114 protein-coding genes, 2 tRNA genes and 1 pseudogene are annotated in these 111,522 nt (G+C 32.7%); 104 read left to right on the top strand and 13 right to left on the bottom strand.

From position 1 onward, the window contains the following. The first annotated feature begins 335 nt into the window (after positions 1-335). Positions 336-1,235, top strand: coding sequence for a radical SAM protein (locus BLV68_RS11630; RefSeq protein WP_093754008.1), 900 nt, complete (start codon positions 336-338; stop codon positions 1,233-1,235). Between the two features lie 104 nt (positions 1,236-1,339). Here the strand turns inward: BLV68_RS11630 and BLV68_RS15490 are convergent, their stop codons facing one another. Further along, positions 1,340-1,480 (bottom strand): hypothetical protein, encoded by a 141-nt coding sequence (locus tag BLV68_RS15490; RefSeq protein WP_159428686.1) that lies wholly within the window; start codon positions 1,478-1,480, stop codon positions 1,340-1,342. Positions 1,481-1,746: 266 nt separating this feature from the next. On the opposite strand from BLV68_RS15490, the gene BLV68_RS11625 reads away from it, so the two are divergent. The 9 genes from BLV68_RS11625 (at position 1,747) to BLV68_RS11585 (ending at position 10,375) form a co-directional block, all read left to right on the top strand. Continuing rightward, entirely contained in the window at positions 1,747-2,517 is a 771-nt protein-coding gene (locus BLV68_RS11625; protein WP_093754006.1) for a L,D-transpeptidase, read from the top strand. A 546-nt stretch (positions 2,518-3,063) separates the two neighbouring features. Beyond that, positions 3,064-3,264 (top strand): hypothetical protein, encoded by a 201-nt coding sequence (locus BLV68_RS11620; protein ID WP_143035280.1) that lies wholly within the window; start codon positions 3,064-3,066, stop codon positions 3,262-3,264. Positions 3,265-3,369: 105 nt separating this feature from the next. Then, complete coding sequence (locus BLV68_RS11615) at positions 3,370-3,858, top strand: S-layer homology domain-containing protein (RefSeq protein WP_093754002.1); 489 nt, start codon at positions 3,370-3,372, stop codon at positions 3,856-3,858. 152 nt (positions 3,859-4,010) lie between these two features. Beyond that, positions 4,011-4,217: a dodecin family protein gene (locus tag BLV68_RS11610; protein WP_093754000.1), complete on the top strand. Its 207-nt coding sequence runs from the start codon at positions 4,011-4,013 to the stop codon at positions 4,215-4,217. Positions 4,218-4,515: 298 nt separating this feature from the next. Next, the gene (locus tag BLV68_RS11605; RefSeq protein ID WP_093753998.1) at positions 4,516-5,367 is read left to right on the top strand and encodes an ATP-binding cassette domain-containing protein; all 852 of its coding nucleotides are present in this window, start codon (positions 4,516-4,518) and stop codon (positions 5,365-5,367) included. 4 nt (positions 5,368-5,371) lie between these two features. Then, positions 5,372-7,543, top strand: coding sequence for a M1 aminopeptidase family protein (locus BLV68_RS11600; protein ID WP_093753996.1), 2,172 nt, complete (start codon positions 5,372-5,374; stop codon positions 7,541-7,543). Continuing rightward, positions 7,527-8,261 carry a hypothetical protein gene (locus BLV68_RS11595; RefSeq protein ID WP_093753994.1) on the top strand — a complete coding sequence of 245 codons (735 nt, stop codon included), beginning with the start codon at positions 7,527-7,529 and terminating at the stop codon, positions 8,259-8,261. Before BLV68_RS11600 ends, BLV68_RS11595 begins: the two co-directional genes overlap by 17 nt. Before the next feature lie 152 nt (positions 8,262-8,413). Further along, the gene (gene add / locus BLV68_RS11590) at positions 8,414-9,436 is read left to right on the top strand and encodes an adenosine deaminase (protein ID WP_234949903.1); all 1,023 of its coding nucleotides are present in this window, start codon (positions 8,414-8,416) and stop codon (positions 9,434-9,436) included. Continuing rightward, positions 9,437-10,375 (top strand): dipeptidase, encoded by a 939-nt coding sequence (locus tag BLV68_RS11585; protein WP_093753990.1) that lies wholly within the window; start codon positions 9,437-9,439, stop codon positions 10,373-10,375. A 63-nt stretch (positions 10,376-10,438) separates the two neighbouring features. Here the strand turns inward: BLV68_RS11585 and BLV68_RS11580 are convergent, their stop codons facing one another. From BLV68_RS11580 to BLV68_RS11565, 4 genes are all read right to left on the bottom strand, one after another. Continuing rightward, positions 10,439-11,026, bottom strand: a complete 588-nt coding sequence (locus tag BLV68_RS11580) for a metal-dependent hydrolase (RefSeq protein WP_093753988.1) — start codon at positions 11,024-11,026, stop codon at positions 10,439-10,441. Positions 11,027-11,192: 166 nt separating this feature from the next. Next, positions 11,193-13,256 (bottom strand): serine hydrolase, encoded by a 2,064-nt coding sequence (locus BLV68_RS11575; RefSeq protein ID WP_159428685.1) that lies wholly within the window; start codon positions 13,254-13,256, stop codon positions 11,193-11,195. Between the two features lie 110 nt (positions 13,257-13,366). Continuing rightward, a complete protein-coding gene (gene namA, locus BLV68_RS11570; protein ID WP_093753984.1) occupies positions 13,367-14,389 on the bottom strand; it encodes an NADPH dehydrogenase NamA in 1,023 nt (340 codons plus the stop codon). 68 nt (positions 14,390-14,457) lie between these two features. Next, entirely contained in the window at positions 14,458-15,456 is a 999-nt protein-coding gene (locus tag BLV68_RS11565; protein ID WP_093753982.1) for a GIY-YIG nuclease family protein, read from the bottom strand. Between the two features lie 150 nt (positions 15,457-15,606). Between BLV68_RS11565 and BLV68_RS11560 the strand changes: the two genes are divergently transcribed. Further along, positions 15,607-16,590 carry an esterase/lipase family protein gene (locus BLV68_RS11560; protein WP_143035279.1) on the top strand — a complete coding sequence of 328 codons (984 nt, stop codon included), beginning with the start codon at positions 15,607-15,609 and terminating at the stop codon, positions 16,588-16,590. Between the two features lie 74 nt (positions 16,591-16,664). Here the strand turns inward: BLV68_RS11560 and BLV68_RS11555 are convergent, their stop codons facing one another. Both BLV68_RS11555 and BLV68_RS11545 read right to left on the bottom strand, forming a co-directional pair. Next, positions 16,665-17,117, bottom strand: coding sequence for a cupin domain-containing protein (locus BLV68_RS11555; RefSeq protein ID WP_234949902.1), 453 nt, complete (start codon positions 17,115-17,117; stop codon positions 16,665-16,667). A 644-nt stretch (positions 17,118-17,761) separates the two neighbouring features. After that, positions 17,762-18,739: a diaminopimelate dehydrogenase gene (locus BLV68_RS11545; protein ID WP_093753974.1), complete on the bottom strand. Its 978-nt coding sequence runs from the start codon at positions 18,737-18,739 to the stop codon at positions 17,762-17,764. Between the two features lie 641 nt (positions 18,740-19,380). Here BLV68_RS11545 and BLV68_RS11540 point away from each other — a divergent pair. The 32 genes from BLV68_RS11540 (at position 19,381) to BLV68_RS11395 (ending at position 47,332) form a co-directional block, all read left to right on the top strand. Then, positions 19,381-19,584: a hypothetical protein gene (locus BLV68_RS11540; RefSeq protein WP_093753972.1), complete on the top strand. Its 204-nt coding sequence runs from the start codon at positions 19,381-19,383 to the stop codon at positions 19,582-19,584. Beyond that, positions 19,577-20,341, top strand: coding sequence for a 4-hydroxy-tetrahydrodipicolinate reductase (gene dapB / locus BLV68_RS11535; RefSeq protein ID WP_093753970.1), 765 nt, complete (start codon positions 19,577-19,579; stop codon positions 20,339-20,341). The genes BLV68_RS11540 and dapB overlap by 8 nt, the downstream gene beginning before the upstream one ends. A gap of 509 nt (positions 20,342-20,850) precedes the next feature. Beyond that, positions 20,851-21,069 carry a hypothetical protein gene (locus tag BLV68_RS11530; protein ID WP_093753968.1) on the top strand — a complete coding sequence of 73 codons (219 nt, stop codon included), beginning with the start codon at positions 20,851-20,853 and terminating at the stop codon, positions 21,067-21,069. A 38-nt stretch (positions 21,070-21,107) separates the two neighbouring features. Beyond that, positions 21,108-21,524 (top strand): GNAT family N-acetyltransferase, encoded by a 417-nt coding sequence (locus BLV68_RS11525; RefSeq protein WP_093753966.1) that lies wholly within the window; start codon positions 21,108-21,110, stop codon positions 21,522-21,524. A gap of 467 nt (positions 21,525-21,991) precedes the next feature. Beyond that, positions 21,992-22,696 (top strand): ABC transporter ATP-binding protein, encoded by a 705-nt coding sequence (locus BLV68_RS11520; protein WP_093753964.1) that lies wholly within the window; start codon positions 21,992-21,994, stop codon positions 22,694-22,696. Further along, a complete protein-coding gene (locus tag BLV68_RS11515; protein ID WP_093753962.1) occupies positions 22,690-25,899 on the top strand; it encodes an ABC transporter permease in 3,210 nt (1,069 codons plus the stop codon). Before BLV68_RS11520 ends, BLV68_RS11515 begins: the two co-directional genes overlap by 7 nt. 128 nt (positions 25,900-26,027) lie before the next feature. Continuing rightward, positions 26,028-26,438, top strand: a complete 411-nt coding sequence (locus BLV68_RS11510; RefSeq protein ID WP_093753960.1) for a hypothetical protein — start codon at positions 26,028-26,030, stop codon at positions 26,436-26,438. A 4-nt stretch (positions 26,439-26,442) separates the two neighbouring features. Further along, on the top strand, positions 26,443-26,583 hold the full coding sequence (locus BLV68_RS16345; protein WP_159428683.1) for a DUF454 family protein: 141 nt from the start codon (positions 26,443-26,445) through the stop codon (positions 26,581-26,583). A gap of 379 nt (positions 26,584-26,962) precedes the next feature. Continuing rightward, positions 26,963-27,898: a hypothetical protein gene (locus tag BLV68_RS11505; RefSeq protein ID WP_093753958.1), complete on the top strand. Its 936-nt coding sequence runs from the start codon at positions 26,963-26,965 to the stop codon at positions 27,896-27,898. A gap of 592 nt (positions 27,899-28,490) precedes the next feature. Continuing rightward, on the top strand, positions 28,491-28,709 hold the full coding sequence (locus BLV68_RS16340; protein WP_093753956.1) for a GNAT family N-acetyltransferase: 219 nt from the start codon (positions 28,491-28,493) through the stop codon (positions 28,707-28,709). A 191-nt stretch (positions 28,710-28,900) separates the two neighbouring features. After that, entirely contained in the window at positions 28,901-29,320 is a 420-nt protein-coding gene (locus tag BLV68_RS11495) for a DUF3788 domain-containing protein (RefSeq protein WP_093753954.1), read from the top strand. Positions 29,321-29,441: 121 nt separating this feature from the next. Beyond that, positions 29,442-30,737 carry a helix-turn-helix domain-containing protein gene (locus BLV68_RS11490; protein WP_093753952.1) on the top strand — a complete coding sequence of 432 codons (1,296 nt, stop codon included), beginning with the start codon at positions 29,442-29,444 and terminating at the stop codon, positions 30,735-30,737. A gap of 221 nt (positions 30,738-30,958) precedes the next feature. Continuing rightward, entirely contained in the window at positions 30,959-33,301 is a 2,343-nt protein-coding gene (locus BLV68_RS11485; RefSeq protein ID WP_093753950.1) for an ATP-dependent DNA helicase, read from the top strand. A gap of 229 nt (positions 33,302-33,530) precedes the next feature. After that, positions 33,531-33,689 (top strand): hypothetical protein, encoded by a 159-nt coding sequence (locus tag BLV68_RS15855; protein ID WP_200773772.1) that lies wholly within the window; start codon positions 33,531-33,533, stop codon positions 33,687-33,689. Positions 33,690-33,696: 7 nt separating this feature from the next. Beyond that, positions 33,697-33,906: a GNAT family N-acetyltransferase gene (locus tag BLV68_RS15850; RefSeq protein WP_317922132.1), complete on the top strand. Its 210-nt coding sequence runs from the start codon at positions 33,697-33,699 to the stop codon at positions 33,904-33,906. 322 nt (positions 33,907-34,228) lie between these two features. Continuing rightward, on the top strand, positions 34,229-35,293 hold the full coding sequence (locus tag BLV68_RS11475; RefSeq protein ID WP_093753948.1) for a GNAT family N-acetyltransferase: 1,065 nt from the start codon (positions 34,229-34,231) through the stop codon (positions 35,291-35,293). Between the two features lie 520 nt (positions 35,294-35,813). Further along, complete coding sequence (locus tag BLV68_RS15845) at positions 35,814-36,041, top strand: hypothetical protein (protein ID WP_200773770.1); 228 nt, start codon at positions 35,814-35,816, stop codon at positions 36,039-36,041. Further along, positions 35,978-36,610, top strand: coding sequence for a class I SAM-dependent methyltransferase (locus BLV68_RS11465; protein ID WP_200773775.1), 633 nt, complete (start codon positions 35,978-35,980; stop codon positions 36,608-36,610). The genes BLV68_RS15845 and BLV68_RS11465 overlap by 64 nt, the downstream gene beginning before the upstream one ends. Positions 36,611-36,692: 82 nt before the next feature. Next, the gene (locus tag BLV68_RS11460) at positions 36,693-37,106 is read left to right on the top strand and encodes an NUDIX hydrolase (RefSeq protein ID WP_200773774.1); all 414 of its coding nucleotides are present in this window, start codon (positions 36,693-36,695) and stop codon (positions 37,104-37,106) included. Beyond that, on the top strand, positions 37,106-37,750 hold the full coding sequence (locus BLV68_RS11455) for a DNA alkylation repair protein (protein ID WP_093753946.1): 645 nt from the start codon (positions 37,106-37,108) through the stop codon (positions 37,748-37,750). The genes BLV68_RS11460 and BLV68_RS11455 overlap by 1 nt, the downstream gene beginning before the upstream one ends. Before the next feature lie 17 nt (positions 37,751-37,767). Next, entirely contained in the window at positions 37,768-38,286 is a 519-nt protein-coding gene (locus tag BLV68_RS11450) for a GNAT family N-acetyltransferase (protein ID WP_093753944.1), read from the top strand. A gap of 221 nt (positions 38,287-38,507) precedes the next feature. Beyond that, the gene (gene pyrB, locus BLV68_RS11445; protein ID WP_093753942.1) at positions 38,508-39,419 is read left to right on the top strand and encodes an aspartate carbamoyltransferase; all 912 of its coding nucleotides are present in this window, start codon (positions 38,508-38,510) and stop codon (positions 39,417-39,419) included. After that, complete coding sequence (locus tag BLV68_RS11440; RefSeq protein ID WP_093753940.1) at positions 39,419-39,847, top strand: aspartate carbamoyltransferase regulatory subunit; 429 nt, start codon at positions 39,419-39,421, stop codon at positions 39,845-39,847. Before pyrB ends, BLV68_RS11440 begins: the two co-directional genes overlap by 1 nt. Before the next feature lies 1 nt (position 39,848). Further along, positions 39,849-41,051: a dihydroorotase gene (locus tag BLV68_RS11435; protein ID WP_093753938.1), complete on the top strand. Its 1,203-nt coding sequence runs from the start codon at positions 39,849-39,851 to the stop codon at positions 41,049-41,051. Then, positions 41,038-41,907, top strand: a complete 870-nt coding sequence (gene pyrF / locus BLV68_RS11430; protein ID WP_093753936.1) for an orotidine-5'-phosphate decarboxylase — start codon at positions 41,038-41,040, stop codon at positions 41,905-41,907. Before BLV68_RS11435 ends, pyrF begins: the two co-directional genes overlap by 14 nt. After that, complete coding sequence (locus BLV68_RS11425; protein WP_093753934.1) at positions 41,891-42,637, top strand: dihydroorotate dehydrogenase electron transfer subunit; 747 nt, start codon at positions 41,891-41,893, stop codon at positions 42,635-42,637. The genes pyrF and BLV68_RS11425 overlap by 17 nt, the downstream gene beginning before the upstream one ends. Then, positions 42,633-43,532: a dihydroorotate dehydrogenase gene (locus BLV68_RS11420; protein ID WP_200773773.1), complete on the top strand. Its 900-nt coding sequence runs from the start codon at positions 42,633-42,635 to the stop codon at positions 43,530-43,532. Before BLV68_RS11425 ends, BLV68_RS11420 begins: the two co-directional genes overlap by 5 nt. Continuing rightward, positions 43,533-44,081, top strand: a complete 549-nt coding sequence (gene pyrE / locus BLV68_RS11415) for an orotate phosphoribosyltransferase (protein ID WP_093753930.1) — start codon at positions 43,533-43,535, stop codon at positions 44,079-44,081. 537 nt (positions 44,082-44,618) lie between these two features. Beyond that, a complete protein-coding gene (locus BLV68_RS11410; RefSeq protein WP_093753927.1) occupies positions 44,619-45,308 on the top strand; it encodes a class I SAM-dependent methyltransferase in 690 nt (229 codons plus the stop codon). A gap of 204 nt (positions 45,309-45,512) precedes the next feature. Beyond that, positions 45,513-45,770 (top strand): glutaredoxin domain-containing protein, encoded by a 258-nt coding sequence (locus BLV68_RS11405; RefSeq protein ID WP_093753925.1) that lies wholly within the window; start codon positions 45,513-45,515, stop codon positions 45,768-45,770. A 208-nt stretch (positions 45,771-45,978) separates the two neighbouring features. Next, positions 45,979-46,743 (top strand): GNAT family N-acetyltransferase, encoded by a 765-nt coding sequence (locus BLV68_RS11400; protein ID WP_200773769.1) that lies wholly within the window; start codon positions 45,979-45,981, stop codon positions 46,741-46,743. A gap of 25 nt (positions 46,744-46,768) precedes the next feature. Continuing rightward, positions 46,769-47,332, top strand: coding sequence for a GNAT family N-acetyltransferase (locus BLV68_RS11395; protein ID WP_093753923.1), 564 nt, complete (start codon positions 46,769-46,771; stop codon positions 47,330-47,332). Between the two features lie 294 nt (positions 47,333-47,626). On the opposite strand, the gene BLV68_RS11385 is transcribed toward BLV68_RS11395, so the two are convergent. From BLV68_RS11385 to BLV68_RS11375, 3 genes are all read right to left on the bottom strand, one after another. Beyond that, the gene (locus BLV68_RS11385) at positions 47,627-47,887 is read right to left on the bottom strand and encodes a putative signal transducing protein (protein WP_234949900.1); all 261 of its coding nucleotides are present in this window, start codon (positions 47,885-47,887) and stop codon (positions 47,627-47,629) included. A gap of 76 nt (positions 47,888-47,963) precedes the next feature. After that, on the bottom strand, positions 47,964-48,173 hold the full coding sequence (locus BLV68_RS11380) for a thioredoxin domain-containing protein (RefSeq protein ID WP_093753919.1): 210 nt from the start codon (positions 48,171-48,173) through the stop codon (positions 47,964-47,966). Positions 48,174-48,338: 165 nt separating this feature from the next. After that, a complete protein-coding gene (locus BLV68_RS11375; RefSeq protein WP_093753917.1) occupies positions 48,339-48,515 on the bottom strand; it encodes a DsbA family protein in 177 nt (58 codons plus the stop codon). Between the two features lie 240 nt (positions 48,516-48,755). Between BLV68_RS11375 and BLV68_RS11370 the strand changes: the two genes are divergently transcribed. The 6 genes from BLV68_RS11370 to BLV68_RS11345 all read left to right on the top strand — a co-directional run bounded on the left by BLV68_RS11370 (position 48,756) and on the right by BLV68_RS11345 (position 56,811). Next, entirely contained in the window at positions 48,756-50,192 is a 1,437-nt protein-coding gene (locus BLV68_RS11370) for an aminoacyl-histidine dipeptidase (RefSeq protein WP_093753915.1), read from the top strand. Positions 50,193-50,214: 22 nt separating this feature from the next. Continuing rightward, the gene (locus BLV68_RS11365; protein WP_093753913.1) at positions 50,215-52,146 is read left to right on the top strand and encodes an OPT family oligopeptide transporter; all 1,932 of its coding nucleotides are present in this window, start codon (positions 50,215-50,217) and stop codon (positions 52,144-52,146) included. Between the two features lie 587 nt (positions 52,147-52,733). Beyond that, positions 52,734-54,119 carry an aspartate ammonia-lyase gene (locus BLV68_RS11360; RefSeq protein WP_093753911.1) on the top strand — a complete coding sequence of 462 codons (1,386 nt, stop codon included), beginning with the start codon at positions 52,734-52,736 and terminating at the stop codon, positions 54,117-54,119. Positions 54,120-54,155: 36 nt separating this feature from the next. Continuing rightward, the gene (locus BLV68_RS11355) at positions 54,156-55,337 is read left to right on the top strand and encodes an NAD(P)-dependent malic enzyme (RefSeq protein WP_093753909.1); all 1,182 of its coding nucleotides are present in this window, start codon (positions 54,156-54,158) and stop codon (positions 55,335-55,337) included. A 59-nt stretch (positions 55,338-55,396) separates the two neighbouring features. After that, positions 55,397-56,239 (top strand): fumarate hydratase, encoded by an 843-nt coding sequence (locus tag BLV68_RS11350; RefSeq protein ID WP_093753907.1) that lies wholly within the window; start codon positions 55,397-55,399, stop codon positions 56,237-56,239. Next, complete coding sequence (locus BLV68_RS11345; RefSeq protein WP_200773768.1) at positions 56,239-56,811, top strand: Fe-S-containing hydro-lyase; 573 nt, start codon at positions 56,239-56,241, stop codon at positions 56,809-56,811. The genes BLV68_RS11350 and BLV68_RS11345 overlap by 1 nt, the downstream gene beginning before the upstream one ends. Before the next feature lie 165 nt (positions 56,812-56,976). Here the strand turns inward: BLV68_RS11345 and BLV68_RS11340 are convergent. Beyond that, positions 56,977-57,064: transfer RNA gene (locus BLV68_RS11340), tRNA-Leu, on the bottom strand. A 379-nt stretch (positions 57,065-57,443) separates the two neighbouring features. Here BLV68_RS11340 and polA point away from each other — a divergent pair. From polA to BLV68_RS11140, 40 genes are all read left to right on the top strand, one after another. Continuing rightward, positions 57,444-60,125, top strand: coding sequence for a DNA polymerase I (polA, locus tag BLV68_RS11335; protein ID WP_456154809.1), 2,682 nt, complete (start codon positions 57,444-57,446; stop codon positions 60,123-60,125). Further along, positions 60,112-60,726 (top strand): dephospho-CoA kinase, encoded by a 615-nt coding sequence (coaE, locus tag BLV68_RS11330; RefSeq protein WP_093753903.1) that lies wholly within the window; start codon positions 60,112-60,114, stop codon positions 60,724-60,726. The genes polA and coaE overlap by 14 nt, the downstream gene beginning before the upstream one ends. 23 nt (positions 60,727-60,749) lie before the next feature. Then, positions 60,750-61,400 (top strand): lytic transglycosylase domain-containing protein, encoded by a 651-nt coding sequence (locus tag BLV68_RS11325; protein WP_093753901.1) that lies wholly within the window; start codon positions 60,750-60,752, stop codon positions 61,398-61,400. Between the two features lie 16 nt (positions 61,401-61,416). Next, on the top strand, positions 61,417-63,177 hold the full coding sequence (locus BLV68_RS11320) for a peptide ABC transporter substrate-binding protein (protein ID WP_093753899.1): 1,761 nt from the start codon (positions 61,417-61,419) through the stop codon (positions 63,175-63,177). Positions 63,178-63,213: 36 nt separating this feature from the next. Continuing rightward, positions 63,214-63,301 (top strand) — tRNA-Leu (locus BLV68_RS11315). Positions 63,302-63,364: 63 nt separating this feature from the next. Beyond that, positions 63,365-64,411, top strand: coding sequence for a DNA polymerase IV (locus tag BLV68_RS11310; RefSeq protein WP_093753897.1), 1,047 nt, complete (start codon positions 63,365-63,367; stop codon positions 64,409-64,411). Positions 64,412-64,754: 343 nt separating this feature from the next. Continuing rightward, entirely contained in the window at positions 64,755-66,086 is a 1,332-nt protein-coding gene (gene rsxC, locus BLV68_RS11305) for an electron transport complex subunit RsxC (RefSeq protein ID WP_093753895.1), read from the top strand. A gap of 69 nt (positions 66,087-66,155) precedes the next feature. Next, complete coding sequence (locus BLV68_RS11300; protein WP_234949904.1) at positions 66,156-67,142, top strand: RnfABCDGE type electron transport complex subunit D; 987 nt, start codon at positions 66,156-66,158, stop codon at positions 67,140-67,142. After that, positions 67,142-67,717 (top strand): RnfABCDGE type electron transport complex subunit G, encoded by a 576-nt coding sequence (locus BLV68_RS11295; protein WP_093753891.1) that lies wholly within the window; start codon positions 67,142-67,144, stop codon positions 67,715-67,717. The genes BLV68_RS11300 and BLV68_RS11295 overlap by 1 nt, the downstream gene beginning before the upstream one ends. Positions 67,718-67,737: 20 nt before the next feature. Then, positions 67,738-68,364 carry an electron transport complex subunit RsxE gene (gene rsxE, locus BLV68_RS11290; protein ID WP_093753889.1) on the top strand — a complete coding sequence of 209 codons (627 nt, stop codon included), beginning with the start codon at positions 67,738-67,740 and terminating at the stop codon, positions 68,362-68,364. Further along, positions 68,361-68,930 (top strand): electron transport complex subunit RsxA, encoded by a 570-nt coding sequence (rsxA, locus tag BLV68_RS11285; protein ID WP_093753887.1) that lies wholly within the window; start codon positions 68,361-68,363, stop codon positions 68,928-68,930. Before rsxE ends, rsxA begins: the two co-directional genes overlap by 4 nt. A gap of 13 nt (positions 68,931-68,943) precedes the next feature. Continuing rightward, positions 68,944-69,759, top strand: a complete 816-nt coding sequence (locus BLV68_RS11280) for an RnfABCDGE type electron transport complex subunit B (RefSeq protein WP_093753885.1) — start codon at positions 68,944-68,946, stop codon at positions 69,757-69,759. Positions 69,760-69,901: 142 nt separating this feature from the next. Beyond that, the gene (locus BLV68_RS11275; RefSeq protein WP_093753883.1) at positions 69,902-70,279 is read left to right on the top strand and encodes a NusG domain II-containing protein; all 378 of its coding nucleotides are present in this window, start codon (positions 69,902-69,904) and stop codon (positions 70,277-70,279) included. 10 nt (positions 70,280-70,289) lie between these two features. Beyond that, the gene (locus BLV68_RS11270; RefSeq protein WP_093753881.1) at positions 70,290-70,811 is read left to right on the top strand and encodes a Gx transporter family protein; all 522 of its coding nucleotides are present in this window, start codon (positions 70,290-70,292) and stop codon (positions 70,809-70,811) included. 12 nt (positions 70,812-70,823) lie between these two features. Next, on the top strand, positions 70,824-71,405 hold the full coding sequence (locus BLV68_RS11265; protein WP_093753879.1) for a Maf family protein: 582 nt from the start codon (positions 70,824-70,826) through the stop codon (positions 71,403-71,405). 16 nt (positions 71,406-71,421) lie between these two features. Continuing rightward, entirely contained in the window at positions 71,422-72,129 is a 708-nt protein-coding gene (radC, locus tag BLV68_RS11260; protein WP_093753877.1) for a RadC family protein, read from the top strand. 38 nt (positions 72,130-72,167) lie between these two features. Further along, positions 72,168-73,199: a rod shape-determining protein gene (locus tag BLV68_RS11255; RefSeq protein WP_093753875.1), complete on the top strand. Its 1,032-nt coding sequence runs from the start codon at positions 72,168-72,170 to the stop codon at positions 73,197-73,199. Positions 73,200-73,210: 11 nt separating this feature from the next. Further along, positions 73,211-74,047, top strand: coding sequence for a rod shape-determining protein MreC (mreC, locus tag BLV68_RS11250; protein WP_093753873.1), 837 nt, complete (start codon positions 73,211-73,213; stop codon positions 74,045-74,047). A gap of 11 nt (positions 74,048-74,058) precedes the next feature. Further along, positions 74,059-74,559 carry a rod shape-determining protein MreD gene (mreD, locus tag BLV68_RS11245; protein ID WP_093753871.1) on the top strand — a complete coding sequence of 167 codons (501 nt, stop codon included), beginning with the start codon at positions 74,059-74,061 and terminating at the stop codon, positions 74,557-74,559. 11 nt (positions 74,560-74,570) lie between these two features. Beyond that, complete coding sequence (locus BLV68_RS11240) at positions 74,571-77,906, top strand: penicillin-binding transpeptidase domain-containing protein (protein WP_143035277.1); 3,336 nt, start codon at positions 74,571-74,573, stop codon at positions 77,904-77,906. Positions 77,907-77,994: 88 nt separating this feature from the next. Then, entirely contained in the window at positions 77,995-78,654 is a 660-nt protein-coding gene (gene minC / locus BLV68_RS11235; protein WP_093753867.1) for a septum site-determining protein MinC, read from the top strand. Beyond that, the gene (gene minD / locus BLV68_RS11230; RefSeq protein ID WP_093753865.1) at positions 78,636-79,433 is read left to right on the top strand and encodes a septum site-determining protein MinD; all 798 of its coding nucleotides are present in this window, start codon (positions 78,636-78,638) and stop codon (positions 79,431-79,433) included. The genes minC and minD overlap by 19 nt, the downstream gene beginning before the upstream one ends. A 13-nt stretch (positions 79,434-79,446) precedes the next feature. Then, the gene (minE, locus tag BLV68_RS11225) at positions 79,447-79,725 is read left to right on the top strand and encodes a cell division topological specificity factor MinE (protein ID WP_093753863.1); all 279 of its coding nucleotides are present in this window, start codon (positions 79,447-79,449) and stop codon (positions 79,723-79,725) included. A gap of 109 nt (positions 79,726-79,834) precedes the next feature. Beyond that, entirely contained in the window at positions 79,835-80,701 is an 867-nt protein-coding gene (locus BLV68_RS11220) for an FMN-binding protein (RefSeq protein WP_093753861.1), read from the top strand. Between the two features lie 61 nt (positions 80,702-80,762). Further along, positions 80,763-81,812: an FAD:protein FMN transferase gene (locus BLV68_RS11215; protein WP_093753859.1), complete on the top strand. Its 1,050-nt coding sequence runs from the start codon at positions 80,763-80,765 to the stop codon at positions 81,810-81,812. A gap of 58 nt (positions 81,813-81,870) precedes the next feature. Beyond that, positions 81,871-82,551, top strand: coding sequence for a M23 family metallopeptidase (locus BLV68_RS11210; protein ID WP_093753857.1), 681 nt, complete (start codon positions 81,871-81,873; stop codon positions 82,549-82,551). A gap of 104 nt (positions 82,552-82,655) precedes the next feature. Continuing rightward, a complete protein-coding gene (locus BLV68_RS11205; RefSeq protein WP_093753855.1) occupies positions 82,656-84,497 on the top strand; it encodes a TIGR03960 family B12-binding radical SAM protein in 1,842 nt (613 codons plus the stop codon). Beyond that, positions 84,497-85,216, top strand: coding sequence for a TIGR03936 family radical SAM-associated protein (locus tag BLV68_RS11200; RefSeq protein WP_093753853.1), 720 nt, complete (start codon positions 84,497-84,499; stop codon positions 85,214-85,216). Before BLV68_RS11205 ends, BLV68_RS11200 begins: the two co-directional genes overlap by 1 nt. A gap of 17 nt (positions 85,217-85,233) precedes the next feature. Beyond that, complete coding sequence (locus BLV68_RS11195; RefSeq protein ID WP_093753851.1) at positions 85,234-86,472, top strand: Rne/Rng family ribonuclease; 1,239 nt, start codon at positions 85,234-85,236, stop codon at positions 86,470-86,472. Positions 86,473-86,577: 105 nt separating this feature from the next. After that, on the top strand, positions 86,578-86,889 hold the full coding sequence (gene rplU / locus BLV68_RS11190) for a 50S ribosomal protein L21 (RefSeq protein ID WP_093753849.1): 312 nt from the start codon (positions 86,578-86,580) through the stop codon (positions 86,887-86,889). 1 nt (position 86,890) lies between these two features. Then, positions 86,891-87,238 carry a ribosomal-processing cysteine protease Prp gene (locus tag BLV68_RS11185; protein ID WP_093753847.1) on the top strand — a complete coding sequence of 116 codons (348 nt, stop codon included), beginning with the start codon at positions 86,891-86,893 and terminating at the stop codon, positions 87,236-87,238. Positions 87,239-87,240: 2 nt separating this feature from the next. Continuing rightward, the gene (gene rpmA / locus BLV68_RS11180) at positions 87,241-87,531 is read left to right on the top strand and encodes a 50S ribosomal protein L27 (RefSeq protein WP_093753845.1); all 291 of its coding nucleotides are present in this window, start codon (positions 87,241-87,243) and stop codon (positions 87,529-87,531) included. Between the two features lie 148 nt (positions 87,532-87,679). Continuing rightward, entirely contained in the window at positions 87,680-88,954 is a 1,275-nt protein-coding gene (obgE, locus tag BLV68_RS11175) for a GTPase ObgE (RefSeq protein WP_093753843.1), read from the top strand. 20 nt (positions 88,955-88,974) lie between these two features. Further along, positions 88,975-89,157, top strand: a complete 183-nt coding sequence (locus tag BLV68_RS11170; protein WP_093753841.1) for a hypothetical protein — start codon at positions 88,975-88,977, stop codon at positions 89,155-89,157. Positions 89,158-89,174: 17 nt separating this feature from the next. Further along, positions 89,175-89,468: a ribosome assembly RNA-binding protein YhbY gene (gene yhbY / locus BLV68_RS11165; protein WP_093753839.1), complete on the top strand. Its 294-nt coding sequence runs from the start codon at positions 89,175-89,177 to the stop codon at positions 89,466-89,468. A 57-nt stretch (positions 89,469-89,525) separates the two neighbouring features. Further along, complete coding sequence (gene nadD / locus BLV68_RS11160) at positions 89,526-90,164, top strand: nicotinate-nucleotide adenylyltransferase (protein ID WP_093753837.1); 639 nt, start codon at positions 89,526-89,528, stop codon at positions 90,162-90,164. Further along, positions 90,142-90,714: a bis(5'-nucleosyl)-tetraphosphatase (symmetrical) YqeK gene (gene yqeK, locus BLV68_RS11155; RefSeq protein ID WP_093753835.1), complete on the top strand. Its 573-nt coding sequence runs from the start codon at positions 90,142-90,144 to the stop codon at positions 90,712-90,714. Before nadD ends, yqeK begins: the two co-directional genes overlap by 23 nt. Positions 90,715-90,720: 6 nt before the next feature. Continuing rightward, positions 90,721-91,677: an LCP family protein gene (locus BLV68_RS11150; RefSeq protein WP_093753833.1), complete on the top strand. Its 957-nt coding sequence runs from the start codon at positions 90,721-90,723 to the stop codon at positions 91,675-91,677. An 18-nt stretch (positions 91,678-91,695) separates the two neighbouring features. After that, positions 91,696-92,046: a ribosome silencing factor gene (gene rsfS / locus BLV68_RS11145; RefSeq protein ID WP_093753831.1), complete on the top strand. Its 351-nt coding sequence runs from the start codon at positions 91,696-91,698 to the stop codon at positions 92,044-92,046. 41 nt (positions 92,047-92,087) lie between these two features. Further along, complete coding sequence (locus BLV68_RS11140) at positions 92,088-92,465, top strand: RidA family protein (RefSeq protein ID WP_093753829.1); 378 nt, start codon at positions 92,088-92,090, stop codon at positions 92,463-92,465. Between the two features lie 30 nt (positions 92,466-92,495). Here BLV68_RS11140 and BLV68_RS11135 read toward each other — a convergent pair whose 3' ends face one another. Then, positions 92,496-93,767, bottom strand: coding sequence for a D-alanyl-D-alanine carboxypeptidase family protein (locus BLV68_RS11135; protein WP_093753827.1), 1,272 nt, complete (start codon positions 93,765-93,767; stop codon positions 92,496-92,498). 154 nt (positions 93,768-93,921) lie between these two features. On the opposite strand from BLV68_RS11135, the gene BLV68_RS11130 reads away from it, so the two are divergent. The 5 genes from BLV68_RS11130 to BLV68_RS11110 are packed head-to-tail and all read left to right on the top strand — an operon-like array spanning position 93,922 to position 99,659. After that, entirely contained in the window at positions 93,922-94,521 is a 600-nt protein-coding gene (locus tag BLV68_RS11130) for a helix-hairpin-helix domain-containing protein (RefSeq protein ID WP_093753825.1), read from the top strand. A 13-nt stretch (positions 94,522-94,534) separates the two neighbouring features. Then, on the top strand, positions 94,535-95,566 hold the full coding sequence (selD, locus tag BLV68_RS11125; protein ID WP_093753823.1) for a selenide, water dikinase SelD: 1,032 nt from the start codon (positions 94,535-94,537) through the stop codon (positions 95,564-95,566). 13 nt (positions 95,567-95,579) lie between these two features. Further along, positions 95,580-97,010 (top strand): L-seryl-tRNA(Sec) selenium transferase, encoded by a 1,431-nt coding sequence (gene selA, locus BLV68_RS11120; protein WP_093753821.1) that lies wholly within the window; start codon positions 95,580-95,582, stop codon positions 97,008-97,010. Next, positions 97,007-98,923, top strand: a complete 1,917-nt coding sequence (gene selB / locus BLV68_RS11115) for a selenocysteine-specific translation elongation factor (RefSeq protein WP_093753819.1) — start codon at positions 97,007-97,009, stop codon at positions 98,921-98,923. Before selA ends, selB begins: the two co-directional genes overlap by 4 nt. A gap of 25 nt (positions 98,924-98,948) precedes the next feature. Beyond that, entirely contained in the window at positions 98,949-99,659 is a 711-nt protein-coding gene (locus tag BLV68_RS11110) for a response regulator transcription factor (RefSeq protein WP_093753817.1), read from the top strand. A 933-nt stretch (positions 99,660-100,592) separates the two neighbouring features. Here BLV68_RS11110 and BLV68_RS11105 read toward each other — a convergent pair. Beyond that, positions 100,593-102,230 (bottom strand): PucR family transcriptional regulator, encoded by a 1,638-nt coding sequence (locus tag BLV68_RS11105; RefSeq protein ID WP_159428682.1) that lies wholly within the window; start codon positions 102,228-102,230, stop codon positions 100,593-100,595. 234 nt (positions 102,231-102,464) lie between these two features. Here BLV68_RS11105 and BLV68_RS11100 point away from each other — a divergent pair, with 234 nt between their 5' ends. The 10 genes and pseudogenes from BLV68_RS11100 to BLV68_RS11055 form a co-directional block, all read left to right on the top strand. Further along, entirely contained in the window at positions 102,465-103,223 is a 759-nt protein-coding gene (locus tag BLV68_RS11100) for an aspartate/glutamate racemase family protein (RefSeq protein ID WP_093753813.1), read from the top strand. Between the two features lie 71 nt (positions 103,224-103,294). Further along, a complete protein-coding gene (locus tag BLV68_RS11095; protein WP_093753811.1) occupies positions 103,295-104,434 on the top strand; it encodes a DUF917 domain-containing protein in 1,140 nt (379 codons plus the stop codon). 91 nt (positions 104,435-104,525) lie between these two features. Then, positions 104,526-105,542 (top strand): ABC transporter permease, encoded by a 1,017-nt coding sequence (locus BLV68_RS11090; RefSeq protein ID WP_093753809.1) that lies wholly within the window; start codon positions 104,526-104,528, stop codon positions 105,540-105,542. Between the two features lie 2 nt (positions 105,543-105,544). Then, entirely contained in the window at positions 105,545-106,465 is a 921-nt protein-coding gene (locus tag BLV68_RS11085; RefSeq protein ID WP_200773767.1) for an ABC transporter permease, read from the top strand. 4 nt (positions 106,466-106,469) lie between these two features. Then, the gene (locus BLV68_RS11080; protein WP_200773766.1) at positions 106,470-107,465 is read left to right on the top strand and encodes an ABC transporter ATP-binding protein; all 996 of its coding nucleotides are present in this window, start codon (positions 106,470-106,472) and stop codon (positions 107,463-107,465) included. Between the two features lie 18 nt (positions 107,466-107,483). After that, on the top strand, positions 107,484-108,440 hold the full coding sequence (locus BLV68_RS11075; RefSeq protein WP_093753807.1) for an ABC transporter ATP-binding protein: 957 nt from the start codon (positions 107,484-107,486) through the stop codon (positions 108,438-108,440). A 31-nt stretch (positions 108,441-108,471) separates the two neighbouring features. Continuing rightward, a complete protein-coding gene (locus BLV68_RS11070) occupies positions 108,472-108,996 on the top strand; it encodes a nitroreductase family protein (RefSeq protein ID WP_093753805.1) in 525 nt (174 codons plus the stop codon). Between the two features lie 7 nt (positions 108,997-109,003). After that, entirely contained in the window at positions 109,004-109,285 is a 282-nt protein-coding gene (locus BLV68_RS11065) for a DUF6092 family protein (protein WP_093753803.1), read from the top strand. Between the two features lie 65 nt (positions 109,286-109,350). Further along, positions 109,351-111,003 carry an ABC transporter substrate-binding protein gene (locus BLV68_RS11060; protein WP_093753801.1) on the top strand — a complete coding sequence of 551 codons (1,653 nt, stop codon included), beginning with the start codon at positions 109,351-109,353 and terminating at the stop codon, positions 111,001-111,003. A gap of 37 nt (positions 111,004-111,040) precedes the next feature. Beyond that, positions 111,041-111,522, top strand: a pseudogene (locus BLV68_RS11055) (serine hydroxymethyltransferase); the annotation flags it as partial.

Here is a 111,522-nt window from a genome sequence, read left to right as displayed (position 1 = left end):
GAACCTGTTACTAGATTACCTATAAGGAATTGAAACTGCCACTTGAGTTCTGAGCTTTCTTAAGACTTATCTTGTTACTAGATTACCTATAAGGAATTGAAACATCCCACCTAAAGGAAGTAAAGTAATTAACGCTAGAGTTACTAGATTACCTATAAGGAATTAAATATAGTTATTGAAGCCAATTTATCTATTAGAATTGGCTTTTTTATTTTCATGATATAGTATAAAAACCTATCACATCTCTCCATTAATTTACTATCTAATGGCAATAGATTATGATAAAGATAAAAAGAATTTTTGTATAATATTGTTGTTTAAAAGGATGATGAATAATGGATACTTTTAAGCCAAGTTATATTAGGTTGTATGAAGATGGTACTTTGCTTAAAAGGGTAGAGGAAGTTAAGAAGTATTTAACAGAATGTTATCTCTGTCCCCATGGATGTGGTGCGGACAGAACTAAAAGGGTAGGATTTTGCAAGGCTACAGATAAGATAATAGTATCCAGTTATGGTTCTCATTTTGGGGAGGAAGATGTATTAGTTGGATATAAAGGTTCTGGTACCATATTTTTTGGATATTGTAACATGAGATATGTTTTCTGTCAGAATTATGAACTTAGCTTTGGAGGGGAAGGAAGAACAGTATCCAATGAAGAATTGGCAAATATAATGCTTTATATACAAAATCACTATAGATGTCATAATATAAATCTAGTTTCTCCAACCCATTTCGTTCCTAATATAATAGAGGCTATTTATATAGCAGTTGGAAAAGGCCTTAATTTGCCCATAGTATACAATACAGGAGGCTATGAGAAGATTGAAATTTTGAAGATCTTAGATGGAATAATTGATATCTATATGCCGGAATATTTTAGTTCTGAATTAGCAATGAAATTCTCTAAAGTACCAGATTATCCTAATAAAGCAAAATTAGCCTTAAAAGAAATGGATAGGCAAGTAGGAGGATTAAAGGTAGACGATAAGGGCATTGCCTATAGAGGGCTAATTATAAGACATTTAATGCTTCCAGGGAATATTGAGGATACGAAAGAGGTTTTAAAATTCATAAAAGAGGAATTATCTCCAGATTGTCTAGTAAACCTTATGAGTCAGTATTATCCCATCCATAGAGCTTATGAACACAATGAGATAAATAGAAAATTAGGATTTAGGGAATACAAAGAAGCCTATACTTTTGGTGAGAATTTAGGCTTGAGGTTGGACTAAAAAGAAAATAGATAGAAAATAGGTGTAATATTTTTGTAATATAATGATATAATAAAAATTGAGAAGAAAATATAGGGGAGATGCGGCTCCCCAAAGATAGTAAATCAAACCTTTTTTTGTGTAGAGAACTCTTCTTTACTGGAAGAGTTCTTTGCCTTATAACTTACGGATCTAAGGTGGATTATGCTAATTAATAGATTTACCAAAGCTGTCAAGGTTTTAAAGAGAAGTTCCAAGAAAGCCATTACCTCACCTCCTTTATATAAACTCTAATGAGTTTCATTGGCAGAGATGAGTTAAAGGGAATAAGTAATGGAATTCGAATTATAAAAATATGATAAAATTTGATGAAATATGCTTTTGTATTATTTTATGAGCTTGTTTAATCAAATATTCTCAAAACTTTGGAAAGAATTGCCAAATTTATCTGGCTTTTTTAAAAATTGTTTTAGGAAAAATCATTAAACTATTCCCTTCCATCTGAATATAGTAGATTGGAGGGGATGTTTTAATGGGAACTATTGGGAAATGGTTGAGTTTAGGAATAATGATTCTGTTCATTTTAGTATTATTCATTGAGATAAGTTATGCAGGAACAATTGATAATGGCAGCCTTTTGAAAGAATATGTAAGTAGCGGATATGAAGAAAACATATTGGAACAAAGGAACACCTTATTAAGGTTCCAAGCAGAAAATAATTTGTTTGTAGATGGGCTAATTGGAGAGATGACTCAAAAAGCATTGGTTGAAAAAAATAAGAAAATTATAGATATAATTCCAGAGGAAATTAAGGTGAAGGAATGGTTTATAGTTGTAAATAAAACTAAGAAAATACTAACAGTATATAATAATGGTGAAGTATATAAAAAATATCCTATTGCGTTAGGTAAGGAATCTACACCAACACCAGATTATAAGTTTACTATAATTAATAAGTTGAAAAATCCTTACTGGGGAGGAATGGGAGGAAAGTTCAAACCAGTAAGGGGTGGTGATCCTAATAATCCCTTGGGGAAAAGGTGGTTAGGCCTTTCAACGGAGAGATATAGAGGTTATGGAATTCATGGAAATTCTGACCCTTATTCTATAGGAAGATATGTTTCTGCAGGTTGCATTAGGATGATTAACGAGGATGTGGAAGAATTATTTGAATATATACCAATTAAGACAGAAGTTTGGATTGGAACTGAAGAAGTATTAGAGGAATGGGGAATCAAACAATATATTGAATATGAAGAAATATTAGATGTATGTCTTTCAAAGATAATAGGATATAATTAGAGTTATGATATAATTTTAACGTTATACTAAAAAACATCTCCAAGAGTTAAAGCTTTTTGATTTTGGAGATGTTTTTTTGATTAAAATGGTTCTAAAAGATATTCTTTGTAATAGTAAAAATTTTGTGAAAAATCCATTTAATAATTTAAGATTAAATAGTTGGCTAGGGTAATCTCAAAAAATTAAGAGTTGTAGGTTATGACGAAAGTTTTTTAGATGCAGGACATGTAGGTAAGGATTCAGGCGGCTTAGGCAACAGGTTAAAGGAGTAGGACATAAAATCTGCAGTAAGGAATTGCAATTATTACAAATTTTTCCCTTTATAATATAGATAATTTATTAAAATTATTACATACTTAATTCATGAGGAGATAATATATGGAAAAAATTCAATTTAAATCAATATGTTTAGTAATGGTACTAACATTTTCTCATTACGTACATTCCATCTAGTGGATATGCTCAAGAGGAGGTTTTAAGCAAAAATATTCAAAGGATTAAGGTCTTGTTTAGAATAGGAGAGATTATAGTTATAATTTTGTGAGGGTGGAAAACGGGATTATATTTAATGAAAACAATATCCATGTTAATATAGATACTCAAACTGGAGAGGTAACTAGTTTTTATATCATCTGGGATAAGGAACTAGAATTTCCAGATATAAAAGGGATTATATCAAAGGATGAGGCTATGGAAATATTAGTAAAAGGGAGGGGGATTAGATTTAGAATATCAAACCGAAAATAATGATAAAGGGGAAAATAGTATTAGGCTATAGTCTACGATTTCAAAGATAAGTATTTAATAGTAGATGCTAAAAAGGCAGAGGTAGTAGATAGTGGAAAGGAGTTAATGGAAAGAAGGGGTATGAGAAATTATACGGATATTGGAGAAAGCTTTGCTAAAGAGCAGATTGAAAAATTACAAGAATATATTTTCTTATTTGGTGGAAATGAGTTTAAACCAAAAGAAGAGATAACCCAGAAGGAATTTTTCCAATTATTAGCTCAAACTATAGATATGTATTATGAATATGATGACCTAGGTTATCTTTATGAAAGATTTATATATGAAGGTATTTTAAAGGCGAAAGAAAAAGATACGAATAGAAAAGTAACTAGGGAGGATGGCATAAAGTATATAATTAGAGCCTTTGGATTAAAGACATTATATGATTTAGGGGATATATACAAAATAGAGTATGAAGATGCAGATGAGATATCCAGTAATTTAAAAGGACATGTGGCGAAGGCTAGAGGATTAGGGATTATAAGTGGAGGAAAATATTTTAGACCAAAGGATTATTTAAATAGGGGAAGAAGCAGTAGTATTAATTTATAATATATTAAATAGAGATCTATAATTTATACACTATAAATTCTTAAAAGCACTTATATAAAGGATAGGTGCTTTTTTATGAGAATAATAAATAATATCTAATTTATTTTTGGTTATACTAAGGATAAAATAAGACTGATGATTGGAGGGGTTAAATGGCAGTTGTAAAAGTTATTGAACTTCTTTCAGAATCTACTAATGGTTGGGAGGCTGCAGTTCAAGAGGCAGTAAACGAAGCTTCAAAGACCATTAAAAATATAAAAAGCGTATATGTAAGCAATATGCAGGCTATAGTTGAAAACAATAAAGTAGTCAACTATCGATTAAATGTAAAAATTTCTTTTGTGGTGGATTCAGAGTAATTTATAAAAGTGAATTTGCTGAAGGATAATGAATATCGGATATAAGTAAAGTTGTTACTTAAATCCGATATTTTCGTTATTCCCCAAATTTGTAATCTCGAGGTATAATCAATAGTTATTCTTAAGGAATAACAGAAAAACCATATTATAAATTGTAACATCATAAATAAGTTGTCGAAATTATCAACCTTTTTTTCCATTGAAAAATGATATAATAAAACATATTAGTATTTTCATCATAATACAGGTAGATACATGAGTTTGTAAAACACCGGAATATTATATTGGAGGTGATCTTATGAAAATTTCTATACAGGGTGTTGGGAAAACATACAAAACGGGAAAAATAGCTTTAAAGAAGATATCAATTGAAATAACTAGTCCAAATATGATTGGATTGGTGGGACCTAATGGAGCAGGGAAAAGTACATTGATGAAATTGCTTGTAGCAGCTTTGCTTCCTACAACTGGGAGTATATCTTTCAACAATGAACCACTATATAAAAAAGAAAAGGTCCTTAAAAGCATATTAGGATATCTTCCACAGTCTTTTGGACTCTATGATGAACTAACAGTTTGGCAGTTTTTAGATTACATAGCAGCTTTAAAAGGTATAAAAAATCCCAAAGATGCAATTGAAAAAGTTATTAACGAAACTAATCTTGATGAAAAGAAAAATGCAAAGATTAAAACATTATCTGGTGGGCAAAGACAGCGTGTAGGCATTGCTCAAGCCTTAATTGGAAATCCTAAGCTATTGATTTTGGACGAGCCTACAGTGGGGCTAGATCCAGAAGAACGGATTAAATTTCGAAATCTGTTTTCGAAATATGCTCAAGATAAAATTGTCATCCTCTCGACCCATATTATTGAAGACGTACAATCTATCTGTAATAGGATTATAGTAATAAATGAAGGTATGATTCTATTTGACGGCAGACCAGATGAGTTAATTCAAGCTGCAAATGGACATGTAGGTATTATTGAGCAGGAGGAAAGCCTCGGAGATAAAGATTATAAAATTACTGCACGTATTAATACAGCACGTGGTGTAATGTGCCGAATAGTAGCAGATACACTTCCTCCCTTTGCACAGCCTGTTGAACCATCACTTGAAGATGCCTATATGTTTTTGATCGAGAGGAGATGATTATATGAGTTTTTTTTCTTACCTGCGTGTAGAAACAAGTAGAATCTTCAAATCCAAGACAACGTGGTTTTTTATAATGCTAATAGCGGCGACACCTTTAATTGGTCTGACTATATTCAAGCCTAATAATGTTGACACTGCTGCTACTCAGATGATACTCAATCCAGTAGTTACTGGTACAGTTGGTGGGGCAATTTTTTTTGCAGTGTTTACCTTGTTTGAATTAAATAGAGTAGATAAGTATAAGGTTTCCATGTTAACATACGCCGTTGCATCTCCTACAATACTGCATATTGCTAAGATGGGTGCTATATTTATCACTTCTATTATTACAATTTTATTCATTATTTTAATATATTTACCTTATACATTTATCAATATGAAGTCATTTTTTAATGGTGAACTATATATGTGGGCTTATTTGATTTACATGCTTCCCAGTATGTGGATTGGTAGTTTATTTGCAGCAATATTCTATCAGCTTTCCAATAGGCTTGATATTAGCTTCCTTCTATTTACAGCAAGTGTACTCTTTAGCTTTTCAGATTTTTTAACTGAGGATTTTATATTACGATGGATTAATCCCAATATTCCCGTTTTTTCCGATGCTTTTGGCAACTATAGAGTACTTCGTACAGGCCTCTATAATCGTCGATTTTGGATGATATTTTTAGGGGGTATATGGATTATCTCTTTTCTATTTACTAGAAGGTATGAAAAGGGTATTTGGGGGTCCTTGCAGTATAATATAAGAAAACTTCACTTGCCTGTTTTGGGAATATGTTTAATTATATTGAGTATCAATATTTATTTCAAACAACCATTCTACAATAGTTCTCCTCCTGAAGTTGACTGGGATAAAGTACGTAATACCGGATTGCAATTATTAAACTTTCAATCTGTAACTGCAGAAGTTAGACCTGATTTTAGAAGAAATACCATATATGGAAAGATAAGATACATAGTGGACAACTATATATCTTCTGCTGAAAAGAGAGTGATTATCAACAGCGGTTATGAATTGTATAGCATTAGAATAAACGGTGAGGACATTGAGTATACAGAATTACCAGATGAACAATTTACCTTGAAAAACTATCAATTTAATATGCCTATTGGAACTGACATGGTGTTAGAGATAGAATATGGAGGATATCCCAAGCTTTGGGGTGCATATAGAACATCTTTGGGTGGTAATGAAATAAGCCCTAAAAATGTTGAATTAAGAAATCATTCCCTTATTCCTTCATTGGGCATATATGGAGCAACTGTAGATGTAAGTATAGTTTTACCTGATACTTTCACCCTTATTTCACTAGATGACAATATTCGAGATATAATAGAGAATAATGATGGTACAAAAACATGGTTCCTTAGTGATTGCTACGACTCCGTGGATGTTTATGCTTCAGATTATGCCTGTAAAAGTGTTGTTGCTGATGAAATGACTGCTGACTTTTATTTTCATGAGAACTTTACAGAGCTCTTGGAAGAGTATGATGCTGAGGAAGTATTGATCGATGTTTTCAACTATTGTACAGAGCATTACGGGCCTTTGAATTATTTAAAAGATAAAAAATTGATCCTAATTCAGACCTCTGCTTTCAATTTCGGAGGCGGTGCCACAAACGGTGTAAGCAATATGAGCGAAACTACATTTTCCATATATTCACTTACCGATCCCATTAAGGGGGCAGCAGGGAAAGAAATATTAGCTCATGAAATCATCCACCAGTGGTGGGGTCTTAACAGAATGATATGGGAAGACCCAGATGTGCCAGAATGGACAGGAGAAGGTCTTACAGTATATTCCACCTATCGTCTATATAAGGAAAAGTATGGAGAGGAATACGGCCAAAAATATTATGTAGATCAGTGGAAAGCAGCAGTTAAAGAGATGAAGCGAAACTTCTATCACCGTCATCCGGAGTATCTGGATATTATGCCTGAAAGTTTTGCTGCTCATCTGAGGGTCAGAGAACTGGAAATCAAGAAATACTGCTTGATGCCATTAAAAATACTTAAAGCAGAAGAACTCATAGGTGGCGAAGAGGCCATGGATGAAGTACTAAAAAAACTATCAAGTTCAAATCAACATAAGCAGCTAACTTTTCGAGAATTTTTAGATGCTTGCGGATTAACAAAGGAGGCACTTGAAATTGAAAAAGATTTTTAGATATGAACTAAAGCGATTGATTTTTAATAAAATTTTTTTTGTTTTATTAATGATTACTATGCTATACAGCTACCAAATACTTAGGAAAGATATCATAGTTGGTATTGCTTTTACGGCTCCCTTTTCAAGCTGGAGCTATGGAATGTATCTTGCAAAAGTATTACCTTTACTGCTTATTACCCTAATTTTTTTCATAAGCTTTCTCTATTCAAAGGAGGAAAAACAGGTTAAGCAGCTAATATTTGCAACTCCGATTGATCCTTTAAAATATGGTTTTACCAGATGTTTGGCAATAATTGTTGGATATATGTTAATATCAATATTTGTAATTGGAATAAGTTTCTTGTTTTATGTTTTGATTTTTCGTTTCTATACATTTATAGATTTTATTGTACCATCTTTGATAACTTTAATTCCTGCTTTATTGCTTGTATTAGGAATAGGTTTAGTTATAGCTAGTATACATCCAAATTTACTATATGTTTTAATAATCTTTATACTATTAATCGGTTTTTTACCACTGCCTACATTTGTTGATTTATATGGGACACAAACTTTTAATACTTATCCGTTGACGCTTCCTGTGGGAACTGATGGGGAACCACCTTTTATACTGCCTAAATTATTCATATTGGGTAAAGCTTTCTTTTTAGTAATAGGGATATCAATGATATCCTTTGGAATCAAAAGATATGCTGATTATGAGGGAAAAATTTGATTTTTATATTTACAATCAAAACTTTCAAGGATTAATGTTTTTAATTTCTATGCAATTTTATTGAAAAAAGAGGGTATTTTGTACATAGGTCGAAATATATTAAAAAGGAGGTTCACGTATTTATTTCAATAGAATAGGAGGAAACAGATATAATGGATGTATTAAAATTATTACCTAAGACAGAACTACATTGCCATCTAGATGGAAGTGTTAGACCAAAGACCATGTATGAACTTTTACTAAAAGAAGGTATCATTGAAGTTAATGATTTTAGAGAATTTGAAGAATTGGTAATGGTAAAAGATGACTGTAAATCCCTAATTGAGTATTTAAAGAAATTTCAGTACCCATTAAGTATTATGCAGAAAAAAGAGAATATGGAAAGGATAACTTATGAGTTATTAGAGGATTTAAATGCTCAGAATGTGAAATATGTAGAGATAAGATTTGCTCCTTATCTTCATACAAAGGAAGGGCTTTCCTTTGAAGAGGTTGTTGAATCAGTGCTGGTGGGGATGGAAAGGGCTAAGAAGGATTTTGGTATATGGTCTAATGCTGTTTTAATCTGTATGAGGAATGAAAGGGTAGAAGAGAGTATTAAGGTAATTAAAAATGGAGCCAAATATATTGGTAAAGGAGTTGTAGCAGTAGATTTAGCAGGAAATGAACAGGACTTTCCTCCTGAGATCCATCAAAAGGCGTTTAATTTAGCCTATGATATGGGATATAACATTACAATCCATGCTGGGGAAACTGGAATAGCGGAAAATATCCCTAAGTCTATAGAACTACTTCATGCACAGAGAATAGGTCATGGCATTGCAGCAGCAAAGGATCCTAAAGTAATGGAGTTGTTAAAAGAGAAAAACATATTTCTAGAGATGTGTCCAATAAGTAATTTACAGACTAAATCAGTAAAATCCATAGAGGATTATCCTATAAGGAAATTTTTAGCTAAAGGTTTAAAAGTGACAGTAAATACAGACAATATAACCGTTTCAAATACTTCTTTAGAGAGAGAATATCAATTGTTAATGGAAAAGCTAGATTTTACTATAGAAGAGGTAGTAGGGCTAATTCAAAATTCTATTGATGCTGCTTTTATTAAGGATAATGAAAGAGATATTTTAAGGAAAAAGGTAGATGAAGAATTAAGAAATATGGAGCTGATATAGGTGAGACCAATAGATATGCATTGTGATACAGTTTTAAAATTGATGGAGGATAAGGATAATTTAGGGCTTTATGAAAATGATTTAGGGGTAGATGTTAAAAAGCTGAGAAAGGCCAATTCATTGGTCCAATTCTTTGCCTTATGGGTCGATTTAAAAAGTGAAAGGGATCCGATAGATATATGTTTAGAGATGATGGACAAATTCTATTTAGAATTGGATAAAAATTTACAGTATATAAAAATAGCTACAAAATATGAAGATATCATTAATAACGATAAGGAAGGTAAAATTTCAGCCATTTTAACTATTGAAGAAGGAGGAGCTCTTAAGGGCGAGTTATATAATTTGAGAAATTATTATAGATTAGGAGTAAGGGGCATAACTTTAACTTGGAATAATGTAAATGAAATAGGTTATCCTAATACAAAGGAAGAATATAGGGATAAAGGATTAACCGATTTTGGGCGTCAAGTGGTCTATGAGATGAATAAACTAGGGATGCTAATAGATGTATCACACCTTTCAGATCAGGGTTTCTACGATGTTTCAACGGAAAGTAAAAAACCTTTTATAGCCTCCCATTCTAATTCAAGAAAAATGAAGAACCATTTAAGAAATCTTACAGATGATATGATAAGGACCCTTTCAGAATCAGGAGGAGTAATGGGCATTTGTTTTGAAAGGGATTTCTTAGGGGATTCCAAGCATGCCAGAGTAGATGATATGATTAGGCATATTAAGCATATTAAAAATATTGGAGGAATCGATGTTATAGCTATAGGTTCTGATTTTGATGGTTGTAATCCTAATGGGGAGATAGAAAATATTGGTGAAATAGAAAAGCTTATACAGGCATTGAGGGATAATGGATTTTCAGAGGATGAAATAGATAAGATATTCTATAGAAATGCATTAAGGGTAATAAGGGACGTATTATAGTATTAGATTAAGGCCTAAAAATAGGCCTTAATTGTTGTTATCCCATACGATATGAATTCTTAGTTAAATATATACACATTTGATTAATAAGGATATAGAATAAAAGCTTATTATTAAAAATATTATTTTTTCAATCTTACTATTTGTTTTAATAGTAATAGGTGCAGTAACATTTGTTCCTAATGGAAAGAATAGTTTTATTCCCATTGGGGTAAAAAAATCAGCTATTAAATGACATAGATAACCAATGATAAAACCTGTATATATGGAAGGTAGTCCATATTCAGTAGCCCCTGATTTTACTAAGGAACCAGATATTAGAAAACCTAGTATACTATGGGTAAAACCTCTATGAGTTGATATTCCAACAAGGAAGGCCATTCTTCCTAGTAACATCAATAATTTTTCACCTGTAACTGTATATACATAGGAAAGGAAAAATCCTAAGGATATATAAAATAGAGTTCTATAAAGACCACTATTTATTAATAATAGTTTCTGGTTTAACTTTCCTCTAGGATGATCTAAATCAGGGGCCAAAGCCCCAATTGTTGATGCTAATATAATGATTAATTTATTCTCTATGGGTTGTTCCATGGATAAAGTTAAAGCGGTTGCTATCCCTATTGCAACATGGGTTTGTCCTGTCATATGAATTCCTCTCCGATGTAAAATAATTATTTTATGAGACTTTTTATATTATACAGGTTTTCGAACATATATTCAAGCAAAGGACTAGGGTTTGTACCTCTAAAATTTAGCAGAATAAAAGAACTGGGTATTATATCTTACCCAGCTCTTGATAGTTATAACATTTTTATTCATTCAATTTTACGGAGGGTATTTCCTGACCACCCTGATATAGTATTAGATGGGTAACTGTCCCTTTTTCATCTCTTTGGAAATGGATTTGAGCTTCTACTACCTTGTAGAAAAATTCGTCTTGTGATGAAGGAAATATTTCGAATTTGTTTTGACCAGTGAGTTGAGCATAAAGCCTGCTTTCTTCAGTTGTGATAGTAATAATTATCCCCGGAGCTAACTCATATTTTCCAACATAATCATTATATATTTCTGGATCTAACTCAACTTCTTTTTGCTCTTCTATATCTCCTATTTTTTTACATTCATGAGTCATACCAAGTTGTTTAAGAGTTAACTTTCTAACATTTCCTTCCTCATCTTTGATAAACTCTATTCTAATGTCTACTTCCTGAGCAAAAAATCGGCTCTCTGATAATGGCAGCAATTGAAAAGCATCTTGACCTGTTACTTGAGCAAATAGCTTATCATCAACTCTTGATATATTTATATAGATTCCATTTGCCAGCTCATATCTTCCGGTATAATCATCGTATAAACTTAAGTCATCTATTTCTATTTTCTCTAATATTTCTGGCATCTTATATTCCTTATCTAGAACTATAGCTCTTAAATCCTCTGTTAATGATATCAAATCATATGAGCCCATATTACTTAAAGCTATAATGGTCAGATCCGATTCTGGATATCTGGCTATGTTGGCAGTAAATCCGAAAGTATTACCCCCATGGTGAGCTTTACTTTCTGAATTGACTTCTTCTGTAATCATCCATCCATAACCATAATAGTTAGTTTCGTCTATAGATATATATTTTTCAAATATTTTATTCAAAGTTTCTTTACTAATTAACTTTTCAGTTTTTAAGGCTCTGTCCCATCGGTACAGATCTTCTACTGTGGAATACATATTCCCTGCACCAAAAGCCTGAGTCAATACTAATTCATCATCTACAGGATGTAGTTCCAAGAACCCAACATAAGGTGTTGCATCCTGTATATGATATTTATCTATAGAATACATGCCTGTACTTTCCATATTTAGGGGCTTAAAAATATTTCCATCTAGATATTTTTCCAAGGGTATATTAGAAACCTTTTCTACAATCATCCCCAATAACACATAATTGGTATTGGAGTATTCAAACATTTTTCCTGGCTCAAAATTTAGAGGTAAATCTTTAATCAAATCTATAACAGCTTCCGGACTTCTATTGCTAATATCCATTTTAAGGAATTCATTTAGATTGGTATAACTAACAAGGCCAGATGTATGGGTTAATAGATTATGGATGGTTATTAGATCTCCGTTTGGAAAATCAGGTAAGTATTTTGAGAGCTTATCTTCTACATTTAACAATCCTTTTTCAGCTAGTTGCATAACAGCCATAGCGGTAAACTGTTTAGTAATTGAACCTATAGCGAAGGTAGTTTGTGATGTATTCTTTATTTTTTGTTCCTTGTCTGCAAAACCATAACCTTCATTAAGAAGTATTTTTCCATTTTTGGCAACTAATAGGCTACCATTAAAGTTGTGGTATTTTTGAAGGGATTCCATGTATTTTACTAATTCATCTTGTTTATCTTTATTTTCTTCATCCATGGTAAAGAAATATTCTTCATTATCCTTCCATTGGCTTAACTTAAGAATTTGGTGCTTACCATTCCAACCAGCAACTAATCCCATACTCCTGTTAAAAAACTCTACTGGCACATAGGTTTTGGCTTCCTTTAATAAGGGTGGAAATTCTAATTTTAATTCTTCTCCATTTATCAAAACCTTTGATTCCCCAATTTTCAAATGAATGGCATTATTTTCTCTTGAAAGGGTTACACTCCAATCTTCATTCCAAATTACTTCGTATCCTAATTCTTCTCCAATCATCCGCAATGGCACCATTACTTGATTTTCTTCATTTAGGAAAGCTTCATCTAAGCTGATTTTTCTTCCATTTAATAATAGGGTTATGCCTGAATGAGCATTTGCTAAAGCATTAATGGATAAACCAAAAATTAATACTAAGGCAAGTAAAAGTGAGGTCAGCCTTTTTAAATTGTTCATCATATCCCTCCATTTAAGTAAAATAAAAAATATCTATGTATAATATATTATAGCACAAATATAACAAATAGGATACAAAAGTTAATAAAAAACCCCAGAATTTCTGGGGATCAAATTTTAGCCCTTTTATAGGCACCAGGCCATTCAACGTTAACATTAAGCTTTTTGGCAGCTTGTAAAGGCCAATAGGGGTTTCTTAATAGTTCCCTACCTAAGAATATTAAATCACCCCTATTATTCTTAAGTATTTCTTCAGCCATTACAGGTTCGGATATTAGGCCTCCAGCTATGACTGGTAGTCCAGTTCCCTTCTTAATAGTTTCTGCAAAGGGGACTTGGTATCCTGGGTATGCATCGATCATAGCGGGAACTAGACCTCCTGAACTTACATTTACTATGTCGACTCCTTCATCCTTTACCATATTTATTATTTCCACGTAGTCCTCTGGATGATTGCCATTTTCAACATAATCTTCAGCAGAAACCCTTAATATAATAGGCTTGTTTTCAGGCCATACCTTTTTAACTTCAACTATTATCTCCTTTAAAAATCTAACCCTATTCTCCAAGTTTCCTCCATACTCATCGGTTCTCTTATTGGTTAGAGGAGATAAGAACTCATTTATTAAATATCCATGGGCACCATGAATTTCGAGGGTATCAAATCCAGCTTCATTGGCCCTTCTAGCTCCCTCTTTAAATGCATTTATAACTGTTTTTATATCATCAATGGTCATTTCTTTTGGAGTTTGATAGGTGTTATCGAAAGCTATAGGAGATGGTGCAATGATCTTTTCTGAACTTACAGCACATTTTCTACCTGCATGTGCTAATTGTATTCCTACTTTAGATCCTAATTCCTTTGAATATTTAACTATTTTTCCTAATCCTTCAATATGGGAATCATCCCAAATACCTAAATCACCTTCTTTAATTCGTCCTCGACTTTCTACTGCTGTAGCTTCTAAAATTAAAAGACCAGTTCCTCCAATTGCACGGGTAGCATAATGGATTACATGCCAATTTTTAGCAAAGCCTTCATTATCAGCTTCCAACATGCACATGGGTGGCATTACGATTCTATTCTTTAATTCTAAATCTTTGATTTTTATATTTGAAAATAGTTTTGCCATATCTACACTCCTTTCCCTAGTCTATATACCCAGTTAAATTGGAATTACAAGTAAATTATTCAATGGGCTTATAATCTATTCAAAAAATCTATTATAATATCTAAATTTAAAATGTCATCTATATATTGGATCTGCATAGATAGATTGGTTTTCAATTCTCTACTGATTATGGTTTTAAAATCCAAGTTACTCTTTTCATCCTTATTAGTGGTGTCATGACTTTTGAACTTTTCCATATTGGTAAGGAAATCTTTAATAAGTTCTCTATTAATTTTGGAGAATTTCTTTTTCGAAACCAAATTGCCATCTATAATATAGAATAGTTTATAACCATCATCCAGTCTTTCTCCTGCTAAAACTTTTCTACCTTTAGTAATATCTACTTTATTAGAATGATATAAGTAGTTTAAAGCTGATAATAGGTCTCTATAGTAAGATGCCCTTTCAAATTGTAATTGACATGAGGCATCTTCCATTTTGGTTTTGATTAGAGATAAAAAAGTTTCCAAAGATTTTTCTTGGGATAGTATATCTATTAAAGATTTTCTGTTTTCATTAAAGTCATTTCCATGGCAATTTATTGGTAAGGGATGGTAGCTGAATTTATATAGTTCCTCACCTTTTATAATAGGATATATGTTTCTTAGAAGCCTAACCAATTCCATAAGTGTATTTCTACTCCTATAAGGGCCATAACTATATTCATTTTCCTTGTTTAAAGTAATTGTTAGTAAATTTTGGCTATCATTCTTTATAGTTAAGTACACATATTTTTTATCATTTTTGAATTGGCTGTTATATATAGGCTTATGTTTCTTTATTAGGCTACATTCCAATATTTGAGCTTCCAAGTGAGTATCAGTTATTATTGTTTCTATATCATAGATATTAAATACTAGCTGTTTTATTTTATTGAAATCAATATTTCTTTGGAAATAGGACCTTACCCTTTTATTTAAACATTTACTTTTACCGATATATATTATATTCTCTCGTGAATCCTTCATTAAATAGACTCCGGGTTTATCTGGTATTGATTTTATCTTTTCCATCAGTTCGTTTGACATGCTCAATTTAATCACCAAGTATATTATAATATATTTTTATGGATTGGATAATCTGTACATTCATTTTACAAAAATAGATAAATAATGTTAAGCTATAAACTTTCTTATGTCCACTGCATATTCTGATATAAAAGGGAAGGGAATGTGGAAATGGACTATCCTGTCATTTTTGTACCGGGACTTTTTGGCTCCTTAGGGGATGATGTGATAAATGGAACTGGAGATTTTTCCTTTGGGCCAGCAGAAACTGTCTACAGACCCTTTATTAAAATATTGAATTCAATGGGCTATATAGAGGGTTTTAATTTATTCATCTCCTATTATGATTGGAAAATGCCAGTATTGGAGTCGGTGGATAAATACTTATCCAAGGACATAGAAAGAATTAAAAGAGATACGAAAAAGGAAAAGGTTATAATCATTGGACATAGTTTGGGAGGACTCCTTGGAAGGACATATTTAGCTTATTTTAGTCCTTCTTCTGTGGATAAATTGATTATGATAGGCACTCCCAACTTAGGTGTTGTAAATGCTTACTTTTTTTGGAGTGGAGGGAAAATTCCCTATTCAAAAGTTGAGGATAATATTGTTTATCATGGATTGAAGATGGGATTTATCCTATATTTTTCACTATTTAAAAACATAAACTATATTGAAGTTTTACGGAAAACATTCCCCATAGCAAGGGATTTGCTGCCCAGTTACAAATACGGTAATTATTTGTTCTATGAAAAGGATGGCATTAGAAAAGAAGTGCCAATAGAAAAAATTGAGGCTAGAAATATTTTTTTAAATAAACTGGAAGAAAAGTATATCCACCCAAGCAAGGTTTTTATTATTGCAGGCAAAGATATTTTTACCAATAAAGAATTCCTAGTAGATGTGGATAGTAAGGATAAAATTAAATGGAAAGACGGAAGGCCTATAAAAGTTTATAGAACTAATTATGGAGATGGTACGGTAACAACCTTTAGTGCTTTAGGTCATTTGACGGGACGACATATAGTAATCAAGGGAAACCATATTGACATCTTATATAAATCGAAAGACTTTCTATCATCTATTCTGGAAAAGCCTTTAATTAGGGATATTAGAATTGAAGCGATGGGAATTGAGAAAACTAATAGGGAGTAGGTAAAAATTTTTTGTAAACAACAGAAGTAGATTTAGTTAAAGTGGATAAGGAGTCCCCTATCCACTTTTTATTATTATCTCCAATAATAACTATGGTTCATTTCTGCTTCTTCCTTTGTCCTATGGATTGTACCGTGAGGATGTGCTGGTGGAGCATATATGGAGTAAAGTTTAATTGGAACAGAACCTGTGTTAATTAAATTATGCCATATTCCTGCAGGTATAAATACTACATAATTCTCATAAACTCTGGCTTGGAAATCTAAGCATTCCATGCTATGCCCCATTTCAACGATCCCCTGCCCTTGTTCAATGCGAATGAATTGGTCTAGATTAGGATGCATTTCCAGGCCGATATCATGACCAACATCAATACTCATTAAAGTAAGCTGTAGATGTTTTCCAGTCCATAGGGCTATGCGGAAGAAGTTATTTTCATTAGCTGCTTTTTTTATGTTGGTTATAAAAGGACAAGGCCCATAATCTTTTAAGTGGATAGAATATTTCCTATTATGATCATAATACATGTTATTCACTCCTTTGGATAGTTCTACAACATTATATGTTCTATATTGGTTAGGAGTTCTTTTAAATGAGTTGTTAGCATTATTATTAAATATTTGAAAAAAATACTTGATTACCATATATTAACTTGATATACTAAATTAGTAATGGATAATACACCAATATTTAGGAGGTTTAGGGCAATGATCAAAAAAGTGGATTTACTATTATCAAGAGAACTATATATTCAACACTATATGAGGCAACCTGCGGTAAGGTGTGTTAAAGCCACAGCAGGATGTGGCTTTTTTCATGTTCATTTTATGTCTATTTTTATATATTTTTGGTGTTTTGCTTATAACCGTAGGGTCACCTACGGTTTTTTTTAATAAATTAGAAAGGAGGATGACGATGATAGCCAGAAGGAAATTTAAGCATCTAGTATCTTTATATGGGGGTGATTTTATATGGAACTATACTTGATGTATATTCTAGGTTTACTGAAATCAAAAAAATATAATTTATTAGATGAATATTTTAAGATAGAATATAAAAATTCTTATAAGAGTTTACAATCAAGTGATTATTATAATTATATAAAATGGTAATCAAAAGCCCTATATTTTCATGTATAGGGCTTTTATTATCAAATTATAATAACTCCCTTTTATAATAACTCCCTTCTCAATTGTTCTCCTGTTTTAGGAGATAGGTATACTAGTGGAATATCAAATATGGTTATGGCACCTGTTTTACCCTCTAAAGCCATTTTATTGACTGCTCTAGCATAGGCAACTAAAATTGATGAAGTGAATTCTGGGTTGCTATCAAGAGAAAGATTGAATTCTATTTTATGTTTAGCATTGGATTTTGTAGTTCCAGTTCGAATAACAAATCCACCATGAGGCATTTTGCTATGGTTTCTCTTTAGTTCTTCTTCGGAAATAAAATTTACAGTTGTATCGTAATCAGCAAAGTAGTTTGGCATTGTTTTTATCTCGTTTTCTATTCTTGATAAATCTTCACCATCTTTACATACTACATAGCAGATCCTTTTATGCATTTTGCAAGGTGAGATGTTTAGATTTTCAAAGTTTTTAACTTTTTTCAGTATTTCCTCTGAGGGTACTGTATATTGGACTCCATCTTTTACGCCCTTTATTTTTCTAATAGCATCTGAATGACCTTGACTTATTCCTTTTCCCCAAAACGTATAGTTTGTACCATCAGGCAAAATAGTTTCACCTAATAATCGGATAAGTGAGAAAAGACCCGGGTCCCAGCCTACAGATATAAGGCTTAACTTATTTGATTTTTTGGCTATGTTATTTACCTGTTCAAAATACTCTGGGATTTTTTTGTGATTATCGAAGCTGTCTACTGTATTAAAGTATTGCGATGTCATGGGAACCTGTTCACCTAAATCCTTTGCAGAGCCACCACATAGTAACATTACATCGATTTTATTTTTGAAGTCCAACATATTTGAAATATGTACTACATTGGATTTGGTATCTAATGAATCGGGTTTTCTTCTTGTAAATATGGCTACAAGTTCCATGTCTTGATTCTGGCTTATTGCTAATTCTGCTCCTCGTCCTAGATTTCCATATCCTACTATTCCAATTCGTATTTTACTATTCATGGCGTACCTCCAATAGGATTAATTTATTAAGACCATATTACAAATCAACATAGCTTCCGAAAAATTCTATTGATTTGCTATTAAGAAAATATCTTGTTTCTGCTAATTTATCTATATGCCATCATAAACTAGAAAAATGATATGTTTTAAAGTAAATATAAACGATAATTTTAAGGATAATTGAAGACAAACAAATAAATTTTCCATTAACTTATTATTATAAAAGGTAAAAATACATATAATCTAATAATCAAAAATAGTAATATAATAATCTATTTTTTTCTTAAACTTTAACTAAGTGATTTTGTTGGAATTAAGAATGAAATGTATAAAATATTAGGGCAATATTGTTCAGATAATCCTAAAAAGCGATTTAATACCATATTATATGGATGAGTAAATAATTTGTAGGTGAAGAGTATTTAGCAGAAGGGCTTAATAAATCATCTTTTGATAAAGATATAGTTTTCTGTTCTCGGTAAGGGGAAAATTAAAAAGAGGTTTTCATTCATTGCAAGCAATGAGGAGATTATTATTCAGGATATTCTAAAGAAAAATTGTAATACAATGACAATCACTGTAGAACGAACGGCTATTGATGCTGTTTAAATAGCAGAATTATTATTAAAGGAGTGATTGAAATGACACTATTTAAAAGTTCTGGAATGGCACTTGTTATACCAAATTTGAATGCAGATGGACTTATTCTTCTAACATTTTATAATAAAACGATTCAAAAAAGGTTAATTAAATATTTAACAGAAATTGAAGCCAAAAATAGAAGGATACTAGCGAAGATTTTATGTACAGTGAGATTGAATATAAAGGAAGAGTGCCATGATTAAGACAATTATATATGGTGTAAATGGAAAAATGGGACAGATTTTAAATAAGCAGTTATTAAATGAAAAAGATATGGAGATTGTTGCAGGGATAGATAGAAGTATGCTTGATGTTAAAAGAACATATCCAATATACAATAGCCTATATGAATACAAAGGAGAAGTAGATGTAATAATCGACTTTTCTCATCCTTCCTATTTGGAACAAATAATCGATTATTCTTTAGATAGGAGAGTACCTTTAGTTATTGCTACTACTGGATTTTCTGAAGAGCAGTTTAGAAAAATAAAAATGGCTTCAGAGTATATACCTATACTTTACTCTTCAAATATGTCATTAGGTATAAATATCTTAACAAGAATATTGAGTCAAATAGTTAAAATTTTAAATAGAGATTTTGATATTGAAATTATTGAAAAACATCATAATAAAAAAACTGATGCACCTAGTGGTACAGCGTACTTGTTAGCCGATATAATTAATGAAACTTTAGGAAATAGTAAAAGATATATATATGGCCGAGAGGGTAATAATTCAAAGAGAGAAAATAATGAAATAGGGATCCATTCTATTCGCGGTGGTACTATACCAGGAGAGCATACTATAATTTTTGCTGGTTCTGATGAGATTATAGAATTAAAACATACGGCATTATCTAAGAAAATTTATGCTCAAGGGGCAATAAAAGCAGCTCGGTTTATAGTTAAGGCTAAAAAAGGATTTTATACAATGGACGATATTTTTAATAGTAATGTATAAAGGTAATATGAAATAATTTGTGATTTAGAAAAGTTCTCTTTTCTGGGAAGAATCAAAGTAAGACGAAAACCAGAAGGGAGAATTTTTTTGTGAAATTTCTATGTATGAATATTTACATTATTAGATTAAAAATATATGATGAAAAGAGAGAATTGAACCAAAATAGAGAAATCATAGAATACAAATTTGAAATAATGAAACTTAATAACTAATTATAAGAAAATTAAAGGGGGGATAGCTAATGACAATTGAAGAAATATGTGAAAAAGGGATTAGTTGTGAAGAAAACTTTTTCTATGGTGAGGTGCTAGAGGTAAAGAAACTATATGAGTTTCCTGAAGGTGTTTTTTGTTAGGAAAGACTAGTGAAAGACATGGAGTTATTATGGGGAGTTAATGATTTAAAAGACCTAAGGATTGGCATTAAAAAAAATAAAAAAGGAGAATCCAGATATTAGTTTTATATTCAGATATGGCAGCAGTCTTAATAGAGTAATTGAAAAGAAATAAATGATAAGTAATTGGGGATATGAGTATAAGGGAATCTATGTTGGCTATTCATTTATATTAGATGATATGAAGCTAGATGAAAGTTGCCCTTCTATTGAATACTTAAATAGAGAAGTTATAGACGAGTTGCTTTTACTTGATAAAGAAGTATTTGATTCTTTTAACATCACGAAAAAACAGCTGATCAGCAGTTTGAGTGATGAGGCCATATTATTTTAGTTTATAAGAAGGATGAGAAGATAGTAGGCTATATAATAATGGAGCTATATGGTGAGAACAATAAAAACTGCTTTATAAGGAATGTTGGAGTAAGTGAAGTTGAAAGAGGAAAGGGCTATGGAAGAAAGTTGATATTACATGGTTTAAAAGAAGCAAAGAAAGAAGGCTCATTAAAAGCCATGTTGTGGGTTGGAAATGTAGAGGATATCAATTTCGAGGAAAAGGTTAATATTGTAGGAATCACTGTTACAGTTGATGTCTTTCCTAGGGTGGTGGAAATCGCAAGAGTTTATCAGAAAGGAGGAATTCCAGTTGTGTCAGGCGGCATACATATTAGTGCATTTCCTGAACAGGCTAAGGAATACTTTGATGTAGTTGCTGTAGGTATGGCTGAAACAACTTGGCCAAATATAATACAGGATTTTCAAGATAAGAAGCTTAAAAGAATTTATTAGTGTGATTGTAAAATTACAGGAAGTGATATCGTTTCACCAGCATATCATTTGGTTGATAATAAAAAATATTTGTACTGTAATATAATAAGTACCGGTAAGAGGTATCCCTTTAGATGTGATTTTTGCTATAATATTTGTGAGGCTTATAAATCCTTTTAATTTTTTATACAGAAAGTACGGAAAAGCAACGGAGAAATTATGTGAATTAATAACTTATGAGCGGGTTGGAAGATTAGCAGAAAAGATATCCTATTGAATAAGATGATAGATAATTTTCCATTATTTAAAGGCAAAAAGAAGTATGCTAAATGTGTAGAATATGGTTTTTTTATAGAATTAACTGATTAAATACTGAAAAAGCATGGGAACAAACTGGGTATAAAGAATTTAGAAGACTGTAAAATCGATATAGAGATAAGACAAATTGTTGAAGAAACCCCTTATGAACGCAAGGAGGAGTAGGGAAAATGTACAAATATATCGAGTTTAAAGATGTAAAAAAAGTTTATAAAATGGGGGATGTAGAGATTAATGCTTTGAATGGTGTAAACTTTTCCATCAACAAAGGTGAGTTAGTTATTGTAGTAGGAGCTAGTGGAGCTGGCAAAAGTACCATATTGAATATATTGGGAGGAATGGATAGACCTACTTCGGGGGAAATATATGTGGACAACAAGAAAGTACACAATCTTTCTGATAAGGAACTGATTACCTATAGGAGAAATGATATTGGATTTGTATTCCAGTTTTATAATTTAGTTCAAAATTTAACTGCAAGGGAAAATCTGGAATTGGCAACACAAATATGTAAGAACCCTTTAGATATTGATCGGGTATTGGAGGATGTAGGATTAAGCCATAGAAAAAATAATTTCCCTTCCCAATTATCTGGAGGAGAGCAACAAAGAGTAGCAGTAGCGAGAGCCTTAGCAAAAAATCCTAAACTTCTACTATGCGATGAGCCTACAGGTGCCTTAGACTATAATACAGGAAAATCCATATTAAAACTACTACAAGATACATGTAGAAAAACTGGAATGACTGTAGTTATCATAACCCATAATTTAGCTATTGCTCCTATGGGTGATAAAATAATCAAGGTAAGAAATGGCATAGTAGAAAGTCAAACTATAAATGAAAATCCAGTTCCAGTAGAAAGGATTGAATGGTAGTTATGAAAGATCCTCTATTAAAAGACATTGCACGAGACATAAAAAAGTCCCTCGGTAGATTTTTATCTATAACGGCCATCATAGCCTTGGGGGTGACTTTTTTTACTGGGGTAAAGATAGCCCCAGAAGATATGAAAAAAACTGCTGATAAATATTATGATGATTATAATTTAATGGATATAAGGATTGTGTCCACATTGGGTTTAACCGAAGATGATTTAAAAGAAGTTGAGAAAGTAGAAGGAATAGACAAAGTTATTGGCAGTTATACTATAGATGTTTTAGCTAAATTCGATGAACAGGAAGTGGTGCTAAGGGTTCATCAGTTGCCAGAGGAAAATGGTATTAATAATATAAGATTGATAGAAGGAAGATTACCTGAAAAGCCCTGGGAATGTGTAATAGAAAAGGGTAAAATTGGTGAACTTATAGTGCCAATTGGCTCTACCATAAGATTAGAATCGGGGCAGGAAGAACCTTTAAGCGATTATTTAGAATATAAGGAGTTTAAAGTTGTAGGACTGGTTCAAAGTCCATATTATTTATCCTTTCAGAAGGGCAGCAGCAATATCGGTACCGGTCAGGTTAAAACCTTTATCATGATCCCAAAAGAAAATTTTAAACTGGATTACTATACTGATATCTATTTAACAGTTAAAGGAGCTAAGGAATTAAATTCCTATGATGATGAATATTTCAATATCATCGATCCGATTACAGCTCAACTAGAAGAAATAGCAAAAGAAAGGGAAGTTATAAGGTATGAGGAGATAATCCAGGAAGCTAAAGAAGATTTGGAAAAAGGTAAGAGGGAGTACTTTGATAAAAAAGAAGAAGTAGAAAGGGAACTTGCCGATGCACTGAAAGGAATTGAAGATGGGAAAGAAGAAATAGCTAAAGGAGAAAGGGAGTTAGAGAATAGGGAGAGGGAATTTTATAAAACCATTAGAGAAGGAAAGGCAAAATTAGATAATGCGGAAAGGAACCTGCAAAAAGGTGAAGAAGAATATAATTTAGCCTTAAGAACCTTTGAAGAAAACAAAAAACTAGCCGAAGAAGAATTTAAGAAAGCTGAAGAAGAGATTAAAAAGGGGGAAAAAGGAATAGTAGAATTAGAAAATTCAATTACCCAAATCAATATGGCCTTGGAAAATCTCTTGCTTCCCGAGAAAGAAAAAGAAAAGCTAACCGTGGAACTTCAAACTTTAACCAAAACGTTAGAAGAAACGAAGGAATCTGTTGAAATTGGCAAAAGGGAAATGGAATTAAAAAGGCTTGAATTAACAAAGGGAGAGAAAGAATTAGCAAAAACTAAGGAATGGCTCGATTCTACTAGGAAAGCAATTGAAGATGAAAGACAAAAACTAATAGAAGGAGAAAGAACAGGGCTTTTAGAAATTGAAAAGGCTAGAAAGGACTTAGAAAAGGCAAAGGAGGAAATTCAAAAAGGAGAAAAAGAATACATAGAAGCTAAGGAGGAAGTTGAAAGAGAATTAGGAAAGGCATGGAAAGAGATAGAGGATGCAGAAGAAGAGATTGAGGACATTGAAAAAGGAAAATGGTATGTTTTGGATAGGAATAGCCATTACTCCTATGTGGATTATGGTGGAGCAGCAGATAGAATTGATGCTCTATCCCAGGTCTTCCCAGTATTTTTTGCCTTAGTATCAGCTCTAGTTTGTTTAACCACTATGACTAGAATGGTAGATGAGCAGAGGGTAAATATTGGTACATTAAAGGCACTAGGTTATGGCAAAGGCCCTATAGCTTTAAAATATATTTTGTATGCTTTATTTGCGACCCTATTAGGTTGTATTATAGGGATTGCTATAGGATTTACATTATTCCCAACTGTAATATTTAATGCCTATGGGATAATGTATATGCTGCCACCAGTTGAGCTTCACTTTAATCCAATTTTAGCCTTATCTACATCTTTGATTGCAATAGGGCTTACCACTTTTACTGCATATATATCTTGCAGTAATGAATTAAAGGAAACTACAGCAGCTCTCTTAAGGCCAAGAGCTCCTAAGGCTGGTAAGCGAATACTCCTTGAAAAAATACCACTTATCTGGAATAGATTTAATTTTAGTTGGAAAGTGACCATTAGGAATATATTTAGATATAAGCGGAGATTCTTCATGACTGTTTTTGGGGTTGCAGGTTGTACTGCATTAATTTTAGCAGCTTTTGGGATTCGGGATTCCATTAGAACAGTTGTAGATAGGCAATTTGGAGAATTGTTTACCTATGATATAGCAATAGGATTAAGCTTTGAGTCAACAGAATATCTAGAGGATGAAAGAATTCTAGGATACGAATTGCTTTACAAAGAAATGGGAGAAATCAGCTTTAATTCTACTACCAAAGATATTACCATAATTGTTCCAGAGGATATTGATTCTATTAGTAGATTTATTAATCTTCGAAATAGGAAAGATAAAACTACTATCCCTATACCAGAAAAAGGGGTTGTTATTACAGAACAGGTTAGTAGGAGTTTAGGTATTAAAGTTGGGGATGAAATAGTATTTAGGAATAGCGAAAATGACGAGGAGAGAGTAAAAATCCAAGGGATTGCAGAAAACTACATTGGAAACTATATATATCTAACCAAAGAATATTATGAAGAGATTTTCTCGGAGAAAGTAAAATACAATGAAGCTATTGGAGAGATTAAGGAAAAAACTAGAAAATTTCAAGATAAGCTTTCAAAAGACTTATTAAGCAAAGAAGGTATCTATAATGTTAGCTTTAATACAACTATAAAGGAAGATTTTGATGATACTATATGGAGTTTAAGCTATGTAGTATTGGTCATGATATTTTCTGCAGGGGCCTTGGCTTTTGTAGTATTGTATAATCTAACCAATGTAAATATATCGGAAAGGATAAGGGAGATTGCCACCATAAAGGTATTAGGTTTCTATGACAGGGAAGTATCTGCTTATATCTACAGAGAAAATATCATATTGACCATTTTAGGCACCTTAGCAGGCCTTGTTATTGGAATATTTCTACACAGGTATATAATGACTACCGTTGAAATGGATAATTTAATGTTTGGATTGGAATTAGAGTTTAGATCCTATATTATTTCCATAGTATTAACCCTTGGATTTGCAGCTCTTGTGAATATGGCTATGTACTGTAAACTGAAGAATGTCAAAATGGTGGAATCCCTTAAAAGCATAGATTAAAATCAAATGAAAATAATACTCCCAATTAAACTGATTTGTTAATGGGAGTATTATTTTTTTCTATGAAGGAATTCAATAAAGAATGTGGAATTATATAAATAAGTGAAAATATTGGAGAGGGGCGTATAATGAAAAGAGTTAAATTTGTAATCCTTATTTTTTTATTTATAAACTACATATTTCCTTCTACAGTAAAGGCAGACATAGGTCCTAAACCATCAATAAAGTTAATAGTCGAAAATCCTCCTGAAGGTAAATACTATCTTGATTTATTGATAGATTATGAAATGTCTCATTCCTATACCAATGTGAAGGAAAAAGATTTGGATGACATAAATGTGTATAATATTTTAAAAAATTACAAGGTGGATGGATGGCGTCCAGCCCTAGTTACAGGTACCAAAGTTCCTTTATTTGGAGAGCTTACAGGAAAAATAGAAAATGATACAATGGTTCATTCATTTAGCTATTTAGGAGTGCCCGATAGATTTAAGGTAATAATAGTTAAAGAATCTGGAGAAGTAGTAGTTTCTAGGTAGTATATTGAAGTTAACTAATGTAATATTTATAATTTTAGGGTTAATTTTTACTAGCCTTGGACTGATAGAAGTTGCAATACACCTATTACCTACTACACTCTTTTTAATCGTAGCTTCAATATTGTTTGCAAAGGGTTCTAAATAGATTTGATACTTGGTTTAGAAGCACAAAGTTATATTAAAACTATGCTGAAGATTTCATTAGAGATGGATCTATGACCTTAAAAAGGCAAGTAAAATTAATGGTATTGTCGGATCTTATCTAAATAATTCTATTAATAATATCAAATAACAGATTTGTTAAATTATTTATAGTCCTGATAATAATAGTTAAATACTATTATTTTATTTTCAAAATTGAAACTAAAAGGGAATGAAAATTTCAATATACTTATATGTTTTTTTAAACTGTTATTGTTCTATTACCGGAAGCAAACATGCATAATATTATCATAAACCACAATTACTACTACGAAGATATCTGATATATTATTAATAAAAAGTAAATTATGAGGTGAGGAAGAATGGAATTATTTACAAGTAAAAAATGGTGGGGTTACACAGGGAGGTTTTTGCTTATCCACATTGTTACTTATAGCATAGTAGCAGTTGTGTTTTCATTTGTGAAGGATGCTTTACCAACTTCAAGCAGAATAGCTTTAGATTTTTACAAACTATATGAACCATTCAATTTTTTAGTATTAATTACCCAAATTATACGGGGGATTATTATATCTTTTGCTCTTTACCCTTTTTATAATTCCATCATAAAAAGTAGTCGTAGGGTGCTAGTCCTTTTTGGTTTGCTGTGGGGAATGGTGGTTGTAGGGTCCCTTGAGCCATTACCCGGTTCAATTGAAGGTATGATTTACACGACAACAACCCTACTTGAACATCTTATGGTGATGATAGCTGGCGCTATTCAGGCTTTACTGTTTTCATGGCTATTCCTGTGCTGGGAATATAAGGTTGGGAAGATAGATTTAATAAGGGACAGGCATGAAAAAAGATATAAGGATTATTTGACTCGATTCATACTGCTTCATGTTATTACTTATACGCTTATAGGAGTTCTTTTCTATCAACTTCAAGATTATAAAGTAGCTTTTGAAGTCCAAGAATATTTTAAACTTTTCCGTCCCACTGATCACCCTCTTGTAAAATATTCAGTATTTATTCAAATATTACGTGGGGGAATTTTGGCAGTATTTCTTTATCCTTTTTATCACATTTTTATGGGGCGGGAGCAAGGCTGGATATTATTGTTTGGTTTAACAGTACTTGGTTCAATGGTATTTATTCCTAATTTTATCATCAGACTTACTGAGGTTTCTTTTATTCAAGTGGTTCTTGAAAATATAGTTGGGCTGCCTGAAATTGTTGTTCAGATATTGCTTTTTTCATGGTTGTATATAAAATGGGAAGAGAAAAAAACAGAGCAAACTAATGAAAAAGTATAATAACAGTAGGGGAAGGAACATTACAAAGAATATTGTTAGCAGCCTTGTTGTACTTAAAATTATTATCTAAGCAGTACAATTTTACCAATTATAAGATGTATAGGACATATCTATTACAGATTAGGTCTATTTTTCGAGCTGGGTTTATGATGGGTGATATAATTACCTATCATTTTTGTTTTAGATAAGAACAGCTAAAAAGAAGGAATTTGAAAAGAAAACTAGAATATATATCAATGTCAAGAATTGGTAAGAAAAGATCATATTTTGGAAGGATTGGAGACAAGGAATAAATTTGAAAAACCATAGTAACTAGCTTTGCGATTGGCTTGGTAAGACTATGTTAAAGAACGAATATTTTTTCAAAGTTATAACTCATTATAGACTTAAAGTTATGGATTTAGTGTTGAACAGAAGCTGAGATTATATGGATGTTGTAGTCGTCCATGGTGTACGATAAGGGAAATATTCATAATTACAAATATTATATGATTGGGGTAGTAAAATGTCACAAAAAAGGGAATTTCGAAGGTCGTGTATTTCAGATTTAGGACATGTTCTACAAATGGAGAATGATTTTTGAAAGGGTTTAATTTTTGAAGAAAATGTAAGGCAGTTTCTTTCAAATCCATTAAATTGGATTTTTGCATGTGTCCAAGATAACAAAATCATTGGTTTTGCCTATGGATATAAACTTAATCATCTGGATAATAATGGTAATATGTTATACATTCATGAAGCAGCTATACCTCCTCAATATCAAAGACAAGGTATTGGATTTCAAATTATTAATGGTATAAAGAATGCTTGAAAACTGAAAGGTATTTGTAAATTCTTTTTATTTACACAGAAACATAATACTGCTGCTTGCGCACTGTATGAAAAAGCTGGAGGAGAGAAATTAAATAATATTCAAGATGTAATTTATTTTTTTAGTAAGTTTAATTAATTTTCTATAGATCTTTATTTTTTTAAGAAAGCAAAAAATATGGGGGTGTAAATATGTTTAAGGCAATTCCTAATAAAGAACAAATAGAATCCTTATTAGGTGAAATAGCGATGGAAGCGTGGAATGAACTTGTTCAATTTGTCGAGTCAAATTATGAATTTGACCCTGTATGGGAAGAAGGTGGGAAATATGGGGTTTGGGAAGTAAAATATCGCAGAAGCGGTAGAACTTTATGTGCGTTTTATGTAAAAGAGGGACAGTTTACTGCATTAGTTATATTTGGGAAAGCAGAAAGACAGAAATTTGAGTTATTGCAAAATGAATTTTCGCTTGAAATTATCGAGTTATATTCGAATACTCGCCAATACCATGATGGTAAATGGTTATGGATCAATGTTTCTGATATGAGTTTAGTTGAAGATATTAAGAGATTGATAACAATCAAAAAGAAACCTAAAAAGATGCGGAACTAATTGTTTAAGCATAAAATATATATAAATAAAGCAAAAAAGGAAATGTTTTAGATTTTTTGCGTGATATCATAAAATTGGAAAACATACTTGCAAGTATGAATTTGTTAAAAGGGGTAGCAGTATGGAGAATGTGGATATTATACAAAAAAGCATCGATTATATTGAAGAAAATTTAAAAGCTGAATTAACGGTTGAAGAGCTAGCAAAAAACTCAGGTTTTTCACTATTCCATTATTATCGAATATTTCAAACTGAAAGTGGCATGCCAGTCATGCAATATATATTATTACGAAAGCTTAAGAATGCAATTTACGAGATAAGCTGCGGAAAAAAAGCTATTGATGTGGCATTAGATTATGGATTTGAAACTTATGCAGGGTTTTTTAAAGCTTTTAAAAGAGAATTCGGTACTTCTCCAACCCAGTATTTAAAAAAACATACTGTTAACAAACCCCACAAAATCATTTTGAAACAGGGGGAATACATTATGATATCACATAAAAAAATAAGGAAAATATTGACTAATTGGAATTTAGCCAATGTTGATATTATAGATATATATCATGAAGGCAATGGATTTAAATTAGAAAATGTTTGGTATATAAACGGTAACTTGGTTTTAAAAGTATATAAAAATTTATATAGATTGAAAAATGATATAAAAATCTCTAAATCCTTATTAAAAGCAGGGTTTGAATCTCCAACTCCTATGAAAACATATGATGGTCATGATTATGTAATAGATGATGATATCTATTTTTACCTTACCAATCGGATAAAAGGAGAAAGGGTAAAAAGTAGTGCTTGTTATAAAGATGATTTTGAAATTAAAATGCAGCACTTAGGTGCAGCTATAGGTAAATTGCATTTAGCTTTGAATAAATTTGATGAGGAAGTCCTTTTAAATGAACCAAATCTTTATGAAACTATAAAGGACTGGGCAATACCCGAAATAAAAAAATACATGGACCTGCCAGATAGTTTTTATGAGAACTATCTAAAGAATTTTGAAGGATTGTATCCAGACTTACCAAGACATGCAATCCACCGAGATCCTAATCCAAGCAATATTATAATGAAAGATGGCAAAATAGTAGGATTTATTGACTTTGAACTGTCAGAAAAGAATGTTAGAATTTTTGATCCTTGTTATGCTTCTACTGCAATTCTATCTGAAAGTTTTGATGAAAATGATTTTAACAAGCTGCAAAAGTGGATTGCAATTTATATGGATATAATTGATGGGTATGATAGTATTTGCAAATTATCTCATAAGGAAAAACAGGCTATTCCTTTTGTAATATTTGCAATTCAAATGATATGTGTAGCATATTTTAGTAATATAGAAAAATATGCTAAACTTGCTGAAGTGAATAAAAAATTCTTAGATGGTTATATGACAATAAAGACTTATTAAATATTATACGACAATAATCTGGCAAACTTTAAAGTTTGCTAGATTTTTTAATTTGCCTGAATCATTAGCTGTGGGAATTCGTTGGAGAAAAGAAGGAGTTATATAAGAAATGTAGAATATTATATGATAGGGATTAGTAATAAAAAATTTCTTATAATTAAAGATGTTTCTGAACTTTGATTGGAAATAATTTGTTAACCAAATATAAAGGATGAATAAGTATGTCTAAACGAATTAAAGTATCTGTAAGAAACTTAGTCGAGTTTGTACTTCGTTCAGGAGATATAGATAATACCTTTGTGGGAAGTACTAGGGCTGTAGAAGGGACAAGAGCCCATCAAAAGGTGCAAAGCTCTTATGGGGCAGAATATACTCCAGAGGTTGTATTAAGTCATGTTTTAAGCTTCGAGGATTTTACACTAGAGGTAGAAGGTAGAGTAGATGGCATTATAAGGATAGATGAATATATAATTATAGATGAGATTAAAAGCACTGTAAGGTCTTTAGAAGATATTGAAGAAGATTATAATCCACTCCACTGGGCTCAAGGAAAATGCTATGGATACATATATGCAAAAGGAAATAGGCTAGATGAATTGCAGGTTCAACTTACTTATTTTAACATTGAATCGGAAGAGACTAAGAAATTTATTAAATCCTACACTTTTCAAGAATTAGAAGAGTTTTTTCTAGGGCTAATTGAAAAATATGTAGAATGGGCAAGTATAGTTTATTACTGGCAAAAGGTTAGGAATGAATCCATAAAAGAGCTTTCTTTTCCCTTTAAAAGCTATAGGAAAGGTCAGAGGAAATTGGCCGTTGCAGTATATGAGACCGTACTTAATGGAAAGAACCTTTTTGTCCAAGCTCCAACAGGAATAGGAAAGACTATTTCCACTATATTTCCTTCCATTAAAGCTATTGGGGAGGGTATTGCTTCTAAGGTATTCTATTTAACGGCAAAGACTATTACTAGAGAGGCAGCTTTAAACTCTATAAAACAGATGATATGGAAAGGGCTAAGAATTAAGTCCATCGTTATTACTGCAAAGGAGAAAGTATGTTTGAATCAGGAAGTAAAGTGTAATCCTAAAGACTGTCCTTATGCCAAAGGGCACTTCGACAGGGTGAATAAAGCTATAATGGATCTTTTAAACAATGAAGACATGATAACAAGGGAAATTGTAGAAAAATATGCAGAATATTATAAGGTATGTCCCTTTGAATTTTCTTTGGATTTAAGCCTTTGGAGTGATGTAATTATATGCGACTATAATTATGTATTCGATCCAAACGTAAGTTTAAAAAGATTTTTTGAGGGAAATGGGGATGATTATATATTCTTAATAGATGAAGCACATAATTTAGTAGATAGGTCTAGGGATATGTTTTCAGTTGAAATTATGAAAGAGCCATTTTTAAAATATAAGAGATTATTTAAAGAAGAGTTTCCGAATATTTCAAAGGCTTTTAACAATTGTAATAATGTTATGAATAGAATAAAAAGAAAGTATCTTTCTATTGAAAATTATTACTATCAGAAAGAGGAAATAATCGATTTATATTCTCCGATAACTAAGCTAATAAAGGAGTTGGAAGAATGGCTTATAAATCAAAAAGGCCATAAACTTTATGAGGAGGCACAAGAACTATATTTTCAATTATTAAGATTTGTAAAAATAGCCGATTTATATGATAAGAGATATGTAACATATATTGAATTGATAGGTAAGGATTTACTTTTGAAGTTGTTTTGTGTAGATCCTTCCAACCTGTTAAGTGAGATACTGAAAAAGGGAAAAGCAGCTATATTTTTTTCTGCCACATTAACCCCCCTTGACTATTATAGGGATGTACTAGGGGGAAATGAGGAGGATTATATCATTAGGTTTTCTTCGCCCTTTCCTAAGGATAACCTGTGTGTTTTAGTAGGAGATAATATTTCTACTAAATATAAGGATAGAGATAAAACTTACTCAAAGGCAGTGGAATATATTGAAGAATTTGTTTTACAAAAAGAGGGGAATTATTTCGTCTTCTTTCCTTCCTATAAATACATGGAGCAAATATATCAATGCTTTATTGACAGAAACCCAGATATTAAGACTATTATTCAGGAAAGCTCCATGTCAGAGAAAGAGAGGGAAGAATTTTTAGATAGATTTAATCATGAAAATGAGGGTACAATGGTGGCTTTTGCAGTATTAGGGGGTATATTTTCAGAAGGAATAGATTTAATAGGGGATAAACTCATAGGGGCTGTAATTGTAGGAGTAGGACTGCCTCAGATATGTTTTGAAAGAGATATTATTAGGGAATATTTTCAATCTTTAAATGGACTTGGATATGAATATGCATACATGTATCCTGGCATGAATAAGGTCCTTCAGGCAGCTGGTCGAGTTATAAGGAGTGAGACGGATAAGGGAGCCATACTCCTTATAGATGATAGATTTGGTACTATAAAATACAAAAGATTATATCCAAGAGAGTGGTTTCATTATGAAAGGGTGGGAAATTCAGAGTCTATTAGAGCAAAATTAATGGAATTTTGGTCCTTGTAGAGAAATGATGAAAATAATGAACCTATTATGAGTTTATATTATGATGATTAATATTATAAGTTTTAAATAGAAAGGATGGGAAAGATGAGACCTATGCATATGGCAGGCTTTCTTTATATTTTTAATATTATTTTTGAAATTACCAAATTCGTGGCACTTTTGTTTTTTATAAGGGTATGTATGACCTATTTAAAAAATAATTCATAAGGGATATTTGGGAGCTTTGTAAATGATAATAAAAGAATATAGGGATAGCGATAATTTAGATTGGGTAAGGTGTGAGGTTTTATCCTTTTTAGATACTGCATACTTTGACAATGTTTTAAGAAAGAAAGAGAAATATAACAATCCTTCCATAGAATTAGTGGAAAAAATAGATAATAAATAATAAAATAGTGGGCTTATTGGATATAGAGTATGTAATAGAAAAAGGAACTGTATGCTACTATACTCATGAGTTAGGAGGAGTAATATGGCATTTTGCTGTATTGCCTGAGTTTAGAAATACTGGAATAGCAATCCAATTATTAAGTAAAGCAATAGATTTCTTAAGGGAAAAAGTTATAAAAAGGTCGAGGCATGGACAAGGGATGATAAAGGGGTAAATGATTGGCACTTAAGTGGATGATTCACCCTAAAAGATCAATACTTACATGTTTATGGAGACAATAAGGAATGTGATGAAATTGGGGATTCTAAAATTAAAGATTTAATTATATGCACTATTTTTGCTTATTATATGGGCGAAAAAATGGATGCGATTAAGGTTTTTAAATCGTTAGTTAATTTAAAATATGTAATGAAGTTTTAAAAGCTTAATATAAATGATAAAGAAAAGGAGTGGTTTAGATGATTAAAATGGTACATATTTGCGTAATGAGGGTTGGCGAACCATAAACTCTTTAATAAACTAAATGGAGGGGAAGTATGAGAATCGAGAAGGATAATGTTGTTATTAGAAGCGCTACTATCAATGATGCTATTCAGCTAAATAAATGGTGGAATGATGGTACTGTAATGGAGCATGCAGGGTTTCCTAATGGATTGGGAGAACCCTTGGAAGATACTATTGACATTATTAAAAGCAGGGGAGAAAGATTGCGTCATCTCTGCATAATAGAAATTGATGGAAAACCCGTAGGGGAATTAAGTTATAAAATTGAAAGAGATAATGTGGCTTATCCTGGATGGGAAATATGCGATGAGAATTATCAAAACAAAGGATATGGACCTAAGATTATAAAGATGTTATTTGAATTTCTTTTCACTGATGAAGATATAAATTCTAGATGTCCAATAAATAAAATTGTTTGGGATACAATGCTTGAAAACAAAAGAGCTCAACATGTGTATGAAACTAAAATTGGAGCGAAGAAAATTCGCATACGAGAAAACGTATGGCAGGACCAACTAGGAAACTTGCGAACTTTTGTAGAATATGAAATTTCAAGAGAAGACTTTTTCAAGAGATTTATTTCAAGTCATCAGGTTATAAATCAGGATATGATTAAAGGTAGTAATATAAAAATCAAATCATTTGAAGAATTCTATTATAAATCGTTTGTTAATATGTTTTATGCTTATTTTTTGCATGACTTCAATATAGAACTCCAGTATTCACAAGTTGAAGAGATTTGCTTAGACATAATTGAAATGGTAAAAAAACGGATTATATTTCTCGATTTACTGACGATTAATAATGAAGCCAGAGGATTTGTTATCTACCAGATAGATTCTCCAAAAAGTGATTGGTGCCAGAAGGAGGGTTTTGGTTTTATCCGAGAAGTATATATTGAAAGAGAGCTTAGAGAGAAAGGTTTGGGGGGATCACTCATAGCTCATGTTGAGAGAATTCTTAAGGATAAAAATGTTGAACAAATATATTTAACTTCTGATAACGAAACATTCTGGAGTAAATGCGGTTTTATAAAAACTGATGAAATTGGTTATAAAAATCAGGAACCAATTTATGTAAAAAGAATTGATCAGTAATACATAAGTGAATAAGGATGCTCATTGATAAGCATGAAAAGAGATTTGTTAACAAAGGAGTTTTAGGCTCTGGAAGATAAAATTTGTTGTATATAATTTAGATACTATGAAATATATATCAAGTATAGCAAAATATATAACTAAATGTCTTATAAGTAGTAGAGCAGATGAAGTAACACCTTATTTTATGAGTGAAGATATTTACAATTCAGTTAAACACAATCATAAAAGAATTTTTTCTGTGGAGGATAGTGCACATGTTGAGATATTTTTTGACCATCCAACTGAATATGAAGCAAATGTTCTTGAATTTATAAAAGATTTGAACTAAATTATGAATTTGCAGATACGTTAGATATATAGGATTACGAAAAATAAAACTATAGCTATTGTTGAGGAGTTAATGGATGTTAATGTAAAGAATGTGAAGAGAGAATACTAAAAGAATATTGAATTTTTAGCCAATAGAGTTATAAAATATTCTACGGGTAGGTAAAAAAGTAAGAGGAGGAGATTATAAATGAAAATAGAAGATTTGAGAAGGATCAGCAATGAGGAAGAGAGAGTTGCAACCCTCTATGAAATATTTGATGAAGATTCTAGATTATCTTCTAAAGCAACAAGGGTTGAATTTTTTACTACAGTAAGGCATATTGAAAAGCATTTAAAACCTGGAATGAAAATATTAGACTTGGAGCGGGTACTGGAGAATATAGTTTATACTTTGCGGAAAAAGGCTATGATGTAACAGCAATTGAACTGGTTGAAAAACATGTGAACCGAATTAAGGAAAAGAAAAAGCCAGGTATGAGCCTTAAAGTATTTCAAGGGAATGCTTTAGACCTTTCAAATTTTCAGGATAATCAATATGATATAGTTCTCTGTTTTGGCCCCTTGTATCACTTAGGGGATAGAGAGGATCAATTAAAATGCATCGAAGAAGTTAAAAGAGTATGCAAAGAAGAAGGCATAATGTTCTTTGCTTTCATTAACAACGATATGGTCATTGTTACTCAAACTATGTGCTATGAGCCAGACTATCTAATAAATGGGCCATATAATCGCCAAACTTTCAAAGTGAATGATTTTCCCTTTGTATTTATTACAGTCCAACAGGCCAGGGAACTATTGCAATCATCAAAATTGATTATTGTATCTGAAATTGCTGCAGATGGTTTAAGTGAATTATTGGCTGATAAAATAAATAATATGGATGATGAAAGTTATAGACTATGGTTAAAGTTTCATTATTATTATAGTGAAAAACCAGAATTTTTAGGAGCAAGTAACCATTTATTATTTGCCGCTAAAAAATAAAAAATAGCAATAATGAGTTGGGAAACTGAAAGGGGATATTAAAGTGAATTATAATTTATACATAGTAAATGTATAAGCAGCCATATATAGGGGGAATAAATGGTTAATTATAAAAAGAAGTGAAAAAGAAGAACATGGTCCAGGGCTTATGTCCTTAGTTGGAGGAAAAGTAGAAACAAATATAGCAGAAGATGGTGTTTTGGAGAGGACTTTAAGAAGGGAAATAATGGAGGAGGTTGGGATAGAAGTTTCAGATATGATACATTATTTGGAGAGCAAATCATTCTTATTAGCCGATGGACAAGTAGTTGTAGATGTGGTTTTTGTGTGTAAATATAAATCAGGAGAAGCACAGCCTGTGGCTACCGATGAAGTTGGGGAAATATATTGGATGACTTGTGAAGAGGTATTAGAAAACGGAAAGGCTCTTATATGGTTAAAGGATACCATCAAAAAAGCTGAAGATGTTAGATTAAGATTAGAAAGAGGGGTATAATGGACATTTTTGAAATGTTTTATAATAACAGAAATGAAGAACAGGCAATACCCATGGCTAAATATATGAGGGATATATTTCCTTTTCTCGGATTTAAAAAGCCAGAAAGGGTTAAGTTATCCAAAGAGTTCTTAAAGGCTAAAAGAAGGGAAGATAAGATTGACTGGGACTTTATTTTTAAATGCTACCAAATGCCTGAAAGAGAATTTCAGTACTTAGCCATAGATTACATGGAAAAGGTAAAGGATAAGTTCACTCCAAAGGATATGGAAAATATAGAAAAGCTAATAACTACAAAATCTTGGTGGGACTCTGTAGATGCTATAAGTAAAATAGTAGGACATGTAGCTATAAAATATCCTAGGATAAAAGAGGACTATATAATAAAATGGATGAAATCAGATAATATCTGGTTAAAAAGGACATCCATCATATTTCAATTGCAATATAAGGATAAAACTGATACCGATTTTTTAGCTAAAGCAATATTGTATAATTCCCAGACTGATGAATTCTTTATAAATAAAGCAATAGGTTGGGCCTTAAGGGAGTATTCTAAAACTAATAAGGAATGGGTAAAGAATTTTATAGATAAAAATGCACTTCATCCTTTAAGCGTTAGAGAAGGAAGTAAGTATTTATAGGAAAATGGGGTGAGATTATGTTTCAAGATTTAAAAATCAGTAAGGCTAGAAAAGAAGATGCCCAAAAGGTATTAGAATTCTTAAATATTGTTGGTGGAGAAAGTGACAACCTGTTGTTTGGTGAAAATGAATTTAAAAATATGCCTGTAAAAAGGGAAATGGAAATAATAGAAAATATCAATTCATCAGATAAATCCGTTATGTTTGTGGGCAAGATTGGGGAAGAAATAGTTTCCATTGGTTCATTACAAGGATTGACAGGTAGAACTCGTATTGCTCATAGAGGTCGACTTGCTATTAGTGTTAAGAAAAAATACTGGAATCAAGGAATTGGTACTAAAATGATGGAAGAACTGATTGCATTTGCAAAAGATATTGCAAAACTAGAAGTTATAGAATTAGAAGTGAGGTCTGATAATCTAAGTGCAATAAGGCTTTATGAGAAATTTGGGTTTAAAAGGATTGGTTTATATAAAAAGTATTTTAAGATTGGTGAAGAATATTTTGATGCTTTACTAATGAATCTCTATCTTTAGTGGTATGCAGATGTGCAAAAATGATTTTATAGCTTAACTTTATATTGACTTTTTTATAATATTATGATATTCTAATAAAAATCTTATAATAGGTCCTTTAAACTGAACCAGAGAGTTCAAAAAGGAAAGTATAAATGCGGGATATTTATGCCTTCCTTTAGGGAGGCTTTTTTCACGCAATCCTTTAACTAGATCCAGTGAGACTAGAAGGAGGTAGAAATATGAAACATTTAATTGATCCTATGGATATTACCATGGATGAATTAGAAAATTTATTGGATTTAGCAGAAAAGATTATGAAAAAGGAAGAGGATTTTAGACAATCTTGTGCTAATAAAATATTAGCTACATTGTTCTATGAACCTAGCACAAGAACAAGACTTAGCTTTGAAGCTGCTATGATTAGACTAGGAGGCAGTGTAATTGGTTTTTCTGAAGCAGGGGTTAGTTCTGCAAGGAAAGGAGAAAGTATTCCCGATACTATTCGTACCGTTAGTTCTTATGTAGATATTATTGCTATGAGACATCCAAAGGAAGGAGCGCCAAAACTGGCTTCCTACTATTCTTCGGTCCCCATCATCAATGCAGGTGATGGCGGTCACCATCATCCTACTCAAACTTTAACCGATATACTTACTATAAAAGTGAAAAAAGGTCAGTTATCCAATCTAACTATTGGATTGTGTGGTGATTTAAAATTTGGTCGCACAGTCCATTCTCTTGTAAAGTCAATGTCTAGGCATGGGAACGAATTTATATTGATTTCCCCTCAAGAGTTACAAATTCCCGAATATATTAAAATGGAATTATCTAGAAATTCTAACTGTTCCTTCATGGAAGTAGAGAAGTTGGAGGATGTAATCGATAAGCTAGATATCCTATATATGACGCGAGTCCAAAGGGAAAGATTTTTCAATGAGGAAGATTACATTAGATTAAAAGATAGCTATATTTTGGATAAGGGAAAATTAAAGCTAGCCAAGAAAGATCTGTGCATTCTTCATCCATTGCCAAGAGTCAATGAAATTAGCTATGAAGTAGATGAAGACCCAAGGGCTTGTTATTTTGAACAGGTGAAATATGGAATGTATATTAGAATGGCCCTTATTTTAAGGTTACTGGGGGTGATGTAATGTTATATATAGATAGCATTTCTAAAGGTATTGTAATAGACCATATAAGGGCGGGTAATGGCTTTAGAATATTCAAATATCTTGGCTTAAATAATGCCGATTTTAGAGTAGCCCTGATAATAAATGCTCAGAGTAAAAAATACGGAAAAAAAGATTTAATAAAAGTTGAGAACGTTATGGATTTGGATCTGACCATGTTAGGCTTCATAGATCCGAATATTACAATAAATATTATTGAAGATGAAAAAGTAGTTAAGAAGATAAATCTGTCTTTACCCAAGGAAGTAGAAGGAATAATCAGCTGTAAAAATCCCAGATGCATAACTTCTGAAGAGAGGCACATAGTCCATAAATTTATTCTAATAGATGAGGAAAAGGGTATATACAAATGCGACTACTGTGATCAGATATATTCATGGGAGGGGTAAAATGGATTTATTAATAAAGAACTGCAGGATAATAGATGAAACTAAGGACATGATGGGAGATATTTATATAAAAAATGGGAAGATAGCTGACTATGGTAAAGATATAGACTTAAACTGCAAAACTATAGATGGGACTAATTTAGTAGCCATGCCTTCTTTCATAGATATGCACGCTCATTTCAGAGAACCAGGATATACCTATAAAGAGGATTTATATACTGGAAGTAAAGCTGCACTAAAAGGGGGCTATACTTGTGTAAACCTAATGGCAAATACCAATCCCATAGTAAGCAGTATGGATATTGTAGCTTATGTTCTCAGTAGAGCAAAAGAATTAGATTTAATAGATATACACCAGACCTTGTCTGTTACAAAGGATTTTGATGGTGAAAGTATAGAACATTTGGATGAGATAGATAACAGGGTTAGATTCATTTCTGATGATGGGAAAGGAATACAATCCAATAATATAATGTATAAAGCTATGATTAAAGCCAAGCAAAAAGGCTTGACCCTAATAGCCCACGAGGAAGATGAAGAAATTTTAAAGATGGATAATAGACTGTCAGAAAATATTATGACTTTGAGAGACCTTTATCTAGCAAAATTGACAGGAGCAAGGCTACATCTTGCTCATGTTAGCACCAAGGAATCTATTGAAATGATTAAAAGGGCTAAAGGTGAAGGGGTTAAGGTCACCTGCGAAGTAACCCCTCACCACATATGCCTATATGATTTGGACTATAGAGTGAATCCACCCATCAGGGAAAAAGAAGATGTAAAGTCTATCATGGAAGGTATTAAAGACGGAACAATAGATGTGATTGCCACAGATCACGCTCCCCATTCATTAGAAGATAAGGAAAAAGGTGCTCCTGGAATATCAGGTTTAGAAACAGCCTTTTCCATATGTTATACCACATTAGTTAAGTCAAATGTTATTTCAATAAACAGATTGTCCCAGTTGATGTCTGGAACTCCTGGACGGTTAATGAAAGTTAATAAAGGTAAAATCAAGAAGGGATATGATGGGGATATGGTATTAGTAGATTTGGATGGAAGAATGATTGTTGATTCTAATAAATTCCTTTCCAAAGGCAAAAATACACCCTTTCATGGAATGGAATTTTATGGAAGAGTACTAGCTACTATATGGAAGGGTCAAATTAAATACAATGGGGGGATAGAAGTTGATAATAGATAGATTATATGAGGAGGTTGAAAAAAAGGGCATTGTATGCGTAGGGCTCGACACCCATTTAGATTATATTCCTAAAAAACTAAAGGACGAATATCAGGATGTAGATAGGATAATGTTTGAGTTCAATAAGAGGATTATAGATAATACTTTGGATATAGTTCCAATATATAAATTGCAGATTGCCTATTATGAAGCCTATGGCATAAAAGGTTTAATGGCATATAAAAGGACACTGGAATATATAAAATCCGCTGGTTCTCTTTCCATAGGAGATATTAAAAGGGGTGATATTTCCTCTACTGCTGAAATGTACGGGAAGGCTCATTTTGAAGGGGATTTTGAAGCTGATTTCATAACCTTAAATCCCTATATGGGCTTTGACACCATTACCCCTTATCTAAAGTATTTGGAGAGAAGAGATAAAGGAATATTTGTACTCCTTAGGACATCAAATCCTGGAGCTAAGGATATTCAATATTTAAAAGCAGGTCCTCAATCAAATTATATCTACTATCATATTGGAGATAGATTAAAAGAGTTAGGACAAAATTATATAGGTAGCTGTGGATATAGTTTAATAGGTGCAGTGGTAGGAGGAACCCATATAGATGAAGGGGAAGAAATAAGAAATAAGTATAAAAATATGTTCTTTCTAATTCCAGGCTATGGTCGCCAAGGGGGAAAGGGAAAAGATGTAGTGATTTACTTAAATAAGAGAAATGGAGGAATAGTTAATTCTTCTAGGGGCATAATAACTTCCTATAAAAAATATGAAGATGGAGATAAAAATTTCGAAAAATATGCGAGGTTAGCTGTATTAGATATGAGGGAGGACATACTAAATGGAGAAAGGATATAAAAAAGGGGTAGTTAAATGGAATATCCAAGTAGCATCAAATATATATGAAATGAAGATGACGCCTCATTCTACTAGGCCTTTTCAAGGAGAACCGGGACAATTCTACATGCTAAGAGGCTGGAAGGGCTTAGATCCTTTTTTGGCAAGACCCATAAGTGTATCCAATATTATTGATGGAGAAATTACTTTTCTTTATGAGGTAAGAGGAAGAGGAACGGATATAATTTCTAAACTTAAATCGGGCGATACTTTGGAGTTAATGGGCCCCTTAGGGAATGGATTTAATACTAGTTTAAAAGGGAATATAGCCTTAATATCGGGAGGTATAGGTATAGCACCGGTTATTTTTTTAGCCAAATCCTTAAAAACTGATGTTGATTTTTATTGTGGTTTTAGAGATGAGGTTTATTGTATAGATGAAATAAAGAAATATAGTAGAAATGTCTATATTTCCACAGAAAATGGGATAGTAGGACATGAGGGTTTGATAACTGAAATCTTTCAACCAGATGGATATGAAGTGGTATATAGCTGTGGACCAGTAGCCATGATGAAGAAGGTAGTTGAAATTTGTGAAGGCAAGGTTCCAGTATATATTTCTATGGAAAGTAGGATGGCTTGTGGCATGGGTGCTTGTTTGGGCTGCAGCATAAAAACCTCTAAAGGGATACAGAGGGTGTGCAAGGAAGGGCCAGTTTTTTTAGGCGAGGAGGTTTTTTTCAGTGATTAATACAAAGGTAAATATCTGTGGAATAGAGTTTAAAAATCCTGTAATTGCAGCTTCTGGAACTTTTGGATTTGGTAGGGAATATGCTAATTATTTTCCACTATCAAAATTAGGTGGTATTTGTACTAAAGGGTTGACTCTAAAGAAAAAAGAGGGTAATAAAGGCATAAGGATATATGAAACTACTGGAGGGATTTTGAATAGTATTGGATTAGAAAATCCAGGTATTAATAATTTTATAAAAGAAGAATTGCCCTTTATGATAGAACAGGGTACGGTAATAATAGCCAATGTAGGAGGAAGCTCAATTGAAGACTATGTAAAGGCTGTAGATAAATTAAACGAAACTGAAATAGATATAGTAGAGTTAAACATATCCTGTCCTAACATAAGAGTTGGAGGTATGGCTTTTGGAATAAAATCTAAAATTGCTTATGAAGTAGTTACCGAAGTAAGAAAGGTATGTAAAAAGCCATTAATAGTCAAACTATCCCCAAATGCAGAAAACATAGTCCATGTAGCTGAAAACTGTGTGAAGGCAGGGGCTGATGGATTATCCCTTGTAAATACTTTTGCTGGTATGGCAATAGATATTGAGAAAAGGAAACCTGTGTTTGATAATATTATAGCTGGATTGTCAGGTCCCTGTATTAAACCTATAGCACTGCGGATGGTGTATGAAGTTTCGAAAGCGGTTGACGTTCCTATTTTAGGAATTGGTGGGATTATGGGTTATAAGGATGCAATAGAGTTTATTATGGCAGGAGCTTGGGCGGTACAGATAGGCAGTGGAAATTTTATAAAACCGACTATTACCTTAGATATAATAGATGGAATTGAGAAATTTATGATAAATGAAGGGATAAAATCTTTAGATGAGATTAGGAGGGTTATATAGATGCTAATAAGTATGTTAAAGGAAACGGGTGCTTTACTAGAAGGACATTTTCTTTTGTCTTCTGGGAAACATAGCGATGTGTATATTCAGTGTGCAAAATTGTTGATGTACCCTGAAAGGGCTGAAAAGGCAATTGGATTAATCGTAGACAAATTAAAGGGAGTAGATTTCGATATTGTAGTGGGCCCTGCCATAGGAGGAATTATTGTTAGTTATGAAATTGGCAGACAAGCGGGCAAACCATCTATCTTTGTGGAGAGGGAAAATGGAAATATGAGGTTGAGAAGGGGTTTTACTATAGAAAAAGGACAAAAGGTATTAATTGCTGAAGATGTAGTAACTACAGGTAAATCCTCCTATGAGGCTATAAAAGTAGTGGAAGAACTTGGTGGGGAAGTTGTAGGAATAGCTTGTTTAGTAGATAGAAGTAAAGAAAAGATTATGTATCCAGTTTATTATGGGGTAAAAATAGAAGCAAATATTTACGATAGCGAAAACTGCTCCCTTTGTAAAATGAATAGGTCAATTGTAAAGCCAGGAAGCAGGTAATTTAATTGGCAATTGACAATTTTTGCTAATACACAGTTCACAGTGCACAATTCATAATCTTTGACAAATCACAGTTCACAATGTACGATTTACAATTATTTAGGTCGGCCTCTGGGACAGAGATTCCTTAGCTTTGCCTCGGAATGACACGATATATCTCCCTGAGGCTGACAGCATAAAAGTTGACCTCTGAAGTCTATATTTCCAATGTTAAAAGCATTATTGTTATAGAAGTAAATTTTCATAGTTTGATGTTTTTGTAGCCTTTTTTTTATTTACTGCTATGGAGATATATATGATATAATTTTACTAAGGCCTTATTTGATTTTGCTCATGATGAAATAATGTCTCAAGCTTTTGATATAGAATGTATTAAGCAAACAAGGAGATAACCGTATAGGGGCTTATTTAATATAATATGACTTGGGGACTTTTTTGTTGTCCTAAAAATGTTTGTTTATATCGAAAAAGTCTTCTAATGAGTATAAGGTGTTTTTTTAAAAGGGTTAGTAAAATTGTTAGTTAGGGGGTATTTAGATGACAACATATAATAGAATTGCAGAATACTGGGATAGAGTATTTAGTAAGACCGATATAGGTCCTATTACATCAAAAAGCGTAGGCCACGATGATTTAGACAGATCATTAGATTGGCTTTGTGAGGATTCAAGTTCTATTCTCGATTTTGGCTGTGGAAATGGTGTTTTGTTATTTAAATGCTGTTTAAGAGGAACAAAAAATCATAGAGGTATTGATATTTCAGAGGAAGGTATTAAAGTTGCTCGGAAGATTCAAAAGGATAGCGAAATAGGGAATTTTACTTTTACTGTGGGTGGAGTTGAAGTGTTGGAATCTGTTATCAGCGATTCATTTGATGGTGTTATTCTTTCTAATATAATTGATAACTTAATTCCATCAGATGCTATCAAAGTATTAAAAGAGGTAAAACGTATTCTTAAAATAGATGGTAAAGTGTTAATAAAATTGAACCCTTACCTTACTGATGAACAAATTAAAGAATGGGATATAAAGATTATAGAGAGGAACTTATTGGATGATGGGTTATATTTATGGAATTTACCTACTGAGGATTGGACTAAATTATTAGAAAAATATTTTAGCATTGTAGAATATAAAGATATTTATTTTCCTGAACATGAACAATACAATAGATTATTTTTACTTTGTAATAATAAAAAAGGAGAAAAACTATTGAAATATGCCTGACTTATAGTTAGGCGTGATGATTAAAAATGCGATCTATGTCAATAGTCGGCAAAGGAATATCAAGGTTTAGTATTAAATGAATATTAAATGGGGTTGAAAATAACTGATATGCTGACTGCTCTAAAATTATCTAACTATTAATATATTTGCAATTTACATACACATGATATGTTAATTATAACTAATATGAGAGGAGAGATTTAAGTGGATAAGATTATAGTATTCGGTAGTAAGCTATGCCCAGATTGTGAGCCAGCAAGGAAATATCTTGCGGAAAGAAATGTTGAATTCCTATATTTAGATATTACGGAAAACTTATTCTATCTAAAGAAGTTTTTAAAATACAGAGATGAGAGAAAAGAATTTGATGAGATAAAAAAAGCAGGCCAGATAGGTATTCCTTGTATAGTTATAAATGATGGGGAAAGGATTATATTCGATTATAAGGCATTAAAAGTCTAGATGTTTAATATAATTGATATTTAATGGATAGATTATTAGGGAAGGAAGATATTAATCTAGTATTTTGCCATGAGAAATTCAAAGGATCAATATAAGGGAGTATTGGAGGCTAGTCAGGATATCACTGAAATACGGGAACTGGAAGGAGAAATAAGATAATTAAATTGGTAATTAGTATTTATTAATTTATAAACTGGGGGGAACTATATTGAATAAAGTAGTTGGAGTATGTGGATGTATTTGTAGTGATTGTCATATTTTTGAAATAGACTGCTTAGGATGTCACTCTATAGAAGGGAAGGCTTGCTGGCTACATGAAGTAGGACTAGAGATATGTGATTTTTATGAATGTAGTGTAATTGAGAGAGGTTTAGTTCATTGCGGACAATGTGAAATAATTCCTTGTGAAAGGTTTTGGATGAATAAAAATCCAAGATGGACAGATGAGCAACATAGAAAAATTGTAGAAGGAAGAGCTCTCTTGCTTAAAGAGCTGGCAAGTACAAATGATTATTATATTAAGGGAATAATTGACCAGCAGATTAAATCAAACATAGCCGATATAGTGCTAAGAAAGTTGCCAGATTGGTTTGGAATTGAGGAGGCTATTGTAGAATATGTAGATAAAGTAAAGGAAACCCTATTCTATGCAGCTTTTATGGGCAGCAAGCCTATAGGGTTTTTGAGTTTACAATTTAATAATGAATATACCTCTGAAATATACGTCATGGGAATAATGAAAGAATATCATAATAGGGGAATAGGCAGGGACTTAGTTGAAAGGGCTGTAAGCTATTCTATAAAGAATAATTATAAATTGATGATAGTAAAAACTCTAGGAGAAAGCCATCCAGACCAAAATTATAAAGGGACGAGAGAATTTTATAAAAAATTAGGGTTTTATTCCGTAGAAGAAATTCAAGAAATATGGGGAGATAATCCTTGTCTTATAATGGTAAGACCATTATTATAAAGTATAGATATTGGGGGGGAACAGGATGGAGAAGCAACCCATACTAGAAACCAATAGGTTGATATTAAGGCCTTTTAACTTATCAGATGCAAAAAGAGTGCAGGAATTGGCTGGAGATTCAAGGATAGCAGAAACAACCTTGCATATACCTCATCCCTATGAAGATGGATTAGCGGCACTATGGATAAGCACCCATAAAGATAATTATGAAAATGGGAAGAGCATCAATTATGCAATAGTAATAAAAGGTACTGAAGAATTGATTGGAGAAATAAGCCTTGTATTGAAGCTAATTCATAGAAAAGCAGAGGTAGGCTATTGGATTGGAGTTCCTTATTGGGGAAAGGGGTATTGTACAGAAGCTTGTAAAAAGATTATTGAGTTTGGATTTGAAAGATATAACTTAAATAGAATATATGCATTGGCAATGGTTACTAATATTGGCTCCTGGAGAGTAATGGAAAAGGTAGGCATGAAATATGAAGGCACTCGTAGACAGGATATAATTAAGAATGGGGTGCCAGTTGATTTAAAGAGTTATTCAATATTAAGAGAAGAGTATTATAACTCTTTATCCAAGGAGGAGTAGATTTGACTATAAAGCATATTACTTCAGTTGTAGTATTTTACTTTATTTTTGATCTCATTTTTTTCATATTGAGTAAAAGGAATTCCAAAATACTTTTACCTTTTAGGAAGATACCAAAGAAATGGAGGGGAAAATACTTTTATAAATGGTTAGTTCTTTTTCCATTATTGGTGATATGCTCGATTATAATTGTATTCTTTCAGTTAAATTACATATCATTTGGGCTTTTAATTGGTTTTACCTTAAGCCTATGTGATACCGCTTTCAAGGAAAATGTTTCTTAAATGCTACCCCTTATTTGCTAAATGGAAATTTGTCAATTAGGACACTGGCTTTTTCAAACATGGATTTTTCTACTAAAATATCAGTTCCATAGATGGAAAAGCCACTAAAGACCCTCATATAACCTCCACTTCCATAATCCCTAAAGACAAAAGGAATATTATGTTCATTTAATAAGTTTTCAATTAAATTCAATTCCACGCTATTATAGACTGTTTTCAAAAGTACCATTTCAATGTCGCAGGTATAGCAATCATGTTTCTTATTAATCAAATTAATCACCTCTATTTTTTGTATTCTTATATATACAATATCCTAACAAATCCTTTTTAAACCTTTCATAGTATTTCTATAAGGTTACTTTTTTATTTTCATTAGCAATAAATGTAGGAACGGAATCTACTTCATACAAAGACCATAATTTTTTTGCTTCATTCATTTCTTCATCATAGTAGCCTTCATCAATGCGCCTGTTCATTTCATCTATATCAATTCCAGCTTTTAAACCTATCTGGTTAATAACTTCAAGTTTACCAACATTTTTGCCATATTCAAATATGGCTTTAAAGGCTTATTTTGCAAATTCATTATATTTTCTTTCATCTCTTGTAAATAAGGCTGCTTTGTCCAGTTTATGGGTATTAAATTTTTTAGTCCTGTTATTGTATATTAGATTGTATTCAGATTCCAATCTTTCGATTCTTCTATAGCTTATATCTATTTTTTATTGAGGTATGCCATCCTTCAAATTTCCCCCTTCAATGGGTAGAGCGGGGTTTAATTCATAGGGGATCCATTCAATATTTATATCTGGATTTTCTTTTATCAATCTTTCAGCAATAGAAAAGCCTATATAGCAAAAGGGACATGCAAAATCAGAAACTATCTTTATAGTAGTCATATAACCACTCCTTATATATGTTATTTGAGATTATACCCAGGGCAAATAAGTATAAAACCAGTGTTAATTATTTTATGGTACTCACATGACTGTTATACCAGTATATCCTTAATTGTTTTTACTACTTAATCAAGAATTAGCAAATAATAAAAAATATATTATTAGGGAATAACTATCATTAAAAATAAAAATATATTTAATATACTTTTGAAATTAGTTGACACTATTAGGAGGGATAAAATGACATCTTTACAAAATATAGAACCTAAAAAAGTATTTCATTGGTTTTATGAGTTAAATCAAATTCCAAGATGTTCTGGTGATGAGAAAAGAGTTAGTGATTTTTTAGTAAACTTTGCAAAGGAAAGGGGCTTGGAGGTTTATCAGGATGAGGCGTACAATGTCATTATTAAGAAAGAAGGAACACCGGGTTATGAAAAATCTGATCCAGTTATTATCCAAGGACATATGGACATGGTATGTATAAAGGGGGAAGGGTCAAATCATGATTTTTCAAAAGATCCAATTGAAATGATAGTAGAAGGAGATATATTAAGAGCAAATAATACTACACTAGGTGGTGATAATGGTATTGCAATAGCTTATGGGCTAGCAATATTAGACTCTGATGATTTAAAACATCCTCCACTAGAGATTTTAATTACTACTAGTGAAGAAACTGGTATGGATGGAGCACAGGCGTTAACTAATGAACACTTATCAGGTAAGATTCTTTTAAACTTAGATTCAGAGGAAGAAGGGGTATTTCTAGTAAGTTGTGCAGGTGGTTGTAATAAAATTATTACTTTTGACCTTGAAAAAGAAATGCTAAGTGGAAAAGGACTAAAAATTAATATTTCAGGTCTTAAAGGTGGGCACTCTGGCATGGAAATAAATAAGCAGAGAGCTAATGCTATAAAACTACTAGGGAGAATTTTAAATTTGTGTAATGAAAAAGCCAATATAAGGCTATCTCAAATTCAAGGTGGCACCAAACATAATGCCATACCTAGTGAAGCAATGGCAACTGTACTAGCTGACGATATGGATAAGGTTAAGAACTTGATAGATAATCTTGTAGAGGACTTGAAGGAAGAATACCGAGTAGAGGATAGCGGATTAAAAGTAGATTTAAAAGAAGTAAGAATAGAAAATGTCTACACTAAAGAGCTGAGTGATAATCTAATCGATTTTATAATGATGATACCTGATGGAGTTCAATATATGTCAAAAGACATTGAGGGATTAGTTCAAACGAGCTTAAATAATGCAATTATTGAGGAGAAGGATAATACTGTTGAAATAACAACTTCAGTCCGATCCTCTTCTGGTAGCTCTTTAAGGGAAATATTAGATATTCTTTCAGTTATTGCAAAAAGGACTGGTGCTAGAGCAGTGGAAGAAGGTGCTTACCCTGCATGGCAATATGATGAAAATTCAAAGATTCGTGATAAGGCAGTAAAGGTTTACGAGGAATTGTTTAATAAGAAAGCGAAAGTTACTGCAATACATGCAGGGCTTGAATGTGGTCTTTTGAAGGAGATCTTGCCAGATACTGATATGATCAGCTTTGGACCAAACCTTTATGATGTGCATACAGAAAAAGAACATTTAAGCATTTCTTCAGTAGAAAGGGTATGGAAATTTTTAATAAAATTACTCGAAGAACTAAAATAGAAAAACATAGGAGGAGTTTATCATGTCTGATGATTTAAAGAAATTGTCTAAAGAAGCTTATGGTGGGGTAAGAGGAGAAGATTATGTTCCCTTTATTCCAGCTAATGAAGTTATACCTGAGAGCACTAGCTATTCAATTTTTTTCGGGATTCTATTTGCAATAATCTTTGCAGCAGCAAATACCTATCTGGGGCTTAAGGTAGGACTTACTATTTCTGCAGGTATTCCTGGAGCAATTCTCGCAACAGGATTATTAAAAGCCGTATTTAGAAGAAATAGTATATTAGAGGCAAATTATGTGGCATCTTTAGCTGCTGTAGGAGAATCAATTGCTGGAGGTATAATATTTGTATTGCCTGCTATAATACTAATTGGCCTTAACCTTTCAATTACTACGGTAGCTTTGGTTACTATTATTGGAGGATTAATGGGAGTATACTTTATAACTCCAGTCCGTAGATATCTAATAGTTCAAGAGCATGGAGAATTAATTTACCCAGAAGCCATGGCTCAAGCTGAAGTCTTAGTAAATGCAAATCAAGGTGGTAGAGGATTCCAGTCTGTACTAAAAGGGCTTGGAGTTGGTGCGGGATATAAATTATTATCTGGAGGTTTAGGGTTATGGGATGAAACGGCCTCCTATGTTATAATGGCTTACCAGGGCACCATGATAGGTATAGATGTATTATCATCACTTTTAGGAGTTGGTTTTATCGTTGGAACATCTACATCAGCATTGATGTTTGCAGGTTCAGTTTTAGCATGGCTTTCCCTTATCCCTTTAATAAGATTTTTTGGGGTATATGCTCCAGAAGCAATTTTCCCATCTACAGCCTTAATTTCACAAATGTCAGCTTCAGAAATCTGGTCCAACTATATTAGATATATAGGAGCAGGAGCTGTAGCAGCAGGAGGTTTTATATCATTAATTCGATCTTTGCCTACGATTATTAGCTCTTTTAGAGAAGCTATGGGCGGTTTTGGAAAAGGCCCAAAATCACATAGAAGGGTGGATGAGGAACCAGCAATTGGATGGGTACTAGCAGCTGCTGTATTTGGATTTTTATTAACTTGGTTGGTGCCTTCAATTGGTGCAGGTCCAGTGGGTGCCATACTTGCAGTTTTTTTCTCTTTCTTCTTCTCCGTTGTATCTGCAAGAATGGTTGGGGTAATAGGAGCAAGTAATAACCCTGTATCTGGTATGACTATTGCAACCCTATTAGTAATAGCTTCAGTATATAGGGCTATGGGTGCCACTGGAACTGAAGGAATGACTACAGTTTTATTAGCAACAGGTGTAGTATGTGTTGCTATAGCTGTTGCAGGTGGGGTTGCTCAGTCCCTTAAAGCAACATTTATAGTAGGAGGTAATCCCAGAAAGATACAGAATGGTATGTTTATGTCCTTAGCATTGGCATCGTTTATAGCAGGAGCAACCGTATTACTTTTACACAATGCTTATGGAATAGGTAGTGCACAGGTAACAGCACCTCAAGCCACATTAATGAGATTAATAGCTGAGGGGATCATGACTGGTCAACTACCCTGGACTCTAGTCATAATAGGGATAGTAATTGCTATATTTTGTGCTTTTGCCCAAATTCCTATTCTACCAGTGGCATTAGGTCTTTATTTACCTATCTCCTTAAATAGTGCAATTTTCTTTGGTGGGATAATACGTAAACTTGTAGAAATGAAGTTTAACAAGCTTGAATCAGAACGAGATGCAGCAGTAGAAAGAGGTATCTTAATATCTTCTGGTCTTGTAGCTGGTGATGCAATTACAGGTATACTAATAGGTATATTTGCTGCCTTAAATATGCAAATTAATTTCCTTGCTACGATCATTCAAAATGGAGCCTTAAGAAATCTAATAAGTCTTGTTGTATTCCTAATTCTTGGTGGTTGGTTATATAGAGATTCTTCTAGCATTAGAGTTTATAGAGATATTTAATTTACTCTTATCGGTTTCGGTATTTGTTAATAGAAATAAAAAATTCAGGAATTGACGGTTTATGCTATATTTAGATCGTAAATAATTCTTCAGGATGATAATAAAATAACTAGGCTTAGAGGTCAGGATTCATATAAAATGAAGTTTTAATCTTGACTTCTAAGCTAATATTATGGAAAGAACCTTGAAAAAATTGTTAAAAAATAAACGAAAAATACTGGAATAATTATTATTAAAATGTAATAATACAAATCTTAGAAGTCATGGATTTATGCAAAGATTAAATATTTTAATTGATGATTATATTATATATTGATTCAATTAGTGAAAATAGACTTTATAAGGTTGTGTTTTTATTAGTAAATTACCTATTTTTATTTATTTGACAAATAGTAAAAAGGATAGTATTATCGATTTGTGGGATTATACTAGTTTTCTTTCACAAATATGTACCTATGGTGATATATAGTTTTCTGAAGGTCGAACATTGACAAAAAGAAAACATTTATATTTTTACGAACTAATACTTATACTTACTATAATTTAGGAATCAAAGAATTAAAACTCTAAGGACAGGAGGCATATAAATGGACTATAGGTTAGAAACGGATTTAATAGGTGAGAAAAGAGTTCCTAGGGATGCGTATTATGGGATTCAAAGTACAAGGGCTTATGAGAACTTTAAAATAACTGGTTTAAGTCTTAATGGAGAATTGATTAGAGCAGTATGTGAAGTAAAAAAGGCTGCTGCAATCAGTAATAGAGATGCAGGGGTGTTAGATACTAATATTGCAAATGCAATTATAGAAGCTTGTGATGAGATTATAGAAGGCAAATTACATGAACAATTTATAATAGATCCTATTCAGGGTGGAGCAGGGACTTCCATTAATATGAATGCAAACGAAGTGATTGCTAATAGAGCTATTGAAATATTAGGAGAAGAAAAAGGTGATTATAGTATAGTTCATCCTAATGACCATGTAAATAATTGTCAATCTACTAATGATGTTATACCAACTGCAGGAAAGATTGCTATTATGAGATTGTTGGACAAGGCTATAATGAGTTTAAAAAAACTTGATCTAGCATTAAAGGATAAAGCAATTGAGTTTGATGGAATTATAAAGATGGGAAGGACTCAGATGCAAGATGCAATACCTATTAGATTAGGACAAGAGTTTAAAGCGTATAGCTGTGCAATAGAACGGGATATAGAAAGGATTAGTAAAGTTAGAGAAAATTTAAATAGATTGAATTTAGGAGGAACTGCCATAGGTACAGCTTTAAATGCAAACAAAGAATATTTTAAAACTGTAGTATCTAATCTATCTGAAATAACGGGTCTAAATTTAAGGAGAGCAGATAATTTAATAGATGCAACCCAAAACCTAGATATATTTGTGGAAGTATCTGGAGCGATAAAGACTTGTGCAGTAAATTTATCTAAAATATCTAATGACTTAAGGCTTATGTCCTCAGGTCCTAGAACAGGATTTGGAGAGATAAATCTTCCTCCAAGACAAAATGGTTCATCTATAATGCCTGGAAAAGTAAATCCTGTAATTCCAGAGGTAATGAATCAGATTGCTTTTAATATAATAGGTAATGATTTAACTATAACTATGGCAGTAGAAGCAGGACAGTTAGAATTAAATGCATTTTGCCCTATTATATTTTATAAATTATTTGAGTCCATAGAAACGTTAACCAATGGTGTGGAAACTTTAGTTGAGAACTGCATAAAAGGGATTACTGCAAATAAGGAAAGATGTGAAGCATTAGTAAATAATAGCATAGGTATAATTACGTCAATTTGTCCTTATGTTGGGTATAAAAAAGCTACGATTATTGCAAATAAGGCATTGGAAACTGGAGAAACTGTTAAAAATATAATAATAAATGAAAAGATAATGGAACCATCTAAACTCCAAGAAATATTGGATCCTATTTCCATGACAGAAATAGGTTAATAATAGGGAATAGAAAATTTAGAGTGAGGTGCTATTATGAATAATAAGTTGAAGGAAAAAGCATTAAATTTTCATAAAATAAATCAGGGGAAAATAGCCTTAAAAACTAAGGTTTCTGTGGACAAGCCTGAAAATTTAGTACTAGCATATACTCCAGGAGTAGCTGAACCTTGTTTAGAGATACGTAAAGATGAAGAAAAAATATACGAATATACATCAAAAGGAAATTGGGTTGCAATTGTAACTAATGGGACTGCAGTTTTGGGATTAGGTGATATAGGACCAGCAGCTAGTCTACCAGTAATGGAAGGTAAGGCAGCATTGTTTAAGGAATTTGCAGGTGTTGATGCATTTCCCATATGTTTAAATACTAAAGATGTAGATGAATTTGTTAATACTGTAAAATTGCTAGAAACCTCTTTTGGTGGCATAAACTTAGAAGATATTAAAGCACCAGAATGTATGGAAATAGAAGAGAAACTGAAAAAGGTTTGTAGTATACCAGTATTTCATGATGATCAACATGGTACTGCTATAGTTGCAGTAGCTGCGCTGATAAATAGCTTAAAGGTTGTAGGAAAAAGTTTTGATAATGTAAAAGTAGTAATAAATGGTTCGGGAGCAGCTGGTATTGCAATAGCAAAACTATTATTAGAATTGAAAGTATCAGATATTATACTTTGTGACAGTCAGGGGATTTTATATCAAGGTAGAGCAAAGGGAATGAACAAGTATAAAGAAGAAATGACAAGGATTACTAATAAGGATAATATAGAAGGAAGTTTAATGGATGCATTAATCGGTGCTGATGTTTTTATAGGCGTTTCAGTTGCTAATTGCTTAACTTCAGATATGATTAAATCCATGAATAAGGATCCAGTAATTATGGCTCTAGCCAATCCTGTACCAGAGGTGTCGCCAGATGTAGCAAAGAAAGCTGGTGCAAGGGTAGTTTGCACAGGCAGGTCTGATTACCCAAACCAAGTAAATAACGTGCTGGCATTTCCTGGAGTATTTAAAGGAGCTTTTGATGTCAGAGCTTCAGAAATAAATGAAGAAATGAAAATAGCAGCAGCTTATGCAATCGCAGAATTAATAGGTGAAGAAGAATTAAATGAAGAATATGTAATTCCAGATGTATTCGATTCAAGGGTAGCTGAAAGGGTTGCTTCTGCTGTAAGCCAAGCAGCAATAAAAACAGGAGTGGCAAAAAAGTAATCATAGGGAGGGAGAATTACTAGGGAATATTAAATATTAAATTCCCTAGTATTTTGAACATGAGAAAGATAGACTGTAAAGAGATTATAAAAGCTGTAAAAAAAGCATGTATGGATGCTAACTATTATATTCCTGAAGATGTAAGGTCCGCACTAGAAAAAAGGTATGAAGAAGAAACTTGGCCAATGGCAAAGGGCATATTGGAAAGAATAAAGGAGAATATAGAAATAGCAAATAAAGAAAAAGTACCCTTGTGCCAAGATACAGGTATGGTTTCAGTATTTGTTGAAATGGGGCAAGATGTCCATATAATAAATGGGAGCATAGAGAAGGCTATAAATGAAGGAATAAGGCAAGGATATAAAGAAGGATATTTAAGAAAATCTGTTGTGAGAGACCCTTTGAATAGGATAAATACTAATGACAATACTCCTGCGGTTATCAGTTATAGGATAGTTCCAGGAGATAAGCTTAAGATGATCATAGCACCAAAAGGCTTTGGATCAGAAAATATGAGCCAATTAAAGATGTTAAGACCAGCTGATGGAATTCAGGGAGTAAAGGATTTTGTTATAAAAACTATAGAAATGGCCAATGCTAATCCTTGCCCTCCTATAGTAGTTGGAGTTGGAATTGGGGGAACCTTTGATAAAGTGGCCAGTTTAGCTAAAAAGGCTTTAATGAGGCCTTTATCAGAAAGGCATAAAGACGAATTTTATAGAAATTTAGAAGAAGAGTTATTATATGAAATCAATGAATTGGGGATTGGTCCTCAAGGATTTGGTGGCAAAACTACAGCTCTTGCAGTAAATATAGAAACTTACCCTACTCATATAGCAGGATTACCTGTAGCTGTTAATATAAATTGTCATGTGGCAAGGTTTAAGGAGGTAGAGCTATAATGATCAAATTGACCACTCCGCTGACAGAGGAAAAAATAAAAGGTTTAAAGATGGGAGATAATGTATTATTATCAGGTACTGTTTACACAGCCAGAGATGCTGCTCATGAAAGATTGGTAAAATTATTAGAAAAAGGAGAAAATCTGCCTATAGATTTAAAGGATCAAGTAATTTATTATGTAGGACCTAGTCCAGCAAAACCTGGTAAAGTAATAGGAGCAGCTGGCCCTACCACCAGTTATAGAATGGACCCTTATACTCCAATTCTCCTAAGTGCAGGGTTGAAAGGAATGATTGGAAAAGGAGATAGGGGAGATGAAGTAATAAAATCCATTAAGGAGAATAAAGGGGTTTATTTTGCAGCAATAGGCGGTGTGGCAGCATTATTGAGCAGATCCATTAAGGAAGCAGAAATTGTTGCATATGAGGATTTGGGTTCGGAAGCAATTAGAAGACTTAAGGTAGAAAATCTGCCTCTTATAGTTGCAATTGATAGTGAAGGAAACAATTTATATACAAATGGTAGAAAAATGTATTTAGAAGAAAGAAAAGCGAGAGCATATCTAGAGTAGGATTAAATTGTATTTGAGGTACCTTACTGACCAGTTTTTATCTTCCTTATTTACTGGTTAAGTTAGAGAAATTCAGTATTAGAAGCAAGAAAAACAGTATCATTTCTTTAAACAATAAAAGGACCTAAATTTTAGGTCCTTTCTCTTTTTATATAAGTTATTGTATGGTGCCGGTGGTGGGACTCGAACCCACACGTCCTCGAAGGACAACGGATTTTGAGTCCGTCTCGTCTGCCAGTTCCAACACACCGGCCCATTTACTACTAAATTATAATAACATAAAACTATCAAACAATCAAGAACTTTATTTTAAATTATCTTCATTTTAAGTACTAAAATATTTATAGTATGTTGAATTTAAACATATTAATAGAAATTATAATATAATTAAATAAAGACAAGATATTATTACCTATGGTACAATATCTATAATAGTCAAGTAAGTTGTTTTCACCTATTATATCTTTAGACTAGATATTGCATAGTATATTTGCAGGGGAAAAGATTTCCTTGCGAGAATATTATAAACATGGGCAATGGTGGCTAATGTTTGAGCTGTAAAGTATATAATTATCCATATTATTATCTTGGAAAGCAGTGATAGGAATTTTTATTACAAAGGGAGTGATTCTGTGAACAAAGAGCAAAGGGAAAAATTGATGATCATAGATGGGAACAGCTTAATCCATAGGGCTTTTTATGCCCTTCCTCTATTGTCTACAAAGGATGGTATATATACCAATGGAGTCTATGGATTTTTAACCATGCTATATAAGATTAAAGATGAATATGAAACAGATTATATATGTGTAGCTTTTGATAAAAAGGGACCTACTTTCAGACATGAAGCTTTTGACTTGTATAAGGCTAATAGACAGTCTACACCCAATGAATTAGTTCAACAGTTTCCAATCATAAGAGATATATTATCAGCAATGAATATAGCTCAATTGGAATTAGATGGCTATGAAGCTGATGATATTGCAGGTACCCTGTCTCAAATAGGGGAGGATAAGGGGATGGAGGTAATTTTAGTTACAGGAGATAGGGATTATTTACAGTTAGCGTCAGATAATACTAAAATATTAATAACTAAAAAGGGAATTACGGAGTTAGAGGAATTCGATAGGGAAAAGATAATAGAGGAATATGGAATAACTCCAGATCAATTCGTAGATTTAAAAGGACTCATGGGGGATAAATCCGATAATATTCCAGGGGTGCCAGGAATTGGTGAGAAAACAGGTATAAAATTATTAAAAGAATTTGGTACTATAGAAAACCTTTATGATAATATAGATAAGGTAGGAGGAAAAAAGACTAGGGAATCTTTAATAGAACATAAAAACACAGCCATACTCAGTAAAACATTAGGAAAAATCATTAGGAATGCTCCCATAGATATTTCTTTTGACCAATTGAGGTCAGCAGAGCCCGATTGGGACAGATTAAAGGAATTGTATACAACTTTGGAATTTAACAGCTTACTTTCAAAATTCCCTCAGCATAATATTGAAATAGGGGAACCAGATTATAAAATGGAATACATAATCATAGAAGATAATGATTTCAACCCCATAATTGAAGAGATTGAAAGAGAGAAGGCTTTCTATTTTAAATTTTTATTTGAGGAAGATAATTACATTAAAAGCCCTATGCTAGGAATAGGAATAAAGACTGGAGACCATATACCTTATTATATCGATTTTTCTCAAAATGAGATTGAAATATTTAAGGAAATGTTTAAAGGTTATTTCGAGTCGGGAGAAGTTGCAAAGTATGGGCATATGGCTAAGATGGATGTATTTGCTTTACTAACCCTAGATATTAATATAAACAATTTAGCCTTCGATAGTGTAATAGGCCAATATTTGTTAAATCCTGCTCAGTCGGATTATAGCATCAATGTACTTGGGAAGGAGTATTTAAATATCTATGGTATAGACTCGGAAAGCTTAATAGGGAAAGGAAAAAGCAAAAAAAGCTATAAGGATCTATCGGTAGATACTCGAGCTCAGTATATTACACAGGCTTTAGATCTAATCCATGGAGTAAGAAGACCTATAATCGAGAAAATTGAAGAGTATGAAATGACAGAGCTATACTATGAAGTGGAATTGCCCCTAGTAGAAGTATTGGCCAATATGGAATACATTGGATTTAAGGTGGATTTAGATGTATTGAATCGATTGGGAGAGGAGTTTCAGGAGAAAATTAATAAGCTTACAGAGGAAATATACTCTTTAGCCGGTAGAGAATTCAATATCAATTCTCCAAAGCAGTTGGGAGAGATTTTATTTGATGAATTAAATTTGCCTATAATTAAAAAGACTAAAACAGGATATTCTACCGATGCTGAGGTTTTAGAAAAATTAAAGGGGCAACATGAGATTATAGAGAAATTACTAAAATATAGACAGATGGTAAAATTGAAATCTACTTATATAGATGGTCTAGTAAATATGGTAGATGAAAAGACTAGTAAAATCCATTCAAGTTTCAACCAAACTGTTACTAATACAGGAAGAATAAGCAGTACTGAACCAAATCTTCAGAACATACCAATTAAAACTGAAGAAGGCAGAAAGATTCGCAAAGCTTTCATAGCTGAAAATGAAGATTATATATTGGTGGATGCAGATTATTCCCAGATTGAGCTAAGGGTATTAGCCCATATTTCCAAGGATCCAAAATTAATGGAAGCCTTTCACCAAGACGAAGATATTCATACTAAAACAGCTTCAGAAGTATTCCATATTTCAATAGATGAAGTAACTCCTTTAATGAGGAGTAGGGCTAAGGCTGTGAACTTTGGTATAGTCTATGGAATAAGTGATTACGGTCTTTCAAAAGACTTGAACATATCCAGAAAGGAAGCTAAAGCCTATATAGATAATTATTTAAAGAATTATGAAAATGTTAAAAAATACATGGAGGATATTGTAAAAGTAGGAAAAGAAAAAGGCTATGTAGAAACTATTTTAAACAGAAGAAGGTATATTCCGGAGCTTAAATCCAAAAACTTTAGTGTAAGGTCCTTTGGAGAAAGGATCGCTTTGAACACGCCTATACAAGGTAGTGCTGCAGATATAATAAAGGTTGCCATGGTTAAGGTGTTTAAGGAATTAAAAAGAAGGAATTTAAAATCAAGGCTTATACTACAAGTTCACGACGAGCTTATAATAGAAGCTCATAGGGATGAAGTAGAAGAAGTTAAAAATCTTGTAAGGGATATCATGGAGAATTCTGTTAAGTTGGAAATACCGTTAAAAGTAGATTTAAAGACGGGAGATAGCTGGTATGAATCCATGTAATGGTAAAATTATAGGATTAACAGGGGGTATAGCTACGGGGAAATCCACCGTTTCAAATATACTTAGGGAGTTAGGCTATGAGGTAATAGATGCAGATATAATTGCTAGACAAATGGTTGAAATAGGAAAGCCTGCTTATGAAGAAATAATAAATGTGTTTGGCAAGAATATACTTGATGATAAAGGGAATATAAATAGAAAAGAATTAGCTAGTATAATATTTAGGGATTTCCTTATGAGGAAAAGATTAAATGATATAGTCCATCCTTTTGTGTTTCGAGAGATAAGTAGGCAAATCAATGAGCATAAAGACCAAAGAGTTATCTTTGTAGATGTACCACTGTTAATAGAAGAATTAGATAAATTTAAAGAGTATGAAATAGCTTTTGATGAAATATGGCTAGTATATGTAGACGAAAACACCCAATTGAATAGGCTTATTAAAAGAGATAAAATGAGTAAGGAAGAAGGACTCAGGAAGATTAGGGCTCAAATGCCTATAGATGAAAAGCGAAAATATGCTACTAGGATAATAGATAATAGTAAGGATTTGATATCCTTAAGGAGACAGGTTTTGAGAATAATAGAAGATAGCATTTGATTCTTTGGAGGTATTAGAAACATATGAAGTCTAAAAATGGAATTAAAAGGATGATCAATATAATTTTAGTATCAGTTCTGATCTATGTAGCATTATCAACGTATTTAAAGGTATTCTACCCTTTGGCCTATGTAGATTTAATCCATAAATATTCAAAAGAATATAATATAGACCCTTATTTAATAGCTGCAATAATAAATGTGGAAAGTAGATATGATAGAAATGCTATATCCTCCAAAGAAGCCAGGGGCCTTATGCAAATATCTCCTATTACTGGGAATTGGGCTGCTGAGGAGCTTTCTATTGAAGGATTTGATTTGGAAAAACTATTCGAACCAGAAATCAATATTAGAATAGGTAGTTGGTATCTAAAGGTATTAGAGGAGGAATTCGATGGAAACCTCCAATTAATTTTGGCTGCATATAATGGTGGCAGTGGCAATGTATCTAAATGGCTTGAAAATGAAGAGTATTCTAAGAATGGAATAGTTCTTAACAAAATACCCTTTAAGGAGACGGAGGAATATATAGAAAAGGTAGAAAAAAATATTAATATTTATAGGGTATTATATAAAAATTCCTTTGAGGATAAAGCATTGAATAGTAATATCAACTTTATTGCTTTAATCCACAATATTAGGAAGGTAATGAAAAGCCTGATATTATATAAATAACAAGGGGGAATAGGTTTTGAAGCTCAACAAAACACTATTAATACTGTTAATTCTTACTATTTTTCTTTCTTTTACTGGATGCAATAGAAAAGATGATGGTGGATCAAATATTTTTGAAGTTTTTGAAGTAGAAGAGAAGGATGATAAGGAATATGAACCGGAATATGGAGGAAAACTGATTTTACCATTAACAAATTTTACTACATTAAACCCCCTAACATGTGAAAATAACAGCTATTACCATTTCAGCAAGCTCATATTTGAAAGTTTGTTTGACTTAGATAAAAATTTCCAAATCGAAAACCAATTGGCAGATGATTATGCTATTTATAGCGATGGAACTATAGCCATTAAATTAAAAGAGAACGTATACTGGCATGATGGTCAGAAATTTACTGCTGAGGATGTAGCTTTCACTATTAATGTAATAAAGCATGCAAAAAATGACAATGTATACAAAAGGATGTGGAGTGATTTATTAGGGCCTTTTAGTATTTCAAATATAAATAGTTTAATAAATGTCAAAATAATTGATGATTATAATCTTGAAATCAAATTCGGAAAAATATTTAGCAATAACCTTGAAGCTCTTACATTTCCAATAATACCCAAACACAGATTCACTGTGGGAAGTGAGGATAGAAATTCTTATATAAAAGCATTGAAGGATGATAATTATATTCCAGTAGGAACAGGACCATATAAATTTGTTAATTATGAGCGGTTTAAAGAGGTTCAATTGGAGTGTTTTGAAGATTATAGAGAAGGAAGACCCTACATAGATAAGATCATAGGAAGGATATTGGATGATAATGAATTGGCATTAACAGCTTTTGAAGTTGGACAAATAGATTTGAGTTTAGCTTTGGGAGTAGATTGGGAAAAGTTTGATCAAAGCAATAGGGTAAAAATATTGGAATTCATTTCTCAAAACTATGAATTTCTAGGCTTTAATTTTTCAAAACCCATTTTTAATGCGGAGAATAGTTCACATTTAAGAAAAGCAATTGCCTATGGAATAGATAGACAAGCTATAATCCAGAAAGTATACCTTGGACATGCCACTCAGACGGATTTACCCATTCATCCGGATTCATGGCTGCTTTCGGAAGAGGCAAACTTCTACGGTTATAGCCCAGCAAAGGCTCATCAAGAGTTAAATAATTTAGGTTGGAAGGACATTGATGGAGATGGGTACTATGAGGATGAAAATGGCAATGCAGTAGTTCTTAAATTATTAACCAATTCCTATAATCCTTTAAGGCTTAAAACTGCAGATATAGTTGTTGAGGATTTGAACAAATTGGGGATTCGAGTAATTAAGGATTATCCAGATAAGATTCCAAACAATTTGACAGAGGAAATGGTGGAAGAACAATGGGAGAAGATAAACACTAAGGTCCTTAAGGGTGATTACGATTTACTATTATTAGGTTGGAATATATCTCCAGTTATAGAACTATCTTCTATTTTTCATTCTAGTGCTATTGGCATGGGAACTAATATTATAAAATATAACAGTGTTATTATGGATCAAATGTTAGAAGCAGCTTTTAATTCTACTAGTAGAGAGGAAAAACAAAAAAATTACGAGATACTTCAATCTCAAATTATTAAAGAACTACCCTATATAAGCCTGTTTTTTAGAAATAATGCAGTATTAATGGATAAGAAGATAATGGGAGATGTTGGTTCCAATTTTTACAATATATATAAGAATATTGCTAATTGGTATATTCCTAAAGAATTCCAAGAAGAAAAGGTTGATAAAAACTAAGAATTAATTTATAATTAATATGCAACATAATATTTTGCAGGGGTGGCGGAACAGGTAGACGCGATAGTTTGAGGGGCTATTGCTCAAATAGAGCGTGAGGGTTCGAGTCCCTTCTCCTGCACCAAATCATATACTTTATGTATATGATTTTTTTATAATAACTATTTCAAAGGTAAGGATGGTCGATTTGGATAGACAAATACTCCACATAGATATGGATGCATTTTATGCTTCAATAGAGCAAAGGGATAATCCCAAATATAAAGGGAAGCCTGTTATAGTTGGAGGAATTAGCAGTCGAGGAGTGGTTTGTACTGCCTCCTATGAAGCTAGAAAATATGGGGTTCATTCTGCTATGCCTACAAAAGTTGCAAAAAAGTTATGCCCAAATGGAATCTTTTTACCTGTGAATATGGATAAATATAAGAGGGTATCAAGACAAATACATGAAATATTATATAAATATACTGATAAAATTGAACCCATATCCATTGATGAGGCTTTTCTGGACGTAACAGGAAAGAATTCCCTATTTATTGCTAAAGATATCAAAAGGGATATACAAAAAGAAGTAAATCTAACGGCTTCAATAGGCATATCCATAAATAAGTTTTTGGCAAAACTTGCTTCTGATTTGAAAAAACCAAATGGTTTAACTATAATACGAAAAGAGGAAGTAGTAAACTTTCTAAAACCTCTTCCCGTTTCAAAATTATGGGGTGTAGGGCCTAAAATGGAAAGGGAGCTAAGCAAACTAGGCATCTATTATATAGGGGATATCCAAAGATATGATAAAGATGTGCTGATTACCCTGTTTGGGAAAAGGGGAAAGGAAATATACGACTTTTCTTTTGGTATAGATTCAAGGCCTGTAGAAGTAAATATTATTAATCAGTCCATAGGAGAAGAAGAAACCTTTAAGGAGGATATTAATAATCCCAAATTGTTAATAGATAAATTGAGATTATATTCCATTAACCTAGCAAATAAATTAGTATCGAAAGGCTATTTAGCAAGGACTATAACTGTAAAAATTAAATATGATGATTTTTCAATAGAAACCAGAAGCATTACTTTAAACATTCCTACCAACGACGAAAGAGTTATATTCCATACGGGAAAACAAATACTCCTTAACAAATTCAAATCGGAAAAAAACGTTAGATTAGTTGGATTAACCCTATCTAATCTAATCTATCCTGACGATCCAATCCAATTAAGCATGAAAATATAATAGCTTTCAAATCCAGTTGAATGTGAAATGTACTAGTTTTCCAAACTATTCGGACATAAAAATATACTAATTTTTAGTGTTGTTAAATTAACAATAATTGGGGTTGAAAATGGTCATTTTAGTTTTTTTGTTTTTTGTTAATAAAGTATTGATTGTAGAAAGAACGAACATTCTAAGACTTTTGAGAGTCTAATAAAGCGAAAGAGTATTGTTAAAAATATCTCAATACTGCTATAGGGTATACATTTGGCTGATTTAATGTTATAATGGACATTGGATACAATTAGCCTGAAGCCATTTGTTAACATATTTATATATTAAAGAAAAAAGAGGTGGAATAAGGATGAAGTTAGAAAATCTCACTTTTAAGGGCGGCGTAAATGTACCACATTATAAAGAATTGACAGAAAGCCTTCCTATAGAGAGAGCAAAAGAACCTTCTATGGTCGCAATACCGCTACACCAACATACAGGTGCTCCTTGTGAACCTTTGGTGAAGGTAGGTGACAACATTAAGGTAGGACAAAAAATTGGAGAATCGGAAGCATTTGTATCTGCTCCGGTACATTCTTCTGTATCTGGAACAGTGAAAGACATAATTCATATTCCCATACCTACAGGTCTTACTGTCAAATGTGTAGTCATTGAGTCCGATGGGAAGAATGAACTGCATGAATCGGTAAAACCCAAAGGAAGATTAGAAGACCTATCTCCTAAAGAGGTAATTGAAATAATCAAGGAAGCCGGTATTACTGGGATGGGAGGAGCAAGTTTTCCAACTCATGTTAAATTATCACCACCACCTGACAAAAAGATTGACACAGTTTTGATAAACGGTGCAGAATGTGAGCCATATTTAACTGCAGACCACAGGGTTATGGTTGAAGAACCAGAAAAAGTGATAATTGGTTTAAAAGCCATAATGAAGGCCTTAGGAGTAGAAAAAGGAATTATAGGTATTGAAAAAAACAAACCTGATGCAATAATAGCTTTAAAGGAAGCAAGTAAAGATGAAGCAAATATAAGCATTGCTACCCTAAAGGTAAAATATCCTCAAGGGGACGAAAAAAGGTTGATAAATGCCATTTTAGGACGAGTAGTTCCTTCAGGGGGGTTACCAATGGATGTAGGAGCTGTAGTATCTAATGTTTCTACAGCTAGAGCTATAGCAGAAGTCATATTAGAAGGAAAACCTCTATATGAAAGGGTAACTACTGTTACTGGCAATGGTATAAGAAATCCAAAAAATCTACTGGTGAAAATAGGAACTCCATTTAAGGATTTAATTGAAGAATGTGGTGGTTTTAATGAGAATTCTCCTGGGAAAATAATTAGTGGTGGGCCAATGATGGGTATAAGCCAATTTTCTATAGATGTTCCCATTATTAAGGGATCTGGTGGTATTCTAGTTTTAACTCAGAGAGAGGCGAAACCCGAACCAGTTTTGCCTTGTATAAGATGTGGCAAGTGTCTAGAAGTATGTCCCGTAAAATTACAACCATTGTATATAAGCAGCTATACATTAAAGCACAATTTTGATAAGGCAGAAGAATACCATGCATTAGATTGTGTAGAATGTGGAGCTTGTTCTTATATTTGCCCAGCTAAAAGGCCATTGGTGGAGTCCATTAGATTGGCGAAAAGAGAAATACTTGCTAAGAGGAAAGCAAAATAGATAGGAGGATCTGAAATGGATAGTAAAGTAGTCGATACTTCCAAGGCTCAAGAACTTGCCTTAGAAAATATGTTGCTAGTGTCTTCATCTCCTCATATTAGATCTAATGAATCTGTACAGAGGATAATGTTGGATGTAATTATTGCACTTGTACCAGCGGTTGTTGGAAGCGTTTACTTTTTTGGATTAAATGCTTTAAAACTAATATTAATTTCTGTAGCTTCAGCTATGATCTTTGAAGCACTTATTCAAAAATTATTTAAAAAGCCTATAACCATAAATGACCTTTCAGCAGTAATAACTGGAATATTAATAGCCTTTAATTTGCCTGCTAGTGCACCATGGTGGTTACCAGTTGCAGGTACTGCTTTTGCAATAATAGTAGTAAAACAGTTTTTCGGTGGATTAGGATCGAATTTCATGAATCCAGCATTAGCCGCCAGAGCCGTACTCCTAGCTTCTTGGCCTACTCATATGGCTACTTTTACTGGTACTAGGCCAGATGTCGTTGCAACAGCTACTCCATTAGCTATTATGAAGTATGGAATAAGTGCTGATGGTGCAGCTTCAGCTACAGTAGAAGCAGCTACTTCAGCATCACAAGCAGCAGGTGCAGAATTGCCAACCCTTTGGAACATGTTTATAGGCAATATTCCAGGAGCCATAGGTGAAACATCAGTAATATTATTGTTAATAGGTGCAGCTTATCTAATAATTAGGAAGGTTATAGATTGGAAAATCCCGATATTCTATATTGGAACTACTTTCATCATGTTAGTTCTTCTAGGAGTAGAATTTGAATTTTTACCTTACCATATATTAGGTGGTGGATTAATCCTAGGAGCCTTTTACATGGCAACGGATTATGCTACTACACCAGTAACCCCTATAGGCAGAATCATATTTGGGATTGGAGCAGGAATATTAACAGCATTAATCAGGGTGAAAGGTGCTTATCCCGAAGGAGTATCCTATTCCATTTTGCTAATGAATGTAGCAACACCTCTAATAGAAAAGTTCACAAAGCCTAAAGTATTTGGGGAGGTGAAAAAATAATGAATGAAACGATAAAATTAGGATTAATTTTGTTCATTATAACAGCAGTAGCAGCTTCTGTACTGGCGATTTCAAATAGCGTCACCTCTGAAAGGATAGCAGAAGTAGAGCAGTTGGCCAGCGAAAGGGCAATGACGGAGGTATTGGAAATTGCGAAAAAGTTTGAACCATTAGCTGCTAATAGACTAAGTGAGATAGTAGGAAATAATACAGGTATACTTGAAATAAGTGAAGGTTATAATGATTCTGAATTAGTAGGTTATGTTTTTAAGATGCAGGTTAATGGCTATGGTGGACCTTTAACTTTTATGACTGGCATATCTAAGGAAGGAAAGATTATAGGGATAAAAGTATTAGAACATGGAGAAACTCCAGGTCTTGGAGCTAACTCAACCAGACCTTATTTTGCTAATTCCTTTAAAGGTAAGTCTGTAGATAAGGAGATAATAGCTGTTAAGAATCCACAGGCAGATAATGAAGTTCAAGCACTAACCAGTGCAACAGTAACAACAAATGCAATTGTAAATGGAGTTAATGTAATACGCCAGGTATATAACGATAGTCTGTCAAATTAGGAAGGTTGGGGGTGAGTTTGTTGAAATTATCAAAAGTCTTTTATAACGGAATAATTAAGGAAAATCCTATATTTGTTCAGTTGATTGGAATGTGTTCAGTACTAGCTGTTACTACTGCCGCTAAAAACGGTTTGGCTATGGGTTTGGCTGTTACAGGCGTGTTAATTGGCTCTAACGTAGTTGTATCTTTAATTCGTAAGGTGGTACCGGATAAAATTCGTATTCCAGCTTATATAGTGGTAATTGCTACTTTTGTTACCATAGTAGAAATGTTTATGAAGGCCTATACTACCGATTTATATAATGCTTTAGGCATATTCATTCCACTGATTGTAGTAAACTGTATTATTTTAGCAAGAGCAGAATCTTTTGCTTCAAAAAATGGGGTATTAGCTTCAGCAGTAGATGGATTAGGTATGGGACTGGGATATACTATGGCATTACTAATATTAAGTTCAATAAGGGAATTATTAGGCTCTGGAAGCATATTCGATATTCAGATATTTGGTCCGTCCTATGAACCAGCTATAATATTCATAATGCCTCCAGGAGCGTTTATATTGCTTGGAATACTTATAGGAATTTTTAATTCCATAAGAAACAAACAGGCTTCTAAGGAAGTTCTGCAAAAGGAGGAAGCTAGATGAACCTTTTTACTATATTGATAAGTACCATATTTGTTAACAACTATGTATTAGGTCGGTTTTTAGGTATCTGTCCTTTCTTAGGAGTTTCCAAAAAAACGGAGACAGCAGTGGGTATGGGGATTGCGGTAACTTTTGTAGTTACCTTATCTTCAATAATTACTTATATAATACATTATACACTTTTAGCAGGGGCTTTGGAATACTTACAAACTATTGTATTTATACTGGTTATAGCAGCTTTAGTTCAATTTGTTGAGATGGTGTTAAAAAAGACGAGTCCAACCTTGTATAATGCATTGGGAGTATATCTTCCGTTAATAACTACTAACTGTGTAGTATTAGGAGTTGCTATATTAAATATTCAAGAAAAGTACAATTTAATTGAAACTATAATCAATGCTTTTGGAGCTTCTGTTGGTTTTAGCTTAGCCTTAATACTTATTTCAGCAATAAGGGAAAAGTTTGAAATACAAGAAGTACCTAAAGCTTTAGAAGGTTTTCCTATAGCGTTGATAACAGCTGGTCTTATGTCCATTGCCTTTTTAGGCTTTAATGGAATGGTATAGGAGGGAAATTAATATGATGGAGATAATATATCCAGTAGGTGTATTAGGAGGATTAGGTCTATTATTTGGGGCTAGTCTTTCATTAGCATCAAAAGTTTTCCATGTAGAAATAAATCCAAAAGTTGAGGAGGTTAGGCAGGTTTTACCTGGAGCCAACTGTGGTGCATGTGGTTTCCCCGGTTGTGATGGGCTGGCAAATGCCATTGCAAATGGTAAGGCTCCAGTAAATGCTTGTAGTGTTGGGGGTAATCCTGTAGCTGAATTAGTAGCAGAAATAATGGGAGTTAATCCAGTAGAAACTATTAGGGAAGTAGCCACAGTCCTGTGTCAAGGAGATTGTAATAAGGCAAAGGAAAAATATGTCTATACTGGAATTAGAGATTGTAGAGCTCAGAATATTCTGGCAGGAGGAAGTAAATCCTGTTCTTATGGTTGCCTAGGATGCGGTACTTGTCAAGATGTTTGTGATTTTGATGCCATAGAAATTATAGATGGTATTGCAGTTATAGATAAGGATAAATGCACATCCTGTAAAAAATGCATAAACGTATGTCCAAAGAGAATAATTGAAATGATTCCCTATGATAAGGAAGTAATAGTAAAATGCAAGAGCAATGATCCTGGTAAAATTGTTAGAGCAAACTGCAATATAGGCTGCATTGGATGTCAGCTTTGTGTTAGAAATTGTCCTGAAGATGCCTTTACATTTGAAAACTTTTTAGCAAAAATTAACTATGAAAAATGTACCAATTGTGGTGTATGTGTTGAAAAATGTCCTACAAAGGCAATTTTTTCTAGTTTAGAGAAAAATCAGTTTATTGCTCAATAAAGGGCCTAATCCTAGGCTCTTTTATTTTTTAATAAGTTCATTTATAATAAAAAGGTAAATTACAATAGTAACTTGTCAATGAACGGCATAAGTGATAAACTAATTGTGATATCAATAAGTTAGTTTTAAAGGGTGGAATCAATTGACAAAAGGGGACAAGATTTTGATATTTAGTATATTAGTCATTAGTCTATTATCCTTATTCTATATTAGGAATATGGCCTTTAACTATGATGAAAAATATATAAGCATTCAGGTCAATGGCATAGAGATAAAAAAAATAATATTTGACAGATCTTTGATTGGAAAGACCATATCAATTAAAACAGAATTTGGATATAATTTAATTGAAATAGGTGATGGCAAGGTACGGGTAATTGAAGCAGATTGTCCCGATAAATTGGATGTAAAACAAGGTTACATTTCTGAAGTGGGAGAAGTAATTGTGTGTTTACCCAATAGATTGGTGATAGAGATAAAAGGAGTAGCTGATGCAGACCTAGACTATATAAGCCATTAGAGGTGGAACTATGAAGGAAATTAAGAGATTGATTTTTTTGTCATTATTGGTTTCAATTGGATTGGCTTTAAGTCTAATTGAATCCTTAATGCCTGTGCCTTTTATAGCACCAGGAGCAAAATTAGGATTGTCTAATATGGTAATACTCATAACTCTGGTAATATTCGGATTTAAAGAAGCTCTAATTGTCGGAATGTTAAAATCTATAATATTTACCATTACCACAGGTAGCATTACAAGCCTTTTTTATAGCTTATCTGGTTCAATTTTAAGCTGTATAATGATGTTTGTAATAAATTATAGATTTTCCAATATATTTAGTTTAATAGGGGTTAGCATCTTTGGAGCAATAGCTCATAACTTCGGGCAGGTTTTAGTAGCAAGTCTTATGATGAACAATTTAAGGATTTTTTCCTATCTGCCTGTATTGTTATTGACAAGTCTATTTACTGGATACTTTGTGGGCTTGACTTCAAGATATGCGGTTAAAAATTTAAAAAAATCTTTCGACAATATATTTTATTCTAATTAATAAGGTGATATTATGAAAAAGGTCGTACTTGCTTCTGCTTCGCCAAGAAGGAAAGAATTGCTATTAAAATTTAACATAGAACCTATTATAATAGAATCTAAGATAGAGGAGAGGATATCTCCTAATGAAACAGCTGAGCAAATTGCTATGGCCCTTTCCTTTGAGAAAGCCAATAAGGTAGCAAAAGAACTGAAAAATGATGAAATAGTTATAGGAGCAGATACCATTGTGGTTTTTGAGGATAAGATACTTGGTAAACCCAAGAGTCCAGAAGAAGGAATGACCATGCTTAAATTATTAAGTGGAAAGAAACATGAGGTAATAACTGGTATAGCAATTATACAAGCTAATTCAAATAAAAAAATAATAGATTTTGAAAAAACAGTAGTTAAGTTTAGAAACTTGACCAATGAAAAGATTAAGAATTATATTAATACAGGTGAATATATTGACAAGGCAGGAGGATATGCAATACAGGGATTAGGCGGAGTTCTGGTGGAGTATATTGAAGGCTGTTATTATAATGTAATTGGATTACCAATTTATAAGTTAGACTTATTATTGGAGAGACATTTTAACTTAAGTCTATTATAATTATAAGGTGGTAATTATGCAGGAGAGTGTTCAGGTTACTAGAAGCTATACCATAAAAGATCTTCCATTAAATGAGAGGCCTAGAGAAAAATTAGTGAAACATGGACCAAGTTCATTGTCCAATGCAGAATTAATAGCTGTAATAATTAGAACAGGTTATCAAGAAGATACTGCTATAGATCTGGCAAATAGGCTTCTCAGCATAGACCAGTCGGGAATAGGGTACCTTTCTCATGCTACCGTAGAAGAGCTAACTAAGATTAAAGGGATTGGAACCTGTAAAGCAGCTCAGATAATAGCAGCCATAGAATTAGGAAAGAGAATATCCAGTAGGGGTGGAGAGGATAAACTAAAAGTAGATTCTCCATTTGTTATAGCAGAACTGGTCATGGAGGAGATGAGGTATCTAAGAAAAGAACATTTTAAAATAGCAATTTTGGATACTAAGAATCAAATAATTAGCATTGAAAATATTTCCATTGGGAGTTTAAATTCGTCTATAGTACACCCAAGAGAAGTCTTTAATATTGCAATTAGAAGAAGCGCAAATTCGATTATTTTAATACATAATCACCCTAGCGGTGATCCAACACCCAGTAAAGAAGATATTAATATTACCCATAGATTGATTGAAGCAGGGAATATAATAGGGATCACCGTACTAGACCATATTATAATTGGTGATAATAAGTATATAAGTTTTAAGGAGAAGAACATAATCTAATCTTTGATTTAAGTTATAGAAAGAAAGGAGCAAAGGATATGGGGATATTTAGTGCATTTGCAAAAGATATGGGAATTGATTTAGGGACAGCTAATACTTTAGTCTATATTAAAGGAAAGGATATTGTAATTAGAGAGCCATCAGTAGTAGCTATTCAAACTGATATGAAACAAGTTTTAGCTGTAGGTGAAGAAGCTAAGAAGATGATTGGTCGTACTCCAGGAAATATAGTAGCAATTAGACCATTGAAAGATGGAGTCATAGCCGATTTCGATATAACTCAAAGCATGTTGAAATATTTTATAAAGAAAGCAATGCAAAGGCGATCTCTATTCCAACCAAGAGTGGTAATATGTGTACCCAGTGGAGTTACTGAAGTTGAAAAAAGAGCAGTAGAGGAAGCAGCAATTAATGCTGGTGCTAGAGATGCCTATTTAATAGAGGAACCTATGGCAGCAGCTATTGGAGCAGGCCTTCCTGTACAAGAGCCTACCGGGAGCATGATAGTGGATATTGGTGGAGGTACAACTGAAGTAGCAGTTATTTCATTAGGAGGTATTGTAACTAGCAAATCCATCAGGATTGGTGGAGATGAGTTAGATGAAGCTATAGTAAGCTATATTAAAAAGGAATATAGTTTAATGATTGGAGAACGTACTGCAGAAGATGTAAAAATTGCTATTGGTTCAGCTTTTGTGGATAATAAGGAGACTAAGATGAATATTAGAGGTAGGGATTTAATATCTGGCCTGCCAAAGACTATAGAAGTAACCTCTAGCGAAATACATGAGGCTATGAAGGAGCAAATATACAATATACTAGATGCAATAAAATCCACTTTAGAAAAAACCCCGCCTGAATTAGCAGCAGATATAATGGAACAGGGTATAATGCTTACTGGAGGTGGAGCTTTACTCAATGGTTTAGATAAATTAATAAGAAAAGAAACATCAATGCCTGTTCATGTTGCTGAAAATCCTTTAGATTGTGTAGCAATTGGTACTGGGAAAGCCTTAGAGAGCATAGATGTTTTGAAGAAGACTGTTTCCAATACTAGAAGAAAAGGTTAAGTGGTGATGGTATGTCCTTTTTTAAACGATATAAGAATAGAATGATAGTAGCTATAGTTGCTATCATTCTAATTATTATAATTGGTTTTACGAGCGGTGAAAGATTGGAGCTTACCATAGTAGAAAAATCTATAGGTAATTTAATTAGTCCTATAGAAAAGTTTTTCTTCAATTTAGGAAGTAAGGTTTCTAACTTTTTTAATTCCATTAGAGAGATAGGTACATTAAGAGAAGAGAATGAAAGATTAAAATTAAGAGTTGTAGAATTGGAAGAGAAGAATAGGCTATATGAAGACATAATTGGCAAAAGCGACTATTTAAAAAATGAAAAGGAATTGTTAGAAAATACCACCTATAATCTAATAGTTGCCCAAGTAATAGGCAAGGAACCAGGAAATTGGTTTGATAGATTCATTATTGATAAAGGGTTAAAGGATGGAATAAAAAAAGGGGATACTGTAATTCAAGCTGTGGAAACGGAGGAAGGGATAATACAAGAAGGCATAGTAGGGAGGATTGCTGAAGTAGGAGATAATTGGGCAAAAGTAGTATCCATCATAGATGGTAATAATAAGATTGCCTTTAAAGTTATTAGAACTCAAGATGGAGGAGTAATATCTGAAAGCGTTGGTGGCAAGCTAATAGGCTATTTATACGATCCTGATGCTGATATAATGAAGGGAGACAAGCTATTTAGTTCTGGATTAGGTGGAATATATGTTAAAGATCTGTATATCGGTGAAATTACAGATGTAATAAAAAGGGACGAGGATTTGACAAAAAATATTGAGATAGAACCTGCAGTTGATTTTAAGAAGATTTATAAGGTTTATGTCATATTGAATTGAGAGGGATTAAATTGACAGGTTTAGTATTGCTTTTAATAATTATAGTTAATTTCATATTGGAATCCACCATAATTCACTATTTCAATATATTTGGAGTAGTTCCAAATACCGCATTAATTGTAACGGTGATAATAGCTTTGCTTAAGGGGAAAAATGTAGGAAGTATTGTAGGTTTAATATCTGGGCTGTTACAGGATATTATATTTAGTCCGGTAATTGGAATAAATGGTTTTATACTCTTCTTTACAGGTTTCTTAATAGGTTTTATGGAAGGGAAATTATCAAAGGATAATATACTCATTCCCATTATGTTAACCTTAATTTCAACCATAGGTTATCATTTATTATATAGTTTATTTCTTTATTTTTTAGCCTACAATATTTCTATAATTGCTTTTTTTAAGGAAGTGGTCCTTTTTGAAATGGTTTATAATGGTGTCATTTCAGTATTAGTATTTAAGGGATTTTCCAAGATATTCATAATTCCTCCTATTAGGTTTGGAAAGAGATAGGGGTGAAAGACTTGAAACTACTAGAGAAGTTGAAGAATAGATTTAATCTATTGCTAATCGGTGTAACGATTATAATATTAGCTCTTTCTTTCAGATTAGCCACGTTAACCATAGTTGAAGGGGATTACTATAGGGATATATCTGATAATAAGCGATTGAAGGAAGTGTATATTACTGCTCCAAGAGGAGAAATTAGAGACAGGTATGGTAGATTATTGGCAGGTAACAAACCCAGCTTTACCGTCCAATTATTAAAAGATGAGTTGAATATTAAGGATAGAGAAAAGAAGAACCATATATTGTTAACATTAGCTAGGCTACTAGAGGAAGATGGGGTTATATATGCTGACGAATTCCCCATCGAAATGAATATATTTACCTATGATGAAGAGGAAGCTTATCAACTGGAAAATATGACTCCTATTGAAAAGGTAATAGATATAATCATTTCCAATAACTTATTACCTGAAATATTGAATACCTATTATACCCATCCTGAATATGCAGAACATTTCCAATTTATTACTGTTAATAAAGCTATTAATGCTTTAGAAAACAAGGGAATATCTATACCAATAAATGTGAAATTGACCCAGGAAGGAGTAGCTTTAAGTTTCAATGAAGAAAAAGATATTGAACAGTGGAAAAGGTCTCACGATATGAGTCAGGACATAAGTCCTAGGGATGCGATTCTTAAATTAGTGAACAATGATAAAAATATAATAAGAAAGATATTAGATCATCCTATTTCTCGACAAATGATCTATGATATGCTAAAGGAAAAGGGTTTAGCTGAAAATATTAGATTGAAGGAGTATTCATTAACCCATGATGAGGAATATCTACAGCAGAAGAGGAGCCTAATGAAGATTTTTGATGAAATCGATTTTAACACTACAGCTAAGGAAGACTTTGTTAACATAGTAGCGAAGACTTCTCTAGTAGATTTGTTGGAGAAAGTAGTTAAAAATGAAGACGACAAAGGAAACGTTGAAAGGCTTGTACCTGGAGAAATACTAATGGATATAATCGAGAAAAAAGGTTTAGAAGCACCTGTGAAACTTGAAATAAATGAAGAGGTAGGCGCAGTTCTTTATACTTACAAGGGGCAAAATACATCTACTGATAAAGTACCTATAGATATTTTGATAGAATTTATAAGGGATAATAGCTTATTGGAGGATTTTATAACCCATGATGATGTAAAAGGAATTGCACAGGAAATAGTATTGCAAAAGGGATATAATCCTAGGATTTCAGTTGCAAAATGGGAATACGTATCTTTAGTTAACAAAAATGACTGGTACGAGAAATTTAAAATTCCATCAGATAAAAATGCTGAAGAAGCGTTTAATCATTTAATCCAATATTATAACATAGATAAGAACTTAAGCAGATACGAGTCAAGAGCTATAATGACTTTATACGATCAATTGGATAAACAAGGGCATAGGGCTTATCAACCCATAAATATAGCTTATGGAATCAAGGATTCTACAGTAGCTAGAATTGAGGAAGGATTAACGGATATGCCTGGTATACAGGTATCCATAGAACCTGTAAGGTATTATCCAGAGGGTGAGACTGCTGCCCATATATTAGGATATTTAGGGAAAATATCTCAGGCTAATGAAATTGAAAAATACGTAAAGGAAATAGGCTATTCTCCCAATGATATAATAGGGAAAACCGGTGTAGAGGAGAGCTTTGAATCGGAATTAAGAGGCAAAAATGGGGTTAGAAGGGTAGAAGTAGACGTTTTAGGAAATAGGACTAATATATTGGACGAAGAGAAGGCAGTACCTGGAAATAACATATATTTGACTATAGATTTAAAATTACAAAAGATTGCAGAAAGCGCTTTGAAACACGCTTTAGATCAAATTCAAATAGGGGGAACTTTCAAGAGCAAGTGGGGAGATTATAAGTATGGCATTAATAGGAGCAAGAGGAGGCCTTATATTAATGCTACTTCTGGAGCTGTGGTAGTAACCAATGTTAAAACAGGTGAACTTCTTGCTTTAGCGAATTATCCAGCCTATGATCCAAACCTATTTTCTACAGGGATATCTAGTACAGATTGGGCTAGTTTATTTCCTGAAAATGAAGATGACCCATTGGCTCCAAGACCTTTATACAACATTGCTATACAGACTGCCGTTCAACCGGGATCTGTTTTTAAAATGGTAACTGCTTTAGCAGGTTTAGAAAAAGGATTTAGCCCTACTAAAACCATTAGAGACATGGGGAAGGTAGATATAGGACCTGAATCCTTTGGATGTTGGATATGGAATTCTAGTAGGGGAACCCACGGCCATGTAAACGTATATGAGGCTATAAAGGATTCTTGTAACTATTACTTTTACTCTCTAGCCTTAGGTAGAAATCAAAAAACGGGAGAGAACCTAGGAGTAAGGGTGGATATAGAAGATATTGCTAATATTTCGAAGGAATTAGGGTTAAATGATAAAACTGGCATTGAGATAAATATTCCTAGTGAAGCCTCAGGGGGTGTTCCTAATCCACAGAGCAAGATAATGGTAACTAAAGCCCTATTAAAAAGATATTTGAATAGAAATATAAGGTCCTATATAAAAGAAGGAGAAAAGTTTACCGATGAAGAGATAGATGAAAAGATAGAGGAGATAATTAGTTGGACTGAAGCAGAGGAACCATTATCAAGAGGTGAGGTAATAAGACGTTTAGATGCTATGGGATTAGAACCAGAAAAAGTATTAGAAGGGCAAAAGGAAGGTTTGGCAGATAGAATAAAATATACCTATTTAAACTATGCAGGATGGAATATAACTGATACTTTAAATGTTACTATAGGACAAGGGCAAAATGCCTATACTCCACTTCAAATAGCCAATTATATAGCCACGATAGTTAATGGAGGATATAGGAACAAAGTTACCCTTATAGACAGCATCAAAAACTATGATAATACAAAGACCTTGTATGAGGGAAAAGCAAATCCAGATAGAATTAAATTGAATAATTATGAAAATTTAGAGCATGTAAAATATGGGATGAAATTGGTTGCTACTGAAGGTACCGCAAGAAGCCTATTTAAGAATTTCCCCATATCGGTAGGAGCCAAAACTGGAACAGCCCAAAGGTCTGGCGTAAATCCATCAACTGGGGAAACCTATGATGACTATGCTTGGTTTGTGGCATTTGCACCCTATGAAGAACCTGAAATTGCTATTTCTATTGTCTTAATCCAAGGAGGAAGTGGTGGATATGCAGGCCCCATTGCAAGGGAAATAATTGCAGAGTATTTTGGCCTTAATGCTACTGATAAAGAGGAAGCAATGCCCTTTGAAATTGAATTGACAAGGTAAATTAAGGCCTTCCAATTCAATTTTTTCTATTGTGGGAAGGAATTTTTGGATTTATAAAGAATATATAGATTAAGCGGAGGTAATACAGTTGAAGGAAGGGCTAATTAACTTTAAAGGGATTAAAGAAGGCATTTATATCCACATAAAAGAAGGAGATTTTGAAGTTATTAAGGGGAACTTGAAGAAAAAGTTAAATGAATATATAGACCTTTTTAAGGGCACTGATTTTTTAGGGATTAAAGGAGAAGGTTTAACTGAAGAAGAGGTAGGAGAATTACTAAATATTATAAAGGATAATTATAATTTGGAACCATCAAAAGAAGTACCGCCATATTATTTTGAGGAAGAAGAAATGCCTTTCAGTGGTATCGATGAAGGGGTGACTAAGTTTATTAATAACACCATAAGGTCTGGGCAAGTTATTGAATATGATGGAAATATTGTAATAATAGGGGATGTAAATCCAGGAGCTTTAATTAAAGCAAAGGGAAATATTATAATTCTAGGAATCATGAGAGGAGTAGCACATGCTGGTGTAGGTGGGAATTCTGACGCAATTATAGCTGCCTACGATTTACAGCCGACTCAACTGAGAATTGGGAATATCATTGGAAGGAAACCAGATGAGGATGTTCCTTCTTCTGGGGTTCCAGAAGTTGCAAGAGTTAATAACGGGGAAGTTATTATTGAGCCATATTTACTAAAAAATAACAAAAGGAGGAAGGAAAAATGGGAAGAGCAATTGTAATAACATCGGGCAAAGGTGGAGTTGGGAAAACTACAACGACTGCAAATATAGGTACTGGATTGGCCATAATGGGAAATAAAGTAGTAGTAGTTGATACGGATATAGGTTTAAGGAACCTGGATGTAGTAATGGGTTTAGAAAATAGGATAGTATACGATATTGTAGACGTGGTTGAGAAAACTTGCAGATTGAAACAAGGGCTCATAAGGGATAAGCGATTTGATGGTTTATATTTATTACCTGCAGCTCAAACCAAGGATAAAACTGCTGTAAAACCTGAACAGATGATAGAGCTTATAAAAGAATTGAAAGAGGAAGGTTTCGATTATATTATAATAGATTCACCAGCCGGAATTGAACAAGGTTTTCAGAATTCCATTGCAGGAGCAGATGAAGCCATTATAGTAACTACCCCTGAAATTTCAGCGGTGAGAGATGCAGACAGGGTGATTGGATTGTTGGAGGCCCAAGGATTACATAATCCAAAGTTAATAATCAATAGAATTCGTTACGATATGGTTAAACGAGGAGATATGATGAATGTAGAAGATATAATAGATATTTTAGCGGTGGATTTATTAGGTGTGATTCCAGATGATGAGGCTATAGTAATTTCAACAAATAAAGGTGAACCTGTGGTATCTGAAGAAGGTCCTTTGTCAGCAAAAGCCTTTAGAAATATATGCGATAGAATTTTAGGGAAAGAAGTGGAGTTTCTAAACTTAGAAACTTCTGAAGGTAAGTTTAGTAGATTGATAAAATTACTATTTAGCAAATAAAGGGGGAATAACCTTGGATTTTTTTAAATTTTTCAACAAAGATAGCCAAAGAAGCAAGAATGTAGCTAAGGAAAGGTTAAAATTAGTGTTAATTCACGACAGGTCTGATTTATCACCAAAATTGTTAGAGATGATAAAAGGGGATATGATCAGAGTTGTAAGAGAGTATGCAGATATTGATGAAGAAGGCCTTGATATAAAACTAACTAGAATGAAGAGGGAATCAGATAACATGCCTATGTCTGCTTTAGTAGCTAATATACCTATTATAAAGGTTAAAGATAATGGGTAATATACAAAAATTGTTAACAAACAAACAATTATTGTAATCCTAAACAAATATTGATATAATTAAAACGGATTTTATGACTTACCTAATTAATTGATGTGGGGGTGTACAAATGAAAAGAAGATTAGGCTTTGCTCTTCTATCCACGATCCTAGTTTTAGCCTTATTAGTAGGCTGTGGTGGAAAAGAAACAAGCACTACTAACAATGAAGGTTCAAGTGAGGCATTAACTGGTGGTGAACTAAAAGATGGTTTATACCTAATCAAGAATCCAGTAAGCAATCATGGCAACTATGGCATGGCTAAAATGGAAGTAAAAGATGGTGAAATTATTTCCTTTAAGTATGCAGAAATACTAGCAAATTCTGGAGAAGAAAAGAATGAAAATAATTATAACTATCCAGATGGGTTAGCTGTTATAGCTAATTTAAATGAGCAATTTAATGAGAAAAAGAATTTAGATGAAATGGATTTTGACGCTGTTTCAGGAGCTACCCATACCAAAGAATCCTTTAAGGATATAGTAAACAGATTATTAGCACAAGCTGAAAAAGGAGAAACCTACACTCCAGTGTATAAGGATGGAGTATATACTGCTAAGGCGGATGAAGATAGTCATGGTTGGTTAGGTGAAGTAATGGTAGTCGTTAGAGATGGACAAATTGTAGGATTAGACTACTTTGAAACTGCAGTTGAGGATATGGAAAGTAATAAGGTAGTTTTTGATGAGGATAATAAGCCTGTAACTGGCAGCGATGGAAAGCCAAAAACTGAACCAGTTGAAGTTAAAGCTGGAGAGAGGAAATCCGCTGATAACTATGCTTACTTAGATGCCCTTGATGTAGTAAAAGCAGTTCAAAGAAAGATCATAGACAATAATGGAACAGAAAATCTAGATGTGGATTCCATTACTGGAGCTACAAGCACAAGAACTACTATGATTGAATTAGTGGAAAAAGCCTTAGAAAGTGCAAAATAAGAATAAAAACCCTAACTACACGTTAGGGTTTTTCTAAATATATAATAAGGGGTTAGTCATTATGAAATCAAAAAAGTCTATTCTTCTATTAATTGTGATAATACTATTGCAATTTACCGTCGGTTGTAAAAAAGATGTACCAGGGCCTTTAGCAAAATCTGAATTTCTGATGAATACCTATATTACACTAAGGATTTATGATAAGAAGGATAAAAATATATTAGATAAGGCCTTTGATAGATTGAGAGAGATAGAAAATAGGATGAGCGTAACCATTGAAGACAGTGATGTTAGCCTAATAAATCAAAATGCAGGAATAAAGCCAGTCAAGGTACATGAAGATGTATACTATGTAATAAAGGAAGCTAAATACTTTGCAGAGTTGTCCAATGGTGCCTTTGATCCAACTATTGGTCCATTAACGGACTTATGGAATATAACGGGAGATGAACTAAGAGAAAGAGAATCCATTCCGACGGAGGATGAAATTAAGGAAGCACTTGAGTTAGTGGATTATAGAGACTTAGAATTATTAGAAGATAATCAGGTGTTTTTGAAAAAGGAAGGCATGAAATTGAACTTAGGAGGAATCGTTAAAGGTTATGCTGCAGATGAAGTGAAGAGAATTTTCCTAGAAAATGGAGTTGAGTCTGCAATAATTGATTTAGGAGGGAATCTCTATGTCATGGGAGAAAAGGAGGATGGAGAAGCTTGGAAAATTGGAATTCAAGATCCCTTTAAGGAAGAAAGAGATTATTTAGGAATATTGAAAGTAAAAAATAAATCGGTAGTTACTTCTGGCGATTATGAACGTTATATAATCTATAATGGGGAAAAATACCATCATATTTTAGACCCAAAAACTGGTTATCCATCGGAAAATGAAGTTTCGGGAATAACAATCATATCGGATAAATCCATAGTAGGGGATGGCCTTTCTACAGCTTTGTTCATACTAGGAGTTGAAGGAGGGTCTAAACTAGTTAATCAATTAGGAGATATACAGGCCATATTTGTAACTAAAATGGAAGAGGTTATAGTTCACGAAGATATAATAGAAGATTTTTCTCTAAGAGATAGCAATTATAGTCTTATTTTGAATCAAAAATAATAGGTAATAAAACCCACCTTTAAGAAATATTATATATTAGATTGAGGTGGGTGAGATTATGTATAAAAAAAGCTATCCTAAATATAAAAGTATATTAAGTTATCTAAAACGGAGATACCATTATAAGAGGATATTGAATAGGATTATTGCAGCTTTAATAATACTAATTATAATCCTTTTATTGAAATTATTAAATAACAGCTTTTCAAATAACATTATTCAAATAATCTACAATGGAATAAATTATGAATTTAGTCTAAAAAAGGATGGAAAAGCATTGGTTACCTATGGTAGGAAATTATTAACCCTTCCGGAAAAAACTCTCTTTGTGTTTAACTTAAATAATTCCGTTAAATATCCACCTCCTATTGAAGGTGTAGTCTATAATCCCTTTGGGGAAACCATATATTTAAATGGAAAATCCACTTTTAATGATGGCGTAGATATTATTCCATATGAAGGTAAAGAACCCATAGCCATTAAAGATGGTGTAGTTAAATCCATTGAAGATAGGGGAGCAAAAGGATATTTTGTTACCATAGAACATGAGGATTTTTCAACGGTTTATGGATACTTGGTATCAATCTATGTTGAGAAAGGAGAAGATATAAAGGCAGGGACTAAAATAGGCACCTTAGGAACTAACAAAGATGGGAATAAATACTTGCATTTTCAGACTATCGTAAATGGTTCTCCCGTAGACCCGTTGAAGTACATAGATTTTAAGGGAAAATTTTAAAACTGTCTTAGACAGTTTTTTTGTTTGATTTTTGTTTCCCACTATTAAATAAAATAAAAAGATGGTAATATATTATTATAATACTAATGAAAAGGTGATATTAGATGATAGATATGAAGAAATTAGATAAAGTGCTAAGAAGGGTAGAAAAACCAGCAAGATATATAGGTATGGAAAAAAATGCTATTAAAAAGGATTTAAATGAGGTGAAAGTAAAATTTGCTTTTGCCTTTCCAGATATATACGAAGTAGGCATGTCCCATCTAGGTCTTCATATACTCTATAATCTGATAAATGAAAAAGAGGACATGGCTTGTGAAAGGGTTTTTGCTCCTTGGGTAGATATGGAAGAGGAAATGATTAAAGAAGGAATCCCTCTATTTACACTGGAAAGCAAGGAATCTGTAAGAAATTTTGATTTTTTAGGTTTTACTTTGCAATATGAGATGAGCTATACCAACATAATCAATATGCTTAATTTGGGGGGCATTCCAATACTTTCTAAGGACAGAAAAAAAGAAGATCCTTTCATAATAGCAGGAGGGCCTTGTGCCTATAACCCTGAACCAATTGCAGATATTATTGACTTTTTTGTAATAGGTGAAGGAGAGGAAATAATATTAGAAATATTAGAAAAATATAAGGAGTATAAAGCCCCTAAAGGAAATAGGATTGGATTTTTGAAGGAAGTAAGCAAAATAGAAGGGGTATATGTACCACAGTTTTATCATGTAAAATATAATAAAGATAATACTATCCAGAGCATGGATCCAATAGTGGAAGGTATTCCTAAGATCATTAAAAAGAGAATTATTAAAGATTTAGATAGAGTATATTTCCCAGAAAAACTAATAGTACCCTATATAGAAACGATTCATGACAGGATTCCACTGGAAATATTTAGAGGTTGCACAAGGGGATGTAGATTTTGTCAAGCAGGGATGATCTATAGGCCTGTAAGAGAAAAGTCAGTAGAAAGGCTATTAGAATTGGCAGAAAAACTAGAAGAAAATACAGGATACGAGGACATATCCTTAACTTCTCTTAGTTCCTGTGATTATTCCAATCTAGAGAAATTGATTTCAAAACTTATGGATAGATATGAAGATGAAAAGGTAGGCATTTCACTACCATCCTTAAGGTTAGATTCTTTTAGCATTGGGGTATTGAAGGAGATTCAAAAGGTCAGGAAAACTGGATTAACCTTTGCCCCAGAGGCAGGCAGCCAAAGGCTTAGGGACGTAATAAATAAAGGGGTTACAGATGAAGATTTAATAAATGCGGTATCCTATGCCTTTGAGGAAGGTTGGTCTACCATTAAACTATACTTTATGATTGGATTACCTACTGAAACGGAAGAGGATTTACTGGGCATAAGGGATCTAGGATATAAGGTTAAGGACATATTCTTTAGCCTTCCCAAAGAAAAGCGAAAAGGTAATCTAAAAGTCACTCTTAGTGCTTCTTGCTTTGTACCAAAACCCTTTACTCCTTTCCAATGGGTAGGACAGGATTCAATAGAAAAGTTTTATGAAAAGATAGATCTAATTAAGCAAAACATTAGGGATAAAAAAATTACATTTAATTATCATGATCCAAAGTTAAGCTATTTAGAGGCAGTAATTGCCAGAGGAGATAGAAGGCTAGGAAAAGCTTTAATAAGAGCTTGGGAAAAAGGTTGTAAATTTGATGGATGGTCTGAAAAATTCGATTTTGATAAATGGATGGAAGCTTTCAAGGAAACGGGAATAGATGGGGACTTTTATGCATTGCGGGAAAGGGAAATTGATGAAATACTTCCTTGGGATTTCATCAATCCGGGGATTACTAAGGAATATTTAATCAAGGAATATGAAAAGGCTAAAGGTGAAGAATTGACCAGAGATTGCAGATTAGGCTGTACTAATTGTGGCATCAATAGAAGCTTTACAGGTGGTGTTTGCTGATGATTTTAAGAGTTAAATTTACAAAAGAAGGTTATTTAAAATACATTTCTCATTTAGATATGATGAGATTATTTCAAAGAGCCTTTAGAAGGGCTCAAATTCCAATTAAATATTCAGAAGGATTTAATCCCCAGCCTAAATTTTCTATAGCAAACCCTCTAGCCTTAGGAATAGAGAGTATTGAAGAATATATGGATATGGAGTTATACGAGAAAATCCCTGTAGATGAGTTTATAAATAGGATGAATAAAGAAATGCCTAAAGGGATTAAAATAATAGATGCAAAATACATCAAAGACACTAAGGCTATTGCTTCCCTCATTAGTTGGAGTTATTATAGAATTAGTTTTGAGGTGGCAAATATCCATAAAAGAGAAGAATTAGATAATCTTTTAAAGGAATTTCTTAGTGAAGAGAAGATAGTAATAAAGAAAACTAAACAGAAGAATAAAAGAGTAATAGAAAAGGAGCAAAATATTAGACCCTTAATAGGAAATGTGGTTTTAGAGAATTTTATAGTTGATAATGTGAGCAATTCTCAAGCAAAGGCAACTATAAACTGTATGTTAAAAGCAGGTGATAAAGGCAATTTAAAGCCTATGGACTTTATCAAGGCTCTAAGTGAACATTTTAATTTAGATATTGACTTTGATAATATTGATATAAAAAGACTATCATTGCTTATAGAAGATAAAGGACAAATTTTACCACCTATGTAAGATTTGGGAGAGATAATATGGATTATATATTTGTAGATTCTAAAGATAATGTAGAGATAATAGGCCTAGTAGAAGATTATAATCTGGTGGAGCTTTATATAGATGATAAGGAAAAGGAAAAGCAAGTAGGGAATATTTATAGAGGACGGGTGGAAAATGTGCTTCCAGGCATGGAAGCTGCCTTTATAGATATAGGAGAAGGTAAAAATGCCTATTTATATATTAAACAGGCTTTGCCTAAGGGGATGGAAAAGGATAAAAAAGTAAATATTGGAGAATTGATAAAAAAAGGAGATGAGATTATAGTTCAAGTATTAAAAGAGCCTTCCAAGAATAAAGGAGCTAAGGTAACCACTCATATTACTTTACCTGGCAGATATGTAATATTAACTCCTTATTCCAATAAAATATCCTTATCGAGAAAAATTGTAAACACAGATGAAATCGAGAGACTAAAGGGAATAGGTAAATCCATTATAAAACATGGGTATGGGATGATTTTTAGAACCAAAGCTGCTGGAATTAAAAGGGAGTTATTAGAGGAAGAATACAATTTATTAATTGACATGTTTAAGAAGATAGAAAGGGAGAGAAATTTCCTGCCTTGTCCTAAACTTATATATAAGGAAATAGACCTATCCCATCAGATTATTCGAGATGTTTATAGTGAAAAGGTTAATAAGATAATATTAAATGATAGGGAGAAATATGAAAGTATTTTAAGTTTCCAAGGGGTAATGTTTCCTAAATTAGATGAGAAAATCCATTATGACAAGGATTTTAACATATTCTATCATCGGGAAATAATGGAAGGAATTAAAACTGCTTTAAACAGGAAAGTTTTTCTTAAAAGTGGAGGTTATATAGTTATAGATGAAACGGAGGCTTTAACTGCTATAGATGTTAATACAGGTAAATTTATAGGAGATAATAGTTTAGAGGATACAGTTGTTAAGACCAACTTAGAAGCTTGTGAAGAAATAGCAAGGCAAATTAGATTGAGGGACATAACTGGAATAATTATAATAGATTTTATAGATATGAAAGACAACAAAGATGTATCCATGGTCTTAGAAAGATTAGAAGAATGTTTAAGTAGTGATAGAAATAAAGCTAATATAATTGGAATTACAAAATTAGGATTAGTAGAACTGACAAGGAAGAAGACAAGAAATAGTTTAACTTCTTCTTTTATAAAAGAATGCTCTAATTGTAATGGAAGTGGCAGAATTTTATATAGAGGCATTGACAATTGAGTATTAATCTGTTAAAATATTTGTTTGTAGGTAGCCGCTCAATGTGGGTTAAAGCAGAGCCACCTAACATTGGCGAGACTGGGTTAGAGGAGGTGCAATATAAAAATGTATGCTATAATTGAAACAGGTGGAAAACAATACAGGGTTCAAGAAGGGGACGTTGTATTTGTTGAAAAACTTGATGTGGAAGAAGGAGAGAAAATCGATTTATCTAAAGTTCTCCTTATTAAGAAGGAAGACGATTTGGTGATTGGACGACCTTATGTAGAAGGAGCAAAAGTAGAAGCAACAGTTTTAAAACAAGGGAAATCAAAAAAGATCATAATATTTAAATATAAGCCAAAAAAGAATTATAGAAAGAAACAAGGTCATCGCCAGCCATATACTAAATTGAAGATTGAAAAGATAGTTGGTTAGTATGATAAGGATTACCATATTTAAGGATAAACTAGGTCATATTGAGAGGTATTATATATCAGGTCACGCTGGTTATGACATTAAGGGCAAGGATATAGTCTGTGCAGCCGTTTCTATATTGGCACAAACTACTTTAATGTCCTTAGTGGAAGTTTGTGGAGTGGCTGAAGATGAGATAACATATGCTATTGACAGTGATAAGGGAATAGTGGATGTAACTTTACCTGAACATATAGAACCTAGTATAAGGCTTAAAACTGAAACAGTTTTAAGGACTATGGAATTAGGAATAAAATCCATATTGGAAATTTATCCAGAGTATGTAACTCTCAAATATAGGGAGGTGTAAAGATGATAAAGCTAAATTTACAGTTATTCGCTTCTAAAAAAGGAGTGGGTAGTTCAAGGAACGGTAGAGATAGTGAATCTAAGCGTCTAGGAGTAAAACGCGGTGATGGACAATATGTATTAGCTGGAAATATTTTGGTAAGACAAAGAGGTACTAAGATTCATCCTGGTCACAATGTGGGTAGAGGTAGCGATGATACTTTGTTTGCTAAAATAGATGGTGTCGTTAAATTTGAAAGAAAAGGAAGAGACAAAAAACAGGTCAGCGTATATCCTGTTGAAGAGTTAGCATAGAATTAAAGCTTACCGGACGGTAGGCTTTTTTCTTTAATAGAATATTTTTATCTATCTCGAATAATACTTATACTGATGAAATTTTCAATATTGACAGCCAATTATAAGCTGATATAATTAAATTACAAAACTCAAAGAGGATGATAGTATGTTTGTTGACGTAGCTAAAATTGTGGTCAAAGCAGGAAAAGGTGGAGATGGTGCAGTAGCCTTTAGGAGGGAAAAATACGAACCAGCAGGAGGTCCTTATGGTGGAGATGGAGGCCAAGGAGGCAGCATCATCTTAGAGGGAGATGAAGGCATAAGGACTCTAATGGATTTTAGATATAAGCGCTTTTATAAAGCTGAAGATGGAGAAAATGGAAAAACGAAAAATCAATATGGAAGAAAGGGACAGGATTTGATCCTAAAAGTTCCTGTTGGTACTTTGGTAAAGGATGGAAATACTGGAAGAGTAATAGTAGATATAAAGGAACATAAACAAAGATATGTAATTGCCAAGGGGGGCAAGGGAGGTAGAGGAAATAGCAAGTTTGCAACTCCCACTAGACAGGCACCCAGATTTGCAGAACCAGGTACTAAAGGAGAAGAAAAAACTATTATATTGGAATTGAAGTTATTGGCAGATGTTGGGCTGATAGGATTTCCCAATGTGGGTAAGTCGACTATACTATCCATCTTATCTGCTGCCAAACCTAAAATTGCCAACTACCACTTTACCACCCTAAAACCTAATTTGGGAGTAGTGAGAGTTGGAGAAGAGCAAAGTTTTGTTATTGCTGATATTCCTGGGTTAATTGAAGGAGCCCATGAAGGTGCAGGTTTAGGGCACGATTTCCTGAAACATGTGGAAAGGACTAAGCTATTAGTCCATGTTCTAGATGGTTCTGGAATAGAAGGTAGAGATCCAATAGAGGATTTCTACAAAATCAATGAGGAACTGGTGAAATACAATCCCAAGTTAAAAAATAAGCATCAGATAATAGTAGCCAATAAAATGGACCTGCCTCAATTTAGGGATTGGATAGGCAAAATAAAAGATGAATTTGAACCTTTGGGATACCGAGTATTTTCATTATCTGCTGCAACTAAGGAAGGCATTAAAGAGTTGAAATACGGAATATGGGAAGTCTTAAAGGATATTGAGTATGAATATGAAACTTTTGACGAAAAGATGGTTGAATACTTTGAAGAACCTGAGGAAGAGCCAATTATAGTAAAAAAAGAAGAGGATCAATATATCGTTGAGGGTAGTTTCATAGAAAGACTACTATATTCCGTTAACTTTGATGATTTAGACTCTTTAAGATATTTTCAAAATGTTTTAAAACAAAAGGGGGTAGTGGATAAGCTCAGAGAATTAGGAATTAAGGAGAATGATACCGTATTAATATGTGGATATGAATTTGAATTTTTCGAGTAAATGGAGGGCTTGTAACGTTTATGGATTGTTTTAATTGTGGAAATTGTAAGGAAAATCAACCAACTTATTATTGCATAGCGAAAAATGAAGTAGTAATCAATCAAAATTTCAAACCAGAAGAAAAATTAAGGACTGGTTGGAAAAAGGGTAGCAAAAATTATGAATCCCATAGAAGACAATCTAGAAAGGAAGTAGAAGTCTAATAAAAGGAGTGTAATAATTGTTAACAGGTAAACAAAGAAGTTATCTAAAGGCCTTAGCCAATACAATGGATCCGATATTCCAGGTAGGAAAAAATGGAATAACGGAAAACTTCGTTAAGCAGGTAGATGAAGCCTTAGAAGCAAGAGAGCTGATAAAGATTAAGATTCTTAATAATAGCCATCTTGACCCAACAGAAGTGGCCAATGAATTAATGGAAAAGACCAATGCTGAATTTGTTCAAAGTATAGGTAATAAGTTTGTTCTTTATAGGGAATCTAAAGAGAATAAAAAAATTCAATTACCTAAATAGTTGGTAAACTTCAGAGCTTGAGCTTCTGAAGTTTACTATTATGAGGAGGAGAATGATTTGACTAGGGAGAGAATTGGAATTATGGGGGGAACCTTTGACCCAATCCACAATGGTCATCTAATATTAGCTGAGTACTCAAGAACGGAAATAGGGCTTGATAAGATACTTTTTATTCCAACTGGGAAACCACCCCATAAGGTAGGCAATCAAATTTCTAAAGCTGTCCACAGATACAATATGACTTTATTGGCTCTAGACTCAAACCCTAATTTCTTCACATCTACTATTGAAATGGAAAGGGAAGGATTTAGCTATACCATAGACACTATAAGATATTTGAGTTCTAAGTTTAAAGATAAGGAATTTTACTTTATACTGGGTTCCGATTCATTGTTGGAAATACATAAATGGAAGGATTATGAAGAATTATTGAAATCCTGCAATTTCATTGTAGCTAAACGAAAGGGTCTAGAAGATGAAGAGCTAATGGATAGGGTAAATGATATAATAAAATGCTACAAAGCCAATATACATATATTAGAGTTTCCTATAATAGATATTTCGTCTACAGAAATTAGAAACAGGGTTATTAAGAATAAATCTATAAAATATTTAGTACCAGAACCGGTAGAGCTTTACATATACAAATATGGATTATATAAGGAGAATGGAAATGATGGAATCTTGGGTATATGATAAGCTAAAGAAGGATATAGGAACTAATAGATTTGAACATTCATTAAGAGTTATGAAGACCTGTGAAGAGTTGGCAGAACACTATGGTTGTTCAGTAGAAAAAGCAAGAATAGCTGGGTTGCTTCATGATTGTGGCAAACTGCAAGGGGAAATAAATTTGTTGAAAATGGTAAGTGATTTTGGTATAATTTTAGATAATGTTATGAAAATTAACAAAGACCTTATTCACAGTCCTTTAGGTGCAGAAATTGCAAAAAGGAAATATAAAATAGAGGATTGTGAAATTTTAAATGCCATTTGCTATCATACAACGGGTAGAGAGAATATGACCCTTTTGGAAAAAATAGTGTATATAGCAGATCTTATAGAACCAGGCAGGGATTTTAATGGAGTAGAAGAAATAAGAAGGCTAGTTTATGAGGATTTAGATAAAGCCCTGCTTTATGCTTTAGATAATACATTGGCATTTATAATAAGTAGGGGGAAAATAATCCATTTGAATACGGTCAAAGCAAGGAATCATTTATTAATTCTAAAAAATATGGAGTGAGGTCTAGTGAAAAAGACTTTCTTTAAAACTTTTTTTATTTCATTTATAGTTTTTTCTTTGGTATGGGGAGGTTTTATTTATAAAACCGTAATTAAAGCAACTGGCGAATCTGATGAGGAAGAGTATAGGGAAACTTTTTTAGATAGATTAATAGATGGGAAGGATGATATAACTTTCCTATTATTGGGTGTAGATTCTAAGGATGTAAAAAAGAGTAGTGGGACTAGAACTGACACCATGATATTGTGTAGAGTGGATAAATCTACTGGAGAAATTACTATGCTTTCTATACCTAGGGACACAAAAGCTAGGATTAGGGGAAGAAAGTATGAGGAAAAGATAAACCATGCCCATGCATATGGAGGGCCGGAACTATCGGTAAAAGCTGTTAAGGATTTATTAGGTATAGACTTAGAATATTATGTAAAGGTAGACTACAATATAGTGAGGGAGTTTGTAGACCTAATTGGCGGTGTGGAAATAGATGTACCTATGGATATGAAATACAGCGATCCAATTGCAGATCCACCTTTATATATTAATTTAAAAAAGGGATACCAAACATTAGATGGAGAAAAGGCATTACAATTTTTGAGGTTTAGAAAGGGTTATGTGGATCAAGATTTAGGAAGAATTAAAGCACAGCAGGAATTTTTGAAGGCTGCCATCGATAAGGCTTTAAGGCCATCCAATGTTGTAAACATCCCATCGATGATTAAAACCTATTACGAAAATGTAGAAACCAACATACCTTTAGATGTTATAATGAAATTTGCTATGAAAGCAAAATCTTTCAGTAGTGATTCTATACAAGCTAACACTTTACCTGGAGCAAGTAAATATATTAATGGCGTATCCTATTTTATTCCTAATCAAGAAGAAACTAATAAGCTAGTAAAAGCATTATTTACCGACCAGAGAGCTGTAGAGAATTCGGAAAATAATGATGGTGAAGCTAATTAAAAAGCAGGAGGTAATTTGGTGAAGGACAAAGATAAAATAACCGTTATAGTAAATGCATGTCAAGATAAAAAAGGTTTTGATATAAAGATTTTAGACATTAGCAAGTTAACTCCCATAACGGACTATTTTGTATTGGTAAGTGGTAATTCTACCACACAAGTAGAATCTATTGCTGACGAAGTAGAAGATAAGATGTATGAAGCAGGTTATGAGCCCTTAGGAAAGGAAGGGAAAGCAAGTAGCAGATGGATATTAATAGATTATGGAGATGTGATTGTTCATGTATTCCATAGAGAAGATAGGGAGTTTTATGCTTTGGAAAAATTATGGGCTGATGGAGTAGAAGTTCCATTAGATCCTATTCTTTAGATTAATATGGGTCATATTCGATAGAAAAAGGAGGAGAAATTATGTTAAATTTCATAGTAACAGATAAGGCCCCTGCTGCAGTAGGACCTTATTCACAAGGTGTTAAAACTGATAGTTTTATATTCACTTCAGGTCAGCTTCCCATAGATCCAAAGACAGGAGAACTGTCAAAGGGCAACATTGAAAAGGAAACCAGGCTATGCCTTGAAAATATGCTGGCTGTAGTGGAAGCTGGCGGGGCTAATTTAAAGGATATTGCGAAGGTAAACATATATATAACCAATATGGACGATTTTTCACTTATAAATAAAGTATATGAAGATTTTTTCCAAGGGCATAAGCCTGCTAGGTCCTGTGTACAAGTAGCAAAATTGCCTAAAGATGCAGATATAGAAATTGAAGCTATAGCTGTGTTATGATAAATTTAAGCTCCCATTTAGGGAGCTAATTTATTGGGAAGAATTTGGTACTCTATATAAAGCTCTTCTACGCCTTCTATTTTTATTTCGTTTAAACATAATTGAGATTCTAATGAAAACTAGGATTCCTATTACAAAGAAATACCAATTGTTTAACAGTATATCCTTAATACTTGGAGGAGGTATTTTATCTACGTCTAAAGTGGATACAATATCTACATTTCCTAGAAGCTTACCATCTAAATAATACTCAACCTTCCCTAATACTTGTCCTTTTTTTACAGGAGCGGCAATGTTTTCATCGAGAATTATCCTTTGTTCAATTTTATCCATAGAATCTTTAGGTATTGTTACGGTTAAATTCTCGTTAATTATTCCCGCTACAATTGGGATTGTACCATTTTCAACCTCAATATTATCTATGAAATAGTTTTTTGTGGCTATACCTGCCTTCATAAAATTGTCAAATCCGTAGTTGAACAATTTATGTACATCGGCAAATACTTCCCTACCATTTGATTTTAACACTACAGCTATTAGGTTTTGGTTGTTCCTACTAGCTGAAGCTACCAGGCAATTTTGAGCAGCTAGTGTGTATCCTGTTTTAATTCCATTGACACCTTCATACTTTATAGGAACGGATTTGCCATTAACGTTAATTTTAATGGTACTATATAATAGTCTATTATTGGATTTTAAATATCTTTCTTCATCCTTCTTGTTTGTTTTAGGTATAGTATAAGTGTAATTGGATACAATTTCCCTAAATTGAGGGTTTTTCATGGCGTATTGGGCAATTAGGCTTAAGTCATAAGCGGTAGTCAAATGGTTTTCATTAGTAAGGCCATTTGGGTTTACAAAATTGGTATTCAAAGCTCCTAGTTCTTTTGCTTTTGTATTCATAAGGTTCACGAAGTTTTCAATGCTGCCTGAAATATGTTTTGCTATAGCCAGAGCTGAATCGTTTGCAGACTCTATTAGCAAAGCATTTAAAAGGTCTTCAAATTTAAGCTGTTCATCTGGCTCCAATGCAATATGGCTACCATCGGTAAGCCTTACTACTTCTTCATCTACTGTTACAATATCCTCCATATTCCCTAATTCTATGGCGAGGATTCCCGTCATTATCTTTGTAGTACTGGCGGGGTGCAGTTTTTTATGAGGGTTCTTCTCATAAAGAATCTGTCCAGTATCTGAGTCGATGAGAATAGCAGCTTCTCCGGAAAGGTTAAGCTCGTCTGCAAAAGATACTTCGTATGTAACCAAAAATAAGATCGATATTAGAAATAAGATTTTTTTCAATAAGCTCCCTCCTTTGTTGAATTAATTATAAGTATATCAAATATTATCAAAATATTTAATAGGTAAATTAAATTATTTTGATAAGGAGGGAATTTTGTCCAAATAGAGAATATATATTAGGGATAAAAATAAATTGAAAGGATGAATATATAATATGTATTTTTCCAGAAGGGAACAGGTAATTATAATATTCATCATAATTCTAATCTTTCTGATATCCATATTCAATTATATAAGTAATAATCTATTAGCGGAGAGGGATATAAATTCAGAAGAAGTGGAGGAAATATTAAAGGAGATGGAAGAAACTGACAATGATGAAGCGGGGTATATTATAGTCCATGTAAGCGGTGAGGTTTATAACCCGGGAATAGTTGAGCTAAAGGCAGGTTCAAGAGTAATTGATGCAATTAATTTGGCGGGAGGATTGAAAAAAGATGCAGACTCGGATAAAATAAACTTAGCCAGGAAGTTATCAGATGAAGAGAAAATACATGTACCCAAAATAGGGGAAGATATATCTGCAGATCTTTCCAGTTCTTATTTAACTAGCAGTGGCGAAGGGAAGATAAATATCAATATCTGTACCAAGGAAGAACTAATTTCTTTACCGGGAGTAGGAGAGGCTTTAGCAGAAAGGATTATAGAGTACAGAAAACATTCTCCTTTTAAAACTATAGAGGAGATTATGAACGTATCTGGCATAGGTAGTAAAAAGTTTGAAAGCATAAAGGATTTGATTACAGTTAAATAAAGGAGTGAAATAGATGGAGAAAAAATTGACTCAATTGTCGAGAACATCAGGGTGAGCAGCCAAAATCGGTCCCGATATATTAGCACAGGTCTTGTGCCAACTACCTAAAACTGTAGATGATAGTTTGATAGTAGGGTTAGATACTGCTGATGATGCAGCAGTTTATAGGATAAATGATGAATTAGCTTTAATCCAAACATTGGATTTCTTCACCCCTATAGTAGATGACCCGTATTTATTTGGGCAAATTGCAGCAGCTAATTCATTGAGTGATGTCTATGCCATGGGTGGAGAGCCAAAACTTGCAATGAACATAGTAGGCTTTCCTAACTGTTTAAGCCCCGATGTATTAGTTCAGATTTTAAAAGGAGGACATGACAAGGTAAAGGAAGCTGGGGCTATACTAGTAGGAGGGCATACGGTGGAGGATGAAGAACCAAAATATGGTTTATCAGTTGCTGGATTTGTAGATCCAAGAAAGGTTTTAACCAATAGCAATGCAAAACCTGAGGATTTATTGATTTTGACAAAGCCAATAGGTGTAGGAATTGTTAATACCGCCATAAAAGGAGATTTAGTTGATAAGGAGGCTTATGAGGAGGCCATTTTAACTATGAGCACCTTAAATAAATATGCAAAGGAAGCAATGGATAAGGTAAAGGTTAATAGCGTAACGGATATTACAGGCTTTGGATTATTAGGGCATAGTTTAGAAATGGCTCAGGGAAGTGAAGTTACCATAAAAATAGACCATAAAAAAGTGCCTATAATAGAAAAGGCAATAGAATATGCACAAATGGGATTGGTACCAGCAGGAGCTTATTCCAACAGGAAGCATGTTGGAGATAATGTAAAGTTTGTTGGTGATATTCCAGAAGAAATTAAAGATATACTATACGACCCTCAAACGTCTGGTGGGTTACTTATAAGCTTACCAGAAATTGAAGCAGAAAAGCTGTTAAAGGGATTAGAAAATATTAACACCAAATATGGAATTATTGGAAGGGTAGTAGAAAAGGAAGATTGTTATTTAATAGTAGAATAAAGAGAGGGATAATATGCAGAAAGAAAAAAACTTATTTAAACTAATACCTAAAGTAGATGAGATACTAGAAAATAAGAATATTAAAAAGCTTATAGAAGCAATGCCAAGGAAAATAGTGGTTGACTCCATTAGGGAGGAAATAGATTTATTAAGACAGAGTATAAAGGAGAAATCCTTAGAGGAAGATCAGATTATTAATAGGATTGATAGCCTGATAAAACTTGTAGAAATAAGAGCAAAGAAAAAAAACTCCTTTAAGTTGAGAAGGGTGATAAATGGAACGGGGGTAGTAATCCATACCAATATTGGTAGATCATTAATTAGCGAAGAGGTTATGGAAAATGTTAAGGAAATAGCTATTAACTACTCCAATTTGGAATATGATTTAGAAAGAGGAGAAAGAGGAGAAAGATATAGCCATCTAAGGGATATAATCGTAGAAATAACCGGGGCAGAAGATGCAATGGTAGTTAACAACAATGCAGCAGCAGTGCTATTAGTTTTAAGTAGCCTTGCTAAAGGGAAAGAGGTAATAGTATCTAGAGGTGAATTAATCGAAATAGGTGGTTCTTTTAGAATCCCTGATGTTATGGAGCAGAGTGGTGCTATTTTAAAATCGGTAGGTACTACCAATAAAACCCATATGTGGGATTATGAGAATGCGATTAACGAGGAAACTGGAGCTTTATTGAAAGTTCATACTAGTAACTATAGGATATTAGGATTTACCTCTTCTGTTTCTGCAGAGGAATTATATGCTCTTAAGATAAAATATAATCTACCCTTAATTGAGGATTTAGGTAGTGGAGTTCTTATAGACTTAACTAAATTTGGATTGGAGTACGAGCCTACAGTTCAGGATTCCATTAAAAATGGCGTAGATATTGTAACCTTTAGTGGCGATAAGTTGCTTGGAGGTCCTCAAGCGGGTATTATAGTAGGAAAGAAAGAGTATATAGATATTATGAAAAAAAATCCTTTGACGAGGGCTTTTAGAGTCGATAAATTTACTTTATCAGCCTTAGAAGCTACCTTAAAACTATATTTAGATGAAAGTACAGTAGTAGAAAAAATCCCAACTTTGAAAATGCTTTCCATGAGTTTGGATGAGTTGGAGAAAAAAGCTAGTAGATTATATAATAGTATTGTGGAAAATGTAGACTACAGTAACTATAATATAGAGATAGTAGATAATTATTCTGAAGTAGGTGGAGGCTCCTTGCCTTTAGAAAGAATTCCTACTAAATGTATTATGGTTAGCTTAAGAGAAAACAGCATTATCGATTTAGAAAAGGCTTTAAGAGAATACGAGATTCCAATTATAACAAGGGTATATAAGGACCATTTATTCATAGATTTGAGGACTGTAAGGGATGAGGAATTGGATATTGTAGCAGATGGATTATCCTATGGATTTAATAAATTGAAAGGGTGCATCAAATGAAGCATATAATAATTGGAACTGCTGGTCATATTGACCACGGAAAGACTACTCTCATAAAAGCTCTAACAGGGCGAGATACGGATAGGTTGAAGGAAGAAAAGGATAGGGGTATTTCCATTGAATTGGGATTTACCTATTTTGACCTACCCAGTGGTAGAAGGGCGGGGATTATCGATGTTCCAGGACATGAAAGATTCATTAAGAATATGCTAGCTGGAGTAACGGGTATGGATATAGTACTACTAGTAGTAGCAGCAGATGAAGGGGTTATGCCTCAAACTAAGGAGCATATAGCCATAATAGACCTATTAGGGATTGAGAAAGGATTTGTGGTATTAACCAAATCCGATTTAGTAGATTCAGAATGGTTAGAATTGGTTAAAGAAGATATAAAAAATGAGGTTAAGGGAAGTTTTTTGGAAAATGCCCCAATAGTCCCAGTATCTTCTGTTAAAAAAACCGGCTTAGACAAAGTTATTGAGCTGATAGATGAATTGGCTTTAGAGTTAGAAGATAGGGAAACGGATGATACTCCCAGACTACCTGTAGATAGAGTCTTTTCCATTGCAGGCTTTGGAACGGTAGTAACTGGGACTCTGTTATCTGGGAAATTTCGGCTCGGAGATGAAGTGCAGATTTTCCCTGGAAATAAATTAGCTAGAATAAGAAATTTACAGGTTCATGAACAAGATACAGATATTGCTTATGCTGGACAGAGGGTGGCAATCAATATGGCAGGGATAAAAAAGGAAGAAGTTGAAAGAGGAGATGTTATTGCCCCTAAAGATTCTATGAAGGATACATTGATGCTGGATGTAAAGGTAAGGCTAATTAAAGATATAAACAGGCCTATAATGAATAGGACTAGGCTTAGGCTATATATAGGAACTAAGGAAATTCTATGCAGAATAGTGCTCCTAGATAAAGAAGTATTGAACCCGGGAGAGGAAGCTTATGCTCAATTAAGGTTGGAAGAAAAAACAGTGGCTAAAAGAGGAGATAGATTCATTCTAAGATTTTATTCTCCTATGTTCACCATAGGAGGAGGACAGGTGTTAGAACCTAATCCAACCAAAAAGCAACCCTTTGACGAGAAGGCATTAGAAGAGCTTAGAATTAAGGAAGCAGGTAAGTCTATAGATATAATTGAAAGGATAGTACTGGATAAAAGTCAACATTTCCCTACAATTAGGGAGATATCTACAAATACTGCCATGTTAGAGGAAAAGGTAAAGGAAGATATAGATAGATTAATAGAATCTGAAAAGATAATTCCTTTTAAACTAACAAAGGACATCCATGTAATTCATGTAGAATATTTCAATATGTTAACTGAAAAGATAATAAAAGAAATGGAAATCTATCATGAAAGATATCCTTTGAGAATAGGGATTCCCAAAGAAGAGATGAGGAGTAGATTATTAAGTAAAGCACCAAACCGAGTAGGAGAGTTGTTTTTAGATCGATTAATTGAAATGGGGTTAATAGAGCAGAAAAGAGAGAACATTTTTAAGAAAGGCTTTAAAGTGGAATACAAAGACTATCAGATAAAGATCAAGAATAAAATAATTGAATCTTTTAAAGAAAAAGCTTTTTTACCTCCGAGAAAAGAAGAATTAATAAATATAGACCCTAATTCTAATGAGGTAGAGGAAGTAATAAATAATTTAGTTAGTATGGGAGAAATAGTAAAATTAAATGAGGAAGTCTATATCCATCAAGCTGCTTTCGAAGAGGCTATTAAACTAGCAAAGAACTATATTAAGGAAAACGGCTCTATTACTGTAGCTCAATATAGGGATGTATTAAATACCAATAGAAAAGTTGCACTGTCATTACTTGAATATTTTGACCAACTAAAAATAACCAAAAGGGATGGAGATAAAAGAATGCTTGTTGGGAATACCAGGTGATTACCTTTGTTTTGGAGTGAGAACGATGAGCACTAGAGTTATAGTTATTAATAGGGACAAACTATTATTTAAGGGGTTAAAATATAGTTTGGAACAAGATAATTACATTGTGGAATCCGCTTTCACTGTTAAGGAGAGCAAGGATAAGATAAAGAAGAAGGACTATGGCTTAGTAATATTGGATTTAGTACTTCCAGATGGAAATGGATTGAATCTTTGTCAAACCATTAGAGAAAACTCTCAAGTACCTATAATAGTTCTAACGGAAAAACAAGATGATGTAAATAAAATACTGGCCTTAGAATATGGTGCTGACGATTATATAACAAAGCCTATCAATATTTTAATACTAAAGGCTAAAATCAAAGCAATCCTTAGAAGAGCAAATATGAAGAATTTTCATTTTGAAAACCAAATAGTCAAGATAGATGATTTTATAATAAATACACTGGGTAGACGGCTGACCAAAGGGGATGCAAGCATTACATTAACAGGAAAGGAATTTGATCTTTTTTACTTACTGGTTTCCAATCCAGGAAAGGTATTTACTAGAGAGGAATTGTTGGAAACCATTTGGGGATATGAATATTTTGGAGACTTGAGAACAGTAGACGTTCATATAAGGCGCTTGAGGGAAAAAATAGAGGAGGATCCTAACAATTTGCAATACATTCATACCAAATGGGGTGTTGGATATTATTTCAAAAGCAAAAAGGCAAATGCCGCTGTAGAGTAGCTTTTCATGTTTATGAATCAAAACAAAATTAAGAAAACATAATAATTGATGGAGTAGAGATTAGAAACCTTACAAAATGAATATGTTTGAAAAAACAGATTTATAACTTTTATAGATGATGCCAATTAATTATATCATCTGAATGCCCTATGATGATATTTGAACCAGTTTATTATAGAAGATGAATAAAGTATAAATGAGTTAAATTATAGACAATTAAAAATAAAGAATCTAAATATCCGTTCCTAATATAGGAGCGGTTTTTTATCTGCTTTCTAAGTATATTATTAATAAGTAATTAAAATTAGAGTTAGTAATTGCAGTAAAGCAAATGAGACCTGATTATCCATTCATATTCTCAGAAGTCTTTAAAATACAAAGCAAGAGAAAATGTTTAAATTAAGAACAATGTTGCTTATGTTGTAACAGATGTAGCGTTTGAAGTGTATGAAATAGTAACCGTACTTCCTGCGGACCAATCATAAAATATATTAGATTTAACAGGCCAGAATATTGATAAAATGAACTTAAAGATATAGAAATTGGGTTTTATCTTAAAGCGGGTTACTAATATGTCTTGAAAGTAGAATAGAAAGTTAACTTTAAAATAGTTTCAATTTAATTTGTAATAGTTTGCTTGAAAAAATAATGTAAAAGGTCATTGTACTATAATAAGCCTTGGACCTAATTTAAAGATACAATGACCTAGTAAAAATATTGGAATGTTAAAACTAAAATTAGGTTTATACTAAATAATTTAATATTTCATATCGGGTTGAAGTAATTTAGAAATATTTAAGTACAAAATTTATGACTGTTTCAGAAAAATGCAGTACTATGCTATTAAAGATATTAGTGAGTTTTGTCCCAAATAAGTGGATTAGTCGAATGGCTTGTTTACGAATTGCTTTTAGATTATATGATAATAAAGATTTAATCAACCATTTTTTCTAAAATAGTTGCTAATTCATACAGTAACCTGTAAGGGAATTCTTCTGGGTCAAACTGAAGAAGCTCTATTATTTTATTCTTTCTTTGCAAAACTGTATTACGATGTATGAACAACTTTTCAGCAACTAATGATGTTTTGAAGTTACAATTAATTAGTGCTTTTAAAGTCAGTGTTAATGCTGAATTATTCTCAGCATCATACCTTTCCAAAGGTTCAAACAACTTTTTAATAGCTGAAGATGCTTGTCTTGTATCAATACCTTCAAATAATAATGAAAGTATTTCAACTATTTGGAAATTTGTACAATGCGATTTATTAAAAAGTGCATTACCAATTTTTATTGCTAAAAGAGATTCATGATAACTATTCTTTATTTTTGATATAGATGTTTGATAATTGCCAATACCAATAGCTACTGGAGCATTAAAATATATTTGAATTGAGTTAATCAACCTATTTCCTAATCTTTGGGCATAAGTTATAGTTTTAGTATCATTACCACAATCGTTGATAAGAATAATAATTTTATTGTTTAAAGTCATAATGTAGTTAATAGATTTTTCTGTCTTAATTTTTTCTATAACATAATTGTATATTTCATTTATTTTTGCTTGCAAATCAAAATTATTAATTTTATTACTGTGGATATATGATTTAAATATTTCTATGGTTAAAATCAAAGAGATTCTTGACACATTTAAATTCATAGTAGATGCTTTTTGCATTGCCTGTATTTCGTTACTAAAATTCCATTGGATTAAATCAGTATAATAATTTAAAATAACTGAAGATCTAAGTTCATTAAGTCTAATATTCTCTATTACAGCTAATCCACAGGCATATTTACTTTCAGCAATCTTCATCATATCAATATTTTTTAAATTAGATACATTAAGGATAGCAATAGTTCCATAATATTTTGTATTTATTATTACTGGAACAAGTAAAATGGAAATTCCAGTTAGTTGAGAAGTTATTATTATGTATTCATTTTTATCAATAAAACGATTAACATTAGTTAAGATAGATTCTTTAATCTCATTGATCAATTTTTCAGATATTTGATTGTTTCCTGTAGTTAAACATTCGTTTTTTATGTTAAAGAATAGAACAGATTTATTTAGTGATTTACTTAATGAATAAATAATGTGGTCAATATTTTTATTATCTAGTAATATATTTGCCATTTTATGAATTGTTTCTAAATCGTAATTGATACCCTGCTTTTTTTTATTCAATATAGCATCTGTGATTGGGGTTATTATATCAATATAAGCTATATGTTCAGGAACTATGATAACTGGGAAATTAATCTTGTTAGCAAGCTGGATTAGTTTTTGGGGAACTGATTTTAACCAATGTCCAATATGACAAAGTACAAGTCCACTGCAATTAGATTTGTTTAAATTATTTAGTACTTCTAATTGGCTTTCTACATCATTGGCAATAGTATAGAAAGCAGATATTTGGAGTTCCCCTCCCTTAAACCATTTGGTTTCTTTTGGTATTTCAAGCACACTAACGCTTGTTACTTCTCTATCTAATCCATTTTTACCTGCTATTACTTGCCCAAGAGTTAAAGGCCATATTTTTAAAGCTTCTTTAACTGTAATTCCCATAATATTCCTCCTATTTATATTTTGGCTTTTCACTATGTCTGAATGCACATTTTTACATAATATATATGTGTTCATCTACACTTTATTATATAATATAATTTTTAACAAAGAAAGAAAAATCAAATAATTTGTAAAATAGAGTCGAATATAGTAAAGTGTTTCATTAATGTAAAATTTCACATAATTTTAATTATCATAGAATTATTAGCATGGATAAGTGGGGAGGTGATATTAATGAATAGCATTAAAATCTTAAATTTGCTACCAGTTATATATACTGAAGGATTAGAAAGTGAAACAAATGACCGCATTAAGCTTAGAGATGAAATATTAAAAGAAACTAATAATTTAGTAACTTTGGATACTGTGTTCATAGAAAAAGGATTTGCTTCTCTTGAGGGGAGTTATGATGTAGGAATGACAGTACCACATATAATAGAAAAAGCTAAATGGGGGCAGGAAAACGGTTACGATGCAATTATTTTAGATTGTTTTTTAGACCCGGGACTCGATGAATGCAGAGAAGTGCTTAATATACCAGTATTTGGTGCATGTCAATCAGCTTGTTCTTTAGCAATCCGATTAGGAGGTGAGTTTTCAGTAATAGGCATATTGGATGAAATGGATCGATGTATAAAACAAAATTTAGCAAAGTATGGGATGATTAGTAGATTGAGGTCAATACCTGTGTTAGATGTACAGGTGCTGAATATACAATACAATAGCGAAGAGATAGTTAATAAAGTAGCTGAAATAGGTGTAAAAATTGTAAAGGAAGATAAAGGAAAGGTAATAGTGTTAGGATGTACGGGATTAGCACCATTAGTTAAATCAATGCAAAATAAACTTAATAAGAATAATATTAATGTTCCAATAATTGAACCTTTTAGAGCAGCTTTATTTGATGCTATCTCCTGTGTTTTGATGGGAGTATCTCACAGCAAAGAAGCTTACAAACCGATTAGAAAAAAATTTAACAACTTAGATTGTTAAATTTATCAATTGAAAAGGAAGTTATAACTAATAGTTATAACAAATCAAATTAATAAAAAGGAGGAAAAATTATGTCAACAAAAAAACTAACTACTAGAGAAGAAGTTGAAGATTTTGTAAGAGGGTGTACATTCTTTGGAACAGGTGGAGGAGGATTGCCAAGCAATGGCATTGATTCGCTTATGTCTGAAATAGAAAAAGGAAATGAAGTTGGCTGGGTAGATATAAGTGAAATCGATGATGATGCAATTACAGTATGTCCATTTTTAATGGGTTCTATTGCACCTCATACACCAGAAGTAATCAAAGAAATGGAAGGGTTTGGATTAACTAATCCAGTAAATAAAGAAAAAGAAAGACTAGCAAAAGCAGTGGCAGAATTAGCAAAATACATGGGTGTAAAAGTAAGTGCAGTAGTTCCAATTGAATTAGGTGGTGCAAATACCCCCGGACCTTTAGCTGCAGGAATTCTTAATGGGATACCATGTGTAGATGGAGATTACACTGGCAGAGCAATTCCTGAAATTTTACAGACCACACCTTATATTGCAGGTAAGAAATTATGGCCTGTTGCTTCTGTTGATGAGTTTGGTAATGTATGTTTTATAGATCAAGCAATTAACTATCGTATGGTAGAAAGAATTGGGAAATTAATTGCTTCTGGTGCATATGGTTTAGCTGGACAAGCTGGTTTTTTAATGACAGGTAAGGAAATGAAAGAAACAATAATACCAGGCACATTGACAGAATCTTACGAAGTAGGAAAGATGATTAGAGAAGCCAGGGAAAGCAATTTAAATCCAGTAGAAGAAATAGTTAATAAATTAGATGGATATCTTTTAGCTAAGGGAGTTGTAACAAATAAAGAAACAAAGGATGAGCTAGGATATTATTGGGGAGTTCATACTATTGCTGGAAGAGAAGAATTTGAAGGCAATACATATAAAATATGGTTTAAGAACGAAAATCATGTAATGTGGGAAAATGATAAGCCTATTATTACAAGTCCTGATATGATTGTCGTAGTCAATTCAAAGACTGGAGAGCCTTATGCCAATCCTATTCTTGCTATTGGCGAAGAAGTTTCAGTAATAGGACTTAAAGCTAGAAAAGAATTCCAAAACGAAAAAGCAATTGGGGTTTTAGGACCTAGATATTTTGGTTTTGATTTTGACTATGTACCCATTGATGAAAGAATAAAAAATAAATAGTAGATAAAAACAGATTTTATGCCTTTGTAGTAAACTGCAAAGGCTCCCCCTTTTTCTTTTTTACTAATAGTTCAGAAAGGAGTTATAATGAATGGTCAATTATATTATCAAGAGGTTAGTACTGAGCATATTAGTAATATTTGGTGTATCAATATTGATATTCACTATTTCGAGAATAATTCCAGGAGATCCTGCTAGATTGGCCCTAGGGCCTAGAGCTACAGCTGAGGCAGTAGAAGCATTGAGGAAGGAAATGAATCTTGACGAGCCCCTACTTAAACAGTATGTTTTATGGCTAAAAGATGTTTTGAATGGGGATTTAGGAAGATCTTTAACATCTAAAAGACCAGTTTCTATGGATATTAAACAGTTTTTACCAGCTACTATAGAATTAATGATTTTTGCAGCGTTATTAATGGTGATATTTGCTTTTTTGTTAGGAATTTTATCTGCAAAATATAAAAATTCACTATTTGATGGGATACTAAGAATTTTTACTTATACTGGTATCGCATTACCAGCATTTGTTGTTGCTACATTATTGCTTTTGTTATTTGGATTTATATGGGAAGGTGTAATACCTGTATTAGGACGTCTAAGTCCTGGAGTAGAACCTCCACCTCATATTACAGGATTATATGTATTAGATAGTATATTAAGTGGCAGGTTTTCTACTGCATGGGATGCCTTTTTGCATTTGCTTTTACCTGCAACTGCTTTATGCTTGGGAGGTATGGTACAAAACGCAAGGCTTCTACGCTCTTCATTAATAGATAACATGACCAAAGAGTATATTACTGTTTCAAAAAGTTTTGGATTACCTACTAATTTAATTATGCGTAAGTACTTGCTTAAACCATCATCTGTATCTGTTGTTACTGTTTTGGGAATGGATATAGCATCATTATGTGGTAATGCTTTCTTAGTTGAAAATATTTTTAATTGGCCAGGGTTATCACGTTATGGAATTAATTCAATGCTAACCAAGGATTTAAATTCTATAGTTGCTGTAGTTTTAATAATTGGTGTTATATTTTTGATAGCAAATTTTATAGTGGACCTTATTACTGCAGCTCTTGACCCAAGAATAAGATTGGGAGGCGAATAAACATGAAGAGTATAGGATTTAAACAATCAAGTAATGGAAGAGTTTTAAAAAAGACTGGTTTCTTAAAGCCATCTACAAGAGAAAATATGAAAATTTATTGGTACAAATTTTCACGAAACAAGTTATCTGTTACTGGTTTGATAATAGTATTAACATGTATTATACTTGCAATTTTTGCGGAGTATGTAACTCCATATCCTGAGCATTCAAGGGAGTTTGTTGATTTTGCAAATGCGAGGGTCGCCCCCAATTCTAGGTACTGGTTTGGGACAGATGTTTTTGGTAGAGATGTTTTTACAAGGGTTATCTTTTCCTTTAGAGGGGCATTAAAGATGCCTATTGTAGTTTTAGCTATTTCAGTTCCTATTGGTACATTAACTGGATTATTAGCAGGTTACTATAATGGTACATGGATATCAACAATTATAATGCGTATAACTGATATATTTGTATCTATACCACCATTAGTTTTAGCTTTATCCATTGCGTCCTTGTTAGAACCTAATATGACCAATTCAATGATAGCAGTAACAGTATCATGGTGGCCATGGTATACGAGATTGGTTTACGGGAATGCTGCATCAATAAAGAATGAGTATTTTGTGAAAAATGCAGAATTAATCGGAGCTTCAAAATTTCACATATTATTCAAAGAAATACTCCCAAATTGTTTATCACCTATATTTACTAAAATGGCGTTAGATGTAGGTTGGGTTATTCTTCAAGGAGCTTCCCTAAGTTTTGTAGGACTGGGAGAACAACCTCCAACACCAGACTTTGGCCAAATGATTTCAGACGGTGCAAAGTATATGCCAGATTTATGGTGGACAACTATTTTCCCAGCATTAGGAATCGTTTTTATAATACTTGGGTTTAACTTCTTAGGTGATGGGATTCGAGATATGCTTGACAAAGGGAGGTAATAGAGTGAACGATGATAGATTGCTTGATATTAAAAATCTTCAGATATGGTATAGGACATATCGAGGCTATGCCAAAGTTGTTAATGGTGTGAATCTATATGTTGGTAGAGGCGAAAAGATTGGGCTTGTAGGGGAATCTGGATGTGGGAAGACCACAACTATGAAATCAATTATGAGGTTACTAGAAAAAGAGATTGTACATATACCAGATGGAGGAGAAATATTATTTGAAGGCAAAAATATATTAAATCTTCCAGAACGTGAAATGCAGGATATAAGGAGAAGAAAGATTTCAATGATTTCTCAATCGCCCATGGCTGCTTTAAATCCAGTATTTAAAATTGGTGAACAGATGGTAGATATTATAAAATATTCTGGGCTATTAGAGTCCAATAATAAAGAGGATATGATAGAAATTGCCAGAAATGCTATCAAAACTGTTATGATACCCGACCCTGATAGAATTCTAAATTCTTATCCTTATCAGCTTTCTGGTGGTATGAGACAACGCATATGTATTGCGATGTCTTTAATGACACCAAGAGACTTATTGATTGCAGATGAACCTGGTACAGCGTTAGATGTAACTATACAGGATCAAATATATAGATTATTAAATGAACTAGTTAAGGACAAGGGATGCTCTTTAATCATGGTTACACATTCTCTAGGAGTTGCAAGGGAATTAGTAGATAGAATATATGTTATGTATGCAGGGGATATTGTTGAGACATGTAAGACTAAGAATTTGTTTGATAATCCATTACATCCATACACTCAGGGATTATTAGATTGTATTCCAAGACTTACTGGGAGAGGACTTTCAGAAGGTATTTATGGATATATACCTGATTATCATGTTCCAACACCTGGTTGTCGATTCTATCCAAGATGTAAGGAAGCTATGGAAGTATGTAAAAACGAAAAGCCTCCGGTAATTGAAATGGAAAATGAGCATTACGTAGCTTGTTTCAAGTATGTTACTGAGAATTTCACATGATTAGTTAGGAGGGAGAATATGGAACAGGGATTTCTTGAAATCAAAGATTTAAAGATGTATTTTCCTATTAATAAAACTCAATATGTTCGTGCAGTAGATGGTGTAAATATTTCAATAAAGCAAGGGGAAGTACTAGGATTGGTAGGAGAATCAGGTTCAGGTAAAAGCACAATTGCTTATACGATTATGGGAATGTACAGACAGACTAGTGGTGAAATAATATTCAATGATGAAGTAATAACATCAAAAACAAAAGGTAGAAGTAAATCGTTTAGGAAAAATGCACAGATTGTATTTCAGGATCCTGGCTCATCTTTAAATGAACATCAAGATGTAAGGCAAATATTAAGTCTTCCATTAAAAGTACATAAGATAGTACCAAAAAATCAAATTGAAGATAAAATATTAGAGATTCTTGAAATGGTTCAGTTACCAAGTGATTTCATGTACAAGTCTCCAAATAGTATCGGTGGAGGAGAAAAACAGCTAGTTTCTATAGCAAGAGCCTTATGTGCTAATCCTAAATTTATTATACTTGATGAACCTACATCTTCACTTGATGTTTCGATACAAGCTAAGATTTTAAACATGTTAATGACTATCCAAAAAGAAAAGAAATTGACCTATTTATTTATAACTCATGATATGGGTGTGATGAGAAATGTTTCTTCGAGAGTAGCTATCATGTATCTAGGGAAAATCTGCGAGATTGCACCTACTGAGACATTCTATACATCTCCATTACATCCTTATACAAGGATGCTTCTTTCAGCTATACCCGTTGTATCAGAAGAAGAAGAGGCTTTAAAACCAAAAAAAATTATACCAACTGGTGAAATACCTTCACCGGTAAATGTTCCAGAAGGTTGTAGCTTTAATACTAGATGTTATGAAAAAAGGGACATTTGCATGTGTGAAGATCCACAAATGAAGGAAATTTCTCCTGGTCATTTTGTAAGATGCCACCTTTACTAATGTCAAAAATTATAAATAGGGGGGTGATTACTTGGATTTAAAGGATGTAATACTTAAGAGAAGGAGTATAAGGAGATACACAAATGAAGAGGTTTTTACTGATATACTTCTTGAAATTAGTAAGATAGCAATTAATGCTCCGAGTGCAAGTAACATGAAGGCATGGAAATTGGTAATTGTAAATGAAAAAGAAAAAATTGAGAAAATAAAACGTTTTTCGCCTGGGATGGGATTTACACCTCCTGCATTAATTGTTGTAGGAATTGACAAAGAAAAAGCAATTAAAAAAGCTGGGCCTATAGCTATTAAAGAATTTATTTATTATGATGCTGCGATAGTTTCGTATAATATTTGTCTATTGGCATTGGAATATGGTTTAGGTAGTTGTATATTAGCTTCTTTTAATAGGACAGCTATTGGAAAATTTGTGAATTTTCCCGAAGAGATTTACCCTATTCTTATGGTTGCTGTCGGTTATCCTTTAAAAGTTCCACAAGAAGTACAACTTGGCAATATGACTGATACAATATTTGTGCAAAGTTATGAAAGTAGGTGATTACCTAGTGGAAGTGTTATTACCAAAGAGTGTTATAGATGAACTAGATAAAGCAGTATGCTATATATTGACTAGTGCAAAAAGTTACGTTGATGAACCACGAAGTTATGTTCCTATGAGGTTGTTAGAAAGTGCAAGTATTATTTTAGATATTCTCAGTATTTATGATAACAAGTATTTATGGTTAAACGAAGAAATAAATAGAATTAAGTTGTTGCCCTTAGAGTCAGAAGCAGAATATTTAAGGGAAATAGACATAATATTGACAAGGTTAATAGAGAGCTATTAGAAAACTTTTAGCTGTTACTAACATAATAAAATGAATAAATTATAAAAATGAAAGGGGTTATGTAAATGAAAAAATGGGTATCTTTCATTTTAGTATTCATTATGGTTATGGCTTTGCTAGTTGGTTGTGGACGTGATAGTAAGGAAGAAACTGTTACAAGTTCTGAAAGTGATGATACTGCTTTACCAGCTGGTGAAAAGATTATTAGAATTACAGCTGACAGTACTCCGGTTATTGACCCTGCAATAGGAATAAGCAATTCAAGTTCGATTGCGTTTGTTAATTTATATGATACATTAGTATTTCCAACAGAAGATGGTGTTAAGCCATGGTTAGCTACTGATTGGGAAGTAAGTGATGATGGTACAGAATATACTTTTTATTTAAAGAAAGGAGTTAAATTCCATGATGGTTCAGAATTAACAGCATCTGATGTTGCATTTTCAGCAAAACGATTAATAACTATTGGTGAAGGGTTTGCCTATCTTTATAGCGATATAATAAAGGATGTAGTAGCAATTGACGACTATACTGTAAAATTTGTTCTAGATCATCCATTTGGTCCATTTGTAGATTCTTTATGTAGACTATACATTTTAAATGAGGATTTGGTTATGGAAAATATTATAGAGGGACCTTATGGAGAATATGGGGATTATGGTAGAGACTTTTTAATTACTAATGATGCTGGTTCAGGACCTTATATGGCCAAAGAATTGGTACAACAAGATTATTTTTATGCAGTTAAATTTGATGATTGGCATATGGGATGGGAAGAAAATGCTCCGGAGTCTTTCAAAATAATATATGGTACAGAACCATCAACTGTTCGTACGATGTTAGCTAATAAGCAACTAGAAATTAGTGATATGTGGCAGAGTACAGAAAGTCTTGAAGCTCTTTCCAAACTGGAAGGTATTGAAATTGTGCCATATTCAACAAGGTTAGTCCAAAATGTTTTCTATAATACAACACTTGCACCTACTGATGATGTTAATTTTAGAAAGGCATTAAGTTGTTTATTCGATTATGATATGTTAGTTAACGATGTATTTGTGGATTCAAAGATTAATTATGGACCTGTATCTTCGTATACTGCAGGTAGTATAAAAACTAATCAATATAAGTATGACTTAGAAAAAGCCAAAGAATATATTTTAAAGTCAAAATACGCTGATAACTATCAGGATTTTACAGTAGAATTTCTTGTCAATTCAGATGTTCAGGATATTGAAAAAGTTGCATTGGCTTTTCAAGCTGCAGCTAAACAAGTAGGAATTAATGTTGAGATAACAAAAGCTCCATGGGTGACTATACAAGAAAGAGTATCAAATCCAGAAAGTACTCCACATGTAACAACTATAAATTCCGGTCCACAATATAATGAAGCTGGAGCAACATTGGAAGCTGGTTTCCATAGCAAGACAGCAGGTACTTATGAAAATTGTCATTGGTATTTAAGTGATGAATTAGATTCTGAAATTGAAAACGCATTAGCTACAACAGATAAAGATGAGCGTTTTGCTAAATATGCAGAACTTCAGAATAAAATTGTTGATCAGATATGTCCATGTGCATGGATTGCTGATTTAACAGAAAGAGTTGCTTATCAGGCAACTTATATTGAGTGGCCTGCTGCTGAAGCTGCAAAATCTGGGGAACTAAAGGCGTATTTAATGGGATATCCATATTTCTTTCCTGATATGAGATATAAGTAATTAGTTAATATAATAGTATCCAAGAAAGAGGGTTATTATGGACTATAGTAATTTAGCAAAATTTGATTCAGAAGTAATGAAAATAATTGAATTGGAGGTAAATAGGCAACAGGATCACATTGAGTTAATTGCCTCTGAAAACTTTGTTTCAGCTTCTGTGATGGAAGCAATGGGGAGCCAGTTGACCAATAAATATGCTGAAGGATATCCAAGTAAGAGATATTACGGAGGCTGTGAATATGTGGATATGGTAGAGAATTTGGCCATTGAGAGGTTGAAAAAATTATTTGGTGCAGAGCATGCAAACGTTCAACCTCACTCTGGTTCTAATGCCAACCTAGGGGTGTATTTTGCAGTATTAAAACCTGGTGATAAGGTATTAGGCATGAATTTATCGCAAGGTGGGCACTTAACCCATGGCAGCCCAGTTAATATTTCAGGAACCTACTTTAACTTTATAGCTTATGGAGTAGATAAGGAAACTGAAGTTATAGATTATGATGAAGTTAGAAAGATAGC

The sequence above is a fragment of the Tepidimicrobium xylanilyticum genome (assembly GCF_900106765.1).
Taxonomy (GTDB): domain Bacteria; phylum Bacillota; class Clostridia; order Tissierellales; family Tepidimicrobiaceae; genus Tepidimicrobium; species Tepidimicrobium xylanilyticum.
Note: the sequence above shows the minus strand (reverse complement) of the source record. Positions and strands in the feature narration are given on the sequence as shown.

What these genes read in the sequence shown, in the direction of transcription:
- BLV68_RS11195 (WP_093753851.1), top strand. Translation starts at nt 85,234, where the DNA reads ATGGATTATATATTTGTAGATTCTAAAGATAATGTAGAGATAATAGGC.
- BLV68_RS11300 (WP_234949904.1), top strand. Translation starts at nt 66,156, where the DNA reads ATGTTGCTAGTGTCTTCATCTCCTCATATTAGATCTAATGAATCTGTA.
- obgE (WP_093753843.1), top strand. Translation starts at nt 87,680, where the DNA reads ATGTTTGTTGACGTAGCTAAAATTGTGGTCAAAGCAGGAAAAGGTGGA.
- BLV68_RS11410 (WP_093753927.1), top strand. Translation starts at nt 44,619, where the DNA reads ATGACAACATATAATAGAATTGCAGAATACTGGGATAGAGTATTTAGT.
- BLV68_RS11220 (WP_093753861.1), top strand. Translation starts at nt 79,835, where the DNA reads ATGAAAAGAAGATTAGGCTTTGCTCTTCTATCCACGATCCTAGTTTTA.
- BLV68_RS11560 (WP_143035279.1), top strand. Translation starts at nt 15,607, where the DNA reads ATGGACTATCCTGTCATTTTTGTACCGGGACTTTTTGGCTCCTTAGGG.
- BLV68_RS11395 (WP_093753923.1), top strand. Translation starts at nt 46,769, where the DNA reads ATGGAGAAGCAACCCATACTAGAAACCAATAGGTTGATATTAAGGCCT.
- BLV68_RS11630 (WP_093754008.1), top strand. Translation starts at nt 336, where the DNA reads ATGGATACTTTTAAGCCAAGTTATATTAGGTTGTATGAAGATGGTACT.
- BLV68_RS11085 (WP_200773767.1), top strand. Translation starts at nt 105,545, where the DNA reads ATGAAGAGTATAGGATTTAAACAATCAAGTAATGGAAGAGTTTTAAAA.
- BLV68_RS11255 (WP_093753875.1), top strand. Translation starts at nt 72,168, where the DNA reads ATGGGGATATTTAGTGCATTTGCAAAAGATATGGGAATTGATTTAGGG.
- BLV68_RS11370 (WP_093753915.1), top strand. Translation starts at nt 48,756, where the DNA reads ATGACATCTTTACAAAATATAGAACCTAAAAAAGTATTTCATTGGTTT.
- pyrB (WP_093753942.1), top strand. Translation starts at nt 38,508, where the DNA reads ATGAAACATTTAATTGATCCTATGGATATTACCATGGATGAATTAGAA.
- BLV68_RS11105 (WP_159428682.1), bottom strand. Translation starts at nt 102,230, where the DNA reads ATGGGAATTACAGTTAAAGAAGCTTTAAAAATATGGCCTTTAACTCTT.
- BLV68_RS11375 (WP_093753917.1), bottom strand. Translation starts at nt 48,515, where the DNA reads ATGACTACTATAAAGATAGTTTCTGATTTTGCATGTCCCTTTTGCTAT.
- BLV68_RS11530 (WP_093753968.1), top strand. Translation starts at nt 20,851, where the DNA reads ATGATAAGTAATTGGGGATATGAGTATAAGGGAATCTATGTTGGCTAT.
- BLV68_RS11110 (WP_093753817.1), top strand. Translation starts at nt 98,949, where the DNA reads ATGAGCACTAGAGTTATAGTTATTAATAGGGACAAACTATTATTTAAG.
- BLV68_RS11440 (WP_093753940.1), top strand. Translation starts at nt 39,419, where the DNA reads ATGTTATATATAGATAGCATTTCTAAAGGTATTGTAATAGACCATATA.
- BLV68_RS11455 (WP_093753946.1), top strand. Translation starts at nt 37,106, where the DNA reads ATGGACATTTTTGAAATGTTTTATAATAACAGAAATGAAGAACAGGCA.
- BLV68_RS11610 (WP_093754000.1), top strand. Translation starts at nt 4,011, where the DNA reads ATGGCAGTTGTAAAAGTTATTGAACTTCTTTCAGAATCTACTAATGGT.
- BLV68_RS11355 (WP_093753909.1), top strand. Translation starts at nt 54,156, where the DNA reads ATGAATAATAAGTTGAAGGAAAAAGCATTAAATTTTCATAAAATAAAT.
- rsxA (WP_093753887.1), top strand. Translation starts at nt 68,361, where the DNA reads ATGAACCTTTTTACTATATTGATAAGTACCATATTTGTTAACAACTAT.
- mreC (WP_093753873.1), top strand. Translation starts at nt 73,211, where the DNA reads ATGTCCTTTTTTAAACGATATAAGAATAGAATGATAGTAGCTATAGTT.
- BLV68_RS11095 (WP_093753811.1), top strand. Translation starts at nt 103,295, where the DNA reads ATGTCAACAAAAAAACTAACTACTAGAGAAGAAGTTGAAGATTTTGTA.
- BLV68_RS11425 (WP_093753934.1), top strand. Translation starts at nt 41,891, where the DNA reads ATGGAGAAAGGATATAAAAAAGGGGTAGTTAAATGGAATATCCAAGTA.
- add (WP_234949903.1), top strand. Translation starts at nt 8,414, where the DNA reads ATGGATGTATTAAAATTATTACCTAAGACAGAACTACATTGCCATCTA.
- BLV68_RS11205 (WP_093753855.1), top strand. Translation starts at nt 82,656, where the DNA reads ATGATAGATATGAAGAAATTAGATAAAGTGCTAAGAAGGGTAGAAAAA.
- BLV68_RS11435 (WP_093753938.1), top strand. Translation starts at nt 39,849, where the DNA reads ATGGATTTATTAATAAAGAACTGCAGGATAATAGATGAAACTAAGGAC.
- BLV68_RS11200 (WP_093753853.1), top strand. Translation starts at nt 84,497, where the DNA reads ATGATTTTAAGAGTTAAATTTACAAAAGAAGGTTATTTAAAATACATT.
- BLV68_RS11615 (WP_093754002.1), top strand. Translation starts at nt 3,370, where the DNA reads ATGGAAAGAAGGGGTATGAGAAATTATACGGATATTGGAGAAAGCTTT.
- BLV68_RS11360 (WP_093753911.1), top strand. Translation starts at nt 52,734, where the DNA reads ATGGACTATAGGTTAGAAACGGATTTAATAGGTGAGAAAAGAGTTCCT.
- BLV68_RS11475 (WP_093753948.1), top strand. Translation starts at nt 34,229, where the DNA reads ATGAGAATCGAGAAGGATAATGTTGTTATTAGAAGCGCTACTATCAAT.
- BLV68_RS11625 (WP_093754006.1), top strand. Translation starts at nt 1,747, where the DNA reads ATGGGAACTATTGGGAAATGGTTGAGTTTAGGAATAATGATTCTGTTC.
- BLV68_RS11140 (WP_093753829.1), top strand. Translation starts at nt 92,088, where the DNA reads ATGTTAAATTTCATAGTAACAGATAAGGCCCCTGCTGCAGTAGGACCT.
- BLV68_RS11170 (WP_093753841.1), top strand. Translation starts at nt 88,975, where the DNA reads ATGGATTGTTTTAATTGTGGAAATTGTAAGGAAAATCAACCAACTTAT.
- BLV68_RS11130 (WP_093753825.1), top strand. Translation starts at nt 93,922, where the DNA reads ATGTATTTTTCCAGAAGGGAACAGGTAATTATAATATTCATCATAATT.
- BLV68_RS11210 (WP_093753857.1), top strand. Translation starts at nt 81,871, where the DNA reads ATGTATAAAAAAAGCTATCCTAAATATAAAAGTATATTAAGTTATCTA.
- BLV68_RS11525 (WP_093753966.1), top strand. Translation starts at nt 21,108, where the DNA reads ATGGAGCTATATGGTGAGAACAATAAAAACTGCTTTATAAGGAATGTT.
- BLV68_RS11555 (WP_234949902.1), bottom strand. Translation starts at nt 17,117, where the DNA reads ATGTATTATGATCATAATAGGAAATATTCTATCCACTTAAAAGATTAT.
- BLV68_RS11215 (WP_093753859.1), top strand. Translation starts at nt 80,763, where the DNA reads ATGAAATCAAAAAAGTCTATTCTTCTATTAATTGTGATAATACTATTG.
- BLV68_RS11450 (WP_093753944.1), top strand. Translation starts at nt 37,768, where the DNA reads ATGTTTCAAGATTTAAAAATCAGTAAGGCTAGAAAAGAAGATGCCCAA.
- BLV68_RS11295 (WP_093753891.1), top strand. Translation starts at nt 67,142, where the DNA reads ATGAATGAAACGATAAAATTAGGATTAATTTTGTTCATTATAACAGCA.
- pyrE (WP_093753930.1), top strand. Translation starts at nt 43,533, where the DNA reads ATGCTAATAAGTATGTTAAAGGAAACGGGTGCTTTACTAGAAGGACAT.
- rplU (WP_093753849.1), top strand. Translation starts at nt 86,578, where the DNA reads ATGTATGCTATAATTGAAACAGGTGGAAAACAATACAGGGTTCAAGAA.
- BLV68_RS11605 (WP_093753998.1), top strand. Translation starts at nt 4,516, where the DNA reads ATGAAAATTTCTATACAGGGTGTTGGGAAAACATACAAAACGGGAAAA.
- coaE (WP_093753903.1), top strand. Translation starts at nt 60,112, where the DNA reads ATGAATCCATGTAATGGTAAAATTATAGGATTAACAGGGGGTATAGCT.
- BLV68_RS11185 (WP_093753847.1), top strand. Translation starts at nt 86,891, where the DNA reads ATGATAAGGATTACCATATTTAAGGATAAACTAGGTCATATTGAGAGG.
- selB (WP_093753819.1), top strand. Translation starts at nt 97,007, where the DNA reads ATGAAGCATATAATAATTGGAACTGCTGGTCATATTGACCACGGAAAG.
- BLV68_RS11495 (WP_093753954.1), top strand. Translation starts at nt 28,901, where the DNA reads ATGTTTAAGGCAATTCCTAATAAAGAACAAATAGAATCCTTATTAGGT.
- BLV68_RS11490 (WP_093753952.1), top strand. Translation starts at nt 29,442, where the DNA reads ATGGAGAATGTGGATATTATACAAAAAAGCATCGATTATATTGAAGAA.
- BLV68_RS11270 (WP_093753881.1), top strand. Translation starts at nt 70,290, where the DNA reads ATGAAGGAAATTAAGAGATTGATTTTTTTGTCATTATTGGTTTCAATT.
- dapB (WP_093753970.1), top strand. Translation starts at nt 19,577, where the DNA reads ATGATTAAGACAATTATATATGGTGTAAATGGAAAAATGGGACAGATT.
- BLV68_RS11505 (WP_093753958.1), top strand. Translation starts at nt 26,963, where the DNA reads ATGGAATTATTTACAAGTAAAAAATGGTGGGGTTACACAGGGAGGTTT.
- BLV68_RS11345 (WP_200773768.1), top strand. Translation starts at nt 56,239, where the DNA reads ATGATCAAATTGACCACTCCGCTGACAGAGGAAAAAATAAAAGGTTTA.
- BLV68_RS11510 (WP_093753960.1), top strand. Translation starts at nt 26,028, where the DNA reads ATGAAAAGAGTTAAATTTGTAATCCTTATTTTTTTATTTATAAACTAC.
- rpmA (WP_093753845.1), top strand. Translation starts at nt 87,241, where the DNA reads ATGATAAAGCTAAATTTACAGTTATTCGCTTCTAAAAAAGGAGTGGGT.
- BLV68_RS11365 (WP_093753913.1), top strand. Translation starts at nt 50,215, where the DNA reads ATGTCTGATGATTTAAAGAAATTGTCTAAAGAAGCTTATGGTGGGGTA.
- minD (WP_093753865.1), top strand. Translation starts at nt 78,636, where the DNA reads ATGGGAAGAGCAATTGTAATAACATCGGGCAAAGGTGGAGTTGGGAAA.
- BLV68_RS11565 (WP_093753982.1), bottom strand. Translation starts at nt 15,456, where the DNA reads ATGTCAAACGAACTGATGGAAAAGATAAAATCAATACCAGATAAACCC.
- rsxC (WP_093753895.1), top strand. Translation starts at nt 64,755, where the DNA reads ATGAAGTTAGAAAATCTCACTTTTAAGGGCGGCGTAAATGTACCACAT.
- BLV68_RS11090 (WP_093753809.1), top strand. Translation starts at nt 104,526, where the DNA reads ATGGTCAATTATATTATCAAGAGGTTAGTACTGAGCATATTAGTAATA.
- yqeK (WP_093753835.1), top strand. Translation starts at nt 90,142, where the DNA reads ATGATGGAATCTTGGGTATATGATAAGCTAAAGAAGGATATAGGAACT.
- BLV68_RS11515 (WP_093753962.1), top strand. Translation starts at nt 22,690, where the DNA reads ATGGTAGTTATGAAAGATCCTCTATTAAAAGACATTGCACGAGACATA.
- BLV68_RS15845 (WP_200773770.1), top strand. Translation starts at nt 35,814, where the DNA reads ATGAAAATAGAAGATTTGAGAAGGATCAGCAATGAGGAAGAGAGAGTT.
- BLV68_RS15855 (WP_200773772.1), top strand. Translation starts at nt 33,531, where the DNA reads ATGATAATAAAAGAATATAGGGATAGCGATAATTTAGATTGGGTAAGG.
- BLV68_RS11545 (WP_093753974.1), bottom strand. Translation starts at nt 18,739, where the DNA reads ATGAATAGTAAAATACGAATTGGAATAGTAGGATATGGAAATCTAGGA.
- BLV68_RS11520 (WP_093753964.1), top strand. Translation starts at nt 21,992, where the DNA reads ATGTACAAATATATCGAGTTTAAAGATGTAAAAAAAGTTTATAAAATG.
- BLV68_RS11280 (WP_093753885.1), top strand. Translation starts at nt 68,944, where the DNA reads ATGATGGAGATAATATATCCAGTAGGTGTATTAGGAGGATTAGGTCTA.
- BLV68_RS11325 (WP_093753901.1), top strand. Translation starts at nt 60,750, where the DNA reads ATGAAGTCTAAAAATGGAATTAAAAGGATGATCAATATAATTTTAGTA.
- BLV68_RS11600 (WP_093753996.1), top strand. Translation starts at nt 5,372, where the DNA reads ATGAGTTTTTTTTCTTACCTGCGTGTAGAAACAAGTAGAATCTTCAAA.
- BLV68_RS11540 (WP_093753972.1), top strand. Translation starts at nt 19,381, where the DNA reads ATGACACTATTTAAAAGTTCTGGAATGGCACTTGTTATACCAAATTTG.
- BLV68_RS11485 (WP_093753950.1), top strand. Translation starts at nt 30,959, where the DNA reads ATGTCTAAACGAATTAAAGTATCTGTAAGAAACTTAGTCGAGTTTGTA.
- BLV68_RS11265 (WP_093753879.1), top strand. Translation starts at nt 70,824, where the DNA reads ATGAAAAAGGTCGTACTTGCTTCTGCTTCGCCAAGAAGGAAAGAATTG.
- namA (WP_093753984.1), bottom strand. Translation starts at nt 14,389, where the DNA reads ATGGCAAAACTATTTTCAAATATAAAAATCAAAGATTTAGAATTAAAG.
- selA (WP_093753821.1), top strand. Translation starts at nt 95,580, where the DNA reads ATGCAGAAAGAAAAAAACTTATTTAAACTAATACCTAAAGTAGATGAG.
- BLV68_RS11100 (WP_093753813.1), top strand. Translation starts at nt 102,465, where the DNA reads ATGAATAGCATTAAAATCTTAAATTTGCTACCAGTTATATATACTGAA.
- BLV68_RS15490 (WP_159428686.1), bottom strand. Translation starts at nt 1,480, where the DNA reads ATGGCTTTCTTGGAACTTCTCTTTAAAACCTTGACAGCTTTGGTAAAT.
- BLV68_RS11580 (WP_093753988.1), bottom strand. Translation starts at nt 11,026, where the DNA reads ATGACAGGACAAACCCATGTTGCAATAGGGATAGCAACCGCTTTAACT.
- BLV68_RS11075 (WP_093753807.1), top strand. Translation starts at nt 107,484, where the DNA reads ATGGAACAGGGATTTCTTGAAATCAAAGATTTAAAGATGTATTTTCCT.
- BLV68_RS11350 (WP_093753907.1), top strand. Translation starts at nt 55,397, where the DNA reads ATGAGAAAGATAGACTGTAAAGAGATTATAAAAGCTGTAAAAAAAGCA.
- radC (WP_093753877.1), top strand. Translation starts at nt 71,422, where the DNA reads ATGCAGGAGAGTGTTCAGGTTACTAGAAGCTATACCATAAAAGATCTT.
- BLV68_RS11060 (WP_093753801.1), top strand. Translation starts at nt 109,351, where the DNA reads ATGAAAAAATGGGTATCTTTCATTTTAGTATTCATTATGGTTATGGCT.
- BLV68_RS11575 (WP_159428685.1), bottom strand. Translation starts at nt 13,256, where the DNA reads ATGAACAATTTAAAAAGGCTGACCTCACTTTTACTTGCCTTAGTATTA.